Below are 115,343 nucleotides of genomic sequence, written 5' to 3'. Positions count from 1 at the left end.
TCGGTGCGGACGCGTTCAGCGCCGAGGCAGTCGGCGACCTGCTGGAGGCCAAGGGCCGCGGCCGCGGGATGCCCTCCCCGGTCCTCGTCGGATCCCCGAACACCCTGCACGGCCTGGTCACCGACTTCTCCGAGCAGGCATGGGAGCTGGTCGACGCCTTCTGGCCCGGCGCGCTGACCCTGGTCGCCACCCACCAGCCGTCGCTGACCTGGGACCTCGGCGAGACCCGCGGCACGGTCGCGGTACGGATGCCGCTGCACCCCGTCGCGATCGAGCTGCTCACCGACTTCGGCCCGATGGCCGTCTCCAGCGCCAACCTCACCGGCCACCCGTCTCCGCAGGACTGCGACGCCGCCCAGGAGATGCTCGGCGACTCGGTCTCCGTCTACCTCGACGGCGGCCCGACCCCCGCGGCCGTGCCGTCCTCGATCGTCGACGTCACCGGCCGGATCCCGGTGCTGCTGCGCGAGGGCGCGATCAGCGCGGACGAGCTGCGCAAGGTCGTGCCCGATCTCGAGGTGGCCAATTGATGGCGCCCCTGGGGCGTGGCATAGCAGGACCCTGCGACGACGACTTGCCCCCATCCGCCCCCTCCCGCCGCCTCCCCGCCTTCCGGATCCTCCACGTCAGCACCGGCAACGTCTGCCGCTCGCCGATCACCGAGCGGCTGCACCGCCATGCCCTGGAGGTACGCCTGGGGGAGGCCCGCAGCGGCGGGCTGCTCGTGGAGAGCGCCGGCACCTGGGGCCACGAAGGCGCCCCGATGGAGGCACACGCCGCCACCGTGCTCGCCGACTACGGCGCCGACCCGGCCGGCTTCATCGGCCGGGAACTCCTGGACGAGCACGTCATCCGCGCCGACCTGGTGCTGACCGCCACCCGCGACCACCGCGCCCAGGTCATCTCGATGGGCCACTCCGCGGGACTGCGCACCTTCACCCTCAAGGAGTTCAACCGGCTGGTGCGGGCGATAGACCCCGCCACCCTGCCCGAGCCCGATCCGGACCTGCCGGACGGCGGGCTGGTCGAGCGCGCCCGCGCGCTGGTCGGCGCCGCCGCCGCGCTGCGCGGCTGGCTGCTGGCGCCCGACCCGGAGTCCGACGAGGTCTACGACCCCTACGGCGCCCCCATCACCTTCTTCCGCTCCATCGGCGACGAGATCAACCAGGCACTCGACCCGGTCGTCACGGCACTGACGGGACTCCCGGCACGCGCCTGACCCCCGGACGCGGCCCGGTGGCCGCGCACACCGCGCCCGATCGCCGTGCCGCGCCTACATTGGGACTACGACCCCGTACGAGGCCCGGAGCACGCCATGCCTGCCACCACCACGTCACCCCGCAGCGAGACCCGGGCCGGCCGCGTCCCGGCCGCCGAGCGAGCGTCCGGGGCCGTTGGCGCCGAGGAGGCCGCGGAGCGGGCGCGCCGGTCCGCGCGCGCCGGTGCCGCCGCGCCGGCCGGCGTCGGTGACTTCGCCGCCCTGCTGAGCGAGGACCCGGAGATCGCCGGGATACTGCTCGCCGAGTGCGCCCGCCAGGCCGACGGCCTCCAGCTGATCGCCGCGGAGAACTTCACCTCGCCCGCCGTGCTCGCCGCCCTCGGCTCCCCGCTGACCAACAAGTACGCCGAGGGCTATCCGGGCGCTCGGCACCACGGCGGCTGCGAGATCGTGGACCTCGCCGAACGGATTGCCGTCGAACGCGCCAAGGCCCTTTTCCGCGCCGAACACGCCAACGTCCAGGCCCACTCCGGGTCCTCGGCCGTGCTGGCCGCCTACGCCGCCCTGCTGCGCCCGGGAGACACCGTCCTGGCCATGTCCCTCCCGCACGGCGGACACCTCACCCACGGCTCCCCGGCCAACTTCTCCGGCCGCTGGTTCGACTTCGTCGGCTACGGCGTCGACGAGGAGACCGGACTCCTCGATTACGACGCGATCCGCGCACTGGCCCGTGAGCACCGCCCCAAGGCCATCGTCTGCGGTTCGATCTCCTACCCCCGGCACATCGACTACGCCGCCTTCCGCGATATCGCCGACGAGACCGGCGCCTACCTGATCGCGGATGTCGCGCACCCGATGGGACTGATCGCCGGGGGAGCGGCGCCCAGCCCCGTCCCGTACGCCGATGTGGTGTGCGCCACCACGCACAAGGTGCTGCGCGGGCCGCGCGGCGGGCTGATCCTGTGCGGTGCGCGGCTGGCCGAGCGGATCGACCGGGCGGTGTTCCCGTTCACCCAGGCGGGCGCCCAGATGAACTCCGTCGCCGCCAAGGCCGTCGCCTTCGGCGAGGCCGCCACCCCCGCCTTCGGCGCGTACGCCCACCAGGTCACCGCCAACGCCCGCGCGCTCGCCGCGGCGCTGGCCGGCCAGGGGCTGACGATCACCACCGGCGGTACCGACACCCATCTGATCAGCGCGGACACCGCCCCGCTCGGGGTGGACGCGCGGACCGCCCGAGGCCGGCTGGCGGCCGCCGGGATCGTGCTGGACACCTGCGCGCTGCCGTGCGCCGAGGCCGCCAGGAACCCCGCGGCCCGCAGCACCGGCATCCGGCTGGGCACCGCCGCGGTGACGACCCAGGGGATGGGGGAGGCCGAGATGGCGCGGATCGCGGAGCTGATCGCGGCGGCGCTGCGCGAGGATCCGGCGGCCCGTTCCGGAGCCGTCGCGCTGGCCCGGCGGTTCCCGCCTTATCCCGGTCACGACTGAATCGTCCCGGTCAGGGCCGGGTGTCGCCGCCCGGCCGCAACCCTTCGAGGAGGAGCCGCGTCTTCCCCTGTTTCACGGTGAGGGGGCCGACCCGCATAGGGTGTGAGGCTGTGATGGCCAGCTATACCAATGGGGCAGCCCGTGCGTGAATACCTGCTGACGCTGTGCGTCACGGCCGCGGTGACCTACCTGCTGACCGGGCCGGTGCGGAAGTTCGCGATCGCGGCCGGGGCGGTGCCGGAGATCCGGGCGCGTGATGTGCACCGCGAACCGACACCACGGCTCGGCGGCATCGCGATGTTCGGCGGGCTGTGCGCGGGACTGCTGGTCGCCTCGCATCTGACGAACCTCAAGAGCGTCTTCGAATCCAACGAGCCACGGGCGCTGCTCTCCGGTGCCGCGCTGATCTGGCTGCTGGGGGTCCTGGACGACAAGTGGGGCGTGGACGCGCTGGTCAAGCTCGGCGGCCAGATGATCGCCGCGGGCGTGATGGTCCTCCAGGGCCTGACGATCCTGTGGATCCCGATCCCCGGTGTCGGCACCGTCTCGCTGACCCCGATGCAGGGCACCCTGCTGACCGTCGCCCTGGTCGTGATCACGATCAACGCCGTCAATTTCGTCGACGGCCTGGACGGGCTGGCCTCCGGCATGGTCTGCATCGCCGCCGCGGCGTTCTTCATGTACGCGTACCGGATGTGGTTCGGCTACGGCATCGAGGCGGCCGCGCCCGCAACGCTGTTCTCGGTCGTTCTGATGGGCATGTGCGTGGGCTTCCTGCCGCACAACATGCACCCGGCGCGGATCTTCATGGGCGATTCCGGATCGATGCTGATCGGTCTGGTGCTGGCGGCCGGGGCGGTCTCGGTGACCGGCCAGGTCGACCCGGACCTGCTCAACTCGAAGGTGGGCGGTCTGCGCGAGGCGACCCACGCGATGGTGCCGGTTTACATCCCGCTGCTGCTGCCGCTGACGATCATCGCGGTGCCGGTCGCCGACCTCATCCTGGCGATCGTGCGGCGTACGTGGCAGGGCCAGTCGCCGTTCGCCGCCGACCGCGGCCATCTCCACCACCGACTGCTGGAGATCGGCCATTCTCACAGCCGCGCTGTCCTGATCATGTACTTCTGGTCGGCGCTGATCGCCTTCGGCGCGGTCGCCTACTCGGTGAACAACGCGAGCATGTGGATCGTGCTGAGCATCACGCTGCTGAGCGCGGTCGGCCTGGTGCTGCTCCTGCTGCCGCGGTTCAGGCCGCGGGCGCCGCGCTGGGCGGAGCGGATGGTGCCGCCGCGCTACCGCAGGGTCGTCCGCGCGCCGGCCGCGCCGGAGACGGTGATCGACGACGCGGTGACGGCGGCGGACGGTGCGGCCGCGGGCGAGCCGGCGGAGGAACGGGAACCGGTTCCGGTGGGGGTCCACGGGGCCACCGCGATCGGCGACCGGTCACGCTTCGCGGACCACCGGCGGGCGGACAGTCACCACTGAAGCAGGGGTTCGACCACTCCGATGAGGGTCATAAACCTGGGCGGTTGACCCCATACCAGACAGAAGTTGTGCTGTCACTGCACCAACGCGCAGGTTCACGCTCAAGTGTGACAGGCAGCACACGAACCAGGTAAAGACCTCATCAAATAGTTTGTGATACCGTTCACGAAACCCGGCGGTAGAGCCGAAGGACCGTAGTGCGACGGCCCTTTGGCCTCAGGTTCTTCCTCAGGCCGGGGCTACGCTCGTCCTTGACGACATCACCCCCACCTTTTGCCGGAGCGCCGCCATGCAGTCGAATGACGCCCGACTTCTCCTTCACGCCGCTGTGCCCACGCTCGCCATCGGCGTCATCGCCGTTGCCGTGAGCGCTGCGGTCGCGGGCGGGGCGGGAGCGCTCGGCGCCGTCGTCGGCACCGCATTGGTGCTGCTCGTGATGGGTGCCGGACTCGCCGTCCTCCAGTACGCCGCGAAGAACCTTCCGCAGCTGTTCCAGATGATGGGGCTGCTGCTCTACACGCTGCAGATCCTGCTCGTCGGCGTCTTCCTGCTGGCGTTCAAGGGCACAACGCTCTTTGATACCAAGGCATTTGCGTTCACGTTGCTCGGCGCCACCCTGGTGTGGATCGCCGCCCAGACCCACGGTCACATGAAGGCAAAGATTCTCTACGTCGACCCCGACTCCGCAGAGGCGAAGGCGGCGGAGACGGCGGGGTCGCCGACGTGACCGGTAGGGCCGGGATAAACGCCCGCACGCGGGCCTGCTATCGTCCGATGCCAACTGCGGCACAGTTGGTGCAGGTGGCTGAGCTCCTGAGTTCCACGGGATGGAACGGGCAGTCCTCACGACCCATGCCTGTGATCCGACCCGGCCCAGCGCCGAACCGCCGCCCCCCATTCCGTAACACCAGTCCAGTGCCGCACCGTGGCTCAACGCCGCGCCGACACAACGAGGTTGCCGTACCCATGCGCCACGCTGAAGGAGCCCGCGGTGAGTGCTGAAACGATGCTCGCCTTCGAGACCGACTGCCACATCTTCTCCGGATGTGGCTTCGAGGCCCCGGGTCTTCATTCGTTCGTTTTCGAACCCCTCTTCACGGTCGGTGGCTTCGAGTTCAACAAGCCGATGCTGCTGGCCTTCCTCAGCACGATCGTCGTGGTGTGGTTCTTCTGGGCCGCGTTCGGGAAGGCCAAGGTCGTCCCCGGCAAGCTGCAGATGATCGCCGAAGCCGGCTACGACTTCGTGCGCCGCGGGCTCGTGTATGACGCGCTGGGCAAGAAGGAGGGCGACAAGTACGTCCCCTTCATGGTCTCGCTGTTCTTCTTCGTCTGGCTGATGAATATCTGGTCGATCATTCCGGTCGCCCAGTTCCCGGTGACCTCGGTCATCGCGTTCCCGCTGGGCCTCGCCCTGGTGGTCTACGTCCTCTGGCTGTCCCTGACCTTCCGGAAGCACGGATTCGTCGGCGGCCTGAAGAACATCACCGGCTACGACAAGTCGCTCGGCTGGATCCTCCCGCTGATCATGGTGCTCGAACTCGCACAGCACCTGATCATCCGGCCCTTCACGCACGCGGTACGGCTCTTCGCGAACATGTTCGCGGGCCACATGCTGATCCTGATGTTCACCATCGCCAGCTGGTACCTGCTGAACGGCGTCGGCATCATCTACGCGGGTGCCTCGTTCGTGATGACTCTCGTGATGACCGCGTTCGAGCTCTTCATCCAGGCCGTCCAGGCGTATGTGTTCGTCCTCCTGGCCTGCAACTACGTCCAGGGCGCGCTGGCCGAGAACCACTGAGCCCCGGCTCCCCCGTCCCAACAGACGTCCGGTGGCCAACCCCCACCGGTCCGTGAACAGAGAAGGAAGTAACGGCATGTCCGCTGCTCTCGAAATGGTCAACCTCGCCGCCAAGGACACTTTCTCCGGCAGCGCCAGCGCGATCGGCTACGGCCTCGCGGCGATCGGCCCTGGCGTCGGCGTCGGCATCATCTTCGGTAACGGCACCCAGGCCCTCGCGCGTCAGCCCGAAGCGGCCGGCCTGATCCGCACCAACCAGATCATGGGTTTCGCCTTCTGTGAGGCGCTCGCCCTGATCGGCATCGTCATGGGCTTCGTTTACCAGTAAACGAAGCGCATCGACTATCCATTCAGACGGAAGGCACTGATGTGAACGCCCTGGTGAACATGGCGGTGGAGGTTCCTGAGAACCCCCTGATCCCGCCGATTCCAGAGCTGGTCATCGGTCTTATCGCCTTCTTCATCGTCTTCGGCTTCCTCGCCAAGAAGCTCCTCCCGAACATCAACAAGGTTCTGGACGAGCGCCGCGCGGCGATCGAGGGCGGCATGGAGAAGGCTGAGGCCGCCCAGGCCGAAGCTCAGCAGGTGCTTGAGGACTACCGGGCCCAGCTCGCCGACGCGCGTCACGAGGCCGCGCGGCTGCGCCAGGAGGCGCAGGAGCAGGGCGCGACCCTCATCGCCGAGATGCGTGCCGAGGGCCAGCGGCAGCGTGAGGAGATCATCGCTGCCGGTCACGCCCAGATCGAGGCGGACCGCAAGCAGGCCGCGCAGTCGCTGCGTCAGGACGTGGGCAAGCTCGCCACCGACCTGGCCGGCAAGCTCGTCGGCGAGTCCCTCGAGGACCACGCCCGGCAGAGCCGGACCATCGACCGCTTCCTCGACGAGCTCGAGTCCAAGGCGGCGCCGGACGCGACGAAGGCTGAGGCCGGCCGATGAACGGAGCGAGCCGCGAGGCACTCGCCTCCGCACGCGAGCAGCTCGACGCGCTGACGGACAACACCTCCGTCGACGCGGCGAAGCTCGCCGAGGAGCTGGCTGCCGTCACCGCTCTGCTCGACCGCGAGGTATCGCTGCGTCGGGTCCTCACCGACCCGGCGCAGACCGGCGAGGCGCGGGCCGAGCTGGCCGGACGGCTGCTCGGCAGCCAGGTCGGTGGCCCGGCCGCCGACCTGGTCAGCGGCATGGTCCGGTCCCGCTGGTCGCGCTCGCGTGACCTCTCGGACGCGATCGAGGAGCTGGCGTACAGCGCCGACCTGATCGCGGCGCAGCGCGTCGGCCAGCTCGACGACGTCGAGGACGAGCTGTTCCGGTTCGGCCGGATCGTGACCTCGGCGGGCGAGCTGCGCAGCGCGCTGACGGACCACAACGCCACGGACTCGGCCAAGACCGCGCTGCTGCACACGCTGCTGGGCGGCCGGGCCAACCCGGTCACCGAGCGGCTCGTGGTCCGTCTCGTCGGACAGCCGCGGGGCCGTAGCCTGGAAGCGGGGCTCGACGCCCTCTCCAAGCTGGCCGCGGACCGCCGGGGCCGGATGGTCGCGGTGGTCACCACCGCGGTGCCCCTCGACGAAGGGCAGCGGGAGCGTCTCGGCGCCTCGCTGGCCAGGATGTACGGACGGCAGGTCCACCTGAACCTCGACGTGGACCCCGAGGTCCTCGGCGGCGTCCAGGTACGGATCGGCGACGAGGTCATCAACGGAACCGTCGCGGACCGCCTCGAAGAGGCGACCCGGCGGATGGCCGGCTGACCCAGCCACCAACTCAAGAGCTGCACAGCCGGCGGCCAGGAGCCGGACCAGCCGGCCGGACCGAGAGGTCCGGCTGCGGTCCGGGACCGGCCCCGGGGACACAGCACAAGCATGACGGCGGCCCGAGTTGGGCCGTAGGCGGAAACCCCCTGGGGGGACGGCCCCCCAGACCCCCGCAAGTAACTTCGGGCCCAACAAGGAGAGCAGGGAACCCAGATGGCGGAGCTCACGATCCGGCCGGAGGAGATCCGGGACGCGCTGGAGAACTTCGTCCAGGCGTACAAGCCGGACGCGGCCTCGCGCGAGGAGGTCGGCACGGTCAGCGATGCAGGTGACGGCATCGCGCACGTCGAGGGTCTTCCCTCGGCGATGGCGAACGAACTGCTGAAGTTCGAGGACGGCACGCTCGGTCTCGCGCTGAACCTGGACGAGCGCGAGATCGGTGCGGTTGTCCTCGGCGAGTTCAGCGGTATCGAGCAGGGCCAGCCGGTGCAGCGCACCGGTGAGGTGCTCTCGGTCGCCGTGGGCGAGGGCTACCTCGGCCGCGTCGTCGACCCGCTGGGCAACCCGATCGACGGCCTCGGCGAGATCGAGTCCGAGGGCCGCCGCGCCCTGGAGCTTCAGGCTCCGGGCGTCATGGTCCGCAAGTCGGTGCACGAGCCGATGCAGACCGGCTACAAGGCCGTCGACTCGATGGTGCCGATCGGCCGCGGCCAGCGTCAGCTGATCATTGGTGACCGCCAGACCGGCAAGACCGCCCTGGCCGTCGACACGATCATCAACCAGCGCGACAACTGGCGCTCGGGCGACCCGAAGAAGCAGGTCCGCTGCATCTACGTCGCCATCGGCCAGAAGGGCTCCACCATCGCGTCCGTGCGCGGCGCGCTGGAGGAGGCCGGCGCCCTGGAGTACACCACCATCGTCGCCGCCCCGGCGTCCGACCCGGCGGGCTTCAAGTACCTGGCGCCCTACACCGGCTCGGCCATCGGCCAGCACTGGATGTACCAGGGCAAGCACGTCCTGATCATCTTCGATGACCTCTCGAAGCAGGCCGACGCCTACCGCGCCGTGTCCCTGCTGCTGCGCCGCCCGCCGGGCCGTGAGGCGTACCCGGGTGACGTCTTCTACCTGCACTCGCGTCTGCTGGAGCGCTGCGCGAAGCTCTCCGACGAGCTGGGCGCCGGTTCGATGACGGGCCTCCCGATCGTCGAGACCAAGGCGAACGACGTGTCGGCGTTCATCCCGACCAACGTCATCTCCATCACCGACGGCCAGTGCTTCCTCGAGTCCGACCTGTTCAACGCGAACCAGCGCCCCGCGCTGAACGTCGGTATCTCGGTCTCCCGCGTCGGTGGCTCCGCCCAGCACAAGGCGATGCGGCAGGTCTCCGGACGACTGCGCGTGGACCTCGCCCAGTTCCGTGAGCTGGAGGCGTTCGCCGCCTTCGGTTCCGACCTGGACGCGGCCTCCAAGGCGCAGCTGGGCCGCGGTCAGCGCATGACCGAGCTGCTCAAGCAGAGCCAGTACTCCCCGATGCCCGTCGAGGAGCAGGTCGTCTCCATCTGGGCCGGCACCACCGGCAAGATGGACGACGTCCCGGTCGAGGACATCCGCCGCTTCGAGCGGGAGCTCCTGGACTACCTGAACCGGGAGAAGAAGGAGCTGCTGACCAGCATTGCCGAGGGCGCCAAGATGTCCGACGACACCATCCAGGCGCTCACCGACAACGTCGCCGCCTTCAAGCAGCAGTTCGAGACCTCGGACGGCAAGCTGCTCGGTGAGGACGCTCCGGTCAGCACCACCAAGTGACGACGGAAGGGACCTGATCCATGGGAGCCAAGCTCCGGGTCTACAAGCGTCGCATCCGCTCCGTCACCGCGACCAAGAAGATCACCAAGGCGATGGAGATGATCGCCGCCTCGCGCATTGTCAAGGCACAGCGCCAGGTGGCGGCATCGACGCCGTACGCGAGTGAACTGACCCGCGCGGTGACAGCGGTTGCCACCGGTTCGAACACCCAGCACGCCCTGACCACCGAGGTGGACAAGCCGGCCCGCGCCGCGGTGCTGCTCATCACGAGCGACCGCGGTCTGGCCGGCGGCTACTCCTCGAACGCCATCAAGGCTGCCGAGCGGCTCACCGAGCGGCTCAAGGCCGAGGGCAAGGAGGTCGACACCTTCATCGTCGGCCGCAAGGGTGTGTCCTACTACGCCTTCCGCGAGCGCACGGTCGCGGATTCGTGGACCGGCTTCACCGACAGCCCGACCTACGCGGACGCCAAGGCCGTGGCCGGGCCGCTGATCGAGGCCGTCCTCAAGGACACGGCCGAGGGCGGCGTGGACGAGCTCCACATCGTCTTCACCGAGTTCGTGTCGATGATGACGCAGTCGCCGGTCGACGACCGGCTGCTGCCGCTCAGCCTCAAGGCGACGGCCGAGACGGAGGAGACGGCCCAGGGCGAGATCCTGCCGCTGTTCGACTTCGAGCCGTCGGCGGAGGACGTCCTCGACGCGCTGCTGCCGCGGTACGTCGAGTCGCGGATCTACAACGCACTGCTGCAGGCAGCCGCCTCCAAGCACGCGGCCACGCGGCGTGCGATGAAGTCGGCGACCGACAACGCAGAAGAGCTCATCAAGTCGCTCTCGCGGCTTGCCAACGCGGCCCGACAGGCCGAAATCACCCAGGAAATCAGCGAGATCGTCGGTGGCGCCAGCGCCCTGGCCGACGCGACCGCGGGGAGTGACTGACAACTATGACCACCACAGTTGAGCCGACCGCTGCGTCGGGCGTGGCCAACGGCCGCGTCGCGCGCGTCATCGGCCCGGTTGTCGACGTGGAGTTCCCCGTCGACGCGATGCCGGACATCTACAACGCGCTGCACGTCGAGGTCGCCGACCCCGCCGAGCAGGGCAAGCTCAAGACGCTGACCCTGGAGGTCGCCCAGCACCTGGGTGACGGCCTGGTCCGCGCCATCTCGATGCAGCCCACCGACGGCCTGATCCGCCGGGCGCCGGTGACCGACACCGGCACCGGGATCACCGTCCCGGTCGGCGATGTCACCAAGGGCAAGGTTTTCAACACCCTCGGCGAGATCCTGAACGTGGACCCCGCCACGGTGAAGGTGACCGAGCGCTGGCCGATCCACCGCAAGGCCCCGAGCTTCGACCAGCTCGAGTCGAAGACCGAGATGTTCGAGACCGGCGTCAAGGTCATCGACCTGCTGACCCCGTACGTCAAGGGCGGCAAGATCGGTCTGTTCGGCGGCGCGGGCGTCGGCAAGACCGTCCTCATCCAGGAAATGATCTACCGCGTGGCCAACAACCACGACGGTGTGTCGGTGTTCGCCGGTGTCGGCGAGCGCACTCGTGAGGGCAACGACCTCATCGAGGAGATGAGCGAGTCCGGCGTCATCGACAAGACCGCCCTGGTCTTCGGTCAGATGGACGAGCCCCCGGGCACCCGGCTGCGCGTCGCGCTCGCCGGTCTGACCATGGCGGAGTACTTCCGCGATGTGCAGAAGCAGGACGTGTTGTTCTTCATCGACAACATCTTCCGCTACACCCAGGCGGGTTCCGAGGTCTCCACGCTGCTCGGCCGTATGCCGTCCGCGGTGGGTTACCAGCCGAACCTGGCGGACGAGATGGGCCTCCTCCAGGAGCGCATCACCTCGACCCGTGGTCACTCGATCACCTCGATGCAGGCGATCTACGTCCCCGCGGACGACCTGACCGACCCGGCGCCGGCCACCACCTTCGCCCACCTGGACGCGACGACCGTGCTGTCCCGTCCGATCTCGGAGAAGGGCATCTACCCGGCGGTCGACCCGCTGGACTCGACGTCCCGGATCCTGGACCCGCGCTACATCGCGCAGGATCACTACGACTGCGCCTCGCGGGTCAAGACGATCCTCCAGAAGTACAAGGATCTCCAGGACATCATCTCGATTCTGGGTATCGACGAGCTCGGCGAGGAAGACAAGCTCACCGTCTACCGCGCCCGTCGTATCGAGCGGTTCCTGTCGCAGAACACCCACGTGGCGAAGCAGTTCACCGGTGTCGACGGCTCGGACGTCTCGCTCGACGAGTCCATCACCGCGTTCAACGCGATCGCGGACGGCGAGTACGACCACTTCCCCGAGCAGGCGTTCTTCATGTGCGGTGGCATCGAGGACCTCGAGGCCAACGCAAAGAAGCTCGGCGTCTCCTGACCCGTGCTCCCGGTCCCGGGGGCGGCCCTGGCCGCCCCCGGTCCGTACGACCACTAGTATTTGACCCAACATCTGCCGAGCCAGGCAGGTGGAGACCCGAGGAGCCATCGTGGCTGAGCTGCACGTCGAGTTGGTCGCCGCGGACCGTCAGGTCTGGTCCGGCGAGGCCAGCCTGGTCGTCGCGCGCACCTCGTCGGGCGACATCGGCGTCATGCCCGGACATCAGCCGCTGCTCGGCGTGCTGCAATCGGGCCCGGTGACGATTCGTACGACCGGCGAGAGCGGGGACGGCACCGTCGTCGCCGCCGTGCACGGCGGCTTCATCTCGTTCGCCGACAACAAGCTGTCTCTGCTCGCGGAGATCGCCGAACTGTCGGACGAGATCGATGTCCAGCGCGCGGAGCGGGCCCTGGAGCGAGCGAAGTCGGCGGCCGACGCGGCCGCCGAGCGCCGCGCCGATGTCCGGCTGCGTGCGGTGACGGGCGTTCACTGAACCCCGTCACCGACGAGATCGATCCTCAGCCGCGGGCTGCCCCGGAATTCTTCGGGGCGGCTCGCGGCTGAGGCAATGCAGGTGCGTTTCCCTGCCTCCGGACTCCGCCCGGGGGTACCCCCACCGAGGCGAGGAGGTCGGTCGAGATGGTCCTCGCTCTGCTTGTGAGCGGCGCGGTCGTGGTGCTGGTGCTGCTGGGGCTGTTCGTCTTCGGACTGCGGCGGCGGCTCATCCAGCGGTCCGGCGGCACGTTCGACTGCAGCCTGCGCTGGGACGTACCGGAGCACGAGACGGACCCCAGCGGCAAGGGCTGGATCTACGGTGTGGCGCGCTACAACGGCGACCGGGTCGAATGGTTCCGGGTCTTCTCCTACGCGCCCCGGCCCCGCCGGCTCCTGGAGCGGTCGGCCATCGAGGTCCTCCAGCGCCGTACCCCCCAGGGCGAGGAGGAGCTGGCGCTGCTCTCCGACTCCCTCGTGCTCGCCTGCCGGCACGGCGGTACGCGGCTGGAGCTGGCGATGAGCGAGGACGCCCTCACCGGCTTCCTGGCCTGGCTGGAGGCGGCGCCCCCCGGGCAACGGGTCAACGTGGCGTGAGCGAGGGGCGCTCGATCCCCCGGCGGGAAGTCCGGGGGAGGAGCGAGGCGTGGTGACACCGAGCTGATACGCCGGGCGTGGCACGGGCCGCGCGCGGCCCCCGCCGCTAGGGCGCTTCCACGCCCAACTCCTGTGCCAGGACGGCCGCCTGCACCCGGCTGCGCAGTTCCAGTTTGGCCAGCAGCCGGCTGACATGGGTTTTGACGGTGGCCTCCGCCATCACCAGCCGCACCGCGATATCGGCGTTCGACAGCCCGCGGCCCAGGGCGCCCAGTACCTCCCGCTCCCGCGGGGTGAGCAGGTCCAGGACGGCCGGGTCGGGGATCTCGCGGTCCCCGGCGGACCGGTAGGGCGCCCGCGGGCCGGCGAACTCCGCGATCAGCCGGCGGGTCACGGCGGGCGCGATCATCCCCTCGCCGGACGCCACGGTGCGCACCGCGGTCAGCAGCGTGGCCGCGTCGCTGTCCTTGAGCAGAAAGCCCACCGCGCCCGCGCGCAGCGCCCCGAAGACGTACTCGTCCAGGTCGAAGGTGGTCAGCACCAGCACATCCGCGAGCCCCTCGGCGACGACCTGCCGGGTGGCCGAGACCCCGTCGAGCCGGGGCATCTGGATGTCCATCAGGACCAGGGCGGGGCGCAGTTCACGGGCGAGCCGGACCGCTTCCTCGCCGTCCACGGCCTCGCCGACCACCTCGATGTCGGGGGCGGAGCGCAGGATGAGCACCAGCCCGGCCCGTACGGCGGACTGGTCCTCGGCGACCAGGACCCGGATCGGCCGGGTGTCGGTACCGGTCATCGTCGTACCTCCTTCTCGGCGCCGGGCAGCGCTGCCCGCACCAGCCACACCGTGCCGTCCGGCCCGGCGTCGAATGTGCCGCCCAGCAGGGCGATCCGCTCGCGCATGCCGACCAGGCCGGCGCCGGAGCCGGGCGCGCGGGGCCCCGGCCGGTCCGCGAATGGGCTGCTGACGACGACGGTGAGCGCCCCGTCGGGCCGCTGTGCGATCCGCACCCGGACCTCACCGGGCGCGGCGTGCTTGAGGGCGTTGGTCAGCGACTCCTGGACGATGCGGTACGCGGCCAGTTCGACCGGTGCGGCCGGCCGGGCCCCAGGGCCTTCGCCGGCGGGGTGCCGGGCGTCGTCCAGTACGAAGGTCAGGCCGCTGCTCGCACCGTTCGTACCGGCCTGGGCGATCAGCGCGTCGAGACCGTCGAGGGTGGGTGTCGCGGCCGGCTCCGTACCGCCGTTGCGCACCGTGGGGTCCCGCAGCAGTCCGATGAGGCGGCGCATTTCGGCCAGGCCCTGCACACTGTTCTCGCGGATCACCCCGAGGGCCTCGCGGGTTGCCGCCGGGTCGTCGATGGTCTGCGCGGCGGTGGCGTGGATCGCGATGGCGGAGAGGTGGTTGGCCACCATGTCGTGCAGTTCGCGGGCCATCCGCGTCCGCTCGCCCGTCACCGCCTGGGTCCGGTCCATCTCGGCCAGCAGCGCCGTCTGCTCGGCGCGCAGCCGGGCGGTCCGGGCGGCGTCGCGGTGGTCGCGGATGATCAGGCCGGTCCAGGCGGGGGCGATGGTGATCAGGGCGAGGGCGACGCTGACCAGCAGGACCTGCGGGTGGCGCCAGATCGCGGCGAGCACGACCGTGGCCCCCACGGTCACCAGCACGCTGAGCGTGGCGACGCGGCGGGCCGTGGCCGGGCCGCCGTAGAGCACCGCCGCGTAGACCAGGTCCGTGAACATCAGGACCGTGGCGATCAGGGTGCCGGCACAGGTGTCGAGGGCGAACGCGGGGACCCCGATGGCCAGCGCGGTCCGCGGGGCGGTCCGGCGCATCAGCTCGGCACCGGAGATCGCGGTGAGCGCGACCAGGGTGAGCGCGGACGGCAGTCCGAAGAGCGGCGGGCCGCCGTTCAGGCCCAGCGCCCAGAGCAGCAGCCCGAAGAGCAGCCCGCTGCCCGCGGCGGCCACATCGACGCGGTGCGGCCGGCGGCGGGCGGCGGGGGATCGGCGGCTCATTCCCCCATCCAACACGCCGCGGCGGCCCGCCGCGTCCGCGCCCGGGGCCGTTCCCGCCGGGCCGGGATACATCGAAAGATGCAGGCCCGGATCACCGCGTACGACGACGAAGGAACCGGGCGCCGCCGGGAGACTTGAGGTGTCCATTCGAAGAGGAGACGCCGTGGTTGTCACGCTCATCATCGCCTGCGAGGTCGGCTTCTGGGTCCTGCTGGGCGTCGGCCTGGCCCTGCGGTACCTGGCGCGGCTGCCGCGCACCGGCGCGGCGGTGCTGCTCCTGGAGCCGCTCCTGGAACTGACCCTGCTGATCGTCACCGCGATCGATCTGCGGAACGGCGCGACGGCGGACTGGAAGCACGGCCTGGCCGCCGTCTACATCGGCTACACGGTCGCCTACGGCCACTACACGATCAAGTGGGTCGACGGGCACTTCGCGCACCGCTTCGCGGGCGGCCCGCCGCCGGTCAAGCCCCCGCGCTACGGCATGGCCCGCGCCGGGCACGAGGCGCGGCTGTGGCTGCGCACGGTGCTGATGGCGGCCGTCGCCGCCGGGCTGCTCCAGATCGCGGTCTGGTACGTCGGCGACGGCGGCGACACCACATCGCTGCGCGGCTGGCAGGGGACCGCTCTGCGGATCGTCGCCATCCACGGGGTCATCGCCCTCTCGTACCTCCTGTGGCAGAAGAAGGACCCGCGCGACGGCGCCCCGGACGCGGTGGCACCGTCCGGGGCGCGGGCGAAGAACCTGGAGTAGACGGGGACCGGGGTCTCCTGCGGTGTGCCGGTGCCTCTTAGCGCTCCCCGCCCGGCACCCACAGGATGTCCCCGGCCTCCTTGTTGGCGGCGCGGGCGAGGATGAACAGCAGGTCCGAGAGGCGGTTGAGGTAGGTGGCGGCCAGGGGGTTCATCGTCTCGCCGTGCTCCTCGAAGGCCGCCCAGGTCGAGCGCTCCGCGCGCCGTACGACCGTGCACGCCTGGTGCAGCAGCGCGGCGCCCGCGGTGCCGCCCGGGAGGATGAAGCTGCGCAGCTTCTCCAGGTCCGCCAGGTAGTGGTCGCAGTCGGCCTCCAGCTTGTCGATATAGCTCTGTTCGACGCGCAGCGGCGGGAACTTCGGGTTCTCCGCCACCGGCGTGGACAGGTCGGCGCCGACGTCGAAGAGGTCGTTCTGCACGCGCAGCAGCACCGCGGCGACGTCCTGCGGCAGCGAACCGAGGGCGAGCGCCACGCCGATGGCCGCGTTGGCCTCGTTGGCGTCCGCATAGGCCGAGATCCGCGAATCGGTCTTGGCGGTACGGCTCATGTCGCCGAGGGTGGTGGTGCCCGTGTCGCCGGTGCGGGTGTAGATGCGCGTCAGATTCACCATGGGGACGAGCCTACGCCGCGGTCTTCCGGAAGGCCCGGCCGCACAGGACGACGGAGACGGCGGCCAGGGCGAGCGCGGCCAGGACGCCGTGGAGCATCGCGGGGGCGGTGTAGTCACCGGCGAACGCGGCCCGGACCGCGTCGACCAGATAGCGCAACGGCATGACATGCGAGAGCGCGTCGAGCCACACGGGCCCCAGCGCCATCGGCAGCAGCAGCCCGGACAGCAGCATCGACGGCAGGGTGACGGCGTTGACGACCGGGGCGAACTCCTGCGGGGTGCTGACCTTCAGCGCCAGCGCGTAGGAGAGCGAGGCCAACGCGACGGTCAGCACGGCGACGAACACGAAGCCGATGAGGATGCCGGGCAGCGGCGCGCGCAGCCCCATCGCCACCGCGGCCGCCACCAGCAGCCCGGACTGGAGGACGAGCACCGCGGTGTCCCGCAGCACCCGCCCCAGCAGCAGCGCCGGCCGGCTCACGGGCGTCACCCGCATCCGCTCCACCACCCCGTACTGCTTCTCGATGAGGATGCCGAAACCGCAGAACGCGGCCCCGAACAGGCCGAGCTGGAGCAGCAGACCGGGGACGAGCGACTGCCAGGAGCTGGTGCCGGACGGGCCCAGGCGCAGACCGGTCAGCAGTGGGCCGAAGAAGAGCAGATACAGCAGGGGCATCAGCAGACCGAAGAGCATCTGGAGCCGGGAGCGCAGCGTCTGCCGTGCGTAGCGCCCGAAGATCAGGGCGGTGTCGGAGAGAAAGCCGGAGAGCGCGGAGGAGAGGGGAACGGGGCGGGAAGGGGACATCGGGGCTCCTGGCCGGGGGAGGGGTTCCGGGGTGGGCGGACGGCGGGTTCAGACGGCGAGCGGTGCCTCGTCCTGCGGTGCGGTACCGCGCCCGGTGATCGCGAGGAAGGCGTCCTGGAGCGACGCGTCGGCGGACCCCGCGTGCGCCCGCTTGAGCGCGTCCGGGGTGCCCTCGGCGACCACCACGCCCTGGTCGACGATGACCAGCCGGTCGGCGAGCGCGTCCGCCTCGTCGAGGTAGTGGGTGGTCAGGAAGACGGTGGTGCCGTGCTCGGCGCGGATGCGGCGGACCAGCTCCCACAGGGCGGCCCGGCTGCCGGGGTCGAGGCCGGTGGTCGGCTCGTCCAGGAACAGCACCTCGGGGCGGTGGGTGAGCCCCAGCGCGAGGTCCAGCCGCCGCCGCTGGCCGCCGGAGAGCGCCGCGGTCCGGTGCTCCAGCAGGTCGGTGAGGCCGAGGTCGTGCGCCAGCTCCGCGGCGCGGTCCGCCGCCGCGGCCTTGGTCAGGCGGTACAGCCGCCCCTGGGTGATCAGCTCCTCGCGGACCGAGACGCTCGGGTCCACCCCGCCGGACTGGGCGACGTAGCCGCTGCCGCGCCGTACGCCCGCGGGGTCCGTGACGAGGTCGCAGCCGGCGACCGTCGCGCTGCCGCCGGTCGGCGTGAGAAGGGTGGTGAGCATCCGCAGGGTGGTGGTCTTGCCCGCGCCGTTGGGGCCGAGGAAGCCGAGGATCTCGCCGCGCCGGACGGTGAGATCGATGCCGCGTACGGCCTCGACGGGGCCGCGGGCGGAGGTGAACGTCCGGGCCAGCCCGGTCGTGGTGATGACTGCCATGGCCCCAGAAAAACAGAGGCTCCACAATTTTGCAATGCCTCCAAGTTTGATGCGGAGGCAGCTACGTTTACGATGACGGCATGACAGAAGGGCTCAGGGAGCGGAAGAAGCGCCGGACCAGGCAGCTGATCTCGGACGTGGCCACCGGGCTGTTCCTGGAGCGCGGTTTCGACGCGGTGACGGTGGCCGAGGTCGCCGAGGCCGCGGAGGTCGCCGTCAACACCGTCTACAACTACTTCCCGGCCAAGGAGGACCTCTTCCTCGACCGGAGCGCCGCCCTGGTGGAGCGGCTCTCGCGGTACGTCCGCGGCCGCGACAAGGGCGAGTCGGCCGCGGACGCGATCCTGCGCGAGCTGCGCGGCGAGGTGGAGGCCGTCTCGCCCACCGTCGGCCTGATGGCGGGGTACGACCGCTTTCTGCGCGTCGTGCACGGTGCGGACGCCCTCAAGTCCCGCCTCTGGCACCTCCAGCAGGAGCAGCTCGTCCACCTCGCGACGACGCTGCGCGAGGAGACCGGTGCGGCGGCCGACGATCCGCTGCCGACGCTGGTGGCCGGCCAGCTCAACTGGGTGCACACGGCCCTCGCCGACGCCATCGGCCGCGAGATGACCGCGGGCCGCGCCCCGGCCGAGGTCTCCCGCGAGGCGCTCGTCCTGCTCGACGAAATGGAAGACCTGCTGGGCGAGAAGGTCCTCAACTACGCCGTACGGCCGCCCGCCTGACGGCCTCCCGGCCCGCGCCCGCGCCCCGCGGTGTGATGTCCGTCATCTGAGACGTGACGCGCATCTCTTACCCGCCAAAGGACCGCCCGCGCCCGCTAACGTCACCTTGAGAGCCGTTAAGTACACAGGGCGTGAGGGGACAGCAGTGGCAAAGAAGCTCGCCGTCATCGGGGCCGGACTCATGGGGTCGGGTATCGCGCAGGTCTCCGCCCAGGCGGGCTGGGACGTCGTCCTGCGGGATGTGACGGACGAGGCGCTCGCCCGCGGCAAGGGCGGCATCGAAGCCTCGTACGCGAAGTTCGTCGCCAAGGGCAAGCTGACGGCGGACGCCGCCGGGCAGGCGCTGGCCCGCATCACCACCACGACCGACCTGGACGCGGCCGCCGACGCGGACCTCGTCGTCGAGGCCGTCTTCGAGAAGATCGAGGTCAAGCGCGAGATCTTCCGGGCGCTGGACAAGCTCGCCAAGGACGACGCGGTGCTGGCCTCCAACACCTCCGCCATCCCGATCACCAAGATCGCGGCGGCCACCTCCCGCCCCGAGCGGGTCGTGGGCACGCACTTCTTCTCGCCGGTGCCGATGATGCAGCTCTGCGAGCTGGTACGCGGCTACAAGACCAGCGACGAAACCCTCGCCACCGCCCGGGAGTTCGCCGAGTCCGTCGGCAAGACCTGCGTCGTCGTCAACCGCGACGTCGCCGGGTTCGTGACCACCCGGCTGATCTCGGCGCTGGTCGTCGAGGCCGCGAAGCTCTACGAATCCGGCGTGGCCAGCGCCGAGGACATCGACATCGCCTGCAAGCTGGGGTTCGGCCACGCGATGGGACCGCTGGCCACCGCCGATCTGACCGGTGTCGACATCCTGCTGCACGCCGCCGACAACATCTACACCGAGTCCCAGGACGAGAAGTTCGCACCGCCGGAGCTCATGCGGCGGATGGTCGACGCGGGCGACCTCGGCCGCAAGAGCGGGCAGGGCTTCTACACGCACTGATGCCACGTCAGGGCCCGGTGGTCCGACGGTGTCACCCGTCCGGGGTGACTTCGGTATCGGTTCGCTTACAGGCGGCAACTTCGCCGTATGAGAGGCAGTCAGTTCGGTAGACCTCACGCACGAAGACCCATGACCACGGGGAGCGCATATGCATATCAGGGGCGACCACGCCGAGCTGGTCGTCGAGGGCCGCCTCGACGTCCGCACCGCGGCGGACGCCCGTACGGTCCTGCACACCGCCGTCGACTCCGGTCACGGCGATCTCGTGCTGGACCTGACCGAGCTGGACTCCTGGGATGCCACCGGGCTCGGCGTGATCATGGGAGTGCACCGCCGCGCGGGCCGGGCCAACCGCCGGCTCGTGCTGCGCGGGGTGCCGGCCCAGATGCAGCGCCTCCTGGTGGCCACCCGGCTGCACCGCATTCTCGCGATCGAGGGCGGTATCGCGGCGGAGTCGCTGCCGCGCGGGTGAGCCCCAGGCCCCCGGCCGCGCGGTCCCGGGCGGCCGGCGTCGGTGGCGGAGCCCGTACCATGGCGTGACGAAAGCCGCGAAACCGAACGATTCCCACCACACCGGGGCGTTCCGGTCAGGAAGGGACCCCGGCGGTGCACCGGGGCGTTCCCCCGGTCTATGGTTCGATTCCCGGCCGTGTGCCATCAGCCGCGGCGGGCACCGGACCAGACGCGCCGGCCGAGGACTCTTCCGGCCGGCCGGAGAGTGCGGACGGCCGGAAGCGCAGTCGGCACGCCACATCTGGGGGCATTCAGCATGGACCCGAACACGCACCGGGGACCTGACGAGAACGGCGAGCAGGGCCACCCTGCCGAGCCGCCGGCGTCCGCGTCGGGCGACCCGCAGACCGGCACCGGCGGGCTCGCCCGGGTCGTCCAGCTCGTCTCGGGCAGCTACCTCGTCACCGTCAACCCCGTCGACGGCAGCGAGATCGAACCCTGCCCGCCCGGCGAGCACCCGGCCGCCCCCGGCAGGCTCGGCCCGTCGGAGCGCGCGACGGCGGCGCCGGTGCCCCCGGAAGCGCCCGGATTCGCCGGCCACGCACTCGACCTCGAAGAGCGCGCCGAGGACATCGAACACCTGGTGGGGCTGCTCTCCCGCGGCCGGTCCGTACGCGTCACCGGACCCGCGGGCTCGGGCCGCACCCGGCTGCTGGATGCCGTGGCCGATGCCTGCGCCGACCTCGCCCCGGACGGCGTCGTCCGGCTCTCCGGCTACCACCGCACCGCCACCGACGTGCTGTACACGCTGTTCGCGGCGGTGCACGAGGCCACCCAGTACCGCCCCGAGCGCCCGGAACTGCTGCGGCTGCTCTCCGGTATCGGCGCGATCGTCGTCCTGGACGACCTGGAGTTCGGCGGTGACGCGCTCGACGAACTGCTCGACGCGACCCCCGAATGCGCCTTCCTCCTCGCCGCCACCCCGGACATCGCGGCCCCGGGCCCCGACGCGCACCTCGAAGAGGTCACCCTCGGCGGTATCGGCCTCGGCGGCTGCGTGCGGATGCTGGAGCACGCCGTCGACCGGCCGCTCACCGACGACGAGGCGGCCTGGGCGGCCGACCTCTGGTACGCGTCCGAGGGGCTGCCCCTGCGCTTCGTCCAGGCCGCGGCCCTGCTGCGGCAGCGCGAGGACCTGCTGGCGGGCCCCGGTGCCCTCGACGACGGCTACGGCCTCTTCCCCGACCGGCCGCGGGACGACGCGTCCGACGAGGCTGAGGAGGCTGGGGAGACCGCAGCGGACGCCGCCACCTCGCTCCCGGCTCCGGACGAGGCCGCCCCGCGCCTCGCCGCCGGGCTCGGCGCCGCCGCCCGGGAGACGCTCCGCTTCGCGGTCGCGCTGGGCGGTGAGCTGCCGAGCGCGGCGCAGCTGCCGGCGCTCACCCAGGACCCGCTCGCGGAGGCCGCCCTCGGCGAACTGCTGGGCTGCGGTCTGATCACCCAGGCCGGTACCCACCACCGGCTCGCCGCGGCCGTCCAGGAGCAGCTGACCGCGGCCGGTTACGCGGCGGGCGCGGCCGGACGGGCGCACACCGCCGCCCAGCACTACGCCTGGTGGGCCGGACACCCCTCGGTCACCCCCGAGCAGGTCGCCGCCGAATCCGACGCGGTGCTGGCCGCGATGGCGGTGCTGACCGGCAGCCGGGAGAGCGGCCACACCAGCGCGGCGGTACTGCTCGCCCGGACGGCGGCGCCCGCGTTCGCCGCGGCGCTGCACTGGAGCGCCTGGGAGCGCAGCCTGCGGCACGGCCAGGAGGCCGCGCGGCTGGCCGGCGAGGTCGCCCAAGAGGCGTATTTCCACCACGAGCTGGGCGTACTGGCACTGTGCACCGGCAGTCTCGACCGGGCGCGCGCCGAGCTGGAGGCGTCCATCGGGCTGCGCGGAGTGCTCTCCGACCGGGACGGCGCGGTCGCCGGCCGGCGCGCGCTCGCGCTGGTCGCGGACCGTACGCGGTTCGCCCGGACGGTCGGTATGCCGCAACTCGCGGCCACCCCCACCGCGGCGGGGGCGCGGCCCGGGGCGGCCGCCCCGTCGCCCGACGACGTGCCCACGACGCTGGTGCCGGTCGTCGAGCAGACCGTGCCGACGGCCGTCGCCCACGGCGCCGTGGTCAGCGCGAACGCGTCCGGCGCCGCCGCGGGCAAGGGCGCCGGCAAGGGGGCCGCGGCCCGTCCGGCCGGCAAGCGGGGGATCTTCGGCGGGGCGCGGCGCAACCTGGTGGCCGCCGGCGCCGGAGTGCTGCTGGCGGCCGTGCTCGGCACCGTCGTCACGCTCGGCGCCACCTCCGGCGGCGGTGACACCGACAGCGGCCAGGTCACCTCGGAGCAGAGCACGGCGCCGGACGGCGACGGCCAGGACGGGTCGCCCGACCAGCCCGCCACGGGGCAGGACCGGTCGCCCTCCGGCACCGGCGCGGACCCGTCCGGGACCCCGGAGGGCGAGCACAGCCCGTCCCCGAGCACCGGCAGCCCCGACGCCACCAGCACGCCGACCGACCCCGGTGACCGGCCCACGGACCCGACGACCGGCCCGACCTCGTCGGCCGGTTCGCCGAGCACCGGTACGGACAAGCCCCCCTCGCACAAGCCGAGCGGCAAGCCGAGCGATCCGAGCCCGACGACGGACAAGCCGACGGACGACCCCACCACCCCGACGCCCAGCGACGATCCGACGGACAAGCCGACGTCCGAGAACCCGTCGCACACGGCCGTCGGCCCGATGGGCGGCGCGTCCGGCTCCGGCTCACCGGCCACCTCCGGCGGCCCGTCCGCGTCCGGTCACGGCGCCGACGGCACCCCCGCCGGCTGACGCGCGCCCCGGGCCCGTACGGGGGTCCGGGGACGCCGGAGACAGCGCAACGGCCCGGTACGGGGCCGGCCGCCGAACGGGCGGGCCGGCCGCGTACCGGGCCGTCGTGCTCCCGGAGCGGGCCGGGCGGGGTCAGAACAGGCGGAGCTTGTCGTCCTCGATGCCGCGCAGCGCGTTGTAGTCCAGCACGACGCAGCTCATCCCGCGGTCGGTCGCCAGCACCCGCGCCTGCGGCTTGATCTCCTGGGCCGCGAAGATGCCCTTGACCGGGGCCAGGTGCGGGTCGCGGTTGAGGAGTTCGAGATAACGGGTGAGCTGCTCGACACCGTCGATCTCACCGCGCCGCTTGATCTCCACGGCGACGGTCTGGCCGTCCGCGTCCCGGCACAGGATGTCCACCGGGCCGATGGCGGTGGGGTATTCACGCCGAATCAGCGAATAGCCCTCGCCGAGGGTTTCGATCCGGTCGGCGAGCAGCTCCTGGAGATGGGCCTCCACGCCGTCCTTGATGAGGCCCGGATCGACGCCGAGCTCGTGGGAGGAGTCGTGGATGATCTCCTCCAGGGTGATGATGAGCTTCTCGCCGCCCTTGTTCTCCACCGTCCACACATCGCCGTCCCCCTCCTTGAGCGAGCAGGGCGGGGACATCCAGTTGAGCGGTTTGTAGGCCCGGTCGTCCGCGTGAATGGAGACGGAGCCGTCCGCTTTCACCAGGATGAGGCGGGGGGCCGAGGGGAGATGGGCTGTGAGCCGGCCCGCGTAGTCCACGGAGCAGCGGGCGATGACGAGACGCATGGTGCGCCACGCTACTCGACCGGAGGCCGCCGACGCGATTCGCCCCTGGATCGACCTGTTCGACGATGGCCGGTTGTCTGTGCATTCTCCTGGTGCGGGCCACTGGCGCGGCATACCGTTGCAGCGGGGGGTCGTGAAGCGAACACGCTCCGTCGCGATATCCCCTGTCCCATCCCTGAGGCCCCGTCCCGGCGGGGCCGCGAGAGGAGAACCCCATGTCGCTCGACGTCTCACCGGCCCTCCTCGAACAGGCCGAGCGAGGCGAGGTCGACGAAGCGGATTTCGTCGACTGCGTCCGGACCTCCCTGCCCTACGCATGGGAGATGATCAGCTCTCTGGCGGCCCGGCTGAAGGAGGACGGTGGAGAATTCGCCGACAACCAGACGCCCCCGCCGAGCGAGTTCGCCCGCGGCCAGTTGCTGCGCGCGTTGGCGAGTAACGCCATCCGCGGGTCGCTGGAGCGCCACTTCGGCGTGCGTCTCGCCTTCCAGAACTGCCACCGGGTCGCCGTCTTCCCGCTCGACCCGTCGGTGGACGACCGCCTGGCCCGATTCACCTCCGTACGGGGCCAGCTGCTGAACCAGTCGCCCGAACTGCGCGACTGCTGACCGGAGTTGCTGCCGCTGCGCACAGGGAAGCGGGCACCTTCGGTGCCGGTGCGCCAGCGGCAGCACCACCGGACAGCTACCCGACCCACCGGAGCACGGAGCCCTCGCACCACCACCGCACGGCCACCGGCAGCCTCGCCACGGGGCGCGCCGGGGCGCTGCCGCGGGCCGCTCCGCCGGAGGCGGCGGGCTCACCCCAGCTGCGGCAGGACCTCCGCGCCCAGGCGGCGGACGTTCTCCTCGGTGGCGGCGAGATCGCCGGAGCCCTCGACGAGCAGCGCGTACCTCGTGATGCCCGTACGCTCCGCCGAGGCCGCCAGCCGGTCCGCGCACAGCCGTGGCGGGCCGACGGGATGCAGCGCGCACAGCAGCTCCGTATAGGCCAGCGGATCGCGCATCGAGCGGTAGCGGCCGTCGACGGTCACATGCGCGCCGAGCCCCTGCCGCAGCCAGCCGGGCATCGCCTTCGTCAGCGACTCCGTCGCGTCCCGGCGGGCATCGGCGATCTGCACCACCCCCGCCGACACATGCGCGGCCGCGGCCACTTCGTCGCCGTCCCGGCCGGCTTCCAGGGCGGCCGACCGCCACAGCGCGACCATCTCCGCCTTCTCCTCGTCCCCGCAGTGCATCCCCACCAGCATCGGCAGCCCGCGCGCGGCGGCCAGCCGGACCGACGCGGGCGAGGTACACGCGACCACCACCGGAGGGCCCGGGGGACCGGCCGACGGGCCGTCCGGATCGGCGAGCGACTCGACCGGCCGGGGCACGACCGCCACCTCCCGGAACGCGTAGCGCTCGCCCGCGGCGCCCACCCGGGGCTCCCGCAGCCAGCGCAGCAGCAGATCCAGGGCCTCCGGGAAACCGTGGTCGTACGCGGCGAGCCCGGCGCCGAAGACCTCCAGATCCACCCACGGCCCGCCCCGGCCGACGCCGAGCGTGAACCGGCCTTCGGAGGTGAGATGCAGCAGCGCCGCCTGCTCACCGAGGGCCACCGGATGCTGGGTCGGCAGCACACTGACCGCCGTCCCGACCCCGATCCGGCGGGTCCGCCCCAGCAGCAGCGCGGCCAGCGTCACCGCGGACGGGCAGACGCCGTACGGTACGAAATGGTGTTCCGCCAGCCAGACATCGTCGAGCCCGGCCTCCTCCGCGACCTCCGCGGAGCGCACCGCGCGGTGCAGCGTCTCGCCCTGTCCCTGGCCCGGAAATTGAGCGGCCAGGATGAAAGCCCCAACGCGCATCGTTCTCTGCCTCCCTCGCAGCCGACGCGGCTTCCCCCACACGGGCAACAACGTCTGACACGTGCCATGGGCACGGCCTGGCGGGAAATCTCCAGATGATCGCAGAAACGTATCGGGCGGCGCCTACCCATGACCGAGCCGCGTACGCTGGTGACAGCCCGTGATCCCGTAAATTTCCGAGGTGCCCAGTGTCTCCGCGTCGAAACCGCCAGCGCGTCGGTGCGCAGTCCACCGAGCGCGTGGACGGGGACCGTTACGGTCTGGAACGCACGGAAGAGTGGCGCGGCGAGGAGTGGGTCGTCCGGCAGGTCGCCGGCGCCGGCGCGGCCAAGCACTACCGCTGCCCCGGCTGCGACCAAGAGATCCCGCCCGGCGTCCCGCATGTCGTCAGCTGGCCGCAGCACGGCGATGTGGACGACCGCAGACACTGGCATCGGGCGTGCTGGAAAGCACGGGACCGCCGGAGCGCACGGCTCCAGCGGTCCCGGAACGCGCCCAGATACTGAGCGCTCGCGCGGTGCGCGGAATCAGACGTCGCGCTTGGCCAGCACGGCGTAGGCGCTGCCGAGGGCGACCGCGGTGAGGCCCGTCATGATCCACAACGGGTCCCAGCCCGAGGGGCCGTTGTCGGTCACGGCACTGCTGTACATCGCGCCGAGCTGGCTGGGGATCGCGTACTGCAGCAGCCACGCCCGGACGTCCGACAGGCTCTCCGCCATCATGAAGATCGCCAGCACGAGCGGCAGCAGATAGAGGCCGATCATGAGCGTGATCGCGCCCGCGGAGTGCCGCAGCAGCGAACCGAGGGCGAGCGCGAACAGTCCGGTCATCGCGACGAAGAGGCTGACGCCCACGGTCGCCTTGAACCACTCGGCGCCGGTCGGCGCCTCCGTCGTCATATCGCCGAGCAGGGCGGTGTTCAGGAGCGCGACCAGCACGGTGGTGACCAGGGAGACGGCGAAGCTCAGCGCGAAGAAGACGATCGCCTTGGCGGTCAGGATCCGGGCGCGGCTGGGGCAGGCGGTCAGGGTGGTGCGGATCATGCCGGTGCCGTACTCGGAGGTGATGACCAGCACGCCCAGTGTGAGCAGGCACATCAGGCCCATCATCATGCCGAACGTGCCGAAGCTCAGGGGCGAGGTGTTCCCGAGCCGGCCGCCGCTCCTGGCGACCACCGTGGCGGTCAGCAGGCTGATGCCCAGGACCAGGACCACCATCACGCCCAGCGTCCAGAGCGTCGAGCGCACCGAGCGGATCTTCGTCCACTCGGAGGCCAGCGCATCGCCGAGGTGGGTACGGCGCACCGGGATCGGCGAGATGTAACCGGCGCCGCCGCCCTGCCAGTTGGGGCCGGGCTGCGGCTGAGGGTGTCCCTGCGGGTGTCCCTGAGGGGGGACTGCGGGCTGTCCCTGGGGCTGCGGGCCGCCGGGTACGGATCCGGCTCCGGCGTACGCGGGTTGGGGCTGCTGCTGGGGCATGCCCGGAGCCTGGCCCTGGCCCTGGGCCGGACCCTGACCCTGGGCCTGGAGCAGCATCGTGCCCGGCTCCTCGGCGGGCGCGGACCGCTCGGGTGCCGGCTGGGCCTGGAGCAGCATCGTGCCGGCCTCCCCGGCGGGTGCGGAGTGCTCCGGAGCGGGCTGCCGAACGGCCGGGGCCGGCTGCTCCGGCGGCTGGGCCGCCTGCGGCTGCGGCTGCTGGGGCTGTGCCTGTGCCTGCTGCGGCGGGGCCGTGGGCGGTGCCGGCGGTGCGGCCGGTATCGGCTGCCGGGCCTGCGGGGTGTCGTTCGGCTCAGGCTGCGCCTGGGGCTGCGGCTGCTGAGGGCTGGTCATCGGGCGTCCTCGTGGTGCGGCGTGGTCGGGGCGGCGGGCGGCATCGGCGCGGCGGGCTGCGGCTGCTGCCCGTACGGGTGGGGTGCGCCGTACGGACCGGATGCCCCGTACGGGTGACCCTGGGCCTGGCCGGGACCGGGCGGCGGATAGCCCTGCCCCGGTGCGGCCCCGGGCGCCTGCTGCCCGTACGGGTTCTGCTGCGCGTACGGGTTCGGCTGTGCCTGGCCGGGGTGACCGGGCCCGCCCTGCGGGCCGGGGGCGTACCCGGGGCCCGCGTATCCCTGCGGCGGGCCGCCCTGCGGCGCGTACCCGGCGGGCGGCCCCTGGAGACCGGCCCGCGGGTCGGCCGTCGAGCGGTAGTCCACGGCGCCCTGCGTCATCCGCATGTACGCCTCCTCCAGGGACGCCTGGTGCGGCGACAGCTCCCACAGCCGGATGTCGGCCGCGTGCGCGAGCTCACTGATACGGGGCAGCGGCAGCCCGGTCACCCGCAGCGCGCCGTCCTGCTCGGCCGTGGTCCGGCCGCCCGCCTCGCCGAGCGCCGCGGCCAGCTTCTCGCGCTGCTCCGGCTCGGTGTCGGGGGTGCGCACCCGCGCGAAATCGGCGGAGTTGGCCGAGATGAAGTCCGTGACGGACATGTCCGCCAGCAACTGGCCCCGGCCGATCACGATCAGATGGTCGGCGGTGAGCGCCATCTCGCTCATCAGGTGCGAGGAGACGAAGACCGTACGGCCCTCGGCGGCGAGCTGCTTCATCAGGTTGCGGACCCACAGGATGCCTTCGGGGTCGAGGCCGTTGACCGGCTCGTCGAAGAGCAGCACCTGCGGGTCGCCGAGCAGCGCCGCCGCGATCCCCAGCCGCTGGCCCATGCCCAGCGAGAAGCCGCTGGAACGCCGCTTGGCGACATCCTGGAGGCCCACCACGCCGAGCACCTCGTCGACCCGGCGGGCCGGGATGCCGGACAACTGGGCGAGCGACAGCAGATGCTGGCGCGCGCTGCGGCCGCCGTGCACGGCCTTGGCGTCGAGCAGCGCGCCCACCTGGCGGGGGGCGTTGGGAAGCTTGCGGAAGGGGTGGCCGCCCACGGTGGCATGCCCCGCGGTCGGTGTGTCCAGGCCCAGGATCATGCGCATCGTCGTCGACTTGCCGGAGCCGTTGGGCCCCAGGAAGCCGGTGACCGCGCCCGGCCGTACCTGGAACGACAGGTTGTGCACGGCCGTCTTGGCGCCGTAGCGCTTCGTCAGGCCGACTGCCTCGATCATTCTCCGCCCCTCGCGAGATCGTCGGGGCAGAGGTCCCTCGTGCCCCCCGTGAGGGTTATGAGGCTATCCGGATGTTGACGGTTCCCGCCAAAACGGGTGCGCGGCCCCGCACCGGCCCGCCCGGCCGGAGTCCTGCCAGGTCAGGCGTCGCGCCGCTTCAGCAGGACGAACCCGCCGAGCAGCGCGGCCAGCACCCAGCCGACCATGATGGCCAGACCGCCCCACGGGCCGTACGTCACATGGTCGTTGACCCGCGGGACCACCTGCATGATCTTCTGGCCCGCCTGGTCGGGGAGATAGCGGCCGATCTTCCGGGTCGCCGGGACGTTGCCGAGGATGCTGGAGATCAGGAAGAAGAACGGCATCAGGATGCCCAGCGACAGCAGCGGGCTGCGCAGCATCGTGGCCACGCCCATGGAGAACAGCGCGATCAGCGTCATGTAGAGGCCGCCGCCGATCACCGCGCGCAGCACGTTCGGATCGTCGAGGTGCGCCCGGTGGCCGCCCAGCACCGCCTGCCCCGCGAAGAAGGCCGCGAAGCTGGTCGCCATCCCGACGACGCACACCAGCGCCGTGGCCACCGCGACCTTGCAGGCGAGGAAGGTGCCGCGCTGCGGGACGGCGGCGAGCGAGGTGCGGATCATGCCGGTGCTGTACTCGTTGGAGACCACCAGCACGCCGAAGACGATCATCGCCAGCTGGCCCAGGCCCATCCCGGCGAAGCTGGCGTTGGTGGGGTCGAAGACGATCTGGTCCTTGGCCGCCAGCGAACCGAAGTCGCTCTTGGCCAGGAGGCAGAGCAGCACCCCCAGAGCGACGGTGATCACCACGGCGGTGCCGAGCGTCCACACCGTGGACCGCACCGACCTGATCTTGGTCCACTCCGACCGCAGGACCTGTGTGACCGCCGACATCGTCAGCTCCCCTTCCGTTGCCAGTCCGCGCCCCAGCCGCCGCCCTGCGGGGCACCCGGCCCCGGACCGCCCGCGGCCGCGGCGACCGCGGGCACCGCGGACCGCGCCGCCGGCGGTTCGCCGTCGTGTGCGTGGTACTCCACCGATTCGGCGGTGAGCCGCATGAACGCCTCTTCCAGGGAAGCCTGCTGAGGGCTCAGCTCGTGCAGGACGAGCTGGTGCCGGGCGGCCAGCTCGCCCAGCCGGGTCGCGGGCACCCCGTCGATCTCCAGCGAGCCGTCGCCGGCCGCCACCGCCCGGATGCCCGCGCCGTGCAGCATGTCGCGCAGCCGCTCCTGTTCCGGCGACCGCATCCGGACGTAGGACCGCGAGTTCTGGTGGATGAAATCGGCCATCGAGGTGTCCGCCAGCAGCCTGCCCTGTCCGATCACGACCAGATGGTCGGCGGTGAGCGCCATCTCGCTCATCAGGTGCGAGGAGACGAAGACCGTACGCCCGCGGTGCGCGAGGTTCCGCATCACCGTGCGGATCCAGTGGATGCCCTCCGGGTCGAGGCCGTTGACCGGCTCGTCGAACATCAGGATCTCCGGGTCGCCGAGCAGCGCCGCGGCGATGCCCAGCCGCTGCCCCATCCCGAGCGAGAACCCCTTCGAGCGCTGGGTGGCGACGGTGCTCAGCCCGACCGTGTCCAGCACCTCGCCGACCCGTCGGCGCGGAATGCCGTTGCTCTGCGCCAGACAGAGGAGATGGTTATAGGCGCTCCGGCCGCCGTGCACCGCCTGCGCGTCCAGCAGCGCCCCGACGTACCGCAGCGGATCCTTCAGCTGCCGGTAGTGCTTCCCGTCGATCCGGACCGTGCCGGCCGTCGGATTGTCCAGGTCGAGCACCATCCGCATGGTCGTCGACTTGCCCGCCCCGTTGGGGCCGAGGAAACCGGTGACGATGCCGGGCCGCACCGTGAAGGAGAGATGGTCCACGGCGAGCTTCTCGCCGTAGCGCTTGGTCAGCCCGTCCAGCTCGATCATGTACAGCACGCTAGGCGCGACCCGGGACCCGCGCCACCGGGAGCGGCACCCGGCCCCGCCGTGGCACGACCGCGCCCCCGCACCGCCGGAGGGGCGGTACGGGGGCGCCGGAAATCAGCTCCGCGCGGCCTGCGGCCGACGCGTCAGCGGGACTGCTGGGCGGGGACGCCGCGGGTGAGGGTCTCGTCCTCGCCCGGGGAACCGGCCGCGGCGACGGCCGCACCGGTCAGCGTCGCCAGCATCTCGCGGACGTTCGTCAGCTGCGCGTTGATGGAGTCGCGGCGGTTCGTCAGCGCCGCCAGTTCGCGCTCCGACTCGCTGCGGATCCGGTCGGCCTTGGCATTGGCGTCGGCCACGATGTCCTCGGCCTGGCGCTGTGCGGTCTCCACCGTCTGGCGGGCCCGGCGCTCCGCGTCCGTCCGCAGCTTCTCGGCCTCCAGCCGCAGCTGCTCGGCGCGGTGCTCGATCTCCGCGAGACGCTTCTCCGCCTTGGCCTGGCGGGAGGCCAGATCGCGCTCGGACTGCTCCCGGCGCTTGGCGAGATTGGTCTCGAAGTCGGCGGCGGCCTGCGCGGCCTTGGCGCGGGTCTCCTCGAAGAGGCTCTCCGCCTCCTCACGCTTGGACTGCGCGTCCTTCTGGGCCTCGGAGCGCAGCGTGGACGCCTCGCCCTTGGCCTTCTCGACGATCCGGGCGCCCTCGTCCTCCGACTTCGACTTGCGCTCGGCGGCGAACTGCTCGGCGTCGTTGCGGACCTGCTGGGCGGACGACTCGGCCAGCTCGCGGTGCTGCTCGGCGGCCCGCCGGGCCTCCTCACGCAGATCCTTGGCCTCCTCCTCGGCCAGCCGGAGGATCTTCTCCACGCGCGCACCGAGGCCCGCGTAGGACGGCTCCGCGTCATTGACCTGGGCCTGGGCGTTCTGCGTTTCGAGGTGTAGCTCCTCGATCCGCTTTTCCAGTGAGGTGATGCGGGCGAGAGCACTGTCACGATCGGCGACGAGCTTCGTAATGCGGTCGTCCACCTGACCGCGGTCGTATCCACGCCGCACGAGCTCGAAGCCGAAAGGGGAGGAAGTGTCGCTCATGGGGTTCCTGTCGAAAGAGACCGGTGAGGTGTTTTAAGGGGAATCCTAGGGGCCTTAACGGCGTGTCATCGAGTCAATGCACGTTTGTTGTGGAGAATGACCCCTCATTTGAGTGGCTACCCCTCGGACTGCTTGCCACTCGAACGAGTTGCCCCCGCGCCCGCGGCGGCCTTCGTGCCGCCGCCCTTGCCTTCCGCGCCCCCCGTGGGCGTCTCGAACGACTCCAGCGCCTCCAGCACATCCTGGACGCGGGAGATCTCGGTGTTGATGTCCTTGCGCCGGCGCGCCAGGACCTCCAGCTCGTGTTTGCCCTCGTCGACGATCCGGGTCGCCTCCGCCTCGGCCTCGGCGCGCCTGCGGTCCGCGTCGCGCACGGCCTCGGCCTTCTTGTTCTCGGCCTCCTTGATGAGCGTCTCGGCCTTCTTCACCGCCGCGATCCGGACCTTGCTCGCCTCGCTGTTCGCCTTCGACAGCAACTGCTCGGCCTTCTCCTCGGACTCCGTCTGCTGCGCGGTGGCCTGCGCGATGAGCTTGTCGACGCGCTCGCCGGCGTTCTTCATCGCCTCCGACGCCTCGCGGCGGGCCCGGTCGTGCAGCTCCTCGACCTCGCTCTCGATCCGCGTCCGCAGCTCCTCCGTGCGGTCCCTTATCGCCGTGGCGTCCCCACGGGCCTCGGCCAGCAGCGTGTCCGCGTCCGTACGGGCCTTCTCCACCCGCGTGTTGCCCGCCACGGTCGCCTCCATGACGATCCGGTCGGCCTCCTTGCGGGCCGCCCCGACCATCGTGTCCGCCTGCTCCTCGGCCGCCGCGGCGGCGCGCAGCGCCTCCTCCTGGGCCTTCGCGACGAGCTGGTCGGCCTGCTCCGCGGCGTCCGCACGGCGCTTGGCGGCGTCCGCGCGGGCCTCGTCCAGCAGCCGGTCCGCCTCCTGCCGCGCCTCGGCCCGCAGCCGCTCCGCCTCCGCGGTGGCGTCCGCCTCGACCTTCGCGGACTCGGCACGGGTGCGGTTGGCGTGCTCCTGCGCGGAGGTGACCGTCTCGGCCGCGTCCGCCCGCAGCCGGTCCGCCTCCCCGGTGGCCGTCGCGATCATCCGGTCCGCCTGCTCGCGGGCGTCGGCCCGGGTGCGGTCCGCGTCCCGGTCGGCCGCCGCGGAGGTCTCCGCCGCCTCCGTGCCCAGCCGCCCGGCCTCCGCGGTGGCCTCCGCGATCAGCTCGTCGGCCTGCGCCGCGGCGTCCGAACGGGTCTTGTTCGCCGCCTCGCGCGCCTGGTCGGCGCTGTGCTCCGCCTCCGTGCGCGCCGTCTCCAGCACCTCGGCCGCCTCGGCCCGCAGCCGCTCCGCGGCCTCGGTCGCCTCCCGGACCATCGCGAGGGCCTGCTTCTCGCCGTCCGTCCGCAGCCGGTTGGCGGCCCGCTCGCCCTCCTCGACCGTACGGTCCGCGTCCTCCTGCGCCGAAGACGTCAGCTCCGCGGCCTCGGTGACGATCCGTTCGGCCTCCGCGCGCGCCTCGGTGAGCAGCCGGTCGACCTGCTCGGCGGCGTCCGACCGCATCCGGTTGGCGTCGTCCCGCGCCTCCGCACGGGCCCGTGCCGCGTCCTGCTCGCCGGACGCCAGCGCGTCGGAGGCGTCGGTACGCAACTGCTGCGCCTTCGCCGACGCGTCCGTGACCAGCTTCTCCGCCTGCGCGGTCGCCTCCGACACCAGGAGCTCGGCCTGCTCCGCGGCGTCCGCGCGGACCGCTTCGGCGTCCTCGCGCGCCTTGGCCAGGACCTCGGCCGCCTCCGCGCGCAGCCCCTCGGCCTCCTCGATGGCCTCCGAAACCGCCCGCTCCGCAAGGGACTTGGCAGCCTCCGACGCCTCCTGCGACTCACTGCGCACCCGCGCCGCGTCGGCCGTGGCGCGCTCGCGCTCGTCGTGCGCGTCGGCGCGGACCCGGTCCGCCTCCTCCTGCGCCTCGGACTTGGTGCGCTCCGCGGCGTGCTCGGCCGCCGAACGCAGCCCGGCGATCTCCTCGTCGGCCTGCTCGTGCAGCCCCGCGACCGCGTCCCGTACCTGCTGGGCGGTGGTCTCGGCCGTCGCCACCAGCTCGTTCGCGCGCCGGTCCGCCTCCTCGACCAGCCGCTCCGCCTCCGCCTGCGCCTCGCTCACGCGGGTACGGGCCGACGCCAGCAGCTCCTCGCTCTGCTCCTGCGCCGCGGTGCGCTCCTGGTGGGCCTCGTCGCGGGCCTCGCCCAGCAACTGCTCGGCCTCCCGGCGCCGCCGGGCCGCCTCCTCCTGGGCCGCGGCCAGCTCCTGGGCCGCCTCCGTACCCGTGCGCTCGGCCGCCGCCGCCGCCTCCGCGCGCACCCGGTCGGCGGTCTCCTGCGCCGCCTCCTTCAGGCGCGCCGCCTCGGCCGTCGCCTCGGTGCGCAGCCGCCCGGCCACCGACTCGCCCTCGGCACGCGCCGCCGAGGCATCCGCGGCCGCCTCCGTGCGCAGCCGCTCGGTCTCCTCCTCGGCCTGCTGCTGCGCGGTACGGATCCGCTCGGCGGACTCCGACTTGAGCCGGGCCGCCTCCTCCTGCGCCTCCCGGCGCAGCCGCTCCGCCTCCGCGCGGGCCTCGCGCAGCGCCTCCTCGGCGGCGGCGACCTTGTCCGACGCCTCGGTGTGCAGCCGGTCGAGTTCGGTCTGTGCCTCGGCCTGCCGCTCCGCGGCGGCCTGCTCGGCCTCGGCCCGCAGCCGCGCGGCGGACTCCTCCGCCTCCGTCGTCACCGTCTCGGCGGCCTGGGCGCCCTCGAAGAGCAGCTCCTCGGCCTCCGTACGGGCCTTCTCCAGCACCTCCTCGGCCTGCCGGCGCAGCGTCGAGGAGCGCTCGCTGGCCTCGGTCCGCACCCGCTCGCTCTCGGTGCCGGCGCTCGAACGGGTCTCCTCGGCATCGGCCTTGGCCTTGGTCAGCAGCTCCTCGGCGGTACCGGCCGCCTCCTCGATCTGCTGGACGGCCTCCCGGCGGGCCTCGCTGCGGATCCGCTCGCCCTCGGCGACCGCGTCCGCCCGCAGCTGCTCCGCCTCGCCGCGCAGCCGGCGGGCCTCCTCCTGGAGCTCGGCGGTCTTGGCGCGGTACTCCTTGGTGTCGTCCTTCGCCGCGCCCTTGAGCTGCGCCGCGGTGTCGTGCGCCTCCTCGCGGAGCCGGTCCGCCTCGGTCTCGGCCTCCCGGCGCAGCCGCTCGGCCTCCTCGGCGGCGGCCTTGGTGGTGGCCTTGGCCTCCTCGGACGCCTTGGTCAGCACCTCCTCCGCGGTCCGCGCGGCCTTCGCCAGCTGCGCCGCGGAATCCTCCGCCGCCTTGGACCGCGCGCTCTCCTGCGCCTCGGCGATCAGCCGCTCGGACTCCGTGCGGGCGTCCGCGCGCAGCTGCTCGGCCTCGGCCCTGAGGTCCTCGGCCTCCTGCGTCGCCTCGCCGACCAGCCGCGCGATCTCCGCCTTGGCCGTACGGGTGCGCTGCTCGTTCTCGGACTCGGCGGCCGAAAGCCGCTTGGTGGCGCTCTGCTGCGCCTCGTCGACCAGCTTCTCCGCCGCGGCCCGCGCCTCGCGCAGCGCGGCGTCCGCCTCCTGGATGCGCGCCTCGGCCGCACGGGTCAGCTCGGCGGCCTGCCGGCGCGCCTCCTCGGACTCGCTGCCGGCGCTGGTGCGCAGCTGCTCGGCCTGGTCCGTGGCCTCCTGGGCCTGGCTGGACGCGGCGGCCAACAGCCGCTCGGCGTCCGAACGCGCCCGGCGCAAAATGCTTTCCGCTTCGGCGCGGGCCTGCTCGGCCTCGGCGCCCAGCCGCTCCCGGGCCCGCTCCGCCAGCCGCTGCGCCTCGGCGCGCGCGGCGCCCAGCGACTGCTCGGCCTCCGCCCGGGACTCCTCCATCAGGCGGCGGGCCTGGGACTCCGTACGGGCCCGCAGCTGCTCGGCCCAGGCGACGTTCTCGTTGACGTGCGATTCGACGGTCTGGCGGCGCTCGTTGAGCTCCTCGTCCAGCCGCTGCCGGCGGCCGACCGCCTCCGCGTGCAGCTCCGCCTCCAGCCGGGCCTGCCGCTCGGCCTGCTCCTGCAGCAGCCGCTGGGTCTGCGCACGGGCCTCGCGCAGTTCGCGCTCGGAGTCCGCGCGCAACTGGTCGGCCTGGATCTGGGCGTTGCGCAGCAGCTGGTCGGCCTGGTGGCTGACGTTGTCGTAGGCAGGACGGGTCGCGAGGTTGCGGCGCGCCTCGTGGAGCTTGGCGCGCAGCACCTCGACCTGATAGCCGAGATCGTCGGCGTGCTGGACGGCCTTGTCCCGCTGGGTCTTCAGCCGCTCCATCTCGGCTTCGAACTGCGAGAGGTGATCGTCAGCCTCGTAGCGGTCGTTGCCCCGCACTGCGCGGTCCCATCCGTCCCCTGGTCATGGTGGCGGCCGGCTCCGTCCTTCTCGCGACTCGTCCCATACACGTCATGTCGTACCGGATTCGCCCGCGGTGGAGCCGACCCTTTCCGAAGAAATGGTGTCAGATCATCGGCAGAGCATGGACCGAGCCCCATCCCGTACCCCGGCCGCGGCTGCACTCTACCGGCCGGGGAACGTGAAGGTCAGTGGTCTGTCGCGGTGGGGGACGCGGCGGTGACGAGTTCGGTCAGCACACCGTGGCAGTCCTTGGGGTGCAGGAAGGTGATCCGGGACCCCATCGAGCCGGTCCGGGGCTCGTCGTACAGCACCCGGACACCCTTGTCGCGGACGGCCTGTGCGTCGCCGTCCACGTCCGCGGTGCCGAAGGCGATGTGGTGCACACCCTCGCCGTTCTTGGCCAGCCACTTGCCCACCGCCGAGTCCTCGCGGATAGGCTCCAGGAGCTGGAGGTAGGAGGCGCCGCCGTCCGATGTTTCATTGATCTTGAGCATCGCCTCCCGGACGCCCTGCTCTTCGTTGATCTCGGAATGACACACCTCGAACCCGTACGTGGCACGGTAGAAGTCGACGGTCTTGTCGAGGTCGAAACAGGCGATCCCGATGTGGTCGATTCGCGTCAGCATGGTTCCAGTGCACCGCTCGCACGGCTGGTTACGCAACGTGCGCGCGATCACACCCACTTGCCGGTGACCCGGCGGGTACCGCTCAGTACATTGACGGGAACCCTCGTTAACTTCCCTGCAAAGGAAGGCCGCACCGCATGTCTGCAACGAACGGCACGAACGGCACCACTTCAGTGATCGTGGCGGGAGCGCGCACCCCCATGGGCCGTCTCCTGGGGTCCCTGCGGACCTTCTCGGGCGCGGATCTGGGCGCGGTGGCCATCAAGGCGGCGCTGGACCGGGCGGGTATCGGCGGTGACCAGGTCCAGTACGTGATCATGGGACAGGTCCTGCAGGCCGGCGCCGGGCAGATCCCCGCCCGGCAGGCCGCGGTCAAGGCCGGCATCCCGATGAGCGTCCCGGCGCTGACCGTCAACAAGGTCTGCCTCTCCGGTCTCGACGCCATCGCGCTGGCCGACCAGCTGATCCGCGCCGGGGAGTTCGACGTGATCGTCGCGGGCGGCCAGGAGTCGATGACCAACGCGCCGCACCTGCTGCCCAAGTCCCGTGAGGGGTTCAAGTACGGGGCGGTGGAGATGCTCGACTCGATGGCGCACGACGGCCTCACCGACGCGTACGAAGGCATCGCGATGGGGGAGTCGACCGAGCGGCACAACGGTCGCCTCGGCATCGCCCGTGCCGAGCAGGACGAGGTGGCCGCCCGCTCCCACCAGCGGGCCGCGGCGGCGCAGAAGAACGGGATCTTCGAGGCGGAGATCACCCCGGTCGAGATCCCGCAGCGCAAGGGCGAGCCGGTGATTTTCAGCCAGGACGAGGGGATCCGCGCCGAGACCACCACCGAGACGCTCGGCAAGCTGCGCCCGGCGTTCACCAAGGACGGCACGATCACCGCCGGCACCTCCTCGCAGATCTCCGACGGCGCGGCCGCCGTCGTCGTGATGAGCCGGGCCAGGGCCGAGGAGCTCGGCCTGGAGTGGATCGCCGAGATCGGCGCGCACGGCAATGTCGCGGGCCCGGACAACTCGCTCCAGTCGCAGCCCTCCCACGCGATCGAGCACGCGCTCGGCAAGGCGGGACTGAGCGTCGAGGATCTTGATCTGATCGAGATCAACGAGGCGTTCGCGGCGGTTGCCGTGCAGTCAATGAAGGACCTCGGGGTCTCGCCGGAAAAGGTGAACGTCAACGGCGGCGCCATCGCGCTGGGCCACCCGATCGGCATGTCCGGGGCCCGGCTCGTGCTGCACCTCGCGCTGGAGCTGCGGCGGCGCGGCGGCGGTGTGGGCGCGGCGGCCCTGTGCGGCGGCGGCGGACAGGGCGACGCACTGATCATCCGCGTCCCGGGCAAGTGACGCACCGGCCTTCCGCGCCGCGGATCGGCGGTCGCGGGCAGACAAGCGCGTACGAGTGGAGGAGCTGAGCCGATGGTGGACGTCCCGCAACTGGTGGAGCAGGCACGGCAGGGCCGGCCCCGGGCGGTGGCCCGGCTGATCTCCCTCGTGGAGGGGGCGGCGCCGGAGCTGCGCGAGGTGATGGCCGCGCTGGCGCCGCTCACCGGAAACGCCTATGTGGTCGGGCTGACCGGCTCACCGGGCGTCGGGAAGTCCACCACCACCTCGGCGCTGGTGAGCGCCTACCGCAAGGCCGGCAAGCGGGTCGGGGTGCTCGCCGTCGACCCGTCCTCGCCGTTCTCCGGCGGCGCGCTGCTCGGTGACCGGGTGCGGATGACCGAGCACGCCTCGGACCCGGGCGTCTACATCCGCTCGATGGCCACCCGCGGGCATCTGGGCGGTCTGGCCTGGGCTGCGCCGCAGGCGATCCGGGTGCTGGACGCGGCGGGCTGCGAGGTGGTGCTGGTCGAGACGGTCGGGGTCGGCCAGTCCGAGGTGGAGATCGCCTCGCAGGCCGATACGAGCGTGGTGCTGCTGGCCCCGGGGATGGGGGACGGCATCCAGGCGGCCAAGGCCGGGATCCTGGAGATCGGCGACGTCTACGTCGTCAACAAGGCGGACCGGGACGGCGCGGACGCCACCGCGCGGGAGCTCAACCACATGCTGGGACTGGGCGAGGCGCGGGCGCCGGGCGACTGGCGGCCGCCGATCGTCAAGACGGTGGCGGCGCGGGGCGAGGGCATCGACGAGGTGGTCGAGGCCCTGGAGAAGCACCGGGCCTGGATGGAGGAGCGGGGGGTCCTGCGGCAGCGGCGGCGGGCGCGCGCGGCGCGGGAGGTCGAGACGATCGCGGTGACGGCGCTGCGGGAGCGGATCGGCGATCTGAGCGGTGACCGGCGGCTGGACGCGCTGGCGGAGCGGATCGTGGACGGCGGGTCGGATCCGTACCGCGCCGCGGACGAGCTGGTGGAGGGGCTGACGAACGGCGGCTGAGGGGCGGGGGCCCGACCGGGCCACCGGCCCGGGAGGCGCCCCGGCGGAGCCCCTGGCGAAGATCCTCGGCCGAGGGCCCGGCCGCGGCCCGGCGGGGCCGCGACCGGGCCCTCGGCCGTCGTCTCAGAGGCCGCCGCGGCGCTCGCGCAGGTGCTCGGCCACCGGGGTGAGCGAGGACTGCAGGGCGTTGAGGTCCTCGGGGGTGAACAGGTCGATGAAGTGCTTGCGCACCGACGCGACATGGTGCGGCGCGACCCGGCGCATGGTCTCCCAGCCCTCGTCGGTCAGCACGGCGTACAGCCCGCGGCGGTCCGATTCGCAGCTCTCGCGGCGGACCAGACCGGCGTTCTCCATGCGGGTGATCTGATGCGAGAGTCGGCTCTTGGACTGGAGGGTGCCGGCCGCCAGATCGCTCATCCGCAGCCGGCGGCCCTCGGCCTCGGAGAGGTTGACCAGGATTTCGTAGTCGTTGTTCGTGAGGCCGAACGGCTGCAGATCGCGCTCCAGTTGGTGCATCAGCAGCCTGCTGACGTCCAGATGAGTGCGCCAGGCGCGCTGCTCCTGGTCGGTCAGCCAGGGGGTGTCGCTGTCGGTCGTCATGGATGAATTCTACCCGTGAAAGTTGAAAGGTGAATTAATATGCGGTGATTGGCGGAAATCAACCGGCCGGGTGCCGGGGCGACGGTCAGACGTTCGAAGTCACCGTCCGCAGACTACCGCTCACAGCCCGAAGCGACGCTGGAGCCCCCCGATGCCGCCGGGCAACTGGGGCGGTTGTGAGCCACTTTGCGGAGCTGGTACACCCCCGCCCGGTACGCCCTCCTCGGTCACCGTCGCGCCCGTCGCCAGCTCCGGCATCAGCTGCTCGGTGGACTGGAGCAGAACCGTGCCGGCCCCGACGAACTCGAACTGGTGCTCCTCGCCGGAGGCCCCGCCGAGGCCGGTGCGCGCCCGCACCTCGCCCAGGAATCCCCGCAGGTACCGGTGGTCGTAGTGGTGACAGGGGGACGGGCAGTCCGCCCAGCCGACGAGCGCCTGCGGATCGACCCGGATCGGCGGTTCGACGAAGACCACCGGACCGTTCGAGGCGGCCACGAACTTGCCGGTGCCGATGAGGGTGAGGAAGCCCGGGATGATCGACTGCTTCAGCGACAGAGATGGCTGAAAGGCGAGCAGATTGCCGGAGCGAATCGTGAGGTTGCCCTCATCGAGATCGTAGGAGTTCACGTCGAAGGCCCGGTCGGCGAGGAGCATCTTGCCCCGGCCCTCGGCGACGACCCAGTCCGCGGCGTGCAGAGGTGAATGGAAACTGCGGGAGATCAGCAGGTCCAGGGGGCCGTACCCGATGCCGTGGAAGTCGATCCGCCCGTAGTAGGCGATCATCTTTCCCTTCTGCAGGAACCACTGACCGTCCAGCGCCACGCTGAAGGCGTACTCGTGGACGTTGTCATCGCTCGGCAGCGTGTGGACGTCGTGGACGACGGGACCGGTCACAGCTTCTCCTCCGACGCCTGTACGTAGACGGTGCCCTCGCCCGACAGCTCCAGCTGGAAGCCCTCGCCCGAGCCGCGGCCGACCATCTCGCGCCAGCCGAGCGCCGTGGACAGTTTGTTCTGTACATCCCCGCGGTGCGCGACATACGCCTGCGGATCGACGTGCACCGTGCGCTGCGGCGTGATCGGCAGCTCGATGACGCCGCCGTGCGCCATCACCGCGGTCGAGCCGTGCCCCTGGAGCGTGGTGGTGAACAGGCCCTGCCCGGTGAACTGGCCGCGCACCATGCCCATCACCCCGCCCTGCGACCCCATGAACATCGTGCCCTGCCGGAGCGAGCCGTCGAAGGCCAGCAGCCGGTCGGCCTCGACGTAGAGGGTCTCGCCCGTCAGATCGACGACGTGGATGTGATGGCCGCCGTGGCCGAACATCACCGTGCCACTGCCCTCCACCGTCATCAGCGGGGTGGCCTCACCGGCGATCCGGCGGCCGAGCATCGAGCCGATGCCGCCCTGGCCGCCCTGGATGTTCGGGGTGAAGGAGACCTCACCGCGGTAGGCGAGCATCGCGCCGCGCTGGCTGTACAGCCGCTCGCCCGGCCCGATCCGGGCCTCCACCATGCGGGAGTTGATCACCGTGAACGGCATCAGAGGTCACCGCCCAGGGTGTTGCGCTCGCTGGGTTGCACGTACACCAGGCCCTCGCCCTCGAAACGGATCTGGAACGCCTCGCCGGAGCCCTCGCCCAGGAACGTGCCGAGATTCACCCCGGACTGGAAGTGCTGTTTGAGATCGCCGGTGTGCGCGACATACGCGCCCGGATCGACCTGGAGCGGGTACTCCCGGGTGACCCGCAGCACCACCGCGGGACCGTCGGAGGTGATCGCGGCCTGGCCGCGGCCCTCGACGGTGGTGGTGAACAGGCCGTTGCCCTGCGCCGCGCCGCGCAGCCCGGTGAAGGTCGTGCCGGTGCGCAGCGCCGCGTCCGTGCACAGCAGATTGCTCGCCTCCACGTACAGCTTCTCGCCCCGCAGCTCCACCAGATTGATCTCGCTGGCGCGGTCGGCGAAATAGCAGGTCCCCTTGCCCGTCACCTCCATCACGGCCATCTGCTCACCGGTGAGGCGCCGGGTGACCAGACCGCGCAGCCCTTCACCGCCGCCGGTCTTCTTCTTGAACGTCATCCGGCCGTCGTACGCGACCATCGCACCGTTCTTCGCCTTGACTGCGTCGCCCGCCATGTCGACGGCGAGCACCTTGCTTCCCTGGAGCCGAAACTGAGCCACGCCCCGACCGTAGTCGGCCGGGGCCCCGCGGGGCAGGCCCAGGGCCCCCGGACCCCGCACGCGTTGATCGCCGGGGCGGCTGTAACAATGGGGCGGAGTTTGTGAACTCTTGCACAAGCAATCCCCGGCACCAGCGATCCGGCACCAGGAACGCTGCCCGCCCCTGCCACCCGAACGAGGTTCCCGTGGACATCAAGACCGCCGCCGCCCTGCACCGACTGCGCCTGGCATCCATTCCGGAGGCGCTCTCCTTTCCGGCGCTGCTGATATTCGGTACCGGTTTCCGTATCGCGTTCGACTACGACGCCCTGGTGATGCCGCTCGGCATGCTGCACGGCGTGCTGTTCGTGATCTACGTGGTGCTGTTGCTGGACGTGTGGAACCGCACCAAGTGGCCCGTCAAGCGGGTCGCCTTCTTCTTCCTGCTCGCGATCCTGCCCTTCGGCGGGCTGTACGGCGACAAGGTCCTCAAGCGCGAGGAAGCGGCCGGTGTGGCCGCCGCCCAGGCGCGCGAGGAAGGCACGGTGGACGCATGATCGTCGCCTTTTCGGTGAGCCCGCTGGGCGTTGGCGAGGACGTCGGGGAGTACGTCGCCGACGCGGTCCGGGTGGTCCGCGAGTCGGGGCTGCCCAACCGGACGGACGCCATGTTCACCTCCATCGAGGGTGAGTGGGACGAGGTCATGGACGTCGTCAAGCGCGCGGTTGCCGCCGTCGAGGCGCGCTCCGGACGCGTCTCCCTGGTCCTCAAGGCCGACATCCGGCCGGGCGTCACGGACGGTCTGACCACCAAGGTCGAGACCGTGGAGCGCTATCTCGCCGCGGGCGGGACGGCGGCCTCGGAGCTGCCCTGACCCGCCACCGCCGGGGCGGCCCGCGTTCGCAGGGCACCTGAGGTCCGGGCCGGCGCCGGGCCAGGGCGAATGGCGATCACGGACCCGGGCGTGGCGCCCGCCGGGCCGGCACCCCTTCGAGTGGTCATGCCGGCCGCGGGTGTGGCCGGGCCGGTCCGCGTGACGGTGGTGATCGCCGAGGTGCGGCGGGCGGCGGGCGGGCCGGTCCCGGGAGGCCGCGTACGAGCCCGATGGCGAGCGCGGAGGCGGGGTGGATGCGGGGGCGGGCACCGGCGCGGAGGCGGGTGCGGTGGGGGCGCGCCGGTTTGTGTGCCCGGAGTCCGAGACGGGGCTGACCACCATATGACCGCCGGGTAGGGTCGGGTCCGTGCCGAAGCCGCTCAGTCTTGCTTTCGATCCCATCGCCCGCGCCGACGAGTTGTGGCAGCAGCGATGGGGCGCCGTGCCGTCGATGGCCGCGATCACCTCGATCATGCGCGCCCAGCAGATCCTGCTGGCCGAGGTGGACGCCGTGGTCAAGCCGTACGGGCTGACGTTCGCCCGCTACGAGGCGCTGGTGCTGCTGACCTTCTCCAAGGCCGGTGAGCTGCCGATGTCCAAGATCGGCGAGCGGTTGATGGTGCATCCGACGTCGGTGACGAACACCGTCGACCGGCTGGTGAAGTCCGGACTGGTGGCCAAGCGGCCGAACCCGAACGACGGGCGCGGCACGCTCGCGTCCATCACGGACAAGGGGCGCGAGGTGTGTGACGCGGCCACCCGGGACTTGATGGCGATGGACTTCGGGCTCGGGGCGTACGACGCCGAGGAGTGCGGGGAGGTCTTCGCGCTGCTGCGGCCGTTGCGGGTGGCGGCGGGGGACTTCACGGAGGACGTCGCGGAGTCCGCCGCCAGGAGCTGATCGGGTCAGCCGCGGTCCCCGGGCGACGGGGGCGGCGAAGATCGGGCCGGAACGGGCGGTTACGCTCGATGCCATGAAGAAGAGCGTCCTGACCCGTTACCGGGTGATGGCCTACATCACCGCCGTGATGCTGCTGGTGCTGTGCTTGTGCATGGTTTTCAAGTACGGCTTTGGGATGGGCAAGGACCTCACCCTGGTCGTGTCCCAGATCCACGGTGTGCTGTTCATCATCTATCTCGTCTTCGCCTTCGACCTGGGCTCCAAGGCGAAGTGGAAGTTCGGCAAGCTGCTGTGGGTGCTGATCGCGGGGACGATCCCCACGGCCGCGTTCTTCGTCGAGCGGAACGTCCGGCGGGAGATCGAGCCGCGGGTCACGGAGGGGACGCCGCAGCCGGTCAAGGTCTGAGCGGTCTCGGTTTTCTTACGCGCCCTGCCGGATGGTGGGGCGCGTTTTTTGTTGTCGGGCGTCGGGGGCCGGGACTGAGGCCGGGGCTCCGAGGCTCTGGAGGCCCGGGGTCTTCCGTACCGCGGCGGGGCCCGGGGAGCGGCTGTGGGGCCGCTCGGACGGCCTCCGGGGAAAGACCGAGGCCGGCGCCCATCGACATTTACTAGGACGTCCTAGTAAATTCGAAGGTATGGACGCTGACGCGATCGAAGAGGGCCGCCGCCGCTGGCAGGCCCGGTACGACTCCGCCCGGAAGCGCGATGCGGACTTCAGCACGCTCTCGGGCGACACCGTGGAGCCCGTGTACGGGCCCCGGCCGGGTGACACGGTGGACGGGTTCGAGCGGATCGGGTGGCCGGGGGAGTACCCCTTCACGCGTGGTCTGTATCCGACCGGCTACCGCGGGCGGACCTGGACCATCCGGCAGTTCGCCGGGTTCGGCAACGCCGAGCAGACCAATGAGCGGTACAAGACGATCCTGGCCAACGGCGGCGGCGGGCTGTCCGTCGCCTTCGACATGCCGACGCTGATGGGGCGGGACTCCGACGACCCGCGCTCGCTCGGCGAGGTCGGCCACTGCGGGGTCGCCATCGACTCCGCGGCGGACATGGAGGTGCTGTTCGGGGACATCCCGCTCGGGGACGTCACGACCTCGATGACGATCAGCGGCCCGGCCGTGCCGGTGTTCTGCATGTACCTCGTCGCGGCCGAGCGGCAGGGCATCGATCCGGGCGTGCTCAACGGCACCCTCCAGACGGACATCTTCAAGGAGTACATCGCCCAGAAGGAGTGGCTCTTCCAGCCCGAGCCCCATCTGCGGCTGATCGGCGACCTCATGGAGCACTGCGCGGCGGGCATCCCCGCGTACAAGCCGCTCTCGGTCTCCGGCTACCACATCCGCGAGGCGGGGGCGACGGCCGCGCAGGAGCTGGCGTACACGCTCGCCGACGGTTTCGGGTACGTCGAGCTGGGGCTCTCCCGGGGGCTGGACGTCGACACCTTCGCGCCGGGGCTGTCGTTCTTCTTCGACGCGCATCTCGATTTCTTCGAGGAGATCGCCAAGTTCCGGGCGGCACGCAGGATCTGGGCCCGCTGGATGCGCGATGTGTACGGCGCGACGAGCGAGAAGGCGCAGTGGCTGCGGTTCCACACGCAGACCGCCGGAGTGTCGCTGACCGCCCAGCAGCCGTACAACAACGTCGTCCGGACGGCCGTGGAGGCGCTCGCCGCGGTGCTCGGCGGTACCAACTCGCTGCACACCAACGCGCTGGACGAGACGCTGGCGCTGCCCAGTGAGCAGGCGGCCGAGATCGCGCTGCGCACCCAGCAGGTGCTGATGGAGGAGACCGGGGTCGCCAATGTCGCGGACCCGCTGGGCGGTTCGTGGTTCATCGAGTCGCTGACCGACCGCATCGAGGCGGACGCGGAGAAGATCTTCGAGCAGATCAAGGAGCGCGGCGCGCGGGCGGTGCCCAGCGGGCAGCACCCGATCGGGCCGGTCACCTCCGGGATCCTGCGGGGTATCGAGGACGGCTGGTTCACCGGCGAGATCGCCGAATCCGCCTTCCGCTACCAGCAGTCCCTGGAGAAGGGGGACAAGCGGGTGGTCGGCGTCAACTGCCACCACGGCTCGGTCACCGGCGACCTGGAGATCCTGCGGGTCAGCCACGAGGTCGAACGCGAGCAGGTACGGGTCCTGGCGGCGCGCAAGGCGGCCCGGGACGACGCCCGGGTGCAGGCTTCGCTCAAGGCGATGCTGGCGGCCGCGCGGGACGGCGGAAACATGATCGAGCCGATGCTGGCGGCCGTCCGGGCCGAGGCGACGCTCGGCGAGATCTGCGGGGTGCTGCGGGACGAGTGGGGCGTCTACACCGAGCCGGCCGGATTCTGAGGGACTGAGGGAGCGGCCGCGCCGTACGGCGCGGCCGCTCACCCCTTGAGCGTGACGCCGAGGACGGGAGCGGCGACGAAGGCACCGAGGAGGGCCACCGCCGCGAGGACGACCACGACGACGCGGGTCGCGGTGCCCTTGGTCGCGCGCCACGCCGCTCCCACGGCCGACCAGGACCCGTCGGTTTTCCAGAGCACGCCGGTGAGCAGGAAGAAGAGCGCGATGTCGGCGATGAGGAGACCGGTGAAGGCGCCCAGGAATTTGGGAATGGCCGACCAGGAACCGCGCATGAGATAACCCCCGCCGGGGGTGCTCTCGTCCTTCTGCGCCGGGAGCACGACCCCCTCGGGGATGCGCTTCTCCACATCGTCTATCACTGCCCGGTCGTCGACGAATTTCCCGTCGTCCGCGCGGAACGTCCCCGTGCAGTCGAAGGTGTGCGTGCTGGGCGGGCCCCCGCCCTTTCTGCCGGTGCTGGAAACCTTGTGCACGGAGCACTCGCTGACCGTGAGTGATCCGTGTGTGCCGATAACGCCGGTCGCGGTCAGTCCCTGCGTGAAAAACATGACGCCGAAAAGCAGGGCGGCCACGATGACGAGCAAGGCGACGCATCGCCCCAGAAATGGCTTGATGGCGGCGGGAAGTGAAAACCGGGGCATTGGGGGATATTCCCTTTCCTGTCGTCAAGGGGGGCGATGAAGACTGCCGCAGGGTGTCGGATACGGTACGTCACCAAGGTTTATCCGATGGGTGGCAGTGGATAGCAGGGGGGCTCCATGGCAGGCTCGGGGTACGACGTCGACCCGGCCGTTCTCAAGGCGCAGGGTGGCGTCTTCGAGCAGATCGGCTCAGGATTCACTGCGGCCGCCCACCAGTTGGCAGCGGCGATCGGTGGGGACCCCGGGGAAAACTGGGGCGACGACGACTTCGTCGGTACCTTCAACACCTTCTACGGGCCGGTGGCCGAGGGAATCTCCCACTCGATGCCCCACCTCGGCGAGGCGCTCTCCAAGATCGGCAGCAATCTCCAGGAGATGGGCACCCGGTACGAGTTCACCGAGCAGACGCAGGACGACGCCATCGCCACGTACGCGGCAGGCCGTCCCGATCTGACGATGTGACGCCGTCCCAGGTCCGTACGCCCAGCCAACGCACCGGCCATCACACGCTTCTCGGGGGAGTGACCCAGCTTGTCCATCATGCTGCCGAAGGAAGTCGACTGGATCCTCGATCTGCTGGGGTTCAACTGGCCCGATGCCGACGAGGACAAGATGTGGGAGGCGGCGGAGGGCTGGAGCGCTTTCGCCACCGCCGTCCGGCAGTATCAGGCAGACGGCATCGCCGCCGCGAACGCCGTGCGCGGCGCCAACTCCGGTGAGGCGATCGAGGCTTTCGACGAGGCGTGGAAGAAATTTGCGGGCGGCGGCGACGGCTACCTCGACGAGGTCATCGAGGCCGCCGAGATCCTCTCCTTCGCGCTCAACGCGGTGGCCACGATCGTGCTGACGATGAAGATCGCGGTGATCGCCCAGCTCATCGCCCTGGCCATCGAGTTCGCCATCGCCCAGGCCGCCGCGCCGGTCACCCTGGGTGCCTCCGAGATCGGTGCGGCCGCGGCCACGCAGACGACCAGGATGATCGTCCGCCGGCTCCTGAACGAGGCGAAGCAGAAGATCATCCATGCCATCACGGAGGCCATCGAGCAGAAGGCCGTGAAGAAGGTCAGGGAGATGCTGACGGACCTGTTCAAGGACGTGGGCAAGGACATGGCCAAGGGGCTCGCGCAGAACCTTGTCGCGCAGGGGATCCAGACCCACTTCGGGGAGCGGAAGGGGGTATCCGGCGGGGACGCGTTCGACGCGATGGCCAAGCCCGCCCTCGACAAGGCCAAAGGCATCGCCAAGGTCGGCACCGGCACCGCTCAGATGGCCGAAGGAGTCGATGCGATCGCGCACGGCGATCTCTCGGAGGGCGCCGGTCAGATCTGGGCGGGGCGCAAGGAACAGGCCGAAGGCTTCATCAACGTCGCCGGAGCCGTCACGAAGGACCGGCCGGCCGCGGGTGAGGGCGGCGGGCCGGCGCCCGCGCCCACACCGCCCCCCGAGCCCACCACCCGCAGCGGCCGGGACGAGGCCGATCGCGTCCGTAACACCTTCGGCTGAGGACGGCCGACGGCGGCTGGTATCGGTATCGGCGAAGAGGAGATCCACCCCGATGAACAACAGGCACAGCAGGAACAGCGGGCACGACACCACCGCTCCGGGAGAGCGCGAGTACCCCATCGAGGAGCAGGACCTGTCGGAGGAGCAGAACGAGCACCTCACCACGTCCCTCCGCGCCGTCCGGAACAACGCGGCCGCCCCGCCCGCCCTCCAGGACCTCGCCCGCAAGATGCTCGGAGGCCGGCTGGCGCTCAAGGACGTCCTCGACGACCCGGCCGGTCACCGCGCGCTCACCGAAGGTCTCGCCGGTCTCGGCGACCAGTGGCGGTCGATGTCGCCGCAGGATCGCCAGACGGTCCGGACGGCCGTTGCCGAGGGCGCGGACGAGCGGGCGGCCGGTCGCGGTTGACACCGCGACCACAGGTGGTGTGCCGGGTCATGGCGCAGGTCGCCGGGCCGACGGAGACAGGGGAGAGCGGAAGCCCTCCTGGAAACACGTGACGCCCGAAGCCCAAGCGGCAGGCCGATTACCCCCGTTCCGGGCGCCCGTCGCGACCACGAGGCGCGTGTTCCGGGAGGGGCCGGGCAGGAGTCGCAGGGCGGGTCGCGGTTTTCCGGCCGGGCGGTCGGCGCCGGGGTTTTCCGGAGGCGGGCGGCGACGCCGGGTGGCGGTAGGGGGTCGTGCGGGAGCGGGAGCGGTAGAGGATGTAGGGGCGGGTGAGGTAGCCGAGGGGGGCGGTGAAGGCGTGTACCAGGCGGCTGAAGGGCCAGAGGGTGAAGAGTGCCATCGCCAGCAGGGCGTGCAGTTGGTAGGTGACGGGGGCCTGGGCCATGAGGGTCACCTGGGGGTCGAGGGTGAACAGGCTGCGGAACCAGACGGAGACGCCCGTGCGGTAGTCGTAGGCGCCGGGCAGCGCGCCGCCGGCGGTGACGGTGAGGCCGGCGAGCAGGACGGCGGCCAGCAGCGGGTAGACGGCGCGGTCGCTGCGGCTGGTCGCCCGGCGTACGGCCGGTACCCGTAGGCGGCGCCAGAGCAGGACGGCCAGTCCGGTGACGGCGGCGAGGCCCGCGGTGCCGCCGGCGAGCAGCGCGTTGGCGTGGTAGAAGCTCTCGCCGATGTGCAGGCGGTCGGTCCATGACTCGGGGACGAGCAGACCGATGACGTGGCCGGCGAAGACGAAGATCAGCCCGTAGTGGAAGAGCGGGCCGCCGATGCCGAGCAGCCGGCTCTCGTGCAGTTGGCTGGAGCGGGTGGTGAAGCCGAAGCGGTCGTAGTGGTAGCGCCAGAGGCTGCCGGCGACCAGGACGGTGAGGGCGAGGTAGGGCAGGACGCCCCACAGGGCGATGCGCAGATGGGTCACCGGCGGGTTCCTTCCTGGTGCGGACCGCCCTCGGCGGGGAACGGGTCGAGGCCGACGCTTTCGGCGGGCGGCCCGTGGCGGGCGAGCCGGAGCGCGGCCGCCCGGTCGGCGGGGGCCGGTCCGGGCAGCGTCCGGAGGATGGCGCGCAGCACGTCGGTGTACGGGCTGTGAGAGGCGGTGAGCGCGTGGCCGAGGAGTTCGAGTGCGGGCCGGTGGGCGGTCAGCAGTTCCTCGCCGGGCCCAGGGCAGCGGGCGGCGAACTCCAGGACGGCGGGGAGGAAGTCGGGCAGTTCGGCCGCGGACAGCTCCCAGCCGTGGGCGCGGTAGAGGGCCTTGAGCCGGGCCAGGGAGGCGCCGCGGCGGCGGGTGTCGCCGTCGGTGTAGTAGGTCAGGTGCAGGGTGCGGCGGCGGCTGCGGTCGAAGGTGCGGACGTAGCGGGCCGCGAGGTCGAGCGGCGGCACGTCCTCCACGGCCGTGCAGAACCGCGCCAGCAACTCCGTTTCGGGGGAAGGGAGTTGGCCCAGAATCGTGCGGACGGTGTGCAGCAGGCCGGGCCAGTCGTCGTCGGGGTAGCTCAGCAGCAGGGCCGCCGCCTGGTGAACGGCCGGGCGGTTCACCGGCGTTCCCCCCGTCGCGGGAAGAGCCCGGCGGGCCGTGAGTGGCCGTCCCAGTTCAGCAGGTTGACGCGGCCGCGCAGCCCGCCGCTCGCGGCCGGTTCGTGGGCGGTGGGCGGGGCGTGGAAGTCCGCCATGCCGGGCAGGCCGTCCGCCATCATGCCGGGGCCGCCGTCGCCGTCCAGGCTGCACCCGCCGTCCGCCCCGTCCTCGGGGACGCTGCCGGTGTAGCTCGTCGGGATCACATACCGCTCCTCGTACTTGGCGAGCGCCAGCAGCCGGTACATCTCCTCGATGCCGTCGGCGTCCATCCCGACGCTCCGGGCGAGGGCCGGATCGCGCGGCTCGTCGAGGTTGATGCGGCGCATATGGGAGCGCATCGCGGCGAGGCGGCACAGCGCGGCCTCCACCGGGCCGGTGTCCCCGGCGGTGAAGAGCCCGGCGAGGTACTCCAGCGGGATGCGCAGGGTGTCGATGGCCCCGAAGAGACCGGCGGGGTCCTCGCCGTCGTGCCCGGTGGCGGTCAGCGCGTCCACGACCGGGGAGAGCGGCGGGACGTACCAGACCATCGGCATGGTGCGGTACTCCGGGTGCAGCGGCAGCGCCACCCGGTAGCGGGTGATCAGGGCGCGCACCGGGGAGCGGCGGGCGGCGGTGAGCCAGTCGTGCGGGATGCCCGACCGTTCCGCCGCCTCGGCCACCTCGGGGTCGTCGGGGTCGAGGAAGCAGCCGAGCTGTGCCTCGTAGAGGTCCTGTTCCTCGGTGACGGAGGCAGCCTCGCCGACCTTGTCCGGGTCGTAGAGCATGACGCCCAGGTAGCGCAGCCGCCCCACGCAGGTCTCGGAGCAGACGGTGGGCTCGCCCGCCTCGATGCGGGGGTAGCACAGGGTGCACTTCTCCGCCTTGCCGCTCTGGTGGTTGAAGTAGACCTTCTTGTACGGGCAGCCCGAGACGCACATCCGCCAGCCCCGGCACCGGTCCTGGTCGACCAGGACGATGCCGTCCTCGATGCGCTTGTACAGCGCGCCGGAGGGGCAGACGGCCACGCACGACGGGTTGAGGCAGTGCTCGCAGATCCGCGGCAGATAGAACATGAACGCCTGCTCGTACTCCAGCCGTACGCGTTCGTTCATCCGGCGCAGGACGGGGTCCTCGGCGATTCGGTCGGGGCCGCCGCCGAGGTCGTCGTCCCAGTTGGGGCCCCAGGTGACCGCCGTGGGGCGGCCGTCGATCAGCGAGCGGGGCCGGGCGGTGGGCACATCGTCGCCGAGCGGGGCCGCGGTGAGGTTCTCGTAGTCGTAGGTCCAGGGCTGGTAGTAGTCGTCCAGCGAGGGGAGTTCGGGGTTGGCGAAGATCCGGGCGAGGCGGCGGGCGCGGCCGCCGGTGCGCGGTACGAGGCGGCCGCCCTTGAGCCGCCAGCCGCCCTGCCACCGGGTCTGGTCCTCGTGGCCGCGGGGGTAGCCCTGGCCGGGGCGGGTCTCGACGTTGTTGAACCAGACGTATTCGGTGCCGGTCCGGTTGGTCCAGGTCTGCTTGCAGGTGACCGAGCAGGTGTGGCAGCCGATGCACTTGTCGAGGTTCATGACCATGGCCACTTGAGCCATCACCCTCATGTCAGTACTCCATGGTGCTAGTAGGACACGTTCTGGGAGCGGCGGCGGATGACGGTGACGGCGTCGCGCTGGTTGCCGGTCGGGCCGTAGTAGTTGGGGGCGAACGACAACTGGCCGTAGCCGCCGATGAGATGGGTGGGTTTGATCAGGAGTTTGGTCAGCGCGTTGTGGACGCCGCCGCGCCGGCCGGTCGCCTGTGACCTGGGCACGTTCACCAGGCGTTCCTGTACGTGGTACATGAACACGGTGCCGGCCGGCATGCGGTGCGAGACGACGGCGCGGGCGACGACCACGCCGTTGGCGTTGACCGCCTCGATCCAGTCGTTGTCCGCGGCCCCGATGGACCCGGCGTCGGCCACGCTCATCCAGATGACCGGCCCGCCGCGGGCCAGGGTCTGCATGAGCAGGTTCTCCTGGTACTCGGAGTGGATGGACCACTTCGAGTGCGGGGTGACGTACCGGACGGTCACCGTGCGTTCGCCGTCCGGGCCGCCGGTGGCCCCGGGGCCGCTCTCGCCGAGCGCGGCCAGGTCCAACGGCGGCCGGTAGACGGGCAGTTGCTCGCCGAGTTCGGCCATCCAGTCGTGGTCGAGGTAGAAGTGCTGGCGGCCGGTGAGGGTGTGCCAGGGCTTGTGGTGCTCGGTGTTGACGGTGAACGGCGAGTAGCGGCGGTCGGTGGCCTCCTTGCCGGACCACTCGAAGCTGGTGGAGACCTGTACGGGCCGCTCCTGGGTATCGGAGAAGACCACCCGCCGCTCGGCCACCGACTCGCCCAGCGCCGCCAGGCCGCTGCCGGGGCCGCACCGTTCGGCGAGGCGGGCGAACCCCTCCGCGGCGAGCCGCCCGTTGGTGGTGCCGGACAGCGCGAGGATCGCCTCGCAGAACTTCACGTCCGTGTCCAGCAGCGGCCGCCCGGCGGCCGGGCCGCGGGTGGCGGTGCCGCAGCGGGCCGCCAGCCAGCGGCTCTCCGCGACGGGGTGGACGGTGAGCCCCTTGACGGTCATCCCGTCGCGCTCCGGCAGCGGCCCCAGGGCGGCGAGCTTGCCGGCGATGGCCGTGTAGTCGCGCTCCACCACCGTGCACGGGGGCAGGTTGCCGCCTGGTACGGCCGGGGCGCCGGCCCGCCAGTCGGGGACGGTGCCGCCGGGCTGAGCCGTCTCGCCGGGGGTGTCGTGCTGGAGGGCGGTGGCCACCAGGTCGTACGCCACGTCCAGGCGCCCCTCGGCCAGTTCGCCGAGCCGGGCGGCCAGCCCGTGGAAGATCTCGAAGTCGGTGCGGGCCTGCCAGGGCGGGTCGATCGCCGGGGTGAAGGCGTGGACGTAGGGGTGCATGTCCGTACTGGAGAGATCGTGCTTCTCGTACCAGGTGGCGGCGGGCAGGACGAGGTCGGCGAAGAGCGTCGTGGACGTCATCCGGAAGTCGACGGCGAGCAGCAGGTCGAGCTTGCCGCGCGGCGCCTCGTCGTGCCAGGTCAGCTCGTCCGGCCGGTCGGCGGGCGGCGCCTCCGCCGCGCTCGCGTTGTCCTGTGCGCCGAGCAGATGCCGCAGGAAGTACTCGTTGCCCTTCGCGGAGGAGCCGATGAGGTTGGCGCGCCAGACGGTCAGCACCCGCGGCCAGTTGCCCGGCGCGTCCGGGTCCTCGCAGGCGAAGTCCAGCCGCCCGGCCGCCAGTTCGTCCGCGACCCAGGCGCCGGGTTCGCGGCCGGCCGCGCGGACCCGGGCGCCCAGGTCGAGCGGGTTGGCGGCGAACGTGGGATAGGAGGGCAGCCAGCCCAGCCGGGCGGACTGGGCGACCAGGTCGGCGGTGTGCCGGCCGGTGAAGAGGCCGCGTCCGGTGGGCGCGGCCAGCACGTCCGCCCGGTAACTCTCGTAGCGCCACTGGTCGGTGTGCAGATACCAGTACGGGGTGCCGGCCATCTGCCGGGAGGGGCGCACCCAGTCGGCGGCCGTCGCCAGCTGCTGCCAGCCGGCGTACGGGCGGACCTTCTCCTGGCCGACGTAGTGCGCCCAGCCGCCGCCGTTGACGCCCTGGCAGCCGGTCAGCAGGAGCAGCGTCAGAAAGGCCCGGTAGATGGTGTCGGAGTGGAACCAGTGGTTGGTGCCCGCCCCCATCACGATCATGGACCGGCCGCGGGTCTGCTCCGCGTTCCGGGCGAACTCCCGCGCGATCCGGATCACCTGGGCGGCCGGTACGGAGGTGATCTCCTCCTGCCAGGCCGGGGTGCACGGCCAGGTGGCGTCGTCGTACCCCGTCGGCCAGTCGCCGGTGAGCCCCTCGCGGTGCACGCCGTAGGTGGTGAGCAGCAGGTCGAAGACGGTGGTCACCAGGCGCCCGCCGATCTCGCGGACCGGCACCGTACGGCGTACCGTGCCGCCGGGCCGGTCGAAGCGGGGCAGGACCACCTCCGCGGTGGCACCGCCGGCGCCGTGGAAGGTGAGTTCGGGCACGAGGTCACCGAGGTCCAGGTTCCAGCGGCCCTTGCCGCTCTCGGACCAGCGCTCGCCCAGCGTCCCGGGGGGAACCGCCGGGCGGCCCGTGGCGGCGTCGAAGACCATGGGCCGCCAGTGGTCCGCCTCCTCGCCCGCGCCGGCGCGCCCGGCCGGGCCCGGATCCGCGGCGGTGACGAACTTCCCGGGCGTGTGACCGCCGTCCGCCCGCTCGTCGAGCGCGACCAGGAACGGCAGATCGGTGAAGCGCCGGACGTAGTCGGTGAAGTAGGGCACCTGCCGGCGGACGAAGAACTCGGTGAGGATGACCTGCCCCATCGCCATCGCCAGGGCGCCGTCGGTCCCCGGGTGCGGGTGCAGCCACTGGTCGGCGAACTTCGTGGCGTCCGCGTAGTCGGGGGAGACCACCACCACCTTCTGCCCCCGGTAGCGGGCCTCGGCCATCCAGTGCGCGTCCGGCGTCCGGGTCACCGGCACGTTGGAGCCCCACAGCACCAGATACGCCGCGTCCCACCAGTCGCCGGACTCCGGCACATCGGTCTGGTCGCCGAAGACCTGCGGAGAGGCGATCGGCAGGTCCGCGTACCAGTCGTAGAAGGAGAGCATCGGCGCGCCGATGAGGGACATGAAGCGGGAGCCGACCGCCTGCGAGGCCATCGACATCGCGGGGATCGGCGAGAAGCCCGCGATCCGGTCCGGTCCGTACTCCTGGAGGGTGTGCACATGCGCGGCGGCGGCGATCTCCAGCGCCTCCGGCCAGTCGATCCGCACCAGTCCGCCCTTGCCGCGCGCGGACTGGTAGCGCCGTCGCCGGACGGGATCGGTGGTGATCTCCGCCCAGGCCGCCACCGGGTCGCCCAGTCGCTGCCTGGCCTCGCGGTACATCTCGACGAGCACCCCGCGGGCGTGCGGGTGGCGCACCCGGGTCGGCGAGTAGGTGTACCAGGAGAACGACGCCCCGCGCGGGCAGCCCCGCGGTTCGTACTCGGGACGGTCGGGCCCCACGGACGGGTAGTCGGTCTGCTGCGTCTCCCAGGTGATCAGCCCGTCCTTGACGAACACCTTCCAGGAACAGGACCCGGTGCAGTTCACCCCGTGTGTGGACCGGACGACCTTGTCGTGCGCCCAGCGCTCCCGGTACGGCGCGTCGTTGACGCGCTGGTCGGCGCGGTAGACGGCGCGCAGGTCCGGGGTGGTCGTCGTGCGTCGCAGTATCCGGCCGGCTCTCAGGAGTTGCTCGGTGGCTGCGGCGGCGGCCCGTTCGGCTTCCCTGCGCGCTCTGCGATGCACCACGGCGGTCGGCTCTCTGTGAGGTGGAGTCCTGTATCGCCCTCACTGTGGCCTCGCCGCGCTCCCCGCACGCGCGCCGTTACGGACAGTTGCACATCTCGTGCACGGAGCTTTCATTGCCCTTTGCAATAATTGTGCCTGGCCCTAACGTGCCCGATATGCGTACGAAGTGAGGGCACATCACGCGACAAACCGGGGCGCCGGCCGCCGGCGGTGTTCCTATGCCGGAGGTGTGGTCCGGAGTCGTATGCGTCGGCCCGGCGCCCCCGACGGCCACCGGGTCACGGCACCGGGAGGCGGAGGCGGAAGAGGGAGCCGCCGCCGGGCGGCGCCTCCGCGGTGAGGTCGGCGCCGTGGGCGTGGGCGATCTGGCGGGCCATGGCCAGGCCCAGGCCCGAACCGGGCAGGGCGCGGGCCGCGTCGGCGCGGTAGAAGCGGTCGAAGACGTGCGGGAGATCGGCGGCCGCGATACCGGGGCCGTGGTCGCGGACGGTCAGCTCCAGGGCGCCGCCCACGGCGGTCAGGGCGGTCTCCACGGGGCCGCCGGGCGGGGAGAACTTCGCCGCGTTGTCGAGAAGGTTGGAGAGTAGCCGGGTCAGCCGCGACGGGACGCCGGGGAGCAGGGCGTCGGCCGCGGCGGGGTCGATGCGGGTGGTGAAGGCGATTTCCGGCCAGTGCTCGCGGGCCGTGCGCACCGCGTGCTCCAGCAGGCCGGCCGGGCGGACCTGCTCCACCAGCGGCTGCGGCTCCTCGTCCCGGGCGAGCTCGATCAGGTCGTTGACGAGGGTGGTCACCTCGCGCAGCTGGCGGCCCAGCGCGGCGGCGGCGCGGTCGCGCTGCGCCGCGGTCAACCGGTCGGCGCGGGCGAGCAGTTCGGCGTTGGTCCGCAGCGCGGTCAGCGGGGTGCGCAGCTCGTGGGAGGCGTCCGCGACCAGGCGGCGCTGGGCGGTGACCGACTGCTCCAGCTCGCCGAGCATGGTGTTGAAGCTGGCGGCGAGCCGGGTGACCTCGTCCTCGCGGCCCGGCGGCCCGGCGGGCAGTTCGATGCGGTGCCGGGCGTCGCGGGTGGCCGCGATCCGCTCGGCGGTGGCGGTCAGCCGGGCGACCGGCGCCAGACCGCTGCGCGAGACCCAGTAGCCGAGCGCGGCGGCCAGCAGCACGCCCGCGCCGCCGACCGCCGCCAGCGCCCCGGCGGCCTGCCGCACCCCCCGCTGCACGGTGTCGGAGCGCAGCGCGACCTGGAGCGCCTCGTCCTTGTGCGGCAGGCGGGTGGTGTACATCCGCACCGGCTGCCCGGCGACCGTCAGCGCGCTGTAGTACGCCGCGCGCCGCCCGTCCGCGACCTGCCGGGTGGCGTCGGTGACCGGCATCGCGTACGCCTTGCCCGGATCCCTGGCCGGATCGGACGGCACGATCTGGACGCAGGGCACGGCCTGGTAGCGGCAGTTCGTATCGCCCGCGCTCGGTCCCCAGTCGCGGCTGCGCTGGGTGACCTCGGCGGCCGTCTGGGCGAGGTTGAGGTCCAGCTGGCGGGTCATCTGGTAGCGGATGACGACGAACGCGGCGGCGCAGACACCGACGGCGACCAGCGCCACCGCCGCGGAGGTGGCGAGCGCCAGCCGGGTGCGCAGCGGCCGGCGGCGGCGCCAGCGGGCGCCCAGACCGCGCCGGCCGCTCACGCCCGGTCCAGGCGGTAGCCCACGCCGTGCACGGTGTGCACCAGCCGGGACTCGCCGCCGGCCTCCAGCTTGCGGCGCAGATAACCGATGTAGACGGCGAGGGAGTTGGAGTCCGGACCGAAGTCGCGGCCCCAGACCCGCTCCAGGATCACCTCGCGCGGCATCACCTGCCCCGGGTGCAGCAGCAGCAGTTCGAGCAGCGCCCATTCGGTACGGCTGAACTCCAGCGGCCGGCCCGCCCGGTGGCCGGTGCGGGTCAGCGGATCGACGACCAGATCGGCGAAGGTGAGCCGGGTGTCGTCGGCGCCGGCGGCCGAGGCGCGGCGCAGCAGCGCCCGGACCCGGGCGACCAGTTCGTCCAGCGCGAACGGCTTGACGAGGTAGTCGTCGGCCCCGGCGTCCAGCCCGTCCACCCGCTCGCTGACCGAGTCCAGCGCGGTCAGCACGAGGATCGGCGTACGGTCGTCCAGCGCGCGCAGCCGGCGGCAGACCGCGAGCCCGTCCAGGACCGGCATCAGCACGTCCAGGACGATCGCGTCCGGCTGCCAGGCGGCGACCTCGGAGAGGGCCGCGAGCCCGTCGGCGGCGCCCCGTACCGCGTAGCCCTCGACGCCGAGTCCGTCCTCGACGGCGGCGCGTACCTCGGGTTCGTCGTCGACGACGAGGATCCGCGCCGGGGGCGGGGCGGGGGAGGGCGCCGGCGGGCGGGCGGGGCCCGCAGGCCCGGACGGCACGGGGGGCCCGGAGGGCTCGGAGGGCGAGGATGGCTCGGGTGACATGGACACAGGCTGCCAAACGCTGCTCTTAGAAGCCTCTTAGGACATTTCGCGAGCGTGGCGGCCATGCGCACACCACTCTCTGTCGTGATCGGTGCGGGCGGCACCGGTGGCCACATCTATCCCGGACTCGCCCTCGCCGACGCGCTCCGCCGGGCCGAGCCGGACGCGGTGATCTCCTTCGTGGGGACCGAGCGCGGGCTGGAGACGCGGCTCATCCCTGAAGCCGGATACCGGCTGCACACCGTCGACATGATCCCGTTCGACCCCTCGCTGGGCGCCAAGCGCTATCTGCTGCCGGCCGCGCTGCTGCGGGCGGGCGCCCAGTGCCGCGCCATCCTCAAGGCGCAGGGCGCCCAGGTCGCGGTCGGTATGGGCGGCTATCCGAGCGCGCCGGTCATCGTCGGGGCGCGGCTGGCCGGACTGCCGAGCCTGGTCCACGAGTCCAACGCGGTGCCCGGCCGGGCCAACAAGTTCGCGGCCCGGCTCACCCCGCACCTGGCGCTCGCCTTCGACCGCAGCCGGACGCACCTGGTCGGCGGCGAGCACGCCGAGACCGTCGGGATGCCGCTGGTCGGGCCGCTCGCCCGGCTGGACCGTACGGCGCTGCGGGCCACCGCGCGGCGGACCCTGGGCATCCCGGAGGGGGCCCGGCTGCTGCTGGTCAACGGCGGGAGCCTGGGCGCGGCCCGGCTCACCGCGGCCTCGGTGGGGCTGGCGGCCCGCTACCGCTCCCGGACCGATCTGCGGCTGCTCATCAAGACCGGCCCGGCGGCGCTGGCGGAGACCCGGGAACTGCTGGCGGCGAACGGCGGGGCGGCCGTGGCCGAGGCGGTGCCGTACCTGGACCGGATGGATCTGGCGTACGCGGCCGCCGACCTGGTCGTGTGCCGGGCCGGTTCGGCGACCGTCGCGGAGCTGGCCACCATCGGGATGCCCGCCGTCCTGGTGCCGTACCCGCACGCGCCCGGCGACCACCAGACACATAACGCGCGGGTGCTCTCCGACGCCGGGGCGGCGCTGCTGCTGCCGGACGCGGAGACCACCGCGGAGCGGCTGGCCGCGCTCGTCGACCCGCTGCTCGCCGACCCGGACCGGCTCGCGGCGATGGGCGCCGCCGCCGACCCGGGCACCCACGCCCAGGCCGCCGACCTGCTGGCCGCCAGGGCCCGCGCACTGGCCGGCCGCCCCCATCCGCACCACCCCACCACGCACCTGAAGGAGTCAGCATGAGCAACGGAGTCAGCATGAGCAGCGGTACGCGGCAGTGGCGGGGCCGCAAGGTCCTGGTGACCGGCGCCGAGGGGTTCATCGGCTCGGCCCTCGTCGATCTGCTGGTCGAGCGGGGCGCCGAGGTGCGCGCCTTCGTGCACTACAAGCCGTACGCCGAGAAGGGCAACCTCGCCCGCTACCTGGTGCCGGACAGCCCCGTCGAGATGATCTCCGGGGATGTGCGGGACGCCGGCCGGGTGATGGACGCCGTCGCCGGCTGCGACACCGTCTTCCACCTGGCGGCGCTGATCGGCATCCCGTACAGCTACGACTCGCCCGGCGCGTATGTGCAGACGAACGTGGTCGGCACCGAGAACATCGCGGAGGCGTGCCGGCGGCACGCCGTGCGGCGGCTGGTGCACACCTCCACCAGTGAGGTCTACGGGACCGCGCTGACCGCACCGATAGCAGAGGACCATCCGCTCCAGCCGCAGTCGCCGTACTCCGCGTCGAAGATCGGCGCCGACATGATGGCGCTCTCGCACTGGCACGCGTTCGAGCTGCCGGTGACGGTCGTCCGGCCCTTCAACACCTACGGCCCCCGGCAGTCGGCGCGCGCCGTGATCCCCACGATCCTGGCCCAGCTGCACTCCGGTGCCCGCCGGCTCAAGCTCGGCTCGCTCACCCCCACCCGCGATTTCACCTTCGTCACGGACACCGCGGCCGGTTTCCTGGCGATGGCCGACTGCGACCGGGCGCTGGGGCAGGTCGTCAACCTCGGCAGCGGCCGGGAGATCAGCATCGGCGCGCTCGCCCAGGCGCTGATCGAAGCCTCCGGCAGCACGGCGGAGGTGGAGGTGGACCCCGCGCGGCTGCGGCCCTCGGGCAGCGAGGTCGAGCGGCTGCTGTCGGACAACTCCCGGGCGCGCGAATGGGCTTCGTGGGAGCCGCGGGTGTCGCTGACGGAGGGACTGGCGCGGACCTCGGAGTGGGTGGCCGGGAATCTGCACCTGTTCCGCGCGGACCGCTACCAGGTGTGAGCCGCGGCCCGGCCGGGCCCGCTCAGTCCAGGCCGCCCAGGCCTTGGAGGAGCACCGTCGAGAGCCGGTGGGCCCATTCCGCGTCCACCGGCTCCGCGGTGACCAGGGTGCGGTGCACGATCGCCCCCGCGATCAGGTCGAAGATCAGGCCCGCGGTGCGCGCGGCGGCCAGGGCGCCCTCGGGTCCCGGGACGTCCGGCGGGAGTTCGCCGCGCTGCTGGGCGCGCTCGCGGCCGAGGACCACCAGCCGCTTCTGGCGGTCGACGATCGCCGACCGGATCCGCTCGCGCAGCGCGTCGTCGGTGGTGGACTCGGCGACCACGGCCATCAGCGCCGTCTTGGTCTCGGGCCGCGCGAGCAGCGCGCCGAACTGCCGCACCACGCCCTCGATATCGGCCTGGAGGCAGCCGAGGTCGGGGAGTTCGAGTTCGTCGAAGAGGACGGCGACGGCGTCCACGACCAGCTCGTTCTTGTTGGCCCAGCGGCGGTAGAGGGTCGTCTTGGCGACGCCGGCGCGGGCCGCGACATCGCCCATGGTGAGCTTTCCCCAGCCCAGGTCGACGAGCGCGGCGCGGGTCGCGTCGAGGATCGCGCGGTCGGCCGCGGCGCTGCGCGGGCGGCCGGGGCGGCCCTTGGGGGAACTGGCGGAGTGCGGCATGCGGGCGACCCTACCGGCCGGTAGGCAACCGGGTGGCGCAACGGGTGAGGCAGATCACGGGACGGGTCGCCGGAGGGGGGTTGCCCCGTGAGGGTGACGGCGAGTTACGCTACGACCCGTAGCGTAAGAGTGATGACCACTTGGCCTTGGGTGGGGACCTGCGGCCGTGCAGGACTCCCGCAACTCGGGCGCTGCGCCTCGGTGTACGCCGCCATCCCGGCGCGGCGTACGCGGTCGGGCGCGGAGCTCACCGGCAGGTCAGCGGCGCTGTCCGGCCGGATTGTGCGCACCGCTTTCCGGAACGGCCCGCCCAGGGGGGAGGATGGACCCATGCAGCCACGCAATATGTCCATGAGCGGAGTCGTCGATCTTGCCGCGGTGAAGGCGGCCGGCGATGCGAAGCAGAAGGCGGAGCAGGCCCGCGCCGAGGCGGCCCGCACCGGCGCGGCGCCGGTGAGCGGCACCGCCCTGGTCTTCGAGGTCGATGAGGCAGGGTTCCAGCAGGAGGTCCTCCAGCGCTCCAACGAGGTCCCGGTCGTCGTCGTCTTCTGGGCCGAGTGGTGCCAGCCGTGCAAGCAGCTGGCCCCGGTGATGGAGCGCCTCGCGGAGGAGTACGCCGGCAAGTTCGTGGTGGCCAGGATCGATGTCGACGCCAGCCCGATGCTCGCCCAGCAGTTCGGGGTGCAGGGCGTCCCGGCGGTCTTCGCGGTCGTCGCGGGCCAGCCCATCCCGCTCTTCCAGGGCGCGGCCCCGCAGTCCCAGATCAAGCAGGTGCTCGACCAGCTGGTGCAGGCCGCCGAGCAGCAGTTCGGCATCGTCGGCGCGCCGGTCGAGGCGGCGGGCGATGCCGAGGAGCAGCCGGTCGCCGAGGAGCCGGCCGGTCCGTACGACGCATTGCTGGAGGCCGCGAACCAGGCGCTGGACTCCGGCGATCTGGGCGGTGCCATCCAGGCGTATCAGAACGTGCTCTCCGACGACCCGGCCAACCCGGAGGCCAAGCTCGGCCTCGCGCAGGCCGAACTCCTGCGCCGGGTACAGGATCTGGACCCGCAGGCGGTCCGCAAGGAGGCCGCCGAGCAGCCGGCCGATGTGGCGGCGCAGATCCGTGCCGCCGACCTCGATCTGGTCGGCGGACATGTCGAGGACGCCTTCGCCCGCCTGGTCGACGCGGTGCGGCGGACGGCCGGTGACGACCGGGAGACCGCGCGGCTGCGGCTGCTGGAGCTCTTCGAGGTGATCGGCGCGGACGATCCGCGGGTGATCTCGGCGCGTACGGCGCTGGCCCGCGTGCTGTTCTGAGCCGCTGGCCTTCTTCCCTCCACCCGTCCCGGGACCCCTTTCGGCAAACGGAACAGCGGCCACGCTTTACCAAATCTTGGTGAAGCGTGGCCGCTGTTACTTGGAGTAAGTCCAGCGCATTGCTTTGCGGCCCTCTGTCCGCAATTACCCGATCTGCCGTCGCGATCTGCGACGACCCTGTGTACCCGGGCGATATCAGTCGGCCACGGTTCGGTTATCCAGCCGTTACTCGCAAGTAATGAACCCCTTGTGCGGCGGCCCCGAATGCACCACGATCGGCCACGCTCGGTCCATTCCCGCAGCCCGTCATCCGGTCGGCGCCGCGGGGTACTTGGGTCCCCACCGAGTGGCCGGCGGCAGTGGCGCCGGCCGTGGACAGGGGGGTCTCTGCCCTACCCGGCAGGGCCTGTCCAGGAGGTTGCGCGAGAGCGTGGCCAGTGGTTGTCGCTCGGGGGTGATCGCCGGTGTTCGGAACGCGCTCCGCCTCCGAGGACGGGCGCTCTCCTTCCCGAGGACGTAGCACTTCTCCCATCCCAGGTGCGGCCGCCCAACCGCGGCGGCCGGTACCGGAGATGTACGTCCGAGAAGGAGGAAAGTCATGGAGTCCCAGGCTCGTGGCGGGACCAGATGGAAGCGGTTCGCCGTCGTCATGGTGCCGAGTATCGCGGCGACCGCCGCGATCGGCGTCGCGATCTCGCAGGGTGCGCTCGCCGCGTCGTTCGCTGTGTCCGGCCAGCAGTTCAAGGTCACTACGGACCAGCTGAAGGGCGATGGCTTCGTGCAGTACGGAGCCATCGACGTGCAGAAGGACGGTACGAGGGTGCCGGTGGCGGTCTCGGGGTTCTCAAGCGCCGAGATCACGAACCTGTGCCAGTCGGTGGTCGTACCGGTGCCGCTGTTCGGCGATGTCTCGCTGAAGCTGTCGGCGGGCGGGGGTGACAAGCCGGTCGTGGCGAAGAACCTGTACATCGACCTCGACCAGCTGAAGGCGGACGCGACCTTCAAGAACATCAACATCGGTGTTGCTGCGGGTTCGACGTCCAACCCCGGTATGCACGCGGGTGATATGGCGGACAAGGGCTCCTTCGCCCAGGAAGCCGAGAAGGCCGTGCTGACCGGCGTAGAGCAGCGTGCCTGGGCCACCACGGCCGGCACGTTCAAGCTCAGCGGTCTGAAGATGAGCGTCGCCAAGGGCAAGAACGAGTGCTACTGACGCGCTGAGCGTGCGGGCACGGGGTGAGAGCTGTCCGGGGAGGCCCGGCGCACCTCGTGCCCCGTGCCCGTATGCCGGTGGCGCCACCATCACGCACTCCAGCTCAGAACCATGGATTTGCCAGTCCCGAGGAGCTGTACGACATGAGTGAGCGTCGTGTGGGGATCACCCCGGCCGGAGGCTGGGGGAGAGTCATTGACAGGTGCGCGCGGTGTGCAGGCGGGCCCGCCGACCGTAGGGAGGCTGGCGCATGAGCGCCGATACGCGACCCCGGCTGATCGAGACCGGTGGCCGGATGCGGATGTCGTTCCGGGAGTGGCGCGGACACCGCCCGTTCTGGGGCGGGCTGCTGACACTGCTGTCCGGCATACCGATCATGTACATCCCCTACGCGAACCTCACGATCGGTTCCCTGACCTTCAGCCTGGCGACCACCGCCGGGGCCGGTTCGCTGATCATCGGCGTGCTGCTGGTCGTGCTCGGGCTGACCTTGTGGTTCCAGCCCGCCTCGCGGGTCTTCGCGGGGGTGGCGGCGATTCTGCTCTCCCTGGTCTCCCTGGTCATCTCGAACTTCGGCGGCCTGGTGATCGGCTTCCTGCTGGGGCTGATCGGCGGTGCGCTGGGGGTCTCCTGGGCGCCGGGGAAGGCGTCCGCCGAGGACAGGGGCGAGGCCGGTGAACCGGCCCGGCCGGCGGGCGGCGGACCGGGGGGCGGCGCGGAGCCCGTGACGGCCGCCGCGGGTCCGGGGGCGGGCAAGGCATCGGACGGTCCGGCGGGGGCGAGCCCGGCCGACGGAACGAACGGGGGGCACCGTGCCGGGTGACGAGCGGCGAGCGGAGAACGCGGCCGGCGGGGCGCGGAGCGGGCCCCGGCACGCGGCCCCCAGGAAACCGCTGCTGACCCGGCTGCACATGCCCGCGGGCAAGGCGATAGCGATCGCCGCGATGCCGACCGCCGTACTGATGGGCATCGGCATCACGCCCCAGCTGGCCATCGCCAAGCCGGTGCCCGAGAGCCCGTTCAAGGACGGCCCGTGTGTGACCGCTCCGGACCAGCACGAGCAGGAAGCACAGCAGGCGGCCAAGGACGCGAAGGCCGCGAAGGACGCCAAGGACGCGAAGGCGGCCAAGGAGGCCAAGGACTCCAAGGACGCGAAGGAGAAGGCCGCCGGGGAGCAGGCCACCAAGGACGCCGCGGACGCCCGGGACGGCCAGGGCACGGCGGACCCGGACCCGGCCGGTCGGGGCGGCGGGGCCGACGGCCGGGGCGGTACATCGTCGGGTGGCGCGGTCCCGCCGGCCGGATCGTCCGCGGCCAAGGGGGGCGGCGCGCCGTCGTCCCCCGCCGGTACGCCGGCCCCCGGGCCGTCCGCCGGTGCCTCGCCCACCGCGTCCGCGGACGGGGAGAACCCCTGGTACGACCCGCTGGGCCTGGGCAAGAAGATCCACGACGCCTTGCACCCCGGCGAGGGGAAGGCGGCCGGGGATCCGGCCTCGTCCGGCGCCACATCGTCCGGCGCTCCCACACCGTCCGCCTCCACGGGCACGGACGGCGGTACGGACAAGGACAGCGGTGCGGGCCGGACGAAGGACGCCGGAGCACCGACGGCCGGCAAGGCGGCCACCGGGCCGGGCGCGGACACGGCGGGCGGGTCCGGCGGCCCGGCGGACACCGGCGGTGCGGCGGACAAGGACAAGGCCGGGGACGGCAAGGACGCCGACGGCGAGAACGCCGACGGCAAGGCCGCTGATGGCAAGGACACCGACGGCAAGGACACCGCGACCGCGACGCCGTCCGCACCGTTGCCGAGCGGCAGCGCGGACGCGCCGGACGCGGACGGGAAGAAGCCGTTCCCGTGCGTCACCGAGAAGAAGTCCGCCGGTACGGACGAGCAGGCCCCGGCCACCGTCCCGAACGATCCCTGGCAGCTGGAGTCCAGCGCCCTCACGCTGAGCGGTCTGGACTACAAGGGCGTCGTCAACCTCACGATGCCGAACGGCCGGACCAAGCAGGCCCTGAAGTTCACCGCCACCAGCGTGGACATCGGCGATCTGCACCAGATCGTGGCCGGCCCGGAAGGGCGGAAGTACCACGTCCAGGCCGCCAAGGGCTCGACGTCGACGATCCGCGGCGGCACCGTCACGATGTACACCGAGCGCCTGGAGGGCAACCTCTTCGGGCTGATCCCCATCGTCTTCGACCCCGAGCACCCGCCGCCCATCAACATCCCCTTCGCCTACTTCACCAAGGTGAAGATCACGCAGGCGGGCCAGTTCGGCGGCGATCTGACGGTGCCGGGGATGCGTCAGTCCATCACCGGCTGACGGCGCCGCGACGTACCGAACGGCCGTGGCCGCCACCCCTGTCGGAGGGTGGCGGCCACGGCCGTTCGCTGCGGGACCGGGTGGGTCAGCTCTGGCCGCCCAGGTGGTGCACGCGGACCATGTTGGTGGTGCCGGGGATGCCGGGGGGCGAACCGGCGGTGATGATCATGGTGTCGCCCTGGTTGTAGCGGTGCAGCTTGAGCAGTTCGGCGTCGACCAGGTCGACCATCTCGTCGGTGTTGTCGACGTGCGGTACGACGAAGGTCTCGACACCCCAGCTGAGGGCCAGCTGGGCGCGGGTGGCCGGGTCGGTGGTGAAGGCCAGGATCGGCTGGCAGGCGCGGTAGCGCGACAGCCGGCGGGCGGTGTCACCGGACTTGGTGAAGGCGACCAGCGCCTTGCCGTCCAGGAAGTCGGCCATCTCGCAGGCCGCGCGGGCCACCGCGCCGCCCTGGGTGCGCGGCTTCTTGCCGGGCACCAGCGGCTGGAGGCCCTTGGAGAGCAGCTCCTCCTCGGCCGCCTCGACGATCTTCGACATCGTCTTGACGGTCTCGATCGGGTAGGCGCCGACCGAGGACTCCGCGGAGAGCATGACCGCGTCGGCGCCGTCGAGGATGGCGTTGGCGACGTCGGACGCCTCGGCGCGGGTCGGCCGGGAGTTGGTGATCATCGACTCCATCATCTGGGTCGCGACGATCACCGGCTTGGCGTTCCGGCGGCACATCTCCACCAGGCGCTTCTGCACCATCGGGACCTTCTCCAGCGGGTACTCCACCGCCAGGTCGCCACGGGCCACCATGATCGCGTCGAAGGCCATCACGACCTCCGCCATGTTGGCGACCGCCTGCGGCTTCTCGACCTTGGCGATGACCGGCACCCGGCGGCCGACCTCGTCCATCACCCGGTGCACGTCCTGGACGTCCTTGGCGTCCCGGACGAAGGAGAGCGCGACCATGTCGCAGCCCATGTTCAGGGAGAACTTGAGGTCCTCGATGTCCTTCTCGGACAGCGCCGGGACGTTCACCGCCGCGCCGGGCAGGTTGATGCCCTTGTGGTCGGAGATGACACCGCCCTCGATGACGATGGTCCGCACCCGCGGACCGTCGACCTCGACGACCTGGAGCGCGACGTTGCCGTCGTTGATCAGGACCGGGTCGCCCTTGGAGACGTCACCGGGCAGGCCCTTGTAGGTCGTGCCGCAGATGGTCCGGTCACCGGGGACGTCCTCGGTGGTGATGACGAACTCGTCGCCGCGCACGAGCTCGACCGGGCCCTCGGCGAAGGTCTCCAGGCGGATCTTGGGGCCCTGGAGGTCGGCCAGCACGCCGACGGCGCGGCCGGTCTCCTCGGCCGCCTTGCGGACGCGGTGGTACCGCTCCTCGTGCTCCGAGTGGCTCCCGTGGCTCATGTTGAATCGGGCCACGTTCATACCGGCCTCGATCAGCGTCTTCAGCTGGTCGTAGGAGTCGACGGCGGGGCCCAGGGTGCAGACGATTTTGGAACGGCGCATGGGCTGAATCCTATCGGTTTGTTTCGGGGCGGAATATTCCAGCTGGGGGAAACACCAAGTTCTAGGCGTTGACCAGGGCGTATGTCTGCTGGGCGATCTCCAGCTCCTCGTCGGTGGGGACGACGGCGACCGCAACCCTGGAGTATTCGGGCGAGATCAGCCGGGGTGCGTCGGACAGTACGGCGTTGAGTCCGGCGTCGACGGCCAGGCCCAGCTCCTCCAGACCGGCGATGGCGGCCTCGCGCACCGGGGCGGCGTTCTCGCCGACGCCCGCGGTGAAGGCCACCGCGTCGACGTGGCCGAGCACCGCCGTGTAGGCGCCGATGTACTTCTTCAGCCGGTGTATGTAGATGTCGAACGCCAGCTGGGCGCGCTCGTCACCCTCCTCGATCCGGCGCCGGATCTCGCGCATGTCGTTGTCGCCGCAGAGCCCGAGCAGACCGCTCTTCTTGTTGAGCAGCACGTCGATCTCGTCGGCGGACATCCCGGCCACCCGCTTGAGATGGAAGGTCACCGCGGGGTCGATGTCACCGGAGCGGGTGCCCATGACCAGGCCCTCCAGCGGGGTGAGCCCCATCGAGGTGTCCATGCAGCGGCCGCCGGCCACCGCGGACGCCGAGGCGCCGTTGCCCAGGTGCAGCACGATGACGTTGGTCTCGGCGGGGTCCTTGCCCAGCAGCGCCGCGGTCTGGCGGGAGACATAGGCGTGCGAGGTGCCGTGGAAGCCGTAGCGGCGGATGCGGTGCGCGTCGGCGGTCGCCACGTCGATGGCGTAGCGGGCCGCGTACTCCGGCATCGTGGTGTGGAACGCGGTGTCGAAGACCGCGACCTGCGGCAGGTCGGGGCGGAGCGCCTGCGCGGTCCTGATGCCGGTGATGTTCGCCGGGTTGTGCAGCGGTGCGACCGGCACCAGCCGCTCGATCTCGGCCAGCACCGCGTCGTCGATGACGGTCGGCACGGTGAACTTCAGACCGCCGTGCACCACCCGGTGGCCGATCGCGGCCAGCTCGGGGGAGTCGAGGCCGAGACCGTCCGCGGCCAGCTCGGTGGCGACGGCCTTCAGCGCGGCCTCGTGGTCGGCTATCGGCCCCTCGTGCTCGCGCTTGGCGCCGCCGGACACCAGCGGGGTGTGGGACAGGCGGGAGGTCTCCTCACCGATCCGTTCGACCAGGCCGAGGGCGAGCCGGGTGCCGTCGGTCATGTCGAGGAGCTGGTACTTCACCGACGAGGAGCCGGAGTTGAGGACGAGAACGCGGGAGGCGTGGGAGGTCATGGAGGGCTTTCCGGTGGGTTCGGGGGCGGACACGGGGCGGCCGGAGTCAGCCGGCGGCGGGCTGGGCGCCGGGCTGGGCACCCTGTGCCTGAATGGCGGTGATGGCCACCGTGTTGACGATGTCCTGGACCAGGGCACCGCGCGAGAGGTCGTTGACCGGCTTGCGCAGGCCCTGGAGCACCGGGCCGACGGCGATCGCGCCGGCCGAGCGCTGCACGGCCTTGTAGGTGTTGTTGCCGGTGTTGAGGTCCGGGAAGATCAGCACGGTGGCCTTGCCCGCGACATCGGATCCGGGGAGTTTGGTCTGCGCGACCGCCGCGTCCACCGCCGCGTCGTACTGGATCGGGCCCTCGACCAGCAGGTCGGGGCGGAGCGCGCGGACCAGCTCGGTGGCCTTGCGGACCTTGTCGACGTCCGCGCCGGAGCCGGAGGTACCGGTGGAGTACGACAGCATCGCGATCCGCGGCTCGACGCCGAACTGGGCGGCGGTGGCGGCCGACTGGATGGCGATATCGGCGAGCTGCTCGGCGTTCGGGTCCGGGTTGACCGCGCAGTCGCCGTAGACCAGGACCCGGTCGGCCAGGCACATGAAGAAGACCGAGGAGACGATCTGGGCGGGCGCCCCGGCTGCCGTGCCGGGCGCCGCCCCCCGGGTCTTGATGATCTCGAAGGCGGGCCGGATGGTGGCGGCGGTGGAGTGCACCGCGCCGGAGACCATGCCGTCGGCCAGGCCCTCCTGGACCATCAGGGTGCCGAAGTACGAGACGTCCGCGACGATGTCGTAGGCCAGCTCGTAGCTGACGCCCTTGTGGGCGCGGAGCTCCGCGTACAGCTCGGCGAACCGCTCGCGCAGTTCGGAGGTCTGCGGGTCGATGATCTGCGCGTCCGCCAGGTCGATGGCGAGGTCCGCGGCGCGCTTGCGGATCGCCTCCTCCTCGCCCAGCAGCGTCAGATCGCAGACGTCGCGGCGCAGCAGCACATCGGCGGCGCGCAGGACGCGCTCCTCGCCGCCCTCGGGCAGCACGACCCGGCGGCGGCCGGCCCGGGACCGTTCGATCAGCTCGTGTTCGAACATCATCGGGGTGACGCGGCCGGAGCGGGCGACGGAGATGCGGTTCGTCAGCTCCGCGGTGTCCACATGCCGCTCGAAGAGGCCGAGCGCGGTCTCCGCCTTGCGCGGGGAGGCGGCGTTCAGTTTGCCCTCGATGGCGAAGAGTTCGGCGGCGGTCGGGAAGGAGCCGCCGGGCACCGAGATGACCGGGGTGCCGGGGGCGAGCCGGCCGGCCAGCGCCATGATGTCGGGGCCCGGCCGTTCGTCGAGGGTGAGCACCACACCGGCGATCGGCGGGGCGCCGGCGCTGTGCGCGGCGAGCGAACCGACGACCAGGTCGGCCCGGTCCCCGGGGGTCACCACGAGGCAGCCGGGGGTCAGCGCTCGGAGGAAGGTCGGCAGCATGGCGCCGCCGAAGACGAAGTTCCGGGCGTCGCGGGCGAGCCCGGACTCGTCGCCGAGGAGCACCTCGGCGCCGAGGCTGTGCACGATCTGGCCGACGGTCGGGGCGGAGAGCGAACCGTCCTCGGGGAGTACGTAGCAGGGCACCGGCAGGCGGGCCGAGAGCCGCTCGGCGACGGCCGTGCGCAGGGCGGGATCGACCCGGTTGACGACCAGGGCGACCACGTCGCAGCCCAGCGAGTCGTAGGCGCGGTAGGCGTTGCGGGCCTCGGCGCGTACGGACTCGGCCTCCTGGCCCTGGCCGCCGACGACGGCCAGCACCGCGGCGCCGAACTCGTTGGCGAGCCGGGCGTTGAGGTTCAGCTCGTCCGGCAGGCTGGTGGCCGCGTAGTCCGAGCCGAGCACCAGCACGTACTCGTAGTCCCTGGCCACCTGGTGGAAGCGGTCGACGAGCCGGGAGACCAGTTCGTCGGTGCCGCGCTCCGCCTGGAGCGTGCCGGCTTCCTCGTAACTCATGCCGTAGACGGACTCGGCGGTCTGCGTGAGCCGGTAGCGTGCCCGTAGAAGATCGAACAACCGGTCGGGTCCGTCGTGGACCAGCGGGCGGAAGACTCCGACCCGGTCTACATGGCGAGTCAGGAGTTCCATCACTCCCAGCTCGATGACCTGGCGGCCGTCGCCGCGGTCGATACCGGTCACATACACGCTGCGTGTCACGCGTGCTCTCCGATCCATTCGGTTGCTCGCAAGGTCAAATTACCCGTTATGGTGAGCTTGCCCCTCTTGACAATACCTGCGCGGGTGGATAAGTCACTCTCCCAGTTCGCGCGGAGGAACAAGGGGGACGGCCCCGGTGTGAGGGCGGGGTCCGCCGGCCCATGAAACAATCGGACTGGCTCACAAGAACCAACAGCGAGCACAGGAGACACAGCACGATGCGTATCGGAGTCCTCACCGCAGGCGGCGACTGCCCTGGCCTGAATGCTGTGATCCGGTCTGTTGTCCATCGAGCCCTCACCGGCCACAACGACGAGGTCATAGGTTTCGAGGACGGCTTCAAGGGCCTCCTCGACGGGCGCTTCCGCAAGCTCGACCTGGACGCGGTCAGCGGCATCCTCGCCCGCGGCGGCACCATCCTCGGCTCGGCCCGGCTGGAGCGCGACCGGCTGCGTGAGGCGTGCGACAACGCCAAGGACCTCTCCCAGGAGTACGGGATCGACGTCCTGATCCCGATCGGCGGCGAGGGCACGCTCACCGCGGCCCGGATGCTGTCGGACGCCGGGATGCCGGTCGTCGGCGTCCCGAAGACCATCGACAACGACATCTCCTCCACCGACCGCACCTTCGGCTTCGATACCGCCGTCGGGGTGGCGACGGAGGCCATCGACCGCCTCAAGACCACCGCCGAATCGCATCAGCGGGTCATGGTCGTCGAGGTCATGGGCCGGCACGCGGGCTGGATCGCGCTGGAGTCCGGGATGGCCGGCGGCGCCCACGGCATCTGCCTGCCCGAGCGCCCCTTCGATGTGAACGACCTGGTCAGGATGGTCGAGGAGCGGTTCGCCCGCGGTAAGAAGTTCGCCGTCGTCTGCGTCGCCGAGGGCGCGCACCCGGCCGCGGAGACCATGGACTACGAGAAGGGCGCGATCGACCAGTTCGGTCACGAGCGCTTCTCGGGCATCGGCAACCACCTCGCCGTCGAGCTGGAGAAGCGCCTGGGCAAGGAGGCCCGCCCGGTCATCCTCGGCCACGTCCAGCGCGGCGGCACCCCCACCGCCTACGACCGGGTGCTCGCCACCCGCTTCGGCTGGCACGCCGTCGAGGCCGCGCACCGCGGTGACTTCGGCAGGATGACCTCGCTGCGCGGCACGGACATCACGATGGTGCCGCTGGCCGACGCGGTCACCGAGCTCAAGACCGTGCCCGCGAGCCGGATGGACGAGGCCGAGTCGGTCTTCTGAGCCCCGGCTCCGCCCCCCGCGGCACACACCGCGCATCACCACCACGGCGGCGCGCCTCCCCTCGGCCGAGGGAAGGCGCGCCGCCGTGCGTCGTGCGGATCACTGCGCGCCGATCGCCTCCAGCATGTTCAGCCGGGCGGCCCGGCGGGCCGGCCAGAGCGCGGCCAGTACGCCCACGACCAGCGCGATCAGCAGGAACAGCCCGAGCCGTCCCCAGGGCAGCACCATCTCGTACGTCGGGAAGGCCGAGCCGGTCAGCTGGCCGCCGGACCAGGCGAGGAAGATGCCCACGCCCATGCCGAGCACCGCCCCGAACAGCGAGATGACCACCGACTCCAGCCGGACCATCTGCTTGATGCCGCTGCGGGCCAGTCCGATCGCCCGCAGCATCCCGATCTCGCGGGTCCGCTCGAAGACCGACATGGCCAGGGTGTTGACGACACCGACCACCGCGATGACCAGGGCCATGGCCAGCAGCCCCAGGACCATGTTCATGATCGTGTCGATCTCCCCGGCGGCCTCCCGGCTCAGATCGGCGTGGCTCTGGACCTTCAGCAGCGGACTGTCGCCGAGCGCGTGCCGGATCTCCTCGGCGATCTTCTCGGAGCCGCCGCCGTCGGCCTTCACCAGCAGTTCGTCGTTCTTGGGCCGCGGCAGGTGCGGGTCCACCAGTGACATATCGGCGAAGGACGTACCGATCACCTGGTTGTCCCGGTAGACCGCGGCGACCTTCAGCTTGGTCTGCTTGCCCGCGTCGGACGGCTTGTCGCTGAACTCCACCGTGACCTGGTCACCGGCCTTCCAGTGGTGCTCCGCGGCCTCCTTCTCCGAGACGGCGATACCGCCGGCCCGGACCGCGTCCAGCGAGCCCTGGGTGAAGTCCAGCGCGGTGACGGCCGGGAGCTGCGCGAGGTCGGTGCCGGTCAGGCGGCCGAAGCCGTCGCCGGCCTTGAAGAACGTCCCGCGCAGCGGCACCATCGCCCGCACACCCGGCACCTGCGCCACCTTCTTGGACAGCTCGGGGTCCAGACCGGTCATGACGCTGCCGGCCGTGACCTTGTAGTCGGCCGTCAGACCGGTCGCCGCCATCTTGTCCATGCCCCGCTGCGCCGACTCCCCGACGACCGTCATACCGGTGATCAGGGTGAGCCCGATCATCAGCGACGACGCGGTCGCGGCGGTGCGGCGCGGATTGCGCAGCGCGTTCTCCTTGGCCAGCTTGCCGCTGATGCCGAAGAGCCGGGTGGTGACAAGGCCGGCCAGCGAGACCAGCGGACGGGAGAGCAGCGGCGCAAGGATGATCATGCCGACCAGCGTCAGCATCGAGCCGGCCATGGCGAGCAGCAGATTGTTCTCGTCGGCGACGTCGAAGGTGGAGAGGTAGAGCATCACCGCCACGCCGACGCCGGTGACGAGCAGTCCGAGGGAGTTGCGCAGGACCAGGCTGCGCGGTGCGAGGGGCGCCTCGACGGTGTTCAGCGCCTCCACCGGGGCGATCTTCGCGGCCTTGCGGGACGGCAGCCAGGCGGCCAGTACGGTCACCACGACACCCACCGCCAGCGTGTAGAGCACCGTGGTCGGCTTGACGACGACCGGGCCGTCCGGGAAGTGCGCGCCGTTGGCGTCGAGCACCGCCCGCAGGCCCACCGCGATACCGGCGCCCAGCGCGAAGCCGACGGCGGACGAGAGGAGCCCCAGCAGCCCCGCCTCGGCCAGCACCGAGCGGACGACCTGCCGGCGCGAGGCGCCGATCGCCCGCATCAGCGCGATCTCGCGGCTGCGCTGGGAGATCAGCATGGTGAAGGTGTTGGCGATGAGGAAGACGCCGACGAACAGGGCGATACCGGCGAAGGTCAGCAGGGTCTTGCTCATCGCGCTGTTCTGCGCGGTGACCATCTTGGCCTGCTGGGCGGCGAGTTCGGCACCGCTGGTCGCCGTGGCACGGTCCTTGGGCAGCAGCGCCCGGACCTGCGCGGTCAGCGCCTGCTGGTCGGTGCCGGGGTGCGTCGTCACCACCAGCTCGCTGAACTGGCCGGGGTGCAGATACAGCCGCTGCGCGGTGGCGGTGTCGAAGAGCGCCAGACTGCCGCCCGCGATCACCTGCCGGTCGTCGGTGGAGACGATGCCGACCAGCTTCTTCGTCAGCACCGGGCCGTCGGTGGCGAACCGCACCGTGTCGCCGATCCGGTAGCCGGCGGCCTTCGCGGTGGCCTCGGCCAGCGCCAGCTCGTCCGCGGCGGCGGGCCCCCGGCCCTGCACCAGCGGATAGCGGTCGTCCCGGCCGTCCGTGCCCGGCAGGTAGTTGACGGCGCGGTTGCGCCAGTCCTCGCCGACCGGCCGGCCGTCCTTGCCGGCGAGGGTCGCCGGTCCGGTGACGTCGGACCGCACGTTCGCCACACCGGGCAGGGCGCGGATGCGGGCGGCCAGTTTCTCGTCGAGGGCGGTGGTCCGTTTGCCGTCCGCGCTCTCGTCGTCGGTGCCGGTCCGGACGGTCTCGACCGAGACGGCCACGTCCTTGAGGTTCCTGGTGGAGGCGTTCTTGGCGGCCTCGCCGATGGTGTCGCTGAAGATGAGGGTGCCGGCGACGAAGGCGGTGCCCAGCAGGACCGCGAGCGCGGTCATCATCAGGCGGGCCTTGTGCGCGAGGACATTGCGCAGAGCGGTACGCAGCATGGTGGTGGTGTCAGTCCTGGGGTGCGGTTACACGGGATACGGCAGAGTGGCGGGCGTCGTGCCCGGTGTCCGGGGCGCCGGCGTCAGCTCGTCCGGCCCTTGGCGTCGAACAGCCGCATCCGGTCCAGCACCGCGTCGGCGGTCGGCTCGTGCAGCTCCTCGACGATCCGGCCGTCGGCGAGGAAGATCACCCGGTCCGCGTACCCGGCGGCTACCGGGTCGTGGGTGACCATCACCACGGTCTGGTCCATCGCCCGCACCGACTCCCGCAGGAAGCCCAGGACTTCGGCGCCGGAGCGGGAGTCGAGGTTGCCGGTCGGCTCGTCGGCGAAGATGATCTCCGGCTGGGCGGCCAGCGCCCGCGCCACCGCCACCCGCTGCTGCTGGCCGCCGGAGAGCTGCGCGGGCCGGTGCGTCAGCCGGCCGGACAGGCCCACGGTCTCGATGACGTTGTTCAGCCACTGCTGGTCGGGCTTGCGGCCGGCGATGTCCATCGGCAGCGTGATGTTCTCCAGGGCGGTCAGGGTGGGCAGCAGGTTGAACGCCTGGAAGATGAAACCGATCTTGTCGCGGCGCAGCCGGGTCAGCTGCTTGTCGCCCAGCGATGCCAGTTCGACATCACCGATCCGGGCGGAGCCGCCGGATATCGAGTCCAGACCGGCCATGCAGTGCATCAGCGTGGACTTGCCGGACCCGGACGGGCCCATGATCGCCGTGAACCGGGCCTTGCCGAACTCGACGGAGACCGAGTCCAGCGCCACCACCCGGGTCTCGTCCCGGCCGTAGACCTTGCTCAGGTCCGTCGCACGGGCGGCGACGGCCGCGGTGGCTCGGGCGGGGGCGGGTGAGCCGGGGAAGGCGGTCGCGTGGGACACGGGGGGACTCCTGGAGGGGGACGGAAGGTGAGGTCCCCATTCTCGGCCGCGCGGGGCGCCCGGCACCTCGGCCGCAGGGACCGAAAGCCGGACCGGCCGAAAGTCCGACCGGGCCCGCCGCCGTCATCCCCTGGGGGGATCCGCGTCCGACCTTTGGCCTACGGGCCGTCACCGGTGGCGCGTACGGGATCAGCCCTTCACCGCGCCGCCGAGCGCGAATCCGCCGCCCAGCCGCCGGGAGATCAGGAGGTACAGCAGGAGCACCGGCGTCGAGTACAGGAGGGAGAAGGCGGCGAGTTCGCCGAAGGCGATGCCCTGGTAGTTGCCGAAGAAGGTGAAGATGCTGACGGACGCGGGCAGTTGCTCGGGGGAGAGCAGCAGCATGAAGGGGACGAAGAAATTGCCCCACATCATGATGAACGTGTACACGGTCACGACCCCGAACCCGGGGCCCATCAGCGGCAGGACGATCCGCAGCAGCGTCTGCGCCCAGGAGGCGCCGTCCGTCCAGGCCGCCTCCTCCAGCGCCCTGGGCACCCCGTCCATGAAGTTCTTCAGCAGCCAGATGGCGAACGGGAGCTGGGCGGTGGCCAGGAAGAGCGCGGTGCCGTACATCGTGTCGATCAGATCGACCCGGACGAAGAGTCCGTAGACCGGGACCATGAGCGCGGTGACCGGCAGACAGGTCGAGAACAGGACGGTCAGCAGGTACGGGCGGCTGAAGCGGGCCCGGAAGCGGGAGAGCGGATAGGCGGCCAGCGCCGCGCAGACCATCGTGAGCGACGTCGCGCCGCCGCACAGCAGCAGGCTGTTGAGCATCGGCGTGAAGGTGATCTCGTCGGTCAGCACCGCCGCGAAGTTGGCCACCCCGGGCGCATCCGGCAGCCGTACCCGCAGCGTCGCGCCGGTGTCCAGCGACGACAGCACCAGCCAGGCCAGCGGGACGGCGAAGGCCGCGGCGGTGACCAGCAGCGCGGCGTCGGCGGCGAGGCGGTGGCGGGTGGCGCGGGACGGGCGGCGGGGCATCAGACCTCCTCGCGCAGCAGCCGCAGCGAGACCACCGAGAACAGCGCGCCCACCACGAGCAGCAGCAGCGCCACCGCGGTGCCGTAGCCGATCAGGGACTTCATGAACGCCTGGTCGTACATGAACACCGGCAGCGTCTGGCTGCGGTCGCCGGGGCCGCCGCGGGTCATCGTCCAGATGAGCCCGAAGACGGAGAGCGTCTGGAGGGTGTTGAGCATCAGATTGGTACCGATGGAGCGGCGGATCATCGGCAGCGTGATGTGCCACAGCCGCCGCAGTCCGCCCGCGCCGTCGACCTCCGCGGACTCGGTGACCTCCTGGGGAATCCCGGCCAGCGCCGCCGAGTAGATCAGCATCGAGAAGGCCGTGCCGCGCCAGACGTTGGCGAACGACACGGCGAGGATGGGGAGCGTGAACAGCCAGTTCTGGGTGGGCAGATGGAGCCAGGCGAGGAGGGCGTTGAGGGTCCCGCGCCGTTCGAAGAAGGTGTAGAGCAGAAAGCCCGCGACGATCTCCGGGAGCACCCAGGCGGTGATCACCACCGCACCGGTGACCGCACGGACGGGCCGCGAGGCGCGCCGCAGCAGAGCCGCCAGCGCGAGGCCCAGGGTGTTCTGGCCGAGGAGCGAGGAGAGGGCGGTGAACACCAGCGTCAGCACCACCGCATTGAGGAACGCGGGGTCGGTGACGGCGCGCCGGAAGTTGGCCAGGCCGACGAAGGACGCCGACTCCTGGCCGGTCAGCTGGGTGTCGGTGAGGGCGAGATAGCAGCAGTAGCCGACCGGCCCGGCGAGGAAGAGCAGCAGCAGGACGGTGGCCGGGGCGAGCGGGGACCAGCGCAGCAGCCCCCTGCGGACGGCCGCGGGGCGGGGCGCCGGGGCCGGGCGAGCGGCGTGCGGGACGGCGCCGGTCATGGCCTGGCGACGACGTGGCCGCCGGTGAGGGACGCCAACTGCCCGTCGTACTCCGCGGCCGCTTTCTCCGGCGTGGCCTCGCCCGCGGTGACCGCCTCCATCGCCTCGCCGATCGCCGCGGACACCTTGGGGTAGTCGGGCAGCGCGGGCCGGTACCGGCTGACCTTGACCAGACCGGTGAAGAAGCCGATGCCCGGTACCGACGACAGATAGCGCGGGTCGGCGGCGACATCCCCGCGTACCGCGATCTGCGCGCCCCGTACGCACCATTCGAGGGCGTTGGGCCGCGACTGGAAGGTCTGGATCAGCTGCCAGGCCAGCTCCGGCTGCCGGGCCCGGCTCGGCACCGACCACGTCCAGCCGCCGGCCAGGCTGACGGCGCCGGGCGGGGCGCCGTGCCGGGTGGGGAAGGGGGCCTGGCCGAGCGTCGTGGACCACGCGGGCCACGGTCTGCCGCCGGTCGGCTGCCACTGCTGGCCCAGCCACGAGCCGTCGAGGTCGATGGCGAGCTTCTCCTCGGGCAGCAGTTCGGCGGCGACCCGGGTCTGGATGCTGGGGCTGAGCGCGTCGGACACCTCGGGGCCCAGGTGCTCGCGGTAGACCGTGTCGAGGAAGGCCAGGCTGTCCCGGAAGCCCTTGCCGCCGGTGACCCACTTGCCGCTGACCGGGTCGTGGAGCTGCTGCCCGGTGCCGTAGAGCAGCATCTCGAAGCCCTGCATGACGGCGGCCTCGCCCGCGCTCTTGCCGGTGAAGACGTTCAGCGGGATGACGCCGGGCACCTTTCGCTTGACCGTCCGGGCCGCGTCCAGCACCTCGTCCCAGGTCCGGGGCCGCCAGTCGGCGGGCAGCCCGGCCCGCCGGAAGATCTTCTTGTTGAACCACAGCCCGCGGGTGTCCGTACCGTCCGGGACGCCGTAGGTGTGGCCGTCCGGCCCCTTCGCCGCGTCCTTGGCGGACGGTTCGAACTGCCCCCACTGGTCCCAGGTGCGGAGGTAGCCGTCCAGGGGCCGCAGCAGCCCGGCCCGGATATCGGAGTTGATCAGGAAGGTGTCCTCGTAGACCAGGTCGGGCGCGGTCTTCGAGGAGCGCATCATCTGCTGGATCTTGGTGTAGTAGTCGTTCTCCGCGGCCTGGACCGGGATGAGCCGGACCTTCTTGCCGGGGTGGGCTCTCTCGAACTGCCGCGCCACGAGCCGGACGTAGTCGTCCCGGAGGGTGACCTTGCCGTTGGTGTCCTTGACGAAGGCGACCTTGACGGTGTCGCGGTCGCTCTCGGACCCGCTGCCGCAGGCGGTGAGCGTACCGGCGGCCAGCAGGGCGGCGGTGAGCAGGATCAGCGGGGCGGTGGGGCGCACGGCACGACCTCCAACTGGCCACAAGGGGCTGCTCGGTGACCGTAGGGTCAGCCGCCGGGGCGGGTCAATGGCCCGACCAGCGGTACCGCAGTTCGGGGCGGCCCACCTGGCCGTACTGCGGGGCGCGGGCGGCCCGGCCGGTCTCCACCAGGTGTTCGAGATAGCGGCGGGCGGTGATCCGGGAGATCCCGACGCCGGCCCCCGCCTCGGCCGCGGTCAGCCCGCCGTCGGCGGCGCGCAGCCCGTCGGTCACCACCCGCAGGGTGGCCGCGGTCAGCCCCTTGGGGAGCGCGGCCGGCCGCGGTGAGCGCAGCGCGGCGATCGCCCGGTCCACCTCGTCCTGACCGCTGGCCTCGCCCGCGGTGGCGCGGAAATCGGCGTAGCGGACGAGCCGTTCGCGCAGGGTGGCGAAGGTGAACGGTTTCAGCACGTACTGCACGACGCCGAGCGAGACGCCCTCGCGCACCATCGCCAGATCGCGGGCCGAGGTCACCGCGATGACATCGGCGCTCTGACCGGCCGCGCGCAGCGTCCGCACCAGGTGCAGTCCGTGGCCGTCGGGCAGGTAGAGGTCGAGCAGCAGCAGATCGACGGGGTGCTGGTCGAGGTGGCGGCGGGCGTCGCCGCCGGAGTGCACGGTGCCGCAGACGGCGAAGCCGGGCACCCGTCTGACGTACAGGGCGTGCGCGTCGGCGGCGACGGGGTCGTCCTCGACGATGAGGACGCGGATGTCGGGAGTGGTCACCGGGCCCATCCTCTCGCAGGGCCCCCGCCACCGGCGCAGGCCGGTCCGGCCGCGCGCGTCATACCGTCACCCGCGCGTGCAGCGGCAGCCGGACGGTGAACCGCGCGCCGCCCTCCGGGGCGCGGTCGAGTGTGATGGTGCCGCCGTTGCGCCGTACGGCCTGCTGGACGAGGGCGAGCCCGAGACCGCGCGCGGCTCCGGCGGTGGCGGCGCCCGCCGCGGTGGCTGTGGCGGCCGTGGCGTTCAGGGTGCTCAGGGTGTTCGGCTTGGTGCTCCAGCCCCGCCGGAAGACCTCCTCGGCGGCGCCGTCGGCCACCCCCGGCCCGTTGTCCGCGACGCACAGCAGCAGCTCACCGGCGACCGCCCGCGCGGTGACCCGCACCTGCGGCGGCGGATCGGCGGCGCCGTGCTCCTGGGTCGGCGCGGCGGCGTCGATGGCGTTGTCGACGAGGTTGCCCAGCACCGTCACCAGATCGCGGGCGGGCAGACCGGGCGGCAGCAGCCCGTCGTCGATGCGGCTGTCGGGGGTCAGCGTCAGCTCGACGCCGTGCTCGTTGGCCTGTGCCGCCTTGCCGAGCAGCAGCGCGGCGAGCACCGGTTCGGCGACCGCGCCGACGACCTGGTCGGTCAGCGCCTGGGCCAGCTCCAGCTCCGCCGTCGCGAACTCCACGGCCTCCTCGGCCCGCCCCAGTTCGATCAGCGAGACCACGGTGTGCAGCCGGTTGGCGGCCTCGTGGGCCTGTGAGCGCAGCGCCTCCGCGAAACCGCGTACGGAGTCCAACTCCCCTGACAGGGACTGGAGTTCGGTGTGATCGCGGAGGGTGATGACACTGCCGCGGTGCTCGCCACCCCAGACCGGCGCGCTGTTGACGACGAGGACCCGCTCGGCGGTGAGATGGAGTTCGTCGACGCGCGGGCCGGGCGCCGCCAGCGCCTCGGTGAGCGCCTCGGGCAGCCCCAGTCCGGCCACGGAACGGCCCACCACCTCACCGGAGAGCCCGAGCAGCTCCCGCCCGCCGTCGTTGATCAGGGCCACCCGGCGCCGCCCGTCCAGCATCAGCAGCCCCTCGCGCACCGCGTGCAGCGCCGCGTGGTGGTAGTCGTGCATCCGGCTCAGCTCGGCGGCGTTCATCCCGTGCGTATGCCGCCGCAGCCGGGCGTTGATGACATACGTGCCGGCGCCGCCGAGCACCAGCGCGGCCGCCGCCACCGCGACCAGCGCCAGCACCTGGTCGCGCAGTTCGGCGCTGATCGTCTCGACGGTGATCCCGGAACTGACCAGCGCGATGATCCGGCCGCCCTGCGCCGGGTCGCGGACCGGCGCGACGACCCGTACGGACGGACCGAGCACCCCCCGGTACGTCTCGGCGAAGACCTCGCCGCGCAGCGCGGGCCCGGTGTGCCCGAGGTACTTCGCGCCGACCGCGGACGGCTCCGGATGGGTCCAGCGCGTCCCGTCCGGGGCCATCACCACGACGAAGTTGACGCCCGCGTCGCGCTCCAGGCGGGAGGCGTACGGCTGGAGGGCGGCGGTCGGGTCCGCCGAGCGGGCCGCCGCCACGACGGCCGGGGAGTCGGCGACGGCGCAGGCGGCCGCGGTCACCTGGCGCCGCGCCGTCGCCGCCGCCTGCCGGTCCGCGCTGACGTACGCGAACACCACGCAGCCCGCGACGACCACGGCCACCAGCACGACCTGCATGGCGAAGAGCTGCCCGGCGAGGCTGCGGGGGCCGCGCAGCCGGCGGAGCGGTCGGAATCGGGGTCGGGCGAGGGGCATGCAGAACAGTCTGCACGGTCACTTTTACGTGAACGAAATGCACGTAAGGGTGACGGGCGCCACAGTGGCGTGCATAGTCGCCGGGACTTTGCTGTGCGCCGGAGCCGCTGAGCCGCACACCGTCGCAGAGCCGTAGACCGAGGAGGCAGCCGTGGCTGCACAGACCCCGCCGTCCGGGGAGACCACCGAGGAGACCGCGCCCAGGAAGCGGGACCGCACCCATTACCTGTACCTCGCGGTGATCGGCGCGGTACTGCTCGGCATCGCCGTGGGCTTCGTCGCCCCGGGCGTCGCCGTCGAACTGAAGCCGCTCGGCACCGGGTTCGTGAACCTCATCAAGATGATGATCTCGCCGGTCATCTTCTGCACCATCGTGCTGGGTGTCGGCTCGGTCCGTAAGGCGGCCAAGGTCGGCGCGGTGGGCGGGCTGGCCCTCGGCTACTTCATGGTGATGTCCACCGTCGCGCTGGCGATCGGCCTGGTCGTCGGCAACATCCTGGAGCCCGGCTCCGGGCTGCACCTGACCGAGGCCGTCCGGCACGCGGGCCAGGCCCAGACGGCGGGCGGCGGTGAGAGCACCTCGGAGTTCCTGCTCGGCATGATCCCGACCACGCTGGTCTCCGCCTTCACCGGCGGACAGGTGCTCCAGACGCTGCTGGTGGCGCTGCTGGTCGGCTTCGCCCTCCAGGCCCTGGGCACCGCGGGCGAGCCGGTCCTGCGCGGTATCGGGCACCTCCAGAAGCTGGTCTTCCGGGTGCTCGCGATGATCATGTGGGTGGCGCCGGTGGGTGCCTTCGGCGCGATGGCCGCGGTGGTCGGCGCGACCGGTCTGGACGCGCTGAAGTCCCTGGCCGTCATCATGATCGGCTTCTATGTCACCTGTCTGCTGTTCGTGGTCGTGGTGCTCGGCACGCTGCTGCGGCTGGTCGCCGGCGTCAACGTCTTCCAGCTGCTGAAGTACCTGGGGCGGGAGTTCCTGCTGATCCTGTCCACGTCCTCCTCGGAGTCGGCGCTGCCCCGGCTGATCGCCAAGATGGAACACCTGGGCGTCAGCAAGCCGGTGGTCGGCATCACCGTCCCGACCGGCTACAGCTTCAACCTCGACGGCACCGCCATCTACCTGACGATGTCCTCGCTGTTCGTGGCCGAGGCGATGGGCAAACCGCTGCCGGTCGGCCAGCAGATCTCACTGCTGGTCTTCATGATCATCGCGTCGAAGGGTGCGGCGGGCGTCACCGGCGCGGGCCTGGCGACACTGGCCGGCGGTCTGCAGTCGCACCGCCCGGAACTGGTGGACGGCGTCGGCCTGATCGTCGGCATCGACCGCTTCATGAGCGAGGCGCGGGCGCTGACCAACTTCGCGGGCAACGCGGTCGCCACGGTCCTGATCGGCACCTGGACCAAGGAGATCGACAAGGCCAGGGTGGGCGAGGTGCTCGCCGGCCACCTGCCGTTCGACGAGAAGACGCTCGCCGCGGACGGCCACGGGCCCGCCGAGGCGCCCGCCGCCGAGGTGCCCGCCGCCGAGGTGCCCGCACCGCGCACCGGCGACGCGAAGGCGGCCGCCCAGGTCTGACCGCGGGGCCGCCCCGCCGCCGGCGGGCCGTACGCGGCGGGCCGGAGCGGAACGGCGGGCGGAGGGGCGGGTGCCGGTGGGCGCCCGCCTCTCCGTCGTACGCCGCCGGGCGCCGCTCCTCAGCCCGGCCGCAGCCAGAGCGTGGCCAGCGGCGGCAGCACGGGGGTGAGGGAGGCGTCCCGGCCGTGCCAGGGCACCGGTTGGGCCGTCAGCGGGCCGGGGTTGGTGACCCCGCTGCCGCCGTAGCGCGCGGCGTCGGTGTTGAGCACCTCGTGCCAGACCGGGAGGTGGCCGGGGACGCCGAGCCGGTAGCCGGGGCGTACGACGGGGGAGAAGTTGGCGACCGCGAGCAGGGGGGAGCCGTCGGCGGCGAAGCGGAGGAAGGCGAAGACGTTGTCCTCCCGGGCGTCGCCGTCCAGCCAGCAGAACCCGCCCGGGTCGGTGTCCCGCTCCCAGAGCGCGGGCGCGGCGGCGTAGCCGCGGTTCAGATCGCGGACCAGATCGCGCACGCCCCGGTGGTCCGGCTCCGCCCCGTACGACGGGTCCAGCAGCCACCAGTCCGGGCCGTGGCGCTCCGCCCACTCCGCGCCCTGCGCGAACTCCTGCCCCATGAAGAGGAGTTGCTTGCCCGGATGGGACCACATATAGCCCAGATAGGCGCGGTGGGTGGCCCGCCGCTGCCACCAGTCGCCCGGCATCTTCGACACCAGGGAACGCTTGCCGTGCACCACCTCGTCGTGCGAGATCGGCAGCACATAGTTCTCCGAGTACGCGTAGACCATGGAGAAGGTCATCTCGTGGTGGTGGTACTTGCGGTGCACCGGCTCCTTGGCGGCATAGCCGAGGGAGTCGTGCATCCAGCCCATGTTCCACTTCAGCCCGAAACCCAGCCCGCCGAAACCGCCGGGGCCGACATGGTGCGTGGCCCGGGTGACGCCGTCCCAGGCGGTGGACTCCTCGGCGATGGTGACGACGCCGGGGCAGCGCCGGTAGACGGTCGCGTTCATCTCCTGGAGGAAGGCGACCGCGTCGAGGTTCTCCCGCCCGCCGTGCGCGTTCGGCGTCCAGCCGCCCTCCTCGCGCGAGTAGTCGAGGTAGAGCATCGAGGCGACGGCGTCCACCCGCAGCCCGTCGATATGGAACTCCTGGCACCAGTACACCGCGTTGGCGACCAGGAAGTTCCGCACCTCGGCGCGGCCGTAGTCGAACTCCAGCGTGCCCCAGTCCGGATGCGCGGCCCGCGCCGGGTCCGGATGCTCGTACAGCGGCCGTCCGTCGAACTCCGCCAGCGCCCAGTCGTCGCGCGGGAAGTGCGCCGGCACCCAGTCCATCAGCACGCCGATACCGGCCCGGTGCAGCGCCTCCACCAGGAACCGGAAGTCGTCGGGGGTGCCCAGCCGGGCCGTGGGCGCGTAGAACCCGGTCACCTGATAGCCCCAGGAGCCGCCGAAGGGGTGCTCGGCCAGCGGCATCAGCTCGACGTGCGTGAACCCCAAGTCCTTGACGTACGCGGGGAGTTGCTCGGCCAGCTGGCGGTAGGTCAGACCGGGCCGCCAGGAGGGCAGGTGCACCTCGTAGACGGAGAACGGCGCCTCGTGCACCGGGCGCGCACCGCGCCGCGCCATCCAGACCGCGTCCCGCCAGCGGTGGTGCGAGGCGGTCACGATGGAGGCGGTGGCCGGCGGGCACTCCGTACGGCGGGCCATCGGATCGGCGCGCAGGCTCCGTGAACCGTCCGGCCGGGTGATCTCGAACTTGTACAGCTCGCCCTCGCCGACGTCCGGAACGAACAGCTCCCAGACGCCGGACGAGCCCAGCGACCGCATCGGGAAGGCGGTGCCGTCCCAGTGGTTGAAGTCCCCGACGACCCGGACCCCGCGGGCGTTGGGCGCCCAGACGGTGAAGCGGGTGCCGGTCACGCCCTGGTGGTCCATGATCCGCGCGCCGAGCGCCTCCCACAGCTGCTCGTGGCGGCCCTCGCCGAGCAGATGCAGATCCAGCTCGCCGAGCGCGGGCAGGAAGCGGTACGGGTCGTCCGCCGTGACGGTGGTGTCCGCGTACTCCACCAGCAGCGCGTACTCCGGGATCCCGCGCAGCGGCAGCACCCCCGCGAAGAGCCCGTCGCCCTCGGGGTGCAGGGCGGCGCGCAGCCCCTTCGCCAGGACGGTGACGCTCTTCGCGTACGGCCGCAGGGTCCGCAGCAGCAGCCCGCCGCGTACCGGGTGCGCGCCCAGCAGCGCGTGCGGATCGTGGTGCGTCCCGCCGAGCAGCCGGCGCCGCTCCTCGTCGGCCGGCGGGGCGGCGGTCCGTACACCGCGGCTGCTGCCCCGGATTCCGGCCGGGCGGGCGGGCCGGCCGGTGCCCGGGGCCGCGGTGGCCGCGTCCCGCGGCGCGGGCGGCCGGTCGGCCGTCACCGGCTCGGCGGTGGTGGCGGGTTCGGCCGCCGTGGCGGGTGCGGGCGTGCTGCGGCGGGACGGCGGTCGGGCGGTCACGAGAGGTGCCTCCTCGGGCGGTGCGGGGCGTCGGTCGGATCGGGCGCGGACGGTGGCGGTCGGGGCGGTGGCGCGGGTGGCGGCACGGGCGATGGCACGGGCGATGGCGGTGGCGCGGACGGCGACGGCGGTGCGGACGGCGGCGGTGCGACGGCCCGTGGCGGGCCCGTCACCCGCGGCCGTCGGACCGGGCGGACCCCGCGGCTCCCCGAGGCCCGCCGGACCCCGTCGTCCCGGTCGCCTCCGCCGCCCCCGACGCCTCCGCCGTCCCTGCCGTCCCGATGGCGCCGCCCCGGGCGGCGGTGTCGTCCCCGGCCGCCGCCGCCAGCCGCCGGATGGCGGCCATCGGGACGGGCAGCCAGTCCGGCCGGTGCCGGGCCTCGTAGAGCACCTCGTAGACGGCCTTGTCGGTCTCGTAGGCGCGCATCAGCTCGGGGGCGGAGCGGGGATCGTGCCCGCCGGCCTCGGCGTATCCCCGGCAGAAGGCCGCGCGGGTGCGCCGCGCCCACTCCAGCGACCAGGCATCGCCGCCGCCCGGCCCGCTGCGCGCCGCGTAGTCGAAGGAGCGCAGCATCGCCGCGACATCGCGCAGCGCCTGCTGGGGCCGGCGCCGCTCGGCCGGCGGCCGGGCCGGTTCGCCCTCGAAGTCGATCAGCGACCAGCGGCCCGCACCGGCCGAGCGCAGCGTCTGCCCCAGATGCAGATCGCCGTGGATGCGCTGGGCGGCCCAGCCGCGCCCGTCGTGGCCGACCGCGGCGAGCGCGTCGAAGGCGGCCCGCAGCCGGGCGCGGTAGGGCGCGAGCACGGGGACCGCGCGGGCGGTGGCGTCCAGCCGCTCGGTCATCTGCGCGGCGATCGCGGCCAGCTGCGGACGGTGCAGTTCGGTGGTCGGCAGCACCTGGGCCAGCGCGGTGTGCACCTCCGCGGTGGCGTGGCCCAGCGCACGTGCCGAGCCGGTGAAGTCGGCCCGGACGGCCAGCGCGTGGAGGGCCAGCTGCCAGCCGTCCGCGGAGCCCCGCAGGAACGGCTGGAGGACCCCCAGCGTGGTCGTCTCGCCGCACTCCTCCGCGCCCGCCGCCTCGAACCAGGCGGCGGGCGCCGGCACTCGCGCGCAGCGGGCACCGGCCAGCGCCCGCGGCAGCTCCAGATCCGGGTTGACGCCGGGCGCGATCCGCCGGAACACCTTGAGGATGAACGTATCGCCGTAGACGATCGAGGAGTTGGACTGCTCGACGGCGATCGGCCGGGCCGGCAGCCCGGAGGGGATGGCGGCGCCCGGTTCGTGGCAGAACCGCAGCGCGCCGAGCCGGCCGGGCACCCGCAGCCGCTCCAGCAGCAGCCCGCACAGCCGGTTGTCCAGCAGCGCGTCGTAGACGGTGCGGCCGCGCAGCGGTCCGTCGGCCGGGCGGCCGATCGCCGCGGGCGCGAGCTGCGGCGGCAGCGCGGGGTGCACCCCCAGCAGGAGCTGGTAGCAGTCACCGGCGGCCGGCCGGTCCGGCTGCCCGGACTGCCGAGTGCGGACGAGCAACTGGAGCAGGCCCGGTGCGGTGCCGTCACTCACGCACGGCAGCAGTTCGGTGGCGGAGACCAGGGTGAAGCCGGTGAGCTGCTGTCCCTTGCCGGCGAACCAGCGCTGGCGCGGCACCCAGGCGGCGAGCAGCGGGGCGAGCGAGGGGAGCAGATCCGGTGCGAGGACGAGCGGAAGATCAGGGGTGTTACGGGTGGCACGGGTCGAGGCGGTGTCCGACATGGGCGTCGCGTCCTTTCCCCGGGCACACGACAGATAGCGCAGAGTGTCCCGGAATGCGGCCTTGACTGTGCGGCGGCGCGGTGGGGGTACCCCCAGAAGGAGTCCGGTGGAGCAGCGGGCGGCGAGCGCCCGGCGGACGGTGGTGTGCGCGGTGCCCCTGCCCGGCCGGCTCGTGCGGCGGTAGGGAGACTGCCCGAACGAAAGGTCAAAAAACGCCCGTACGCGCCGCGCGGCCGCGTACGGGCGGATTTCCCGGTGCCCGCGCCCGGTCAGCGCGCGCCGGTGATCTGTCCGGTGTTCTGCCGCAGCCGGAACCAGTAGAACCCGTGGCCCGCCAGGGTCAGCAGATACGGCAGTTCGCCGATCGCCGGAAAGCGCACGCCGCCGATCAGCTCCACCGGATGGCGGCCGCTGAACGCCCGGAGGTCGAGTTCCGTCGGCTGCGCGAAGCGCGAGAAGTTGTGCACGCACAGCACCAGGTCGTCGTCCGCGGCCCCGCCGCCCGCCGGAGCCTCCCGCAGGAAGGCCAGCACCGCCGGATTGGTGGAGGGCAGTTCGGTGTAGCTGCCCAGCCCGAACGCCGGGTTCTGCTTACGGATCTCGATCATCCGGCGGGTCCAGTGCAGCAGCGAGGAGGGCGAACTCATCGCGGCCTCGACGTTGGTGACCTGGTAGCCGTAGACGGGATCCATGATGGTCGGCAGGAACAGCCGCCCCGGGTCGCAGGAGGAGAAGCCGGCATTGCGGTCCGGCGTCCACTGCATCGGCGTGCGCACCGCGTCGCGGTCGCCGAGCCAGATGTTGTCACCCATGCCGATCTCGTCGCCGTAATAGAGAATCGGCGAGCCCGGGAGCGAGAGCAGCAGGGCCGTGAAGAGTTCGATCTGGTTGCGGTCGTTGTCGAGGAGCGGGGCGAGCCGTCGGCGGATGCCGATATTGGCGCGCATCCGCGGGTCCTTGGCGTATTCCGCGTACATGTAGTCGCGCTCTTCGTCCGTGACCATTTCGAGGGTCAGCTCGTCGTGGTTGCGCAGGAAGATGCCCCACTGGCAGCCGGCCGGGATCGCCGGGGTTTTGGCGAGGACCTCCGAGACCGGGTAACGCGATTCGCGACGGACCGCCATGAAGATCCGCGGCATGACCGGGAAGTGGAACGCCATATGGCATTCGTCGCCGCCGACGGCGTAATCGCCGAAGTAGTCGACGACGTCCTCCGGCCATTGATTGGCCTCGGCGAGCAGCACCGTGTCCGGATAATGCACATCGATCTCGGCCCGGACCCGCTTGAGGAAGGCGTGCGAGGCGGGCAGGTTCTCGCAGTTGGTGCCCTCCTCGGCGTAGAGGTACGGCACCGCGTCCAGCCGGAAGCCGTCGATGCCCAGGTCGAGCCAGAACCGCAGGGCGGAGATCATCTCCTCCTGGACGGCGGGGTTCTCGTAGTTGAGATCCGGCTGGTGGGAGAAGAACCGGTGCCAGAAGTACTGCTTGCGCACCGGGTCGAAGGTCCAGTTGGACGCCTCGGTGTCGACGAAGATGATCCGGGCGTCGGCGTACTGTTTGTCGTCGTCCGCCCAGACGTAGTAGTCGCCGTACGGACCTTGTGGGTCGGTGCGCGACTCCTGGAACCAGGGGTGCTGGTCGCTGGTGTGATTCATCACCATGTCGATGATGACCCGCATACCGCGCTGGTGGGCGGCGTCCACGAATTCCACGAAGTCGGCCAGGTCGCCGAATTCGGGCAGGACCGCGGTGTAGTCGGCGACGTCATAGCCGCCGTCCCGCAACGGGGAGGTGAAGAAGGGCGGCAGCCAGAGGCAGTCCACCCCGAGCCATTGCAGATAGTCGAGTTTCGCCGTGATGCCCTTGAGGTCGCCGATACCGTCGCCGTTGCTGTCCTGGAAGGAGCGCACCAGGACTTCGTAGAAAACGGCCCGTTTGAACCAGTCGGGATCGCGGTCCTTCTGCGGAGTGTCCTCGAAGGTATCGGGAACAGGCTCATTGACGATCAATTGGGTGACCCTCCGATCGGTGAGGACGGTCGCAGCGACAGCACATGAGCGGGCGCGAGAGAGCGGCCCGGCTCCAGGCGCACATAGTTGTCCCTGCCCCAGTGGTAGGTGTCGCCGGTGAGCTCGTCGCGCACCGGGACGGACTCGTGCCGGCCGAGGCCGAGTTCCGGCATGTCCAACGACACCGTCGCCTCGTGGGTGTGGTGCGGGTCGAGGTTGACCACCGTGAGGACCGTGTCGGCCGCGGCGCCGTCCCCCGCGCGTTTGGAGAACGCGAGCACGGCGTCGTTGTCGGTGTGGTGGAAGTGCAGGGAGCGCAGTTGCTGGAGCGCGGGGTGCCGGCGGCGGATGCGGTTGAGCGCGGTGATCAGCGGGGCGATGGTCCGCCCCGAGCGGGCCGCCGCCGCCCAGTCACGGGGCCGCAGCTGGTACTTCTCCGAGTCGAGGTACTCCTCGCTGCCGGCCTGTACGGGCGTCGCCTCGCACAGCTCGTACCCGGCGTAGACGCCCCACGCCGGGGAGAGGGTGGCGGCCAGCACGGCGCGCACCTCGAAGGCGGTCCGGCCGCCCTCCTGGAGGTAGGCGTGCAGGATGTCCGGGGTGTTCACGAAGAAGTTCGGCCGCAGATACGCGGCGCACTCGCCGGACAGCTCGGTGAGGTAGTCGGTCAGCTCCTGCTTGGTGGTACGCCAGGTGAAGTAGGTGTACGACTGCTGGAAGCCGATCTGCGCGAGGGTGTGCAGCATCGCGGGGCGGGTGAACGCCTCGGCGAGGAAGATCACATCCGGGTCGGTGCGGTTGATGTCGGCGATCACCTTCTCCCAGAACGGCACCGGTTTGGTGTGCGGATTGTCCACGCGGAAGATCCGGACGCCCCGGGCCATCCAGAAGCGCAGCACCCGCTCCGTCTCGCGGACCAGCCCGCCGAAGTCGGCGTCGAAGGAGAGCGGGTAGATGTCCTGGTACTTCTTCGGCGGGTTCTCGGCGTGGGCGACGGAGCCGTCCGCACGGTGGTGGAACCACTCGGGGTGCCGGGTGACCCAGGGGTGGTCGGGGGAGCACTGGAGCGCGAAGTCCAGGGCCACCTCCATCCGCAGGTCGCGGGCGGTACGGACGAAGTGGCCGAAGTCCTCGAAGGTGCCCAGGTCCGGGTGGAGGGCGTCGTGGCCGCCGGCCGCGGAGCCGATGGCCCAGGGGGAGCCGACGTCGCCGGGCCCGGCGGAGAGCGCGTTGTTGGGGCCCTTGCGAAAGGCGGTGCCGATGGGGTGGACGGGCGGCAGATAGACCACGTCGAAGCCCATGGCGGCGACGGCGGGCAGCCGTTCCGCGGCGGTGCGCAGAGTGCCGCTGACGAGGGAGCCGTCCGGCCCGGCGGCGGCGCCCTCCGAGCGCGGGAAGAGCTCGTACCACGAGCCGTACAGCGCCCGGCGGCGTTCGACGGTCAGCGGCATCGGGCGCGAGGCGGTGAGCAGTTCGCGCAGCGGATGGCGCGCCAGCGCGTCGGTGACCTCGGGGGAGAGGGCCACGGCGAGCCGGGTGGCGGCGGGCAGCCGGCCGTCGCGCAGGGCGTCCGCCGCGCCCAGCACCGCCTCGCGGCCCTCGCTCTTGGGGACGCCGGTGGCGGCCCGTTCGTGGAGCCGCGCGCCTTCGGCGAGCACCAGCTCGGTGTCGAGACCGGCCGGAATCTTGATCCGGGCGTGCCGCTGCCAGGTGGTGACCGGGTCGGACCACGCCTCGACGGTGTACGTCCAGCGGCCCTCGACGCCGGGGACGGCGGTGGCGCACCAGCGGTCGGTGCCGGGTCCCGCCTCCCGCATCGGCGTCCAGGGGCCGCTGCGCCCGGCGGGGTCGCGCAGCACCAGGTTCGCGGCGACCGCGTCGTGGCCTTCGCGGAAGACGGTGGCCGAGACGTCGAAGGACTCGCCCACCACCGCCTTCACCGGGCGGCGGCCGCAATCGATCTGCGGGCGGATGTCCAGGACAGGGATGCGACCGATCATGGGCTCACCAGAGGTAAATAGCGCTTTGCCGGGTTTTGTCCTTTGTATCCGCTGTATCCGCTCCACAGCAGGGGGGCGAGGTGCGGGCATGGGGGCTCCTGTCCGCTTTCACTCGGTTGGCGGGTGGGTGCGGCGGGCCGGACCGGCGCGGGCGGATCGCAGGCGGGAGGCGGCGTACCGGCCGGACCTTCCCGCGGGCGGTACGCCGGGCGGTCCGGCGGGGGGTGAACTACCCGTCCGTCGCCGGGGGTCCGCCGGGATCCGTCGGATGCGGGCCCCGAGGGATGTGCGGGCGGTGAGGGCGCAGCGGTGTCATGGACGACATTCCCCTCCTCAACTCGTGGTGATCACAACGGAGTTGTGGTGTGCGGGTGTCCGTACCGCGCCGGGGCCCGTCGGCGCCACATCGCAGCCTCTCGCCACGACGGAGCCCGTACAAGACCGCATGCGGGGGTGGAATCGGCCATATCGCCGGTGCGGCGGATTCCGGGGCCCGGTGGCGGCCGCCGTCGCCTGCCTCTTGCCCGGGTTCGGCGTCATGGCCGCGCTGCCCCGGTGCTCCGGCGGCCCCGGCGACCTCGTCGGCGGCCTCGGCTTACCGCTGACCGGCGTGGGGCTGCTCTACGGGCACGGCTCTTCCGCCGGCCGCCGTCCCGGGAGGGCCGTCAGCGGGAGCGCTACCCGGTCCTCGACCCGGACGAGCTGCGGCTGACGGCGTCGCGGGAGGCCGACGGCGCGTCCGCGCGCGGCACGTTCGCACTGCCCGGCGGGCGTCGGTCGCACGCGGCTGTCCGGCAGGCCCGGGGCGGCCGGGTCCCGCTGCCGCCCGACTCCGGCGCGGCGGTGAACGGCCCCGCCGGGCGCGGGATCACCGGCCGGCTCCATGGCGGCGGCAGCGCACACCAGCCGCTCCGGGAGATGCGGCCGGGCATCGGCGGGGTCCGGTCCGTCCGCGCGTACCGCCGGCTCACCGGCCACCCGGCGCCCGAGGTCTGCCGTACCGGCGAGGGCCGCGCGGGCTTCCTCGGCCGGGAACGCATCCGGGAACGGATCCGGCGACCTCGCCACCGCCTGCCGCTGATGGACCGGCGTGGCTACGGCCGTTCGTCCTTCGGCCCCCGTATCGCGCCGTGACCACGAGGTGGACGCCGGCATCCCGCCGCCGGCCCTCTCGTGGCACCCGGCCGCCACCCGCGCACCCGGCTGCCGGCGGTCGTCGACGCGGCGCTGCGGGAACTGTGGGCGCGGGGTGCGGCGCGGGCGGGGTGCGGCGCGGGCGGGGCCGTGCTCAGACCCGCTGAAAGCGGAACAGCTGCCTGGCGTTGTCCTTGGTGCGACAGGTGTACTGGACGATGAGCGCGTTGTTGGCCCGGCTGCCCCCGCGCACTTCCAGACACTTGTCGTTGAATGTCTTGATGCGGTATTTCCCGCCGCCGGCGCTCACGATTTTGAATTTCTCGGTGTAGTTGTCCTTCGAGCGGCAGGTGTACTGGACGATGGGTGTGTTGTTCGCCCTGCTCCGGTTCTGGATCTCCAGGCACTTGTCGTCGAAGACCCTGATCGTTGAAGCGCCGCTCCCGGCCGACCGGACGGTGAATTTCTCGGAGTAGTTGTCGGTCGTGCGGCAGGTGTACTGGATGATGCGCGAGTTGTTGGCCGTGCTGCGGTTGAGCACTTCGAAGCATTTACCGCTGAACGTCTTGATCATGTAGGTGCCGTTGGCGATGGCGGCGGCCGTCGCCCGGTGGCGCGCCGTCGGGACTGCCGTGGCCTGCGGTACCGCCATGAGCGACGTCGCGACGGTGGCGCCCGCCAGCGCGGCGCCGGCGACGGCCCTGCGGGTCCGGGGTCGAATACGCATCCGGTGTCCTCCCACTTTCGACGGGTGCGGCCTCCGGTTCTTCCGGCGTTTCCGAAAGGGTGGAGGATCGGCACACTGACTGCCGAAAACGTTCCCACTACCGTCCGATTGACAGCGAGAAGTCCTGGATTCGCCCGAAAGGCTTATGGTGCGGGGCGGCATGTTCGAAAATGCCGACAGTTGCGGGGCGGCATCCGTAAGGCCACATCCGTAACGCCAATATCCGTAATGCAGCATCAACAACGTCGGCATCAACAACGTCGGCATCAGCAACGCCGGTATCGGTGGCGCCGACTTCCGTCACACCAACACCCGGAATGCCGAAAGGCGGTGTCCGGAAGGAGTGGTGGCGGCCGGGGAAATTCCCTGGCCGCCACCGGTTCCTTCCGGACACCGCCCGTCGCTCGGGGCGGATCACCCCGGAGCGTTCACCGCTCGGTCGGACTCCGTTCGGCGCTGCGTCAGTTGACGGCCACGCCGGTCCACGCCGACTCGACGCCCTTGACCTCGGCGCTGTCCGCGCCGTAGAGGTCGGTGGCGGCCTTGACGGTCGCCTCGCGGGCCGCCTTGTAGTCGGTGTTCGAGGTCATGTACTCGCTCAGGGCCTTGAACCAGATCTGCTCGGCCTTGTCGCGGCCGATGCCGGTGACCTTGGAGCCGTCCGCCGTCGGGCTGTCGTAGTGGACGCCGTTGATGTCCTTCGCGCCGCTGCCCTCGGACAGCAGGTAGAAGAAGTGGTTGGCGACACCCGAGGAGTAGTGCGGGTCGAGGTTGCCGGTGTTGGAGTCCCAGCTGTCCTGCGACTGACCGTCCTTGCTGGGCTTGTCCATGTAGCGCAGCGGGGTGCCGTCGCCGTTGATGTTGATCTTCTCGCCGATGAGGTAGTCACCGGGGTCCGCCGGGTTGTTGGCGTAGAACTCGACCGAGGTGCCGAAGATGTCCGAGGTGCCCTCGTTGAGGCCGCCGGACTCACCGCTGTAGATGAGGTTGGCGGTGGCGGAGGTGACACCGTGCGACATCTCGTGCGCCGCCACGTCGATGGCGGTGAGCGGGGCATTGTTGCCCTCGCCGTCGCCGTACGTCATGCAGAAGCAGCTGTCGTCCCAGAACGCGTTGACGTAGTTGTCGCCGTAGTGGACGCGCGAGGAGGCGCCGACGCCGTCACCCTTGATGCCGGTGCGGCCGTGCACGTTCTTGTAGTAGTCCCAGGTCAGGGCCGCGCCGTAGTGGGCGTCGACGGCCGCGGTCTGGGGGTTGTCGGGCTTGCCGTTGCCCCAGTTGTCGTCGGGGGAGGTGAAGGGCGTGCCGCTGCCGGACGAGCCGTTCGACAGGTTGGTGGTGACGTGGCCGCCGCGCCCGCCGTCGGTCAGCGTGTAGCTGCTGCCCTTCTTGGTGGTGCCCAGGTCGACGGTGCCGCTGTACTCGCTCTCACCCTTGCCGGTGTGGATGGCGTCGAACTGGAACAGCTTCTTGCCGGTGTTGGCGTCGGTGATGACGTGCAGCTTGCTGGGCGTGCCGTCCTTCCGGACGCTGTTGACGACGGTCTCGTACGCGAGGACCGGCGTGCCGGAGGCGGCCCAGACGACCTTGCGGGCGGTCTGCGCGGTGGCCTTCTTGGCGCCGATGGTCTTCGTCGCGACGCCCTGCGCGGACTGCTGCGCGGCCTGCGGAGCGATCTTCGGGGTCGTCGAGGCCACCTTGAGGGACTTCTGGGTCGCCTTGGTGGTGCCCTTGATCGCGCCGCCCTTGGCGGTGTGCACGACCATGTCGCCGCCCAGGACCGGCAGTCCGGCGTAGGTGCGCTCGTAACGGGTGTGCGTGGTGCCGTCGACGTCCTTGATGACGTCCTTGACGACCAGCTTCTCCTGGGCGCCGAGGCCGAGCTCCTGGGCGGTCTGCGCCTTGGTGGCGCTCGCGTCACGGAGCAGTTCGGCGCGGTGCGAGGCGCTGAGCTTGAGCGGCGAGCCGCCCTTCTCGGCGGGCTGCGCACCGGCGGTGCCGGTGGTGACGCCAGCGGCCAGCAGGGCCGCGGCGGCGACGACGACGGTTCCGGTCACACGGGTCTTGCGGGAAATGCGGGGGGTCACGGTTCTCCTTCAACTTTGCCAAGAGGTGGGGGGTGCAAAGCGATGCGGGTGTGACGTGCGTCGGGAAGACTGCCATTTCGAACGCGTGCATGTCAGGAGGGTGTTCGAAGGTTGGCTGAAAATCGTCCGTAGAGAGGAGATCCCTGTTCGCATAACGGAGCTGGGCGCCGCCCCCGGAGATCCGGGAACGACGCCCAACTGGGGTGCTGACCAGGTCAGTTGTGAGGCGTGGCCGATATCTGCCACACGTCGGTGAAGCCTGGGTGACGCCGCACGGTCAGAAGGTCAGCTTCCAGCCGTTGATGTAGCCCGAGTCGCCCGCGTAGACGTCCTGGGCCCGCAGCTTCCAGGTGCCGCTCGCGGCCTTGGCGGACGCGTTGACGGTGTACGTCGCCTTGACGTTGGCCGCCGAGTCGAACGGGCTGTAGTTCTTCAGCAGGTAGGCCGTGCCGTCCGGGGAGATCAGGTGCACGACCAGGTCGCCGCGGTAGGGGTGGACGATGTCCACGGTCACCTTCAGCGCGCTGGGTGCGTTGCCGCTGCGGCTGACGGTGATCGGGGAGGTGACCGCCGCGCCCGCGTCCGGGATCGACACCTTGACGTTGCTCTCGAAGACATTGCTGCCGCCGGCCGCGTTGACCGTCCAGCTGAAGTCCGCGGCACCGGTCTTCTTCGCCGCGTCGGTGACCGTGACCTTCACGCTGCTGCTGCCGGCCGTGGTGGGCGTGCCGGAGATCAGACCGCTGTTCGCGTCGATGGAGAGCCCGGCGGGCAGCCCGGTCGCCGCGTACGACAGCGAGCCCGTGGTGCCGCTGCTCGCCTTGATCTGGAGGCTGGCCGCCTGGCCGACCGTGCTGGTCTGGCTGCCGGGGTTGGTGACGGTGACCGCGCCGCCGTCCGGGACGCGCGAGCCGACGTTGACCGCCGCCCAGGTGTTGGCGACCGTGTTGTACGTCGCGCTGCCCTGGCCGAAGAGGTCGGCGGCCGCGGAGAGCGTGGCGGTGCGCGCCGCCGCGTAGTTGGTGTTGGCGCTCATGTACTGGCTGAGGGCCTTGAACCAGACCTTCTCGGCGTTGGCCCGCCCGATGCCGGGCACGGGCTGGTTGTCGTAGGTCGGGCTGTCGTAGTGGACGCCGTTGATGTCCTTCGCACCGCTGCCCTCGGCCAGCAGGTAGAAGAAGTGGTTGGCGACACCCGAGGAGTAGTGGACGTCCTTGTTGCCGACGGTGCTCGACCAGTAGTCGGCCGACATGCCGTCCTTGGAGGGCTTGTCCATGTAGCGCAGCGGGGTGCCGTCGCCGTTGATGTCGATCTTCTCGCCGATGAGGTAGTCACCGGGGTCCGACGGGTTGTTGGCGTAGAACTCGACGGCGGTGCCGAAGATGTCCGAGGTGCCCTCGTTGAGGCCGCCGGACTCACCGCTGTAGTTGAGACCCGCGGTGGCCGCGGTCACGCCGTGCGACATCTCGTGGCCCGCCACGTCCAGGGCGGTCAGCGGCGCCTTGTTGCCCGCGCCGTCGCCGTACGTCATGCAGAAGCAGCTGTCGTCCCAGAACGCGTTGACGTAGCTGTTGCCGTAGTGGACGCGGGAGTACGCGCCGACGCCGTCACCCTTGATGCCGGTGCGGCCGTGCACGTTCTTGTAGTAGTCCCAGGTCTCCTGCGCGCCGTAGGCCGCGTCGACGGCGGCGGTCTGCACGTTCGTCGCGGTGCCGTCGCCCCACTCGTCGGTGGAGTTGGTGAACAGGCTGCCGGTGCCGGACGAGCCGTGGTTGAGGTTGTACGTCTTGTGGTTGCCGCGCGTGGTGTCGGTCAGCGTGAACGACGGCGCGGAGCCGGAGGTGCCGATCGTCACCTGGCCGCTGTACTCGCTGTGCCCGACGCCGTTCTCGATGCCCTGGTACTCGAAGATCTTGGCACCGGTCGTGGCGTCCGTGATGACGTGCAGCTGGTTGGGGGTGCCGTCGTCCTGGAGCCCGCCGACCACGGTCTCGTACGCGAGCACCGGCTTGCCGTCGGCGGCCCAGATCACCTTGTGCGGCGCCGTGGCGGCCTCGGTCTGCTTCGATCCCTGCGCCTGCGCCGACTTGACGGCCTTCGTCTCGGCGATGGCCGGGGCGATCTTCGCGGTGGTGCCGGTGACCTTGATCTGCGCCTGCACGGACTTGGTGATGCCCTTGACCGCGCCGGCCTTGTTCTCGTGCACGACCAGGTCGCCGCCGAGGACGGGCAGCCCGTCGTAGGTGCGCTCGTAGCGGGTGTGCGTGGTGCCGTCGACGTCCTTCGAGACGTCCTTGACGACCAGCTTCTCCTTGGCTCCGAGGTTCAGCCGCTGGGCGGTCTGCGCGGTGGTGGCGCCGGCTTCCCGTATCAGCTCCGCACGCTGGGACGGGGAGAGCTTGGCCGGCAGGGCGCCGGCGGCGGGCGCGGCGTGCGGGGTGCCCGGTGGCGGGGCGGCCGCCGTGCCGGTGCCGGCCTGTACGCCGACGGCCAGCATCGCCGTGGCGGCGACCAGTGCGCTGGTCGCTACGGCGCGCCGATGGGGGGTGCGTCTCACGCTGACTCCTTCTGCGGTGGCCGGCGCCGAGGCGCGCGGCCGAGGGGGACCGGGCGGCGAAGCGGCCGTCCGGGCAGAGCGAGGCAGAACACATGGAACGTGTGGGGGGAGACGGATCCGGTGGAGCGGGTGGAAACGGCGGAACTGATGGGACCGGTGGAGCGGCTGCCGCGAGGAGTGGGGCTGTGGGGGTCCGTGCGGCGGTTGCGGGGAAGAGTGCCACCCTTGACGCGTTCTTGTCAGGCTCCGTTCAACTTTTTGGCCGGAAACTGTCCGTTGACCGGAAGGCGTGTCCGTATGACGGACGGGGCGGGATGGCGGGTCGATTCCGTCAACGGCGCGGTGGAACGGGCCTGGTTACGGGGGTGGCGGGAGCGGCTCCCGTAACGGGTGGTGCGGGAGGTGAGGAGTTACGGGAGGGGGCTGCCGTCCGGGCGGTCGCGGCGTTCGCCGTGCCAGGAGCGCCACAGGGCGGCATACGCGCCGTCGGCCGCCACCAGCTCGTCATGGGTGCCGATTTCGGTCAGCCGGCCGCCCTCCATCACGGCCACCCGGTCCGCGTCGTGCGCGGTGTGCAGCCGGTGCGCGATGGCGATGACCGTACGGCCCTCCAGGACGGCGGCCAGCGCGCGCTCCGTACGCCGCGCCGTCCGCGGGTCGAGCAGCGCCGTCGCCTCGTCCAGGATCACGGTGTGCGGATCCGCCAGCACCACACGGGCCAGCGCGAGTTGCTGGGACTGCGAGCCGTCGGGGTGGTGGCCGTCGGCACCCAGCTCGGTGTCCAGACCGGCCGGCAGCTCCGCGGCCCAGTCGGCCCCGACGGCGGCGAGCGCGGCGCGCAGCTCGTCGTCACCGGCGCGGGGCGCGGCGATCCGCAGATTGTCCCGGACGGTGCCCAGGAACACATGGTGCTCCTGGGTGACGAGGACGACCTGCCGGCGCAGCACATCGGGGGCCAGTTCGGCGATCGGCACCCGCCCGACCGTCACCGATCCGGTGCGCGGCGCATCGATGCCCGCGAGCAGCCTGCCGAGGGTGGACTTGCCCGCACCCGAGGGCCCGACCAGCGCGATCCGCTCGCCGGGGCGCACGGTCAGATCGACGCTGCGCAGGACGTCGCGGGGGGCGGTTTTGGGTGGGGTGTGGGGGATTGTGCCGCTGGTGGGTGTGTCGTTGGTGGGTGCTGTGGTGATGGGGGGCGCGGTGTCGGGCGCGGTCGCGGTGGTTGTGGTGACGGCTGTGGTGCCGGTGGTGGTTTCGGCGGTCGCGGTGCCGGCCGTGTCGCGGGCTCCGGGGCCGGTCCGGCCGACGGCCGTGTCGGTCCCGCTCCGATCGCCGCCCCCCGGGACGTCGTACGCGTAGTGCACACCCGTGACGTCGATGCGGTCGTCGACGGGGGCGGGGGAGGCGGCGCCCGCGGGCGCGGAGGCGGCGCCCGGAGCACCGCCCAGCCCCTCGACCCGGGCGAAGGCGGCAGCGCTGCTCTGCATCTGCTCGACCCAGTACAGGATCGAGTCCATCGGCGCCGACAACTGCCGCAGATACAGCGCCGCGGAGACGACCACGCCCAGGCTCAGCGCGCCCTGCCCGTGCAGCACCCCGCCGACCAGCAGCGCGCCGACCACCGGCAGGGCGTACGAGGCGTCCACGGCGGGGAAGAGCACGCTGCGCAGGAAGAGCGTGCGCAGACGGGTGCGGCGGAACCGCTCGATCGCCGCCCCGCTCGCCGCGGTCCGGCGCTCCTGCAAACCGAGCGCCTCGATCGTCCGCGCGCCCGCCGCGTTCGCCGCGAGCATCTCGGCGAGCGCCGAATTGGCCGCGCCCTCGGCCAGGTACGCGGTGCGCGCACGGCGCAGATACCACCGGGTGGCGAACAGAATGCCCAGCAGCCCCAGGCTGCACGCGCCGAGCACCGGATCGAGCACCACGACCGCGCCGAGGATGAACAGCACCTGGACCACGGCGATGAACACCTCGGGCGCGGCATCGCGCAACGTCTGCCCGACCGTCGTGACATCCGTCGTGCCGCGGCTGGCCAGATCGCCCGTACCGGCCCGCTCCACGGTCGCGGCGGGCAGCGCCAGCGCCCGGTCGACGAACTGCTCGCGGACCCGCGCCACGGTCCGCTCGCCGAAGCGGTGCCCGACATACCGGGCGTAGCGCGCGAGCAGCAGCTGCGCCAGCGCGCAGACCAGGATGACCAGCGCCAGCCGGTCCACGGTGGCCACCGTGCCACCGGTCCGCACCACGTCGATGATCCGGCCGAGCAGCCAGGGCCCGACGAGTCCGGCGCCGGCGGCCAACGCGTTGAGCAGGAGCAGGAGGGCGAAGGCGCGGCCGTCCAGCCGGATCAGCCGGGCCGCCGCCCGCCGGGTCCTGGCCGCATCGGCCACGGGCAGCGCGCCGCCGGTCGCCGAGCTCATCGGACACCGTCCTGGGTTGCCGGAGCGCGGGGGGCGGATACGGCGGAGGGAGTGAGAGCACTGTCCGCCGCGTCCGCGTCGCCCTGGCTCCCGTTCCCGCTGTCGCTTCGGCCCTCGCCCTCGCCGTCGTCCTCCCCGCGGGACACCAGCCGGCGGTATCCGGGCTCCCCGGCGAGGAGTTCGCGATGGCTGCCGACGGCGGCGACCTGGCCGTCCACCAGGTAGTACACGGTGTCCGCACGGTCCAGCAGAAGCGGCGAGGTGCTGGTGACGACGGTCGTACGGCCGGCCCGCGCGGTGTGCAGCCGGGCCGCGATACCCGCCTCGGTGTGCGCGTCCACCGCGGAGGTCGGTTCGACCGCGAGCAGCACCTCGGGGTCGGCCAGCAGCGCCCGCACCAGGCGCAGGCGCTGCCGCTGGCCGCCGGAGAGATTGCGGCCCCGCGCCTCGACCGCCGAGTCGAGCCCGTCCGGCAGCCCGTGGACGATGTCCTGGGCCAGGGCCGTGTGGAGGGCGCGATGGATCGCCTCCTCGGGCCGGTCCCGCCGTCCGGAAACCACCTCGCGCAGCGTCCCGGCGAACAGGTCCGCCTCGTTGTCCGCGACCAGGATCCGGTCGCGGAGCCGCGCCAGGGCGATCTCGTCGAGGCGTACGGCACCCCAGGTCGCCGCCGAATCCGCGAACCCGCCGAGCCGGTCGAGCACCGCCGCGGACGCCGCGGGCCGGCCGCCGGCCAGCGCGGTCAACGACCCGGGCAGCACCTCGACACCGGACACCGGATCGCGCAGCACGGCAGCCATTTCGGGGCCCGCGCCGTCACGGGTCCCGCGTTCCTCCGGGCCGTCCACGGGATCCGCCGTCGCGGAAGCGGCGGCTACGGAATCCGGCTCGGCGGAATCCAGCCGCAGGGTTTTCGGCCGTACGGCCCCCGGCTCCGCGGCTTCCGGCCGTACCGAATCCGTCCGTACCGAATCCTTCCGTACGGCTTCCGGCCGTACCGAATCCGGCTCCAGCCCCAGGAACCGCACCACCCGCCGGGCGGCGACCAGCCCCCGGGTGAGGTCATATCCGCCCTCGATGAGGAACGTCACCGGCGCCACCAGTGTCGCCGTATACCCGTAGACCGCGACCAACTCGCCGACGGTGATGGTTCCCTGGGCCGCCATCCGCGCCGCGAGCCAGGTCACCGCGGCGAGGAAGAGCGTCGGCAGACCGACCCCGAGCGCCTGGATCCAGCTCGCCACCGCCCCGACCCGGTAGCCCTCCGCCCGAAGCGACTGCGAATCGTGCCGGTAGCGTGCCGCGAACACGTCTTTGCCGCCGAGCCCGTTGAGGACGCGCAGCCCGCCGACCAGGTCCGTGAGCCGGGCGGCGAGTCCGCTCTGCTGCTCCCGGTACCGCGTCTCGACACCCGCCAGCCGGCCCAGCAGCGGCCCGACCAGCACCGCGAGCAACGGCACGCCCAGCAGCACCGTCGCGGCGAGCAGCGGGGAGACGTTCAGCAGCAGGACGGCGACGACCACATACGCGAGGACCGCCCCGACGCCCGGACCGGTGATGGTCAACGTCTGGCTGATGACCGCGACATCGCCGATGCCGATCGTGACGACCTCCCCGGCCGTCACCTTGCGCGGCAGCGCGGCGCCCAGCCGCATCGTCTGCGCCACCAGAGCCCGCACCGTACGGATGCTGGCGTCCATCCGGATCCTGGTCATCGTGCGATGCCGCATGATCGCCAGCCAGGCGTTCAGCGCACCGACGGCCAGCAGCACCGCGGACCAGCCGAGCAGCGTCGCCGTCCGGCCGGGCGTCAGCCCGTCGTCGATGGCGCGCGACAGCACATACGGGGGCAGCATCAGCGCGACCATCCACAGACTGCCCAGAGTCGCCCCGCGGGCAACGCGCCACGGCTGACTGGCAACCAGCCACCACAGATACCGTCCGGCGCTGCGGTGGCCGGGTATACCCGGGTCCGTCGACGCGTCTGCCATGCCCGCACCTTAAGGGAGCCGCGCGAGAGGCGGTGGTGCGGGGTACCGGGCGCGGATGAGAGTGTGGATACGGGCGGGCCCGCCGCGTGTGCGAGACGCGGCGGGCCCACCCGCACGTCACGGATCAGCGGACCGTGACGGTCTTGCGATACGAACCGGCCATACGGCCTTGTGATACGGCGTGGAGACGGGTCAGCGGACCGTGACGGTCTGGACGGCCGTGGTCCGCTCCTTCACCGGGTGCTCGTCGTGCGCCCCCTGGTAGCCGTACAGCACGGCGCGGAACTGGAGAGTGCCGCGCTGCTCCGCCTTCACCGAGGTGTTGACCTTGGCGTCATATCCGGTGGCGACCAGCTTGCCGCACTCGATGGCGCGCCACGCCCCCTTGCCGTTGATGCGCTCCTCGACACAGGTCAGCAGGTACGGCGCCGCGTCGTCGCCGCCGCTGGCGGCCACCTTGACCGTCTGGCCGACGGCCACGGTGCGCGGGGTCACGGTGATGTCGAGTTCCCCCTTGGCGAAGGCGGGAACCGTGGCCAGGGCGACCGCGGCCGCTCCGACCGCGCCGACGGTGGCCAGGCGCAGAGAGCGTCGCTTCGTGTTGAACATGGTGTTCCATCCCTTTCATCGGGATCTTCAACTTCCATCCCGATTACCGGAGTTGCCCGGCAATCGGTGCACTGTCGACGGAGAAGACGGTACGTCCCAGGAGGGCGTTGCCTCCCCGTTCGTCACGGACTCGTAAAGACGGGCAGGACGGTACGGGCCCGTCGGGGGCCGCGACCGGCCACGGACGTCCGCCGAAGTGATGCTGGGTGAGCGGAAGTTAGGGGTCCGGGCACTCCTCTTGCTGTGTGCTCCTCTTGCCGCCTCCGCGGCTATGCCGGCCGGACGAGTCCGGTGTCGTAGGCGAAGATGACCGCCTGGACGCGGTCGCGCGCTTCCACCTTGGCGAGGATCCGGCCGATGTGGGTCTTGACGGTCGACTCCGCCAGGACGAGGCGCTCGGCGATTTCGTGGTTGGTGCAGCCGTTGGCGATCGCGATGAGGACTTCGCGCTCCCGGTCCGTGAGACGGGCCAGCCGGGTGTCCTGGTGCGGACCGTGTGGTTCGGGGCCGGGCAAGTGCGGGGCGAACCGGGTGAGCAGCCGGCGTGTCAGGCTCGGGGCGACGACGGCGTCCCCGGTGGCGACGGCGCGGATGCCGGAGATCAGTTCCGTGGGCAGCGCGTCCTTGAGCAGAAACCCGCTCGCGCCCGCGCGCAGCCCCGCGTAGGCGTATTCGTCGAGGTCGAACGTGGTGAGGATCAGGACGCGCGAGCGGCTGCCGGACGCGGCGATGCGGTGGGTGGCCTCGATACCGTCCATACCCTGCATCCGCACGTCCATCAGGACGACATCGGGGGACAGGGCGGCCGTCACACGCACCGCCTCCGCCCCGTGCGCGGCCTCGCCCACCACCGTCATGTCCGCCTGGTTCTCCAGCACCAGGCGGAAACCCATCCGCTGGAGCGGCTGATCATCGACGATCAACACGGTGGTCATTGGCCATCACTCCCACGACCGGGTCGGTGCCCCGCCGTGTCCGGCGGGCTGAATGCTGAGGCGGGCGCGGACCCGCCACCCGCCGCCGGCGTGTGGCCCCGCTTCTACGGTGCCGCCATAGGCGGACGCGCGTTCCGTTATCCCGGCGATCCCCCGCCCCTCGGACCCGCGGTGGCGCTCGCCTCGCCCGGTGTCCACGATCTCGACCTCGACGGCATCGGGCAGGGAGCGCAGCCGGACGCGGGCCGTCGCGTCGCGACCGCCGTGTTTGAGGGTGTTGGTGAGCGCCTCCTGCGCGATGCGGTAGACGGCCAGTTGCAGCCCGGCGGGCAGGTCTGTCAGGTCCGACGGGTCCGACGGGTCCGACGGGTCCGACGGGTTCGGCGGGTTCGGCGGGTCTCCGCTGGTCCGGAGCTCGACCGGGAGGCCGGCGTCGCGTACCCGGTCGAGGAGGCCGTCGAGTTCGGCGAGGCCCGGCTGCGGGCCGAGTCCGGGCGTCGGCTCCTCCTCGCCCAGGACGTGCAGCAGGCGACGCAGCTCGCCCAGGGCCTGGCGCCCGGTGGCGGACACCCCCTCCATCGCCTGCTCGGCACGTTCGGGGGTGCTCCGGAGGCTGTAGCGGGCGCCGTCCGCGAGTCCGATCATCACCGAGAGATTGTGCGTGATGATGTCGTGCATCTCTCTGGCGATGCGGGCACGCTCGGCGGCGGCGGACAGCCGGGCGCGCTGGTCGCGTTCGACCTCCATCCGCTCGGCCCGGTCCCACAGGGCGGCGAGATATGCACGACGGAACCGGACGGCGACGCCGAGCGCGACGGTGGCGCCGCCGGCAACGGTGAGCAGCACGAGCGCGGCCGGCCAGTCCGACGGCTGCCAACGGACGGCTATCAGTACGGCCGTCGCCTCGTAAACGGCGATGACCGGGAGCAGCCGGGACCGCGCCGTCCGCGCCGCGACGCCGTACACGGCGATGAGCAGGGCGATATCGCCCTGGAGCCAGCCGCCCGGCAGCAGCCACTGCACCACGGCCACCGCTGCGATGGCGTAGCAGACCGTCAGCGGCCGTCGGCGCCGCCACAGCAGCGGTGCCGTCAGGCCGATCTGCAACAGCCGCAGCAGCCATGGCGAGGCACCGACCTGTGCCGGATGCGGTCCCACCACACTCGGCAGGCCCAGCACCATGACACCGAGGGTGAAGACGGCGTCGGTGGCGAGTGGATGCCGTGCGGTCAGCTCGCCGACGCGCCGGACGCCCGTGCCGCTCATCGTTGTGCCACCTCGCTCGTCGTGGACGGGCCGCCAGGATCGCGCCTCCGGCGAGGATGCGCCGCGCCACGGGTGTGCGACCCGGCGCCCGGGTTCTCCGTCCGTTCCGCCCCGGTGTTCATGACCGTGGACAGAGACCGGCGAACAGGGCGGCGAAGAAGTGGGCAGTTTCCGCGGGCCGGGGTCCGAAGGTGGAGTTGACCTCGATCGTCACGGCCTGCCGGACCTGTCCGCCGCCGTCGGTGGTGAGGCCGGAGACGGTCTGGAAGCCTCGGGTGGTGCCGCCGTTGCCCCATGCGTAGCCGCCGCAGGGCAGGGTGTAGCGGCCCAGGCCCAGCCCGTAGGCGAGTTCCGGTGATCCGGGAGAGCGTGGCGTGGGAACGACCTGCTGCATCTGGGCGAGCAGGTCCGGCCGGAGCAGCCGGCCACCGAGCAGTGCGGTGTAGAACCTGGTCAGGTCTCCGGGCGTGGAGATGCCGTCGCCGCCGGCGTCGCTGCGCGAGGGGTCCAGAGGCGTCACGTCCGCCGCCGTCACCGCAGTGCCCTTCGCCGGGAGCTGGAGATAGCCGTGCGCGTACGGATCCCGGAGGCCGTATTCGTACTCCTTGGGGAAGTAGCTGTCGCGCATCCCGGCGCGGTCGAAGATCCGGGTGGTGACCTCGCTCCGCCACGGATGCCCGGTGACCTTCTCGATCACCATGCCCAGCAGGAGGTAGCCGGTGCCGGAGTACTTCCACCGGGTGCCGGGCGGGAAGTCGGGGCCCTTCGCGAAGGCGAGGCGGAGCAGATCGTCCCGGGTGTAGTGCGCGAACGGCGCGAAGTTCTGATGGTCCGGCAGCCCGTCGGTGTACTCGTGGAGGCCGCTGGTGTGCCGCAGGAGCTGCCGGATCGTGATCTTGTCCGCGTCTCCGGCCCTCGCCGGCACCACGCCCGGAAGGTAGACCGCCACCGGTGCGTCCAGCGACATCCTGTCCTCACCCACCAGTTGCAGGACCACGGTGGCGACCAACGACTTGACGTTGCTGGCCATCCGGAGGTGGCCGTCGCGCGGCATCGGGCTCCGGGTCTCCGTGTCGGCGACCCCGCTGACATATGCCGTCGTCCGCCCGGAGCGGTCGGTCACCCTCGCCACGGCGCCGGGCAGACCGTCACCGTGCGTCAGCTCGTCCAGCGCCCGCCCGACGTCACCCCTGGCCGATGCCGCGCTGGGGAGCGGGCTCGCCGGGACCACCACGGCCGCGCCCATCAGTACGGCGGCCAGTACGGAGCTGCGGAGCCGCTTCATGTGCGTGCTCCCTTGCCGAGGTCCGTGCCGCCGCACAGTGCGTGGGCGATGGCCAGATCGCCGGTCTTGCCCGCCGGTTCACCCCGCAGCACCGTGGACAGCGAGAGGACGATGCCGCGCCGCCCGTCCTCGCTGAAGCCGTTGCGGGTCGAATAGCCGGGGATCCCGCCGTCGTGCGTCCAGTACCAGCCGCGGTCTCTTCCCCCACAGGTCAGCCGGAATCGCATGATCCCCAGGCCGACACGGGCACCCGGCCAGCGGCTGTGCAGCGGTACGGCGTCCACGGTCCGTTTCATTTCGAGCAACTGGGCGGGGTGTAACAACCGCCCGCCCAGCAGCGCCTGCCAGAACCGCATCAGGTCACCGGTCGTGGTGATCAAATCGCCTGCCCCACCGCTCAGGCTGGGATTGAGGACCGTGGTATCGACCAGCGGACCGTCCTTGGTGAACTGGGTGTAGCCCTCGGCGTGCGGCTCCGGCAGATACGGCCAGGTGCCGGGCGAGAACGTGTGACGCAGCCCGAGCGGGCGGAGGATCCGGTCCCGGATCTGCCCGGCCCAGGAGCGGCCCGTGGCCCTCTCGATGATCAGACCGGCCAGGACGTAGTCGGTGTTGGAGTAGCCCCAGCGCCGCTCACCGGCCCCGGGCACCCAGTGGGGCCGGTGCCGCATCGCCAGCGCCACCAGCTGCTCGGGCCGGTAGGTGTCGAACCGGTGCCGCTGGTACCCCTCGGCGGAGGTCAGCACGGCCAGATCGTCGGCGTAGTCGTACAGACCGCTGGTGTGCTGGAGGAGGTTCCGCACGGTGATCTTCCGGCCGTCGTTGCCGTTGCGGGCGACCATCCCGGGTAACCACTTCGCCACCGGGTCGTCCAACGACAGCCGGCCCGCACCGGCCAGCTGGAGCACGACCACCGCGGTGAACGTCTTGGCGTTGCTGCCCATCCGGAAGTATCCGCGGTACGGCACCGGCCGACCGGTCCTCACCTCGGCGACCCCGCTGCGCGCGATCAGACGCCGCGGCCCGTCCCGCACCTCTCCCAGCACCCCGGCGACGCCCCGGTCGCGCAGCGCGTCCAGATCGTGCCGCAGTACCGCCCCGCCATAGCCGTTGACCGGCTGAGCGGCCGCGGCAGGAGGCGACGCCCCGAGGGAGAGGACGGCCACCACCCCGGCAGCCACCGCGGCCACCGCCCGACAACACCAGCTCAGTTCCCCCGCCTTGGTCATCACCAAGCCCCTTCCTCTCGACGGCCGATGCTTCGACGCTATGAGAGGGACGGCTCCCGGCCGTCAGCCCGTGGGTTGAACAACGCCGCACGCACGTAGCACCACGGTCGTACACGAGGCGCCCCACCGGCGGGTGATCTCGCCGGGGAGCCGTGTCCGCGCGATCCCACGTGCCGACGAACCGGCGCGGTTTCACCTCCGGTGGGCTCGCTTGGGCTCGCTTCCCCCCGGGCGAACGGGGATTGCAGGCGACCGGGGATTGCGGAGATGTCCCCGGCGGATCCGCCACGACTCCTGACCGGCAACTACCGGCGTCTGACGGGCAATTACCGGCCCTGTCCGACACTTACCGACCCTGCCAGACAACTTCCCACCGTCACCGGTGCTCGTGATCAGCCGGATCGGCTCGGTCCCGCTCGCCGGGCCTCATCGTGTCGTCCGGCCCGGCCGTGAGGTAGCGGGTGAGCATGGCGATGAGTTCGTTCTCGAACCGGGGGATGCCGATGGGGTCGGGGGCGGCGATGAGCTGGTGGGTGACGAGCTCGACCGTGGAGACGATGAGCCGGGCCGCGGTGTGCGTGTCGCCGACGTGGACCTCGGGGTGGCGGGCGAGCAGTTCCCCGAGGTAGGTGACGCGCGACTGCACGTTGTGGGAGATCTTCGCCAGCAGTTCGGGGGACCGGGGCGCCTGTTCGAGCATCACGCGCAGCAGCTGCGGGTCGTCGAGGTGGTTCTCGGTCGCGGTCCGTACGTAGGCGCGGATGATCTCCACGATGGAGTCGGGCGGTTCTTCGTTCTGGCGGCGCTCCATGGCTGCCATCCCGGTATCGAGATGCCGGGCCATCAGCTCGACGAGGATCGCGTCCTTGTTCGGGTAGTACTGGTACAGCGAGCCGATCGAGATCCGTGCCCGCTCGGCGATCCGGTTGGTGGTCCCGGCGGCGTACCCATGGTCGGCGAAAACGTGAGCAGCGGCGGTGAGGATGCGCTGCCGGGTCAGTTCGGCTCGGGCCTGCCGTGGCTGTTTACGTGGCTGAAGTCCGCGGTGGCCCGACGTCATGACCCCTCCTTGGCAGCGGCTCGGAAGCGAGTAGCGCAAGACCTGAGCAATTGCTCACAATGGTGCCATGAGCTGCGGCGGAGCGGTGCACACCGGATTCCGTCAGGGAGTTGGGGCAGGCGGACGGATGTCGGCCCTGCCCACCCACCGCCGCCGCCCGACCCCGGAAGGAGTCTTCGTGACACATACCAGCACGCGCCCTCGGCGGTTGTCCCCGGCCGAGGTCCGCGCTCGGCTCGGTGAGCCCGAAGCCATGATCGAGGCCAAGATCATCGACCACATCGATGAGCACTTCCGCCGCTTCATCGCGCATTCCCCCTTCCTGGCGCTGGCCACGGCGGACGCGGCGGGGCGCGCGGACTGCTCACCCCGCGGCGACTATCCGGGGTTCGTGAAGGTCCTCGACGAGCGCACGCTGGCGATTCCGGACCGGCCCGGCAACAAGATCGCCGACTCCTTCCGCAACCTCGCCGAGAACGACGGGATCGGACTGCTCTTCCTGATCCCCGGAATGCGCGAGACGCTCCGGGTCAACGGGCGCGCCTATCCCACCGATGAACCCGATGTCCTCGCCCGGATGCGGATCGAGACCAAACAACCGGAGCTGGCGCTCGTCGTCGACGTGGCGGAGGCATATTTCCACTGCGGTCGCGCGCTCGTCCGGTCCCGGCTGTGGGACCCCGCCAGTCACGCCCTCGCCGACGAGCTCCCGTCGGCCGGCGAGATGGCCGCCGCCCAGCTCGGGCCCGGCATCGACCCCGCGGCGATGAACCGCGGCCTCGAAGACGCCTACCGGAAACTCTACTGACCAGGCCGGAAGGCGAATCACCGATGCAACAGACCATCGTCGAGCGGATCGACCGCGTCGCCGAGGACGTCGTCTCCCTCACCCTGCGGGGCGCCACCGGCCCGCTGGCGCCCTGGGAGCCGGGAGCCCATATCGACCTGGCCCTGCCGAACTGGCTGACCCGGCAGTACTCGCTGTGCGGAGACCCGGCGGACAGGGAGTGCTACCGCATCGCGGCACGGTACGAGCCGCTCAGCCGGGGCGGGTCGGAATACCTCCACCGGTTCCTGCGCCGGGGCCGCACCCTCGATGTGTCGCTGCCCCGCAATCACTTCCCGCTCGCACCCGCGCCGCGGTATCTCTTCCTCGCCGGCGGGATCGGCATCACCCCGATCCTGCCGATGCTGCGGGCAGCGGTCGCGGCGGAGATCCCGGCCTCACTCGTCTACGTCGGACAGACGCTCGCGACCATGCCCTTCGCGGACGAACTGCGCTCCTCCCACGGCGATCGGGTACGGATCGTCGCCACCCGGCAGCAGGGCAGACCGGACCTCGCCGACCTGGCGTCCACACTGGACCCCGCCACCGTGGTCTACTGCTGCGGCCCCGCGTCCATGCTCGCCGCGGCACAGGCCGCTTTCCCCGCCGAACGGCTGCACACGGAGCGATTCCACCCCGCGGTCCGGTCGTTCGCCCCCGACACACCGTTCGAGGCGGTGTGCGCCCGGTCGGCGCAGACGATCCAGGTCCCCGCCGACGAATCGCTGCTGGAGGCCCTGATCCACGCCGGGCATCCCGTGGCATCCGGGTGCCGCGAAGGCGTCTGCGGCAGCTGCGAACTCACCGTCGTCGCCGGCGAACCCGAACACCGGGACGACATCGGCGCCCCCGCGGGCCGTATGTACGCCTGCGTATCCCGGGCCCTGTCCCCGCGGCTCGTCCTGGACCTCTGATCCGAACGACGAGCCGACCGAACGGAGCGGGCGAAGACGCCGCCCAAGGCACCGTCGCCCGCTCCGTACCGACATGACGGGGACGGTACGGGGCGGGGATCCCGGAACCCCACGCTTTCGCCCCTGTAGGGACCGCGGCTTCGTGCGCACGGGTTCCTGCGAGAACGCCGACATCCGCGAGCGAGGAGCACCGCACAGCGATCCGAGCCTGCCGAGGTAGTTGACGCTGTCGGAATCCGCGCGCGAGGAGCACCGCATGGGGTGGCGGACCGTGAGCGGAACGCCCCGCCGGGATTCCTCGGCGGTCACCCCAAGTGCCGGCCGCCGCCCCGGCAGCGGACTTGCCGTTCGAGCCGTCGGGCAGGCCGGTCGAGCGGGTGATCCCGCCTCACCTGGGGCCGAGGGGATCCAGATGCATCTCCAGGAAGGCGGTCTCCGCCACGACGGCCTCTACGGCTTCCTCTCCCGCTTTCCCTCCCGCGACCTGGTCGGCCTGGGCATCAGCCACGTCGAGACGGCCATCGTCAGCCGCGCCGCCGAACGCACTCCTGCGCCGGTCCAGCCGGTACCAGGTGGCCAGGGCCGGGTGAACGCCGCGTCGAAGGGCGACAACTGACCACCGCCCCACGCAACCGCGGCTCGTGAGCAGCGGGGTTTGCCCGGACGGTGCTCGTGATCACGCGGAATCGCTCACGAAACCGCGGATCCCGGCCCCCTTCTCACCCCACGCTCTCACCCCACGCTCTCACCCCACGCTCTCGCGCCACGCCTGGTGCAGGTCGGCGAAGCGGCCGCGGGCGGTGATCAGTTCGGCCGGCGGGCCGTCCTCGACTATCCGGCCCCCGGACATGACCAGGACCCGGTCGGCGATCTCCACCGTCGACAGCCGGTGGGCGATCACCACGGCGGTACGGCCGCGCAGCACGGTGGTCATGGCGCGCTGCACCGCCCGTTCGCCGGGGATGTCCAGTGAGCTGGTCGCCTCGTCCAGTATGAGGACGGCCGGGTCGGCGAGCAGCGCCCGCGCGAAGCCGACCAACTGCCGCTGACCGGCGGATATCCGGCCACCGCGCTTGCGGACGTCGGTGTCGTAGCCGTCCGGCAGGCCGGTGATGAAGTCATGGGCACCGATCGCCCGCGCGGCGCGCTCGATCTCCTCGCGGGTGGCGTCCGGACGGCCGATGGCGATGTTCTCGGCGACCGTGCCGGAGAACAGGAACGCCTCCTGGGTGACCATCACCACGCCGCGGCGCAGTTCGGCGGTGGACAGCTCGCGCAGATCGACACCGTCGAGGAGGACCCGGCCCTCGGTGGGGTCGTAGAAGCGGGCCAGCAGTTTGGCGATGGTGGACTTGCCCGCGCCGGTGGCGCCCACCACGGCGACGGTGGTGCCGGCCGCTAGGGTCAGATCGAAGCGCGGCAGCACCTCGCCGCCGGTGCGGTAGGCGAACCGGACGCCGTGGAAGGCGACCTCGCGGCCGGGCCGGGCGGCGGCCACGGCCGGCAGCGCGACCGGTTCGGCGGGCTCCGGGACGGTGGGCCGCTGGGCGAGCAGCCCGGCGATCTTCTCCAGTGAAGCGGCCGCCGCCTGATAGGAGTTGAGGAACATCCCCAGCCGGTCGATCGGGTCGTACAGGCGGCGCAGATAGAGCACCGAGGCGGCCAGTACACCGAGCGCGAGTCCGCCGGAGGCGACGCGGTACGCGCCCCACAGGACGATCGCCGCGACCGCGGTATTGGCCACCAGCCGGGAGGAGACGACATACCGCGCCATCTCCAGGATCGTGTCGCCGTTGACCCGCTCGTGGTGGCGGTTGAGTCCGGCGAACGCGGCGTCGTTCGGCCGCTCGCGGCGGAACGCCTGCACCGGGCGGATGCCGTTGAGCGTCTCGCCGAACTTCACGATGACGGCGGCGATGGCCGTCGACTTCGTGCTGTACAGGCGCTGCGACCGGCGCTGGTAGGAGCGGATGAGGACGTAGAGCGGTCCGGCGGAGACGACCGCCGCGGCGCCGAAGCCCCAGTCCAGCCAGATCAGGGTCACGGTGATGTAGATGGCCGAGAGGATGACCGTGATCAGTTCCTGCAGTCCCTCGTCGAGGAGTTCGCGCAGCGACTCGACGTCCGTGGTGGCCCGGGATATCAGCCGGCCGGACGTATAGCGCTCATGGAAGTCCAGGCTGAGGGTCTGCGCATGGCGGAAGATCCGGCCGCGCAGATCGAGCAGGACGTCCTGGCTGACCCGGGCCGCGACCTGGATGAAGGCGAACTGCAACGCGCCGGACACCGCGGCGCAGAGCCCGGCCACCACCGCCACGGCGATCAGCGGACCGTAGTCGTCCGCCCGCAGCGCGGGTACCCCGCGGTCGATGGCGTACGCGACGAGCAGCGGACTGGCCTGCACCGCGGCCTGCTGGACCAGCAGTACGGCGGCCGCCACGCCGACCCGGCGGGAGTGCGGCGCCAGCAACGCCCGCAACAGGGAGCGCGAGGCGCCCTTGGGTGTGGGCAGCAGGTCCTGCTCGAACGCGTCGGAGGTGCGGGACGCGGCGGGGGTGCCGGGTGCGGTGGGGGTGCGGGACCCGCCGGTGGGGGAGGGCGGGACCGCGGGCGGGGTGCGGTCCTCGTGGTCATCGGCCGGCAGACCGGTCGTGGTCGTCGTCATCGGACGCTCTCCCCCTCGCGTCGGCTCGTCCGACAGTGGTCCGGATCGGTACGGGCGGGGTCTGTACGGCCCGCATCGGCAGGGCCTGTATCGGTGCGGCCGGGGTCGGCAGGACCAGGGGCGGTAGGGCCGGGGTCGGCAGGACCTGGATCGCCGCGATCCGGATCGCCATGGTCGTGATGGTCGCCGCGACCCGGATCGCCGTGGTCGTGATCGCTGTGGTCCGGATCGCCGTGGACTGGACCGTGTGCGTCGCTCCCGGCATCGGGGCGCGGGCCGTCCCGGTCCGTGGCCGGGCGCTCCGGATCGTCGCTCCGGTCCGGTTCGCCGGACATCAGCGTGGCGTACTCGGGGTTGTCCCGCAGCAGTTCGTGATGGGTGCCGACGGCCGTGATCCGGCCGTCGGAGAGCAGCGCCACCCGGTCGGCGAGCAGGACCGTGGACGGCCGGTGGGCGACGACCAGGGCGGTGGTGGTGGCCAGGACCTGGCGCAGGGCCGCCTCCACCAGCGCCTCGGTGTGGACGTCGAGGGCGGAGAGCGGATCGTCGAGGATCAGGAAGCGCGGCCGGCCGGCCACGGCACGGGCCAGCGCGAGCCGCTGCCGCTGCCCGCCGGACAGGCTCATGCCCTGCTCGCCCACCTGGGTGTCGGCGCCCTCGGGCAGAGCTAGGACGAACCCCTCGGCCTGGGCCACCGCCAGCGCCCGCAGCAGATCGGCCTCCTGGAGATCGTCGCCGCCCATCAGGACGTTCTCGGCGGCGGTGGCGGAGAACAGGGTCGGCTCCTCGAAGGCGACCGCGACCAGCGTCCGCACCTCGTCACGCGTGAGCGTCGTGAGGTCCCGGCCGTCGAGGACGATCCGGCCGGCGGTGGGGTCGTACAGCCGCGGCACCAGCGCGGTCAGCGTGGTCTTCCCGCTGCCGGTCGCCCCGACCAGCGCCATCGTCTCGCCGGGCCGGATATGCAGATCGATGCTCCGGAGCGTTGGCGGGGCGTCCGGCGGGGTGTCGGGGTAGCGGAACTCGACGCCTTCGAAGAGCATCCCGCCGCGGTCCCGGCCGGGGCTGTCGTCGGCGTCGCCGCCCGCGTGGTCGCCGGGGTGAGGGGCACTGTCCGCACCAGAGGCGTCATCAGGGGGGTCGGCAGCGGCAGCGCCGTGGGCGGCGCCGCCGGTGGTGACGGACCGTGCACCGGCACCGTCCGTGCGGCCGGCCGGAGCGCCGCCGCGTGACGGCCCCGCCGACCCGGCCGCCCCTTTCGCCGCTGCCTTCTCCGCCGTCTCCTCGGCCGTCCGCTCGTCCAGCACCTCGAAGTACCGGTCGGCGGCCGTCGCCGCCTCGTTGCTCATGGCCAGCAGGAAGCCGATCGATTCGACCGGCCAGCGCAGTGCGAGCGCGGTCGACAGGAACGCGACGAGGGTGCCCGCGGACAGTTGGCCGTCGGCCACCTGGACCGTGCCGAGTACCAGGGCCGCGGCGATCGCGATCTCCGGCAGCAGGGTGACCACGCACCAGATCGAGGCCAGCAGCCGGGCCTTGCGCAGTTCGGTCGTCCGCACCTCGTGGGTCAGCTTCCGGAAGGCGCGGGCCTGGCTGCGGTGCCGCCCGAAGCCCTTGACGATCCGGATGCCGAGCACCGACTCCTCGACCACTGTCGTCAGATCGCCGAGCTGGTCCTGGGCCCGGCGCGTCGCGACCGCGTACTTCGCCTCGAAGACCGAGCACATCACCATCAGTGGCAGCACCGGTACCAGCAGGACCAGCCCCAGGGACCAGTGCTGGACCAGCAGGAACGCACAACCCACCAGCACCGTCACGCCGTTGACCAGCAGGAACGTCAGCGGGAAGGTGAAGAACATGCGCAGCAGCTGGAGATCCGTGGTGGCGCGCGACAGCAGCTGTCCGGACGCCCAGCGGTCGTGGAAGGCGACCGGCAGCCGCTGGACCCGGCGGTACAGCGCCTCGCGCATCGCCGCCTCGACCCCGGCCAGTGGCCGCGCCACCAGCCAGCGGCGTATCCCGAACAGCACCGCCTCCGCGATGCCGAGCAGCAGCAGATACCCGCCGCCCAGCCACACCCCGCCCGGATCGCGCGCCGTCACCGGGCCGTCCACCAGCCACTTGAGCACCAGTGGGATGACCAGCCCGATACAGGACGCGACGACCGCCACGAACGCGGCCGTGAAGAAGCGCGCCCGCACCGGCCGGAGGAACGGCCACAGCCGCAGCAGCGAGCGCACCGCGGAGTGCCGCGGCGGCACCCCGGTCAGGTCGGTCGGGCCGGTCGGGTCGGTCAGGTCGGTCTGCGGGGCGGTCCGCGCGGTCTCTGTCATCACCCGCGAGCGTACGGCGCGCCACTGACAATGCCCACGCGATTTCGGCGCCCGCACCACCGCGCCGCGGTGCCCGCACGCTTCTGACCTGGTACTTCTCCCGGGATGGAC

Annotated in this window: 96 protein-coding genes (1 of these 96 cut by a window edge); 43 read left to right on the top strand and 53 right to left on the bottom strand. The window is 71.8% G+C overall.

The window, feature by feature from the left end; genetic code table 11:
- The 14 genes from IH09_RS13585 to IH09_RS13520 all read left to right on the top strand — a co-directional run.
- Positions 1 to 530, top strand: partial view of an L-threonylcarbamoyladenylate synthase gene (locus IH09_RS13585; protein ID WP_052856453.1) — the 3' portion only. It extends 118 nt beyond the left edge of the window; only the last 530 of its 648 coding nucleotides appear in the window; the start codon falls outside the window, past its left edge; the stop codon is at positions 528 to 530.
- Entirely contained in the window at positions 527 to 1,219 is a 693-nt protein-coding gene (locus IH09_RS13580; protein WP_381531686.1) for an arsenate reductase/protein-tyrosine-phosphatase family protein, read from the top strand. The genes IH09_RS13585 and IH09_RS13580 overlap by 4 nt, the downstream gene beginning before the upstream one ends.
- A 96-nt stretch (positions 1,220 to 1,315) precedes the next feature.
- Positions 1,316 to 2,707, top strand: a complete 1,392-nt coding sequence (locus IH09_RS13575; protein ID WP_052856451.1) for a serine hydroxymethyltransferase — start codon at positions 1,316 to 1,318, stop codon at positions 2,705 to 2,707.
- Between the two features lie 129 nt (positions 2,708 to 2,836).
- Positions 2,837 to 4,192, top strand: a complete 1,356-nt coding sequence (locus IH09_RS13570) for an MraY family glycosyltransferase (protein ID WP_172450544.1) — start codon at positions 2,837 to 2,839, stop codon at positions 4,190 to 4,192.
- A 289-nt stretch (positions 4,193 to 4,481) separates the two neighbouring features.
- Positions 4,482 to 4,919, top strand: a complete 438-nt coding sequence (locus IH09_RS13565) for a hypothetical protein (RefSeq protein ID WP_052856450.1) — start codon at positions 4,482 to 4,484, stop codon at positions 4,917 to 4,919.
- A gap of 279 nt (positions 4,920 to 5,198) precedes the next feature.
- Positions 5,199 to 5,993, top strand: a complete 795-nt coding sequence (gene atpB, locus IH09_RS13560; protein WP_052856449.1) for a F0F1 ATP synthase subunit A — start codon at positions 5,199 to 5,201, stop codon at positions 5,991 to 5,993.
- Positions 5,994 to 6,069: 76 nt separating this feature from the next.
- Positions 6,070 to 6,321, top strand: a complete 252-nt coding sequence (gene atpE, locus IH09_RS13555) for an ATP synthase F0 subunit C (RefSeq protein WP_052856448.1) — start codon at positions 6,070 to 6,072, stop codon at positions 6,319 to 6,321.
- Positions 6,322 to 6,362: 41 nt separating this feature from the next.
- Positions 6,363 to 6,929 (top strand): F0F1 ATP synthase subunit B, encoded by a 567-nt coding sequence (locus IH09_RS13550; protein ID WP_052856447.1) that lies wholly within the window; start codon positions 6,363 to 6,365, stop codon positions 6,927 to 6,929.
- Positions 6,926 to 7,741: a F0F1 ATP synthase subunit delta gene (locus IH09_RS13545; RefSeq protein ID WP_052856446.1), complete on the top strand. Its 816-nt coding sequence runs from the start codon at positions 6,926 to 6,928 to the stop codon at positions 7,739 to 7,741. The genes IH09_RS13550 and IH09_RS13545 overlap by 4 nt, the downstream gene beginning before the upstream one ends.
- Positions 7,742 to 7,957: 216 nt before the next feature.
- Complete coding sequence (gene atpA, locus IH09_RS13540) at positions 7,958 to 9,550, top strand: F0F1 ATP synthase subunit alpha (protein ID WP_052856445.1); 1,593 nt, start codon at positions 7,958 to 7,960, stop codon at positions 9,548 to 9,550.
- Between the two features lie 20 nt (positions 9,551 to 9,570).
- Positions 9,571 to 10,488: a F0F1 ATP synthase subunit gamma gene (locus IH09_RS13535; RefSeq protein ID WP_052856444.1), complete on the top strand. Its 918-nt coding sequence runs from the start codon at positions 9,571 to 9,573 to the stop codon at positions 10,486 to 10,488.
- Positions 10,489 to 10,493: 5 nt separating this feature from the next.
- Entirely contained in the window at positions 10,494 to 11,948 is a 1,455-nt protein-coding gene (atpD, locus tag IH09_RS13530; protein ID WP_052856443.1) for a F0F1 ATP synthase subunit beta, read from the top strand.
- Positions 11,949 to 12,057: 109 nt separating this feature from the next.
- Positions 12,058 to 12,441, top strand: a complete 384-nt coding sequence (locus IH09_RS13525) for a F0F1 ATP synthase subunit epsilon (RefSeq protein ID WP_052856442.1) — start codon at positions 12,058 to 12,060, stop codon at positions 12,439 to 12,441.
- Between the two features lie 146 nt (positions 12,442 to 12,587).
- A complete protein-coding gene (locus IH09_RS13520) occupies positions 12,588 to 13,037 on the top strand; it encodes a DUF2550 domain-containing protein (protein ID WP_052856441.1) in 450 nt (149 codons plus the stop codon).
- A gap of 106 nt (positions 13,038 to 13,143) precedes the next feature.
- Here the strand turns inward: IH09_RS13520 and IH09_RS13515 are convergent, their stop codons facing one another.
- Together IH09_RS13515 and IH09_RS13510 are read right to left on the bottom strand one after the other, a co-directional pair.
- On the bottom strand, positions 13,144 to 13,833 hold the full coding sequence (locus IH09_RS13515) for a response regulator (RefSeq protein ID WP_052856440.1): 690 nt from the start codon (positions 13,831 to 13,833) through the stop codon (positions 13,144 to 13,146).
- Positions 13,830 to 15,053 (bottom strand): sensor histidine kinase, encoded by a 1,224-nt coding sequence (locus IH09_RS13510; protein ID WP_052856554.1) that lies wholly within the window; start codon positions 15,051 to 15,053, stop codon positions 13,830 to 13,832. Before IH09_RS13510 ends, IH09_RS13515 begins: the two co-directional genes overlap by 4 nt.
- A 163-nt stretch (positions 15,054 to 15,216) precedes the next feature.
- Here IH09_RS13510 and IH09_RS13505 point away from each other — a divergent pair, with 163 nt between their 5' ends.
- Positions 15,217 to 15,807, top strand: a complete 591-nt coding sequence (locus IH09_RS13505; protein ID WP_052856439.1) for a hypothetical protein — start codon at positions 15,217 to 15,219, stop codon at positions 15,805 to 15,807.
- A 37-nt stretch (positions 15,808 to 15,844) separates the two neighbouring features.
- On the opposite strand, the gene IH09_RS13500 is transcribed toward IH09_RS13505, so the two are convergent.
- The 3 genes from IH09_RS13500 to IH09_RS13490 are packed head-to-tail and all read right to left on the bottom strand — an operon-like array spanning position 15,845 to position 18,053.
- On the bottom strand, positions 15,845 to 16,417 hold the full coding sequence (locus tag IH09_RS13500; protein ID WP_052856438.1) for a cob(I)yrinic acid a,c-diamide adenosyltransferase: 573 nt from the start codon (positions 16,415 to 16,417) through the stop codon (positions 15,845 to 15,847).
- A gap of 10 nt (positions 16,418 to 16,427) precedes the next feature.
- The gene (locus IH09_RS13495; protein WP_052856437.1) at positions 16,428 to 17,222 is read right to left on the bottom strand and encodes an ABC transporter permease; all 795 of its coding nucleotides are present in this window, start codon (positions 17,220 to 17,222) and stop codon (positions 16,428 to 16,430) included.
- A gap of 48 nt (positions 17,223 to 17,270) precedes the next feature.
- Complete coding sequence (locus tag IH09_RS13490; protein ID WP_052856436.1) at positions 17,271 to 18,053, bottom strand: ABC transporter ATP-binding protein; 783 nt, start codon at positions 18,051 to 18,053, stop codon at positions 17,271 to 17,273.
- A gap of 80 nt (positions 18,054 to 18,133) precedes the next feature.
- On the opposite strand from IH09_RS13490, the gene IH09_RS13485 reads away from it, so the two are divergent.
- The 4 genes from IH09_RS13485 to IH09_RS13470 all read left to right on the top strand — a co-directional run bounded on the left by IH09_RS13485 (position 18,134) and on the right by IH09_RS13470 (position 23,091).
- Positions 18,134 to 18,775: a TetR/AcrR family transcriptional regulator gene (locus tag IH09_RS13485; protein WP_052856435.1), complete on the top strand. Its 642-nt coding sequence runs from the start codon at positions 18,134 to 18,136 to the stop codon at positions 18,773 to 18,775.
- Positions 18,776 to 18,920: 145 nt separating this feature from the next.
- Positions 18,921 to 19,769 (top strand): 3-hydroxyacyl-CoA dehydrogenase family protein, encoded by an 849-nt coding sequence (locus IH09_RS13480; protein ID WP_052856434.1) that lies wholly within the window; start codon positions 18,921 to 18,923, stop codon positions 19,767 to 19,769.
- Positions 19,770 to 19,917: 148 nt separating this feature from the next.
- A complete protein-coding gene (locus IH09_RS13475; protein WP_052856433.1) occupies positions 19,918 to 20,241 on the top strand; it encodes an STAS domain-containing protein in 324 nt (107 codons plus the stop codon).
- A 297-nt stretch (positions 20,242 to 20,538) separates the two neighbouring features.
- Entirely contained in the window at positions 20,539 to 23,091 is a 2,553-nt protein-coding gene (locus tag IH09_RS13470; protein WP_052856432.1) for an ATP-binding protein, read from the top strand.
- A gap of 132 nt (positions 23,092 to 23,223) precedes the next feature.
- On the opposite strand, the gene nucS is transcribed toward IH09_RS13470, so the two are convergent.
- Positions 23,224 to 23,886: an endonuclease NucS gene (gene nucS, locus IH09_RS13465; protein ID WP_052856431.1), complete on the bottom strand. Its 663-nt coding sequence runs from the start codon at positions 23,884 to 23,886 to the stop codon at positions 23,224 to 23,226.
- Between the two features lie 215 nt (positions 23,887 to 24,101).
- Between nucS and IH09_RS13460 the strand changes: the two genes are divergently transcribed.
- The gene (locus IH09_RS13460) at positions 24,102 to 24,494 is read left to right on the top strand and encodes an SCO5389 family protein (RefSeq protein WP_052856430.1); all 393 of its coding nucleotides are present in this window, start codon (positions 24,102 to 24,104) and stop codon (positions 24,492 to 24,494) included.
- 191 nt (positions 24,495 to 24,685) lie between these two features.
- On the opposite strand, the gene IH09_RS13455 is transcribed toward IH09_RS13460, so the two are convergent.
- On the bottom strand, positions 24,686 to 25,735 hold the full coding sequence (locus IH09_RS13455) for an LLM class flavin-dependent oxidoreductase (RefSeq protein ID WP_052856429.1): 1,050 nt from the start codon (positions 25,733 to 25,735) through the stop codon (positions 24,686 to 24,688).
- 188 nt (positions 25,736 to 25,923) lie between these two features.
- Between IH09_RS13455 and IH09_RS13450 the strand changes: the two genes are divergently transcribed.
- Positions 25,924 to 26,241 carry a hypothetical protein gene (locus IH09_RS13450; protein ID WP_052856428.1) on the top strand — a complete coding sequence of 106 codons (318 nt, stop codon included), beginning with the start codon at positions 25,924 to 25,926 and terminating at the stop codon, positions 26,239 to 26,241.
- Between the two features lie 21 nt (positions 26,242 to 26,262).
- Here IH09_RS13450 and IH09_RS13445 read toward each other — a convergent pair whose 3' ends face one another.
- The 7 genes from IH09_RS13445 to mce form a co-directional block, all read right to left on the bottom strand.
- Positions 26,263 to 27,213, bottom strand: coding sequence for an ABC transporter permease subunit (locus IH09_RS13445; protein ID WP_404827260.1), 951 nt, complete (start codon positions 27,211 to 27,213; stop codon positions 26,263 to 26,265).
- 347 nt (positions 27,214 to 27,560) lie between these two features.
- A complete protein-coding gene (locus IH09_RS13440) occupies positions 27,561 to 28,826 on the bottom strand; it encodes an ABC transporter ATP-binding protein (protein ID WP_052856426.1) in 1,266 nt (421 codons plus the stop codon).
- A 140-nt stretch (positions 28,827 to 28,966) separates the two neighbouring features.
- Positions 28,967 to 29,740 (bottom strand): ABC transporter permease, encoded by a 774-nt coding sequence (locus tag IH09_RS13435; protein WP_052856425.1) that lies wholly within the window; start codon positions 29,738 to 29,740, stop codon positions 28,967 to 28,969.
- 2 nt (positions 29,741 to 29,742) lie between these two features.
- Positions 29,743 to 30,765: an ATP-binding cassette domain-containing protein gene (locus IH09_RS13430; protein WP_052856553.1), complete on the bottom strand. Its 1,023-nt coding sequence runs from the start codon at positions 30,763 to 30,765 to the stop codon at positions 29,743 to 29,745.
- A 143-nt stretch (positions 30,766 to 30,908) separates the two neighbouring features.
- Positions 30,909 to 31,847, bottom strand: coding sequence for a coiled-coil domain-containing protein (locus IH09_RS13425; RefSeq protein WP_052856424.1), 939 nt, complete (start codon positions 31,845 to 31,847; stop codon positions 30,909 to 30,911).
- Between the two features lie 116 nt (positions 31,848 to 31,963).
- Positions 31,964 to 36,214, bottom strand: a complete 4,251-nt coding sequence (gene scy, locus IH09_RS13420) for a polarized growth protein Scy (protein ID WP_052856423.1) — start codon at positions 36,212 to 36,214, stop codon at positions 31,964 to 31,966.
- A gap of 209 nt (positions 36,215 to 36,423) precedes the next feature.
- Positions 36,424 to 36,864 (bottom strand): methylmalonyl-CoA epimerase, encoded by a 441-nt coding sequence (mce, locus tag IH09_RS13415; RefSeq protein ID WP_052856422.1) that lies wholly within the window; start codon positions 36,862 to 36,864, stop codon positions 36,424 to 36,426.
- 173 nt (positions 36,865 to 37,037) lie between these two features.
- On the opposite strand from mce, the gene IH09_RS13410 reads away from it, so the two are divergent.
- Positions 37,038 to 38,213: an acetyl-CoA C-acetyltransferase gene (locus IH09_RS13410; protein ID WP_052856421.1), complete on the top strand. Its 1,176-nt coding sequence runs from the start codon at positions 37,038 to 37,040 to the stop codon at positions 38,211 to 38,213.
- A gap of 72 nt (positions 38,214 to 38,285) precedes the next feature.
- Positions 38,286 to 39,245: a methylmalonyl Co-A mutase-associated GTPase MeaB gene (meaB, locus tag IH09_RS13405; RefSeq protein WP_052856420.1), complete on the top strand. Its 960-nt coding sequence runs from the start codon at positions 38,286 to 38,288 to the stop codon at positions 39,243 to 39,245.
- Between the two features lie 123 nt (positions 39,246 to 39,368).
- Here meaB and IH09_RS13400 read toward each other — a convergent pair whose 3' ends face one another.
- From IH09_RS13400 to IH09_RS13385, 4 genes are all read right to left on the bottom strand, one after another.
- Entirely contained in the window at positions 39,369 to 39,845 is a 477-nt protein-coding gene (locus IH09_RS13400; protein ID WP_052856419.1) for a MarR family winged helix-turn-helix transcriptional regulator, read from the bottom strand.
- Positions 39,846 to 39,965: 120 nt separating this feature from the next.
- Positions 39,966 to 40,739, bottom strand: a complete 774-nt coding sequence (locus tag IH09_RS13395) for an AIM24 family protein (protein WP_052856418.1) — start codon at positions 40,737 to 40,739, stop codon at positions 39,966 to 39,968.
- On the bottom strand, positions 40,736 to 41,386 hold the full coding sequence (locus tag IH09_RS13390; RefSeq protein WP_052856417.1) for an AIM24 family protein: 651 nt from the start codon (positions 41,384 to 41,386) through the stop codon (positions 40,736 to 40,738). Before IH09_RS13390 ends, IH09_RS13395 begins: the two co-directional genes overlap by 4 nt.
- Positions 41,386 to 42,024: an AIM24 family protein gene (locus IH09_RS13385; protein ID WP_052856416.1), complete on the bottom strand. Its 639-nt coding sequence runs from the start codon at positions 42,022 to 42,024 to the stop codon at positions 41,386 to 41,388. The genes IH09_RS13390 and IH09_RS13385 overlap by 1 nt, the downstream gene beginning before the upstream one ends.
- A gap of 185 nt (positions 42,025 to 42,209) precedes the next feature.
- On the opposite strand from IH09_RS13385, the gene IH09_RS13380 reads away from it, so the two are divergent.
- From IH09_RS13380 to IH09_RS13360, 5 genes are all read left to right on the top strand, one after another.
- The gene (locus IH09_RS13380; protein WP_052856415.1) at positions 42,210 to 42,560 is read left to right on the top strand and encodes a DUF3817 domain-containing protein; all 351 of its coding nucleotides are present in this window, start codon (positions 42,210 to 42,212) and stop codon (positions 42,558 to 42,560) included.
- Positions 42,557 to 42,877: an MTH1187 family thiamine-binding protein gene (locus IH09_RS13375; RefSeq protein ID WP_052856414.1), complete on the top strand. Its 321-nt coding sequence runs from the start codon at positions 42,557 to 42,559 to the stop codon at positions 42,875 to 42,877. Before IH09_RS13380 ends, IH09_RS13375 begins: the two co-directional genes overlap by 4 nt.
- Before the next feature lie 367 nt (positions 42,878 to 43,244).
- Complete coding sequence (locus IH09_RS13370) at positions 43,245 to 43,778, top strand: MarR family winged helix-turn-helix transcriptional regulator (RefSeq protein WP_052856413.1); 534 nt, start codon at positions 43,245 to 43,247, stop codon at positions 43,776 to 43,778.
- Positions 43,779 to 43,851: 73 nt separating this feature from the next.
- Positions 43,852 to 44,184 (top strand): DUF3817 domain-containing protein, encoded by a 333-nt coding sequence (locus IH09_RS13365; RefSeq protein ID WP_052856412.1) that lies wholly within the window; start codon positions 43,852 to 43,854, stop codon positions 44,182 to 44,184.
- A gap of 229 nt (positions 44,185 to 44,413) precedes the next feature.
- Entirely contained in the window at positions 44,414 to 46,114 is a 1,701-nt protein-coding gene (locus IH09_RS13360) for an acyl-CoA mutase large subunit family protein (RefSeq protein ID WP_052856411.1), read from the top strand.
- Positions 46,115 to 46,152: 38 nt separating this feature from the next.
- On the opposite strand, the gene IH09_RS13355 is transcribed toward IH09_RS13360, so the two are convergent.
- A complete protein-coding gene (locus IH09_RS13355; protein ID WP_143682066.1) occupies positions 46,153 to 46,605 on the bottom strand; it encodes a hypothetical protein in 453 nt (150 codons plus the stop codon).
- A gap of 285 nt (positions 46,606 to 46,890) precedes the next feature.
- Here IH09_RS13355 and IH09_RS13350 point away from each other — a divergent pair, with 285 nt between their 5' ends.
- The 3 genes from IH09_RS13350 to IH09_RS13340 all read left to right on the top strand — a co-directional run bounded on the left by IH09_RS13350 (position 46,891) and on the right by IH09_RS13340 (position 48,685).
- Positions 46,891 to 47,235 carry a hypothetical protein gene (locus IH09_RS13350; protein WP_052856409.1) on the top strand — a complete coding sequence of 115 codons (345 nt, stop codon included), beginning with the start codon at positions 46,891 to 46,893 and terminating at the stop codon, positions 47,233 to 47,235.
- A gap of 78 nt (positions 47,236 to 47,313) precedes the next feature.
- Complete coding sequence (locus tag IH09_RS13345; RefSeq protein ID WP_143682070.1) at positions 47,314 to 48,276, top strand: WXG100-like domain-containing protein; 963 nt, start codon at positions 47,314 to 47,316, stop codon at positions 48,274 to 48,276.
- 52 nt (positions 48,277 to 48,328) lie between these two features.
- On the top strand, positions 48,329 to 48,685 hold the full coding sequence (locus IH09_RS13340) for a hypothetical protein (protein ID WP_052856407.1): 357 nt from the start codon (positions 48,329 to 48,331) through the stop codon (positions 48,683 to 48,685).
- Between the two features lie 118 nt (positions 48,686 to 48,803).
- Here IH09_RS13340 and narI read toward each other — a convergent pair whose 3' ends face one another.
- The 6 genes from narI to IH09_RS13310 form a co-directional block, all read right to left on the bottom strand.
- Positions 48,804 to 49,637: a respiratory nitrate reductase subunit gamma gene (narI, locus tag IH09_RS13335; RefSeq protein WP_110952264.1), complete on the bottom strand. Its 834-nt coding sequence runs from the start codon at positions 49,635 to 49,637 to the stop codon at positions 48,804 to 48,806.
- Complete coding sequence (gene narJ / locus IH09_RS13330; protein ID WP_052856406.1) at positions 49,634 to 50,254, bottom strand: nitrate reductase molybdenum cofactor assembly chaperone; 621 nt, start codon at positions 50,252 to 50,254, stop codon at positions 49,634 to 49,636. The genes narI and narJ overlap by 4 nt, the downstream gene beginning before the upstream one ends.
- Complete coding sequence (gene narH / locus IH09_RS13325; protein ID WP_052856405.1) at positions 50,251 to 51,864, bottom strand: nitrate reductase subunit beta; 1,614 nt, start codon at positions 51,862 to 51,864, stop codon at positions 50,251 to 50,253. The genes narJ and narH overlap by 4 nt, the downstream gene beginning before the upstream one ends.
- Before the next feature lie 17 nt (positions 51,865 to 51,881).
- Positions 51,882 to 55,604 (bottom strand): nitrate reductase subunit alpha, encoded by a 3,723-nt coding sequence (locus IH09_RS13320; RefSeq protein ID WP_404827258.1) that lies wholly within the window; start codon positions 55,602 to 55,604, stop codon positions 51,882 to 51,884.
- Positions 55,605 to 55,882: 278 nt separating this feature from the next.
- On the bottom strand, positions 55,883 to 57,280 hold the full coding sequence (locus IH09_RS13315) for a sensor histidine kinase (protein ID WP_052856404.1): 1,398 nt from the start codon (positions 57,278 to 57,280) through the stop codon (positions 55,883 to 55,885).
- The gene (locus IH09_RS13310; protein WP_205379690.1) at positions 57,277 to 58,059 is read right to left on the bottom strand and encodes a response regulator transcription factor; all 783 of its coding nucleotides are present in this window, start codon (positions 58,057 to 58,059) and stop codon (positions 57,277 to 57,279) included. Before IH09_RS13310 ends, IH09_RS13315 begins: the two co-directional genes overlap by 4 nt.
- Before the next feature lie 63 nt (positions 58,060 to 58,122).
- On the opposite strand from IH09_RS13310, the gene IH09_RS13305 reads away from it, so the two are divergent.
- Both IH09_RS13305 and IH09_RS13300 read left to right on the top strand, forming a co-directional pair.
- On the top strand, positions 58,123 to 59,289 hold the full coding sequence (locus IH09_RS13305) for a UDP-N-acetylglucosamine--N-acetylmuramyl-(pentapeptide) pyrophosphoryl-undecaprenol N-acetylglucosamine transferase (RefSeq protein WP_052856550.1): 1,167 nt from the start codon (positions 58,123 to 58,125) through the stop codon (positions 59,287 to 59,289).
- A 14-nt stretch (positions 59,290 to 59,303) separates the two neighbouring features.
- Positions 59,304 to 60,308, top strand: coding sequence for a GDP-mannose 4,6-dehydratase (locus IH09_RS13300; protein ID WP_052856549.1), 1,005 nt, complete (start codon positions 59,304 to 59,306; stop codon positions 60,306 to 60,308).
- 22 nt (positions 60,309 to 60,330) lie between these two features.
- Here the strand turns inward: IH09_RS13300 and IH09_RS13295 are convergent, their stop codons facing one another.
- Complete coding sequence (locus tag IH09_RS13295; protein ID WP_052856403.1) at positions 60,331 to 60,966, bottom strand: TetR/AcrR family transcriptional regulator; 636 nt, start codon at positions 60,964 to 60,966, stop codon at positions 60,331 to 60,333.
- Between the two features lie 330 nt (positions 60,967 to 61,296).
- Between IH09_RS13295 and IH09_RS13290 the strand changes: the two genes are divergently transcribed.
- The 4 genes from IH09_RS13290 (at position 61,297) to IH09_RS13275 (ending at position 65,802) form a co-directional block, all read left to right on the top strand.
- Positions 61,297 to 62,265 (top strand): tetratricopeptide repeat protein, encoded by a 969-nt coding sequence (locus IH09_RS13290; RefSeq protein WP_052856402.1) that lies wholly within the window; start codon positions 61,297 to 61,299, stop codon positions 62,263 to 62,265.
- Positions 62,266 to 62,863: 598 nt separating this feature from the next.
- The gene (locus tag IH09_RS13285) at positions 62,864 to 63,478 is read left to right on the top strand and encodes a DUF6230 family protein (protein WP_052856401.1); all 615 of its coding nucleotides are present in this window, start codon (positions 62,864 to 62,866) and stop codon (positions 63,476 to 63,478) included.
- Between the two features lie 250 nt (positions 63,479 to 63,728).
- The gene (locus tag IH09_RS13280; RefSeq protein WP_052856400.1) at positions 63,729 to 64,301 is read left to right on the top strand and encodes a DUF6114 domain-containing protein; all 573 of its coding nucleotides are present in this window, start codon (positions 63,729 to 63,731) and stop codon (positions 64,299 to 64,301) included.
- A complete protein-coding gene (locus IH09_RS13275) occupies positions 64,291 to 65,802 on the top strand; it encodes a hypothetical protein (RefSeq protein WP_052856399.1) in 1,512 nt (503 codons plus the stop codon). The genes IH09_RS13280 and IH09_RS13275 overlap by 11 nt, the downstream gene beginning before the upstream one ends.
- A gap of 85 nt (positions 65,803 to 65,887) precedes the next feature.
- Here the strand turns inward: IH09_RS13275 and pyk are convergent, their stop codons facing one another.
- The 3 genes from pyk to pta form a co-directional block, all read right to left on the bottom strand.
- Positions 65,888 to 67,312 carry a pyruvate kinase gene (pyk, locus tag IH09_RS13270; protein ID WP_052856398.1) on the bottom strand — a complete coding sequence of 475 codons (1,425 nt, stop codon included), beginning with the start codon at positions 67,310 to 67,312 and terminating at the stop codon, positions 65,888 to 65,890.
- Between the two features lie 61 nt (positions 67,313 to 67,373).
- Positions 67,374 to 68,585 (bottom strand): acetate kinase, encoded by a 1,212-nt coding sequence (locus tag IH09_RS13265; RefSeq protein ID WP_052856548.1) that lies wholly within the window; start codon positions 68,583 to 68,585, stop codon positions 67,374 to 67,376.
- 46 nt (positions 68,586 to 68,631) lie between these two features.
- Positions 68,632 to 70,755, bottom strand: a complete 2,124-nt coding sequence (gene pta, locus IH09_RS13260) for a phosphate acetyltransferase (RefSeq protein ID WP_052856397.1) — start codon at positions 70,753 to 70,755, stop codon at positions 68,632 to 68,634.
- Positions 70,756 to 70,973: 218 nt separating this feature from the next.
- Here pta and IH09_RS13255 point away from each other — a divergent pair, with 218 nt between their 5' ends.
- The gene (locus IH09_RS13255; protein ID WP_052856396.1) at positions 70,974 to 71,999 is read left to right on the top strand and encodes an ATP-dependent 6-phosphofructokinase; all 1,026 of its coding nucleotides are present in this window, start codon (positions 70,974 to 70,976) and stop codon (positions 71,997 to 71,999) included.
- A gap of 99 nt (positions 72,000 to 72,098) precedes the next feature.
- On the opposite strand, the gene IH09_RS13250 is transcribed toward IH09_RS13255, so the two are convergent.
- The 7 genes from IH09_RS13250 to IH09_RS13220 form a co-directional block, all read right to left on the bottom strand.
- Complete coding sequence (locus IH09_RS13250) at positions 72,099 to 74,672, bottom strand: ABC transporter permease (protein WP_052856395.1); 2,574 nt, start codon at positions 74,670 to 74,672, stop codon at positions 72,099 to 72,101.
- Positions 74,673 to 74,755: 83 nt separating this feature from the next.
- Entirely contained in the window at positions 74,756 to 75,547 is a 792-nt protein-coding gene (locus IH09_RS13245; RefSeq protein ID WP_052856394.1) for an ABC transporter ATP-binding protein, read from the bottom strand.
- Positions 75,548 to 75,736: 189 nt separating this feature from the next.
- Positions 75,737 to 76,573 (bottom strand): carbohydrate ABC transporter permease, encoded by an 837-nt coding sequence (locus IH09_RS13240; protein ID WP_052856393.1) that lies wholly within the window; start codon positions 76,571 to 76,573, stop codon positions 75,737 to 75,739.
- Positions 76,573 to 77,487, bottom strand: coding sequence for a carbohydrate ABC transporter permease (locus IH09_RS13235; RefSeq protein ID WP_240150748.1), 915 nt, complete (start codon positions 77,485 to 77,487; stop codon positions 76,573 to 76,575). The genes IH09_RS13240 and IH09_RS13235 overlap by 1 nt, the downstream gene beginning before the upstream one ends.
- Positions 77,484 to 78,842 (bottom strand): extracellular solute-binding protein, encoded by a 1,359-nt coding sequence (locus IH09_RS13230; protein WP_052856392.1) that lies wholly within the window; start codon positions 78,840 to 78,842, stop codon positions 77,484 to 77,486. The genes IH09_RS13235 and IH09_RS13230 overlap by 4 nt, the downstream gene beginning before the upstream one ends.
- 64 nt (positions 78,843 to 78,906) lie before the next feature.
- Positions 78,907 to 79,596, bottom strand: coding sequence for a response regulator (locus tag IH09_RS13225; RefSeq protein ID WP_052856391.1), 690 nt, complete (start codon positions 79,594 to 79,596; stop codon positions 78,907 to 78,909).
- 49 nt (positions 79,597 to 79,645) lie between these two features.
- The gene (locus IH09_RS13220; protein ID WP_404827257.1) at positions 79,646 to 81,364 is read right to left on the bottom strand and encodes a sensor histidine kinase; all 1,719 of its coding nucleotides are present in this window, start codon (positions 81,362 to 81,364) and stop codon (positions 79,646 to 79,648) included.
- Between the two features lie 151 nt (positions 81,365 to 81,515).
- Between IH09_RS13220 and IH09_RS13215 the strand changes: the two genes are divergently transcribed.
- Positions 81,516 to 82,940 carry a cation:dicarboxylate symporter family transporter gene (locus IH09_RS13215; RefSeq protein WP_052856390.1) on the top strand — a complete coding sequence of 475 codons (1,425 nt, stop codon included), beginning with the start codon at positions 81,516 to 81,518 and terminating at the stop codon, positions 82,938 to 82,940.
- 119 nt (positions 82,941 to 83,059) lie between these two features.
- On the opposite strand, the gene glgB is transcribed toward IH09_RS13215, so the two are convergent.
- The 4 genes from glgB to IH09_RS13195 all read right to left on the bottom strand — a co-directional run bounded on the left by glgB (position 83,060) and on the right by IH09_RS13195 (position 91,191).
- Positions 83,060 to 85,273: a 1,4-alpha-glucan branching enzyme gene (gene glgB, locus IH09_RS13210; protein ID WP_052856545.1), complete on the bottom strand. Its 2,214-nt coding sequence runs from the start codon at positions 85,271 to 85,273 to the stop codon at positions 83,060 to 83,062.
- Between the two features lie 328 nt (positions 85,274 to 85,601).
- Entirely contained in the window at positions 85,602 to 87,182 is a 1,581-nt protein-coding gene (locus tag IH09_RS13205; protein WP_094791793.1) for a maltokinase N-terminal cap-like domain-containing protein, read from the bottom strand.
- Between the two features lie 269 nt (positions 87,183 to 87,451).
- A complete protein-coding gene (gene treS, locus IH09_RS13200; RefSeq protein WP_052856389.1) occupies positions 87,452 to 89,191 on the bottom strand; it encodes a maltose alpha-D-glucosyltransferase in 1,740 nt (579 codons plus the stop codon).
- Positions 89,188 to 91,191 carry an alpha-1,4-glucan--maltose-1-phosphate maltosyltransferase gene (locus IH09_RS13195; protein ID WP_052856388.1) on the bottom strand — a complete coding sequence of 668 codons (2,004 nt, stop codon included), beginning with the start codon at positions 91,189 to 91,191 and terminating at the stop codon, positions 89,188 to 89,190. Before IH09_RS13195 ends, treS begins: the two co-directional genes overlap by 4 nt.
- A gap of 843 nt (positions 91,192 to 92,034) precedes the next feature.
- On the opposite strand from IH09_RS13195, the gene IH09_RS40605 reads away from it, so the two are divergent.
- Positions 92,035 to 92,325: a hypothetical protein gene (locus IH09_RS40605; protein WP_052856386.1), complete on the top strand. Its 291-nt coding sequence runs from the start codon at positions 92,035 to 92,037 to the stop codon at positions 92,323 to 92,325.
- A 154-nt stretch (positions 92,326 to 92,479) separates the two neighbouring features.
- Here the strand turns inward: IH09_RS40605 and IH09_RS13180 are convergent, their stop codons facing one another.
- From IH09_RS13180 to IH09_RS13130, 11 genes are all read right to left on the bottom strand, one after another.
- Entirely contained in the window at positions 92,480 to 93,052 is a 573-nt protein-coding gene (locus IH09_RS13180; protein ID WP_052856385.1) for an RICIN domain-containing protein, read from the bottom strand.
- Positions 93,053 to 93,513: 461 nt separating this feature from the next.
- A complete protein-coding gene (locus tag IH09_RS13175; RefSeq protein ID WP_052856384.1) occupies positions 93,514 to 95,139 on the bottom strand; it encodes a M4 family metallopeptidase in 1,626 nt (541 codons plus the stop codon).
- A 277-nt stretch (positions 95,140 to 95,416) separates the two neighbouring features.
- Entirely contained in the window at positions 95,417 to 97,696 is a 2,280-nt protein-coding gene (locus tag IH09_RS13170; protein WP_052856383.1) for a M4 family metallopeptidase, read from the bottom strand.
- A gap of 410 nt (positions 97,697 to 98,106) precedes the next feature.
- A complete protein-coding gene (locus tag IH09_RS39835) occupies positions 98,107 to 100,119 on the bottom strand; it encodes an ABC transporter ATP-binding protein (RefSeq protein WP_052856382.1) in 2,013 nt (670 codons plus the stop codon).
- Positions 100,116 to 102,110: an ABC transporter ATP-binding protein gene (locus IH09_RS13160; RefSeq protein ID WP_052856381.1), complete on the bottom strand. Its 1,995-nt coding sequence runs from the start codon at positions 102,108 to 102,110 to the stop codon at positions 100,116 to 100,118. The genes IH09_RS39835 and IH09_RS13160 overlap by 4 nt, the downstream gene beginning before the upstream one ends.
- Before the next feature lie 192 nt (positions 102,111 to 102,302).
- Positions 102,303 to 102,719, bottom strand: a complete 417-nt coding sequence (locus IH09_RS13155) for a hypothetical protein (protein ID WP_052856380.1) — start codon at positions 102,717 to 102,719, stop codon at positions 102,303 to 102,305.
- Positions 102,720 to 102,988: 269 nt separating this feature from the next.
- The gene (locus tag IH09_RS13150; RefSeq protein WP_052856379.1) at positions 102,989 to 103,654 is read right to left on the bottom strand and encodes a response regulator; all 666 of its coding nucleotides are present in this window, start codon (positions 103,652 to 103,654) and stop codon (positions 102,989 to 102,991) included.
- 6 nt (positions 103,655 to 103,660) lie between these two features.
- Positions 103,661 to 104,920 carry a sensor histidine kinase gene (locus tag IH09_RS13145; protein ID WP_052856378.1) on the bottom strand — a complete coding sequence of 420 codons (1,260 nt, stop codon included), beginning with the start codon at positions 104,918 to 104,920 and terminating at the stop codon, positions 103,661 to 103,663.
- Between the two features lie 118 nt (positions 104,921 to 105,038).
- Complete coding sequence (locus IH09_RS13140) at positions 105,039 to 106,205, bottom strand: serine hydrolase domain-containing protein (protein WP_052856377.1); 1,167 nt, start codon at positions 106,203 to 106,205, stop codon at positions 105,039 to 105,041.
- On the bottom strand, positions 106,202 to 107,434 hold the full coding sequence (locus tag IH09_RS13135; RefSeq protein ID WP_052856376.1) for a serine hydrolase domain-containing protein: 1,233 nt from the start codon (positions 107,432 to 107,434) through the stop codon (positions 106,202 to 106,204). The genes IH09_RS13140 and IH09_RS13135 overlap by 4 nt, the downstream gene beginning before the upstream one ends.
- A 376-nt stretch (positions 107,435 to 107,810) precedes the next feature.
- Complete coding sequence (locus IH09_RS13130) at positions 107,811 to 108,494, bottom strand: TetR/AcrR family transcriptional regulator (protein ID WP_052856375.1); 684 nt, start codon at positions 108,492 to 108,494, stop codon at positions 107,811 to 107,813.
- Positions 108,495 to 108,672: 178 nt separating this feature from the next.
- Between IH09_RS13130 and IH09_RS13125 the strand changes: the two genes are divergently transcribed.
- From IH09_RS13125 to IH09_RS13115, 3 genes are all read left to right on the top strand, one after another.
- On the top strand, positions 108,673 to 109,302 hold the full coding sequence (locus tag IH09_RS13125) for an MSMEG_1061 family FMN-dependent PPOX-type flavoprotein (protein WP_052856544.1): 630 nt from the start codon (positions 108,673 to 108,675) through the stop codon (positions 109,300 to 109,302).
- Positions 109,303 to 109,325: 23 nt separating this feature from the next.
- Positions 109,326 to 110,234, top strand: coding sequence for a PDR/VanB family oxidoreductase (locus IH09_RS13120; protein WP_052856374.1), 909 nt, complete (start codon positions 109,326 to 109,328; stop codon positions 110,232 to 110,234).
- A 412-nt stretch (positions 110,235 to 110,646) separates the two neighbouring features.
- On the top strand, positions 110,647 to 110,850 hold the full coding sequence (locus IH09_RS13115) for a hypothetical protein (protein ID WP_052856373.1): 204 nt from the start codon (positions 110,647 to 110,649) through the stop codon (positions 110,848 to 110,850).
- 129 nt (positions 110,851 to 110,979) lie between these two features.
- Here IH09_RS13115 and IH09_RS13110 read toward each other — a convergent pair whose 3' ends face one another.
- The gene (locus IH09_RS13110; protein WP_052856372.1) at positions 110,980 to 112,899 is read right to left on the bottom strand and encodes an ABC transporter ATP-binding protein; all 1,920 of its coding nucleotides are present in this window, start codon (positions 112,897 to 112,899) and stop codon (positions 110,980 to 110,982) included.
- Complete coding sequence (locus IH09_RS13105; RefSeq protein ID WP_240150747.1) at positions 112,896 to 115,232, bottom strand: ABC transporter ATP-binding protein; 2,337 nt, start codon at positions 115,230 to 115,232, stop codon at positions 112,896 to 112,898. The genes IH09_RS13110 and IH09_RS13105 overlap by 4 nt, the downstream gene beginning before the upstream one ends.
- Positions 115,233 to 115,343: the final 111 nt, after the last annotated feature.

It is taken from the genome of Streptomyces celluloflavus (genome assembly GCA_000720995.1).
GTDB classification, from domain to species: domain Bacteria; phylum Actinomycetota; class Actinomycetes; order Streptomycetales; family Streptomycetaceae; genus Streptomyces; species Streptomyces celluloflavus.
This window is presented reverse-complemented; position numbering and strand designations above follow the sequence as displayed.

Coding starts and splice junctions, on each gene's coding strand:
- IH09_RS13345 (WP_143682070.1), top strand. CDS start 47,314: ATGCTGCCGAAGGAAGTCGACTGGATCCTCGATCTGCTGGGGTTCAAC.
- meaB (WP_052856420.1), top strand. CDS start 38,286: ATGGTGGACGTCCCGCAACTGGTGGAGCAGGCACGGCAGGGCCGGCCC.
- IH09_RS13365 (WP_052856412.1), top strand. CDS start 43,852: ATGAAGAAGAGCGTCCTGACCCGTTACCGGGTGATGGCCTACATCACC.
- IH09_RS13570 (WP_172450544.1), top strand. CDS start 2,837: ATGGGGCAGCCCGTGCGTGAATACCTGCTGACGCTGTGCGTCACGGCC.
- IH09_RS13425 (WP_052856424.1), bottom strand. CDS start 31,847: ATGAGCGACACTTCCTCCCCTTTCGGCTTCGAGCTCGTGCGGCGTGGA.
- IH09_RS13150 (WP_052856379.1), bottom strand. CDS start 103,654: ATGACCACCGTGTTGATCGTCGATGATCAGCCGCTCCAGCGGATGGGT.
- IH09_RS13535 (WP_052856444.1), top strand. CDS start 9,571: ATGGGAGCCAAGCTCCGGGTCTACAAGCGTCGCATCCGCTCCGTCACC.
- IH09_RS13280 (WP_052856400.1), top strand. CDS start 63,729: ATGAGCGCCGATACGCGACCCCGGCTGATCGAGACCGGTGGCCGGATG.
- nucS (WP_052856431.1), bottom strand. CDS start 23,886: ATGCGTCTCGTCATCGCCCGCTGCTCCGTGGACTACGCGGGCCGGCTC.
- IH09_RS13300 (WP_052856549.1), top strand. CDS start 59,304: ATGAGCAGCGGTACGCGGCAGTGGCGGGGCCGCAAGGTCCTGGTGACC.
- IH09_RS13470 (WP_052856432.1), top strand. CDS start 20,539: ATGGACCCGAACACGCACCGGGGACCTGACGAGAACGGCGAGCAGGGC.
- IH09_RS13520 (WP_052856441.1), top strand. CDS start 12,588: ATGGTCCTCGCTCTGCTTGTGAGCGGCGCGGTCGTGGTGCTGGTGCTG.
- IH09_RS13290 (WP_052856402.1), top strand. CDS start 61,297: ATGCAGCCACGCAATATGTCCATGAGCGGAGTCGTCGATCTTGCCGCG.
- IH09_RS13240 (WP_052856393.1), bottom strand. CDS start 76,573: ATGCCCCGCCGCCCGTCCCGCGCCACCCGCCACCGCCTCGCCGCCGAC.
- IH09_RS13500 (WP_052856438.1), bottom strand. CDS start 16,417: ATGGTGAATCTGACGCGCATCTACACCCGCACCGGCGACACGGGCACC.
- IH09_RS13510 (WP_052856554.1), bottom strand. CDS start 15,053: ATGAGCCGCCGATCCCCCGCCGCCCGCCGCCGGCCGCACCGCGTCGAT.
- IH09_RS13135 (WP_052856376.1), bottom strand. CDS start 107,434: ATGACCAAGGCGGGGGAACTGAGCTGGTGTTGTCGGGCGGTGGCCGCG.
- atpD (WP_052856443.1), top strand. CDS start 10,494: ATGACCACCACAGTTGAGCCGACCGCTGCGTCGGGCGTGGCCAACGGC.
- IH09_RS13430 (WP_052856553.1), bottom strand. CDS start 30,765: ATGATCGAGCTGGACGGGCTGACCAAGCGCTACGGCGAGAAGCTCGCC.
- IH09_RS13225 (WP_052856391.1), bottom strand. CDS start 79,596: ATGGGCCCGGTGACCACTCCCGACATCCGCGTCCTCATCGTCGAGGAC.
- IH09_RS13205 (WP_094791793.1), bottom strand. CDS start 87,182: ATGTCGGACACCGCCTCGACCCGTGCCACCCGTAACACCCCTGATCTT.
- IH09_RS13575 (WP_052856451.1), top strand. CDS start 1,316: ATGCCTGCCACCACCACGTCACCCCGCAGCGAGACCCGGGCCGGCCGC.
- IH09_RS13545 (WP_052856446.1), top strand. CDS start 6,926: ATGAACGGAGCGAGCCGCGAGGCACTCGCCTCCGCACGCGAGCAGCTC.
- IH09_RS13110 (WP_052856372.1), bottom strand. CDS start 112,899: ATGACGACGACCACGACCGGTCTGCCGGCCGATGACCACGAGGACCGC.
- IH09_RS13255 (WP_052856396.1), top strand. CDS start 70,974: ATGCGTATCGGAGTCCTCACCGCAGGCGGCGACTGCCCTGGCCTGAAT.
- IH09_RS13475 (WP_052856433.1), top strand. CDS start 19,918: ATGCATATCAGGGGCGACCACGCCGAGCTGGTCGTCGAGGGCCGCCTC.
- atpB (WP_052856449.1), top strand. CDS start 5,199: ATGCTCGCCTTCGAGACCGACTGCCACATCTTCTCCGGATGTGGCTTC.
- atpE (WP_052856448.1), top strand. CDS start 6,070: ATGTCCGCTGCTCTCGAAATGGTCAACCTCGCCGCCAAGGACACTTTC.
- IH09_RS39835 (WP_052856382.1), bottom strand. CDS start 100,119: ATGAGCTCGGCGACCGGCGGCGCGCTGCCCGTGGCCGATGCGGCCAGG.
- IH09_RS13130 (WP_052856375.1), bottom strand. CDS start 108,494: ATGACGTCGGGCCACCGCGGACTTCAGCCACGTAAACAGCCACGGCAG.
- IH09_RS13490 (WP_052856436.1), bottom strand. CDS start 18,053: ATGGCAGTCATCACCACGACCGGGCTGGCCCGGACGTTCACCTCCGCC.
- IH09_RS13445 (WP_404827260.1), bottom strand. CDS start 27,213: ATGCCCCAGCAGCAGCCCCAACCCGCGTACGCCGGAGCCGGATCCGTA.
- IH09_RS13310 (WP_205379690.1), bottom strand. CDS start 58,059: ATGTCACCCGAGCCATCCTCGCCCTCCGAGCCCTCCGGGCCCCCCGTG.
- IH09_RS13565 (WP_052856450.1), top strand. CDS start 4,482: ATGCAGTCGAATGACGCCCGACTTCTCCTTCACGCCGCTGTGCCCACG.
- IH09_RS13390 (WP_052856417.1), bottom strand. CDS start 41,386: ATGCCGTTCACGGTGATCAACTCCCGCATGGTGGAGGCCCGGATCGGG.
- IH09_RS13105 (WP_240150747.1), bottom strand. CDS start 115,232: ATGACAGAGACCGCGCGGACCGCCCCGCAGACCGACCTGACCGACCCG.
- IH09_RS13495 (WP_052856437.1), bottom strand. CDS start 17,222: ATGTCCCCTTCCCGCCCCGTTCCCCTCTCCTCCGCGCTCTCCGGCTTT.
- IH09_RS13515 (WP_052856440.1), bottom strand. CDS start 13,833: ATGACCGGTACCGACACCCGGCCGATCCGGGTCCTGGTCGCCGAGGAC.
- IH09_RS13295 (WP_052856403.1), bottom strand. CDS start 60,966: ATGCCGCACTCCGCCAGTTCCCCCAAGGGCCGCCCCGGCCGCCCGCGC.
- mce (WP_052856422.1), bottom strand. CDS start 36,864: ATGCTGACGCGAATCGACCACATCGGGATCGCCTGTTTCGACCTCGAC.
- IH09_RS13360 (WP_052856411.1), top strand. CDS start 44,414: ATGGACGCTGACGCGATCGAAGAGGGCCGCCGCCGCTGGCAGGCCCGG.
- IH09_RS13455 (WP_052856429.1), bottom strand. CDS start 25,735: ATGCGCGTTGGGGCTTTCATCCTGGCCGCTCAATTTCCGGGCCAGGGA.
- IH09_RS13155 (WP_052856380.1), bottom strand. CDS start 102,719: ATGTTCAACACGAAGCGACGCTCTCTGCGCCTGGCCACCGTCGGCGCG.
- IH09_RS13180 (WP_052856385.1), bottom strand. CDS start 93,052: ATGCGTATTCGACCCCGGACCCGCAGGGCCGTCGCCGGCGCCGCGCTG.
- IH09_RS13375 (WP_052856414.1), top strand. CDS start 42,557: ATGATCGTCGCCTTTTCGGTGAGCCCGCTGGGCGTTGGCGAGGACGTC.
- IH09_RS13400 (WP_052856419.1), bottom strand. CDS start 39,845: ATGACGACCGACAGCGACACCCCCTGGCTGACCGACCAGGAGCAGCGC.
- IH09_RS13145 (WP_052856378.1), bottom strand. CDS start 104,920: ATGAGCGGCACGGGCGTCCGGCGCGTCGGCGAGCTGACCGCACGGCAT.
- IH09_RS13460 (WP_052856430.1), top strand. CDS start 24,102: ATGTCGCTCGACGTCTCACCGGCCCTCCTCGAACAGGCCGAGCGAGGC.
- IH09_RS13220 (WP_404827257.1), bottom strand. CDS start 81,364: ATGCCCCTCGCCCGACCCCGATTCCGACCGCTCCGCCGGCTGCGCGGC.
- IH09_RS13305 (WP_052856550.1), top strand. CDS start 58,123: ATGCGCACACCACTCTCTGTCGTGATCGGTGCGGGCGGCACCGGTGGC.
- IH09_RS13440 (WP_052856426.1), bottom strand. CDS start 28,826: ATGATCGAGGCAGTCGGCCTGACGAAGCGCTACGGCGCCAAGACGGCC.
- IH09_RS13140 (WP_052856377.1), bottom strand. CDS start 106,205: ATGAAGCGGCTCCGCAGCTCCGTACTGGCCGCCGTACTGATGGGCGCG.
- IH09_RS13195 (WP_052856388.1), bottom strand. CDS start 91,191: ATGATCGGTCGCATCCCTGTCCTGGACATCCGCCCGCAGATCGATTGC.
- pyk (WP_052856398.1), bottom strand. CDS start 67,312: ATGCGCCGTTCCAAAATCGTCTGCACCCTGGGCCCCGCCGTCGACTCC.
- IH09_RS13285 (WP_052856401.1), top strand. CDS start 62,864: ATGGAGTCCCAGGCTCGTGGCGGGACCAGATGGAAGCGGTTCGCCGTC.
- atpA (WP_052856445.1), top strand. CDS start 7,958: ATGGCGGAGCTCACGATCCGGCCGGAGGAGATCCGGGACGCGCTGGAG.
- IH09_RS13235 (WP_240150748.1), bottom strand. CDS start 77,487: ATGACCGGCGCCGTCCCGCACGCCGCTCGCCCGGCCCCGGCGCCCCGC.
- IH09_RS13340 (WP_052856407.1), top strand. CDS start 48,329: ATGAACAACAGGCACAGCAGGAACAGCGGGCACGACACCACCGCTCCG.
- IH09_RS13120 (WP_052856374.1), top strand. CDS start 109,326: ATGCAACAGACCATCGTCGAGCGGATCGACCGCGTCGCCGAGGACGTC.
- IH09_RS13435 (WP_052856425.1), bottom strand. CDS start 29,740: ATGTCGGCGGTCACACAGGTCCTGCGGTCGGAGTGGACCAAGATCAGG.
- narH (WP_052856405.1), bottom strand. CDS start 51,864: ATGAGGGTGATGGCTCAAGTGGCCATGGTCATGAACCTCGACAAGTGC.
- IH09_RS13485 (WP_052856435.1), top strand. CDS start 18,134: ATGACAGAAGGGCTCAGGGAGCGGAAGAAGCGCCGGACCAGGCAGCTG.
- IH09_RS13115 (WP_052856373.1), top strand. CDS start 110,647: ATGCATCTCCAGGAAGGCGGTCTCCGCCACGACGGCCTCTACGGCTTC.
- IH09_RS13350 (WP_052856409.1), top strand. CDS start 46,891: ATGGCAGGCTCGGGGTACGACGTCGACCCGGCCGTTCTCAAGGCGCAG.
- IH09_RS13250 (WP_052856395.1), bottom strand. CDS start 74,672: ATGCTGCGTACCGCTCTGCGCAATGTCCTCGCGCACAAGGCCCGCCTG.
- IH09_RS13160 (WP_052856381.1), bottom strand. CDS start 102,110: ATGGCAGACGCGTCGACGGACCCGGGTATACCCGGCCACCGCAGCGCC.
- IH09_RS13265 (WP_052856548.1), bottom strand. CDS start 68,585: ATGACCTCCCACGCCTCCCGCGTTCTCGTCCTCAACTCCGGCTCCTCG.